Origin of the sequence: Gracilibacillus alcaliphilus (assembly GCF_016909015.1) — a bacterium.
Lineage (GTDB): Bacteria > Bacillota > Bacilli > Bacillales > Amphibacillaceae > Gracilibacillus > Gracilibacillus alcaliphilus.
Map to the genome: position 1 here is coordinate 1 of NZ_JAFBFA010000019.1, position 91,305 is coordinate 91,305.

Genomic DNA, 91,305 nt, shown 5'->3' on the forward strand with positions numbered 1-91,305 from the left:
TTGGTGGATGATTGATTAAACTTGGTTAAGTATTTCAATCGTAGCATAGTCAATGGGACTTTTTGTGTACGAATTAATTATTTCATACACCAGAAAGTATATCATTTTTCATGCGTTCATTCTTATTCAAGAATAGCCATGTCCAGTTCCAAGCGCCAAACTTTAGAGATGTCACGCCATCGACTCCTTTCGTCGCCGTGTTTCCTTTATCTCCGTTGTGAAGCTCCAATCTCTACGTTTTTAAAAGGGCGCTTTGCGTTTTCGTTCAACAGATGTTGCACTTGTACTCTTGAGTGAAAGCTGCTTCTCATTGCGGACATCCACCTTTGCTAAAAGGTATAGGAACAAATGCTTTGCTTGTTTTTTATGGGGCGTGAAATGTATATTGTAGGATTGAAGATAGAATAAAGGTGTGGATTCTGATAGGATATAAATACTAGCCAATCGATGTAGGAGCGATGGTTTGATGAACAAAAAGCAAAAGACAGCGCAATTATTAGCACGATATAAACAATTATTCTATTGTCCGATTTGTCAGGAGTCTGTTCATGTGATAGAGGCCACAGTGACTTGTGCGAATGGTCATCTATTTGATATTGCCAAAAAGGGCTATGTTAATTTCTATGGAAAACCTTCACCAGCAGATTATGATAAGCATTTGTTTGAGGCAAGGTATCAGGTGATTCAAAGTGGTATGTACGCTCCATTACATGATAAGCTGGGAAGTTTGCTGCAAGGTACACATTTATTAGATATTGGCTGTGGAGAAGGCTCGCACCTTGCGCAAATCACTGCACGGAGGCAGCAACAAACAATCGGGATTGGCTTTGATATTAGTAAAGCCGGTATTACTACCGCTGCCAAATATCATCCCGGACATATTTGGGCAGTGGCAGATCTCGCGGATAGTCCATTCCAAACCAAGAAATTCGATGTATTGCTCAATATCCTTTCACCAGCTAATTATCAAGAATTTGAACGTTTGCTTGCTCCGAATGGCCTCGTGTTAAAGGTCATTCCGCGTGCTAACTATTTACGAGAAATTCGTGAACAAGTGTTAACAATAGAGAAGGTCTCGTATGATAATACGGATACTATCGCTCATTTTAAGGAAAGGTTTCCCGAGACGGAATCTTACTCTATGCAATATCAATGGGAGATACCGGAGAAATTGGCAGATACCTTATGGCAGATGACACCACTGACATGGGGTAAGGAAAGGCATTGCAGACTTTCTTCAGTCACAGTCGATTTAGAGGTATTAATAGGAAAAAGCCGATAATTTGATCGGCTTTTCCGCTAATCATCAGAATAAGAATCATTTTTCTGCTACCAGTCTCGTTTTATTCTTGTAATTGTCTTTTTTTCTTGAGCAAGCGTTGAAATTCTTCCTCTAACTCTTTATTTGGTTCCAAACTTAATTTTCCTAACACTTCCGTAATTTTCGTTTCAATTAATAATAAGTCTTCTTGTTCTGCAGATGGCTCGCTTGGCTGTTGTTGATGTTCCAGATAGTTTTGGTAGCTTCCGGCAAAGAAATGAAGTTGGTTATCTTTAATCTCCAATGTAGCCGTGGCGATTTTCTCAACAAAACGGCGGTCGTGAGAAACGAAAATAAGAGTTCCTTCATATTCAATCAACAGCTTCTCCAACGCCTCCATTGCCTCGATGTCTAGGAAGTTAGTTGGCTCATCAAGGATTAGCGTATTGCTGTTACTGAGAAGGATTTTGGCTAAGCTGACTTTGACTCTTTCTCCCCCGCTGAGGACGGCTATTTTCTTATGGACTTGTTCCCCATAGAAGTGAAGACGTGCCAATACTGTGCGGACGAGTGTTTCATCTTGGAGAGTATCTTCTTGTACATTTTCTAAAATGGAACGCTTCGTATCCAGTAAAGCTAGGTTTTGTTGGAAATAACCAATTTGGCAGGCAGATGACACCGTTATTCCATCCTTACGATCTAATAGATAGTGAAGTAATGTCGTCTTGCCGCTGCCATTCTCTCCAATAATAGCTAACTTAGTGCCTGCTTTGACTTGGAAGGAGCTTGGCTTCCACAGCTGTTTATTGCCCGCATATCCTGATAAGTTCTCGACTTGGATAATGGTGCGCCCGGATAGTTTCTCCTGTTGCGGCAGTATCATTTTTAACGGTTTTTCTTCATATGGTTTCTCTACTTTTTCCAGCTTGTCTAATCTTGTTTCTAAGGCCTTCGCCGTTTTTTGCATCTTTTTCTGTTTTTTCGCAAAGTAAGGTTTGGCACCAATAATACTGGCTTCAGAGTTGCTGACCCTAGATGGTTTTTTGGTAGCGCGTTGGGCACGTTCTGTCTTTTGGATGATAGCTTGTTCTAACTGCTGTTTCTTCTCTTGATATTTTTCGTGCTCTGTCTGCTGTGCTTGGCGTTTCAGGTCTTTCTGTTCCTGATAGCTTTGATAGTTGCCGCTATATTCATGCAGTTCTCCTTGATCAATTTCCCATATCTTATTACAGACACGGTCGAGAAAGGCGCGATCATGCGATACCACAACAAAAGCACCTTGCCAGTGTAAAAATTTTTTCTCTACCCATTCAATATGCTCTTTATCCAAATGTGTGGTTGGCTCATCGGCAAATAACAGTTCTGCTCGAGTAGCAAATGCTTGCTGGATATGCTGCTGTGTGATTTCCCCTCCGCTCTTGGCAGCGATTTGTTCTTTTAATTGATGGATGAAATCGATCGATGTGTAGCTGATAATTTCTCCTTCTTCTGGTTTTTTTTCATTTGCTAACACATTCAACAAGGTGGTCTTCCCGGTTCCATTTTTGCCAATCAAACCAATGTGATCTCCTGCATGTATTTCTAATTGCTCTACTTCAACTAATGTTCGGTCTGCCACCGAAACGGTTAAGTCATGTGCGCTTAATAACATCGAATCCCTCCTATTAGTGCGTGTTCAAAAAGTTCGGTGAAAAGGACCGTCATCGGTTAATTTCGCAACATCGTGTTGCAACACCGATATTAGCGTCGTGTGCGTCGAAAGTTCAAGGCGTCGTCGGAGGGTATGCTTTTCATACGTGAGTAGCGGAAGTGCTGACTTCTGCGTAACCCACTCGGTGTGGGTGATCCTAGTAGAATCCCCCCTACCGCCAACTCCGACATTCACCGTGTCATTTTTATCGGACTTTTAGAACATCTTCTATTCATGGAGGAGGCATAGAAAAAAGCCTCCCATTCTATGCTGCAGAATAGGAGGCTGCTACCTTAACGAATAAAAGGGTAAGCAAGACAACCATCGCTGATTGTCCAGCGCTGCGCCGGTCATGAAGATCCAATCCTATTCTGCATATAGTCATAAAGACAGACTGCTCCCTTAGAGTATGTCAATTTGCTTTATGAACGTTATATGGCGAAAAAATAGGATTATAACTTCATTGCTCCAGCGTCACCCTTTCTCATGTATTATCTTTAGTTTAGCCAATATATAAGGTAAAAGTCAATCTTTTTTTAAACGAATTCCGAAAGAAGTCTCCCATCCTCAAGGAATGTAACGAGCGATAGTCCAATGAGTAGATGGGAGAGGAATGTCGGTTGACGGTAGCCAACATGCCTTGCATATGATATGCTAAGAACATACATTCGCTAAGGGGTGATAGGATGAAGCAATACAAAGCCTTTCAATTCCGGTTGCTGCCAACCAAAGAACAGACCGTATTATTAGCTAAAACATTTGGTAGTGTCCGATTCGTTTATAACAAAATGTTAGTAGAACGCAAGGAAACTTATGCGGAGTTCAAAGACGACAAAGCCACACTGAAAAAACAAAAATTTCCGACTCCAGCTACATATAAAGAGGCATTTCCCTTTCTGAAGGAAGTGGATGCCTTGGCTTTGGCAAACGCACAAAGGAACCTGCAGAAGGCTTATAAGAATTTCTATGAACATCGTGCGTCATTTCCGCGCTTCAAAAGCTGTAAACATAAACAGTCTTATACCACCAATCAAGTCAATGGAAACATTGCGTGTGTTGAAAGGCGGTCATATCCAATTCCCCAAACTAAAATTAGTAAAAATCACCCAGCATTGAGAAATCCCTGCGGATTATCGTTTGAAATCTTGTACCATTTCTAAAACAAAGTCAGGTAGATATTATATTTCCATTTTGACAGAATACGAGAAGGGAAATCAAAGCCGTACCTATAGAGAAAGTGGTGGGTCTGGATTTCGCTATGGATGGTCTATATGTGGAAAGTGAACAGGGTAAGAAAGCCAATTATCCACGTTTCTATCGACAAGCATTAGAGCAATTAGCGAAAGAGCAACGAATCCTGTCCCGCAAAAGGAAAGGTTCTGCCCGCCGGGAAAAACAACGGGTGAAAGTAGCCAAACTACAAGAAAAGACAGCAACCAGCGGAAGAACTTTCTTCACCACCAATCAAGAGAACTAGCTTCCACCTTTGATGCTGTCGTTATGGAAGATTTGCACATGAAAGGAATGTCTCAAGCCCTTCGCTTGGGCAAAAGCGTGCATGATAACGGATGGGGCATGTTCACTGCTTTCTTATCGTACAAGCTGAAAGAACAAGGGAAACAATTGGTGAAAATTGATAAATATGTTTCCTTCCACTAAAACATGGAGTAGTTCACCCTAGGGCAACATCTAAGATCATCATCACGGCAAAGCCAATCATCAAACTCATGGCAGCAAGGTCTTTGTTGCCTTTCTCTTGTGAACTTGGTATCACCTCTTCCGCTACGACGAAAATCATAGCTCCTGCAGCAAAACTTAGTGCATAAGGCAGTAATGGCTGAATATGTGCAACAGCCAAGGCGCCAATCACTGCGGCTATTGGTTCAACCATCCCGGAGAATTGTCCATAGAAGAAACTTCTTCTTCGTGACATTCCATCACCGCGAAGCGGCATTGCTACAGCTACCCCTTCAGGAAAATTCTGTATCCCGATTCCGATTGCAAGTGTGATAGCTCCAGCAAGGGCAGCTTCTGAACTGTGGGTTGCTAATGCACCAAACGCGATGCCGACGGCCATACCTTCAGGAATATTGTGGATGGTGATAGCCAGGACTAACAGGGTACTTCTTTTGCGTTTGCTGGCAGCCACTCCTTCAGCTTTAGAGACCTTGGTATTGGGATGTAAGTGCGGTAACAGTTTATCGATACCCCATAAAAAGATACCACCGAGCAGAAAACCAACAGTGGCTGGAAACCAATTTCCGATTGCATTATCTGCTGAAGCTTCAATAGCCGGACCTAATAATGACCAATAACTGGCGGCGATCATCACTCCACCGGCAAATCCTAACATACTGTCTAACAATTTCTGATTCATAGTTTTGGTAGCAAATACCAATGTAGCTCCTAAGGCAGTCATACCCCAAGTGAACAACGTTGCAACTAGTGCCTGCATAACAGGGGATAAGCCCTGAAAAAACTCAATCATGATTATTGACCCTTCTTTTCTACATATTCATTTTTTATTTAAGGTACCATGTTTCAAAACAGATGACAAATAGAAGAGCCATGGAACAGGCTTTGTTGCCTAATTTAAAACTGAACATGGAAACGGCAATGATTATTTCCCTCGGTTTTACATTGTACTCGTTCTACTTGCTGGGTATCAAGCACTTGTTTAAACATACTGGTTTCACATTGGCAGGCTGTATGATAGGTAGAAGCCACGGCAAAAATCGGGCAATTATACTCAATAATTTCAAAGTGATTATCTTCGTGTTCGACTAGTTCTGCCATATAGCCTTTGTTGTTTTGAATATCAACCATCTTGCGTATCTTTTCATTAGCAGAAGGGGAGGTGACCAGTTTTTTGTATGCATGAACTTGACGCTCTTCCCGCTTATGAAAAAGCTGCTTGATTGCCTCTTCTCCATGCAGGTCTTCGATATCTTTTAGAAATTCAACACTGATTGATTCATAATTATTAGGAAATAATCTATCCCCTTTAGCAGTCAGACGGTATTTTTGCCTTGGCCGACCGACACTAACCTTTTCAGCCTCACTGCGGATTAGTCCATCTTTTTCTAAGGTGGCAAGATGTTTTCTAATTGCCATATGGGTGATTTGCAGATGGTCTATTAACTCATTCACAGATAAGGTTACCTCTTTTTTTAAGAGTTCCAGAATCTTATCTTTGGTTGTTGGAAGGTGATGTTGCATAGCGAGTCCTCCTAAACAATTAATCAGAAAAAACATTTGAAATTTTCTTATTTTTAGTATACCATATAATTATACTTTTTATACTATAATATATAAAAATGGAGGAATTACAATGGCACACTTTACTTTACCAGCTTTACCTTATGCAACAAATGCATTGGAACCAAAGATTGACAAGCAAACAATGGAAATTCATCATGGCAAACACCACCAAACTTATGTGGATAAATTAAACGCTGCATTAGAAGGCCATGATGACATTGCCAGCAAAGGTTTAGAGGCTATTCTAAAAGATTTAAACAGTGTACCAGAAGATATCCGCACTGCTGTCAGAAATAATGGAGGTGGTCACTTTAACCACACGTTATTCTGGGAAGTGATTGCACCAGGTTCAGATGCAGATCAGCCAACAGGTGATTTAGCGAAGGCAATTGATGAGGCTTTTGGCAGTTTTGAACAGTTTAAAGAAGCATTTACAAATGCAGCAACCACAAGATTTGGTTCCGGATGGGCTTGGCTTGTAGTAAACGCGGCTGGTAAATTGGAAGTAACCAGTACACCTAACCAAGATAACCCGATTTCAGAAGGCAAGACCGCTATCCTTGGTATTGATGTATGGGAGCATGCCTATTACTTAAATTATCAAAACCGCCGTCCAGATTATATTGCTAGTTTTTATGATGTAATCAACTGGGAAGTAGTTGCAGAGAAATACCAAGCGGCTGTATAATAGGAGATATAGTAAGAGAGTGGGAGGATATCATGCTTCCCGCTTCTTTTTCTTGGATTAAATGGTTTGTTGGAAAACCATTGGAATAAAGAAAAGTCTTCGCCAAGTAGACTTGGCGATCTGTAAAATAGATGAATAAAAAAGGAGGTGGAGATGGTGGCGTTCGTAATTACCGCCCCTTGTGAGACAGAAAAGGCAGGGGAGTGTGCAACCGTCTGTCCGGTTGATTGTATTGAGGAAGGCAGTGATCACTTCTATATTGACCCTGATATTTGTATTGACTGCGGGGCGTGTGTAGCTGTTTGTCCGGTAGACGCAATTGTAGAAGAATATGAATTAACTCCAGAGCAAGAGCCTTATCTGGAAAAGGCCGAGGCTTATTTTAGCAAATAGATGTAAGGGGCTGTTGCAAAATGTACATGTTGCATTTTGTGGCAGTTTTTTTGTATGTTGGATGTTCCTTTTGATTATTGCTAGTGATGGAAAAGTGTCTTTACAGAAGACATTCTTTTTTCAATTTTCTAAGTCGGCTTCAACAGAGAGAATCATAGCATGAAAAGAATAGCCTTAGCATCTGGTTTAAAAGATTGCTCCTTGGGGCTTGAAAAGATAAGATACCCCGGCATCTTAGTAAAAGACAACTTCTTGGGGCTTAAACAGCTAAGTAGACCCCAACATCTTAGCAAAAGCCAGCTCCTTAAAGCTTAAACAGCTAAGATGATAATCTCAGCATTTGATCAAAGCCCACATCTTAGGGTTTGAAACGATCGAGTAGCTATAGGTGTCAACAGAAATAGATATCTTGACGGCACCCCTTTTCAACTATTTGAAAAGAATAAATCATGCACTTAAGAAGAGACTGTCGCACCATGTAGCTCCCATTGTGCAACAGTCTCTTTTTGTATAAATTATAGAAATTTTCTTATGATTGTACCCTTTCACTAAATGTTAAGGCAGACGAACGGGAAGTTTGATACAATAAAGAGGATAGTTTAGCAGAAAGGAAGTTTTTCTTATGGTATTGGCTCATCAAACGAAGCCATTGATCACACCGTCATTTGATCCATGGGAAGCCTATATGGATGTGGAGGAATATGGGGAAATGACGCTGACAAATATTGAGTTTACTACCACTCATTTGTGTAATATGCGCTGTGCCCATTGCGCTGTCGGCTATACACTTCGAGATAAAGATCCGGATGCTTTGCCATTTTCTTTACTGCAGCAGCGTTTGGACGAAATCCCTCACTTGCGTACATTGAGTATTACTGGCGGGGAACCGATGATGTCGAAGAAGTCGGTGCGTGAATATGTGGTGCCATTGCTGCGCTATGCTCATGAACGTGGGGTGCGCACGCAAATAAATTCCAATCTTACCTTGCCATACAGCCGTTATGAGGAAATTATTCCTTATTTAGATGTTCTGCATATTTCTCATAATTGGGGAACACCAGAAGAATTTGCTGAAACGGGATTTGCCAATATGGAACGCAAACCAACCGAGGAAAATCGCCAAAAGTACTTTGAGCGGATGATTGATAATTCGCAAAGGTTGTCTGCAGCTGGTGTGATGGTCGCTGCAGAGACGATGTTGAACAAACGAACCTTTCCATACTTAGAATCGATTCATGATCAGGTGATAGAAATGGGCTGTGCCCGTCACGAGATACATCCTATGTATCCAGTCGATTTTGCCAGTACGATGCAGACGCTGAGTTTAACGGAAATGCAAGTGGGGATTGAACGTTTGTTGAATCATCGTGATCCAACAGTGTGGATGCTATTTGGCACCTTGCCATTTTATCCATGTAGTCAAAATGAGCAAGAATTAGCCTTACAACAAAGGCTTTTTCAAGAAAGAAATGTTACCGTTCGAAATGATCCAGATGGACGCTCCCGTTTGAATGTGAATATTTTCTCTGGGGAAGTAATTGTGACAGATTTTGGTGATGACGAAGGACCAGCTTTAGGCAATATTCAGGATACACCACTAGAGGATTCCTACCGTCGCTGGATGGCATCAAAAACCGCTCAATCATTAAATTGCCATTGTCCAGCTGCTAAATGCCTTGGTCCAAATATTCTTGTGAAGAACACCTACTATCAAGGGGTAGACTTTACGAAGCGTTCCGCTAATATTTCGCGATAAATAAAGAGCTCAGCCTGTTTTTTTAGGGCTGAGCTTTCTATTTATAAGCATTTCTATTGACTGCTTGAAGTTGGTTCATTGTATAGGTTTTCATCGAGGCTATCGATTCTGATTGGAATTGCCGCATGGGTATGTTCCAGAATGCTCAAGAGAAAATAATGGAACAGGGGGCCTTCCATGTGAATCAAGACTGCTGATTAATGAAAGGTGTTCTTTATGATAGTAGGTTTGTGATGACCTCTTGTTGGTGAGTTTCTATTAATGATTGGGTCTCTTCCATCTTACGTAAGTCACCTAATTTTACATGATATAGCTTTTCTAAATCAGTTTTTGTTAAGGTATAGGATTGACCGCCAAAAGTAAAGGTGGCTGTCTCCGCGTTGTTTATTAAAGCAAATAGAAATGTAGCATGGTGGACTGCCATTTCTTGTTCTGCTGCAATGGACGCTAAAGGCTGATAATACAATGTAATACCATAAGGTTCTGCTTTTGTTTGCAGTTCCATCGAGTCAAAGTACTCTGCATTCGGCAGTTTGTTGATTATGCTGACGACCTCGCTATTATCGCCTAGATACATACCTTGCTGTTTAAAGATGTCCGCTTTCGATTCGGTAGCCTGACAGCTGCTAAGTAGTAGGATAGCTACTCCTATGATGAAGAGCAGTTTTTTCATAACATCCCTCCGTTGGTCATCAAATATTTTACCATCAGTTTAGCATAGGTGTTAATTTAAGATCAAACAGCTGGGGCATTTCAATTATTGCGGTGTTTGAGTATGACATAGAGGGAGCAGGACACCACTGATAGAAAAGTCTCCTCTAAAAAATATGACAAATGTCATATAAAATACCTGACAACTGTGTCTAAAAAAAGTGTATCTCTTTTTTTATAATAGAAGCTATAGCAAGCTTTTTTGAAAGTAGGGATACACATGAGTAAACAAAAGCAAGCACAACTTAGAAAAGACGTTATGCCTTATGCAAAATCTAAAACAAAGACAAGTATGATTCAATTATTCAATACGATCCCGCCATTTTTTCTCTTATGGTTTGTGGCTTATCAGAGTTTAGCTGTTTCCATTTGGTTAAGTCTATTATGCAGTATATTCGCAGCGGGCTTCTTGGTTCGGACATTTATTATCTTCCATGACTGTGCCCATCAATCCTTTTTTAAAAACACAAAATTAAATCGGATACTGGGGACTATTACAGGTATACTCACTCATTTCCCGTTTGAAAAGTGGAAAAGAGAACATGCTATTCATCATGCGACAAGTGGTAACCTTGATCATCGCGGTACGGGTGATATTTGGATTATGACAGTGGCTGAGTATGAGAAGGCAACCAAATGGGAAAGGTTGCAATATCGTTTATATCGCAATCCGTTTATTATGTTTGGTTTAGGGCCGTTCTCGCTATTGTTATACAGCAACCGTATTAATCGTAAAGATGCCCGGAAAAAGGAGCGCTGGAATACCTATATCATTAATCTCTCTTTAATAGCTATCTATAGCCTGATCGCCATTACATTAGGGTGGCAAGCCATTGTATTGGTGCAGCTGCCGATTGTTTATATAGCAGCAGCGCTTGGAATTTGGTTATTCTATGTACAACATCAATTTGAGGATTCTTATTTTGAAAATGAATCAGAATGGGATTATGTCAAGGCTGCGGTAGATGGCAGTTCCTATTATAAATTGCCCAAATGGTTAGAATGGATGACAGGAAGTATTGGCTATCACCATGTACACCACTTGGCACCGAAAGTTCCAAACTATCATCTGGAACAAGCACATAAGCAAACACCGCCATTACAAAAGGCGACAACGATTACCTTGAAGACTAGCTTGGAATCACTTAAGTTCCGCTTGTATGATGAAGAACGGAAAACATTTATTGGTTTTCGCGAAATGAAACAGCGTATCCAGAAGAAGCAAGATCGAAAGGTCACGCCAGTAAAGCGAACTTCGACGATTCGGTCATAAATGATGGAGCTAACCCCCTATTGTGAGATGCTATCTAACAATAGGGGGCACTTCATGTTCAGGACTTTTTTTCTGATGTAAGTGTTTAATCATGGACTCTGCCATTTCGATAAGCCTCAGCGGGCAGGAAGTGTTTTTCTTATCCAAGAAAAGTCATATTTGGTACAATAGCATCAAGCTGGAGAGAGGAGGATGTGCGGTGCGGCATTGGTATCATATTTTTCCTAAAAACACGGGGTTAAGTTTATATATTTGGATTATTTTTTGTGTGCTGCCATTTTATTTTATTTTTCGATCGACTTCTATTTGGGAAATTAGTGTCGGTGTGGCGATCACATTGCTTTTCTTCGCAATATATTGGTTTACCTTTAACTCTCACGGGCCGCTCGTCTACATAGGATTAAGCCTTGAATTTATCATTCATATTATCATGACCATGCTCTACGGCTATGTCTATTTTGCTTTATTCACTGCTTTCTTTATTGGGAATATTCGCAGCAAGGCAGGATTTATTACGATGTATGTTATTCATCTGGTGGTAATGGTAGGAGCCATTACGGCAGGGTTTTTCTTGAATTATACCATGTTCTTGAATCAGCTCCCTTTCTTGATTGTGATGGTGCTAGGGGTCATTTTAATACCTATTAATCGTTATAACCGTTTAAAGCAAGAAGAATTAGAAGAACAATTAGAAGATGCGAATCGAAAAATTGCCGAGCTGGCTATAATCGAAGAACGTCACCGGATTGCACGTGATTTGCATGATACATTAGGGCAGAAGCTATCGATGATCGGTTTAAAGAGTGAACTGGCTGCTAAATTAATTGAAAAAGATCATATATCAGCAAAAAAGGAACTGCAGGATGTACAGGGTGCAGCAAGGAACGCACTGAAAGAAGTACGGGAAATGGTATCCAATATGAAAAATATCCGCCTGACAGAAGAACTTGCCCATGTTGAACAGTTATTGGACGCAGCACAAATCAAACATAAGATCATAGCAAGGGTGGATTATCCATCTATACCGACATTAATTGAAAATGTCCTAAGCATGTGCTTGAAAGAAGCTGTAACAAACGTGGTTAAGCACAGCCAAGCGAAACACTGTACGATTAAGCTGGTTGAAACCAAAAAAGACATCAAGCTGCAAGTCGCAGACGATGGCATAGGAAACCTCAGTGAAAAGGAATTTGGTAATGGTCTGTATGGGATGAGAGAACGTCTGAGCTTTATAAATGGCGCATTGCTCATTGATAAGCAGTCTGGCGGATTTAAAGTAGATATCGCCGTACCAAAGGTGATCAGGCAAATGGAGGAGGTTTAATCTTGATTCGAATCGTGATAGCGGAAGATCAACAGTTATTGTTGGGAGCATTAGGAGCCCTCCTGGATTTAGAAGAGGACATGACAGTGGTGGGCAAGGCTGGTAATGGAGAAGAATTGTTAGCGTTAGTTAAACAAGAACAACCTGATATTTGTTTACTCGATATTGAAATGCCGGTAATGACCGGCTTAGAGGCAGCAGAACATTTGAAAGATAATTCTTGTAAAGTAATTATTTTAACGACTTTTGCAAGACCTGGTTACTTTGAACGAGCCAGAAAGGCAGAAGTGGGTGGTTACTTATTAAAAGACAGCCCAAGTGAAGACTTGGCTCAATCGATTCGGCAAATTATGAAAGGGAAGCGAATGTATTCTCCTGAATTAATTGACCTTGCCTTTGCAGAGGAAAATCCGTTAACAAAGCGGGAAAAAGAGGTATTGCAGCTGCTTATCGAGGGAAAGACCACTAAAGCGATTGCCAAGGAACTATTTTTATCAAATGGAACGGTGCGGAATTACATATCTGTCATACTAGACAAGTTAGAAGTAGATAATCGCTTGGAGGCTGTAGCAAAAGCTCAGGAGAAAGGCTGGTTAAAATAGTATCCGGTTTTCGGTTGCTATTTTTTGCTTTTTTATAGAAAAGGACATACAATATTCTTCGTGACTAGAAATAAATTGATGAGAATGGGAGTGAGTACATGTCTGTGTCTGTAGAAAAAAGAGGAACAATTGTGGCATTGTTATTAGCTGGTGCTTTTATTGCCATCCTTAATCAAACACTGATGATTACAGCTATTCCGCCTATAATGGACGAGATGGGAATTACTCCTAACTCTGCACAATGGCTGACTACTATCTTCATGATGGTAAATGGAATTATGATACCAATCAGTGCCTTTTTGATTGATCGTTTCACCACAAGACAATTATTTATTACGGCAATGAGTATCTTCGCTGTGGGGACTTTGGTTGCTGCTGTAGCGCCGAATTTTGGGTTTTTATTAGCTGGACGCGTGATTCAATCAGCAGGCGCAGGTGTGATGCTGCCGTTAATGCAAACTGTCTTTTTATTGATCTTTCCAGTGAACAAACGAGGAAGTGTAATGGGGCTTGTAGGGTTGGTTATCTCCTTTGCACCGGCAATTGGGCCTTCCTTATCCGGATGGGTAACAGAGCATTATTCATGGCGTGCTCTCTTCTACATTATCTTGCCAATTGCCATTATTGATATTATTATCGCTTATTTTGTGATGAAAAATGTAACAGAGGTTTCTAAGCCGAAATTAGACGTATTATCTATTATTCTATCTTCGTTTGGTTTTGGTGGTTTATTGTACGGTTTCTCCAGTGCTGGTAATTACGGCTGGACATCTCCGATTACGATTATTGTCTTGTTAGTTGGTTTTGTTTCACTAGCTTGGTTTATTTGGAGACAATTTAAGTTAAAGCATCCAATGTTGGAATTCCGTGTGTTTACTTATTCTATTTTTCCGTTTACCGTGATTCTTGGGATGATTTCATTTATGGGGTTGATTGCCGTAGAAACTATCATACCGTTATATATGCAGGATTCCAGAGAGTTTAGTGCCGTACAGTCTGGGCTGGTGATTTTGCCAGGTGCTTTGATTACGGGAATTATGTCTCCAATTACGGGGCGGATTTTTGATAAGATTGGAGCCAGATGGCTGGCAATTATCGGCTTCTCCATTATGACAATAGGTTCGTTCCTTTACACAGTTCTCGATGATACAACCTCAATGACCTATTTGACACTCGTGTTTGCCTTACGGATGCTAGGTGTTTCCATGGTAATGATGCCGGTCGCAACAGCTGGATTAAATCAGCTGCCGAAACGATTAATTGCCCATGGTGCAGCTATGGATAATACATTGCGTAATGTGGCAGCTTCGGTTGGAACAGCCATCTTAGTTACTGTGATGACACAAACAGAATCCATTGCAGAAAATGCAGGCAGGGATTTCCCAGGTATAGTTGGTGCTAATACAGCTTTCTTGGTTTTATCGATTATTACCTTAATCGGCTTAGTGCTGTCTTTCTTTGTGAAGAATAGCCGTCCATCTGAAATAGATAAAGAGATTGTTCATAAAGAAGAATATGATCGAAGTTAAAACTTGGTGGTGCGCCACCAAGTTTTTTAATGCCTTTTATGCTTTGGAATGGCCTGTTGATCAAAATTTTCAGCTAAGTGCTGAAGTTCTGCTTGCATGAATTCTCCTTCCATTGGCAGACCATGGCCAGCGATAATGGTTTCTGGCTGTAATTGAGCGAGGCGCTTCACAGATTCTCCGGCTTGATACCAATCCTCTGTGAAATAGGCAGGGGGTCCATAGACATGTTGAAAAGGAAAGAATATCGATAACGAAGATTCTGCTTTTTCGGTAGCCAGTGCATCACCGGCAATTAATAGTTTATCTTTTTCCCTATAAAGACTGATATGACCTTTTGTATGACCTGGTGTTTCAATATAGCGCCATTCTTTCAAAAAAGGGATGCTGCCGTCATCGGGTAAGGCGTGTACCAGTTTGTTTAAATGCTCTGGTTTGATCGGAAAAAAGATCGAGGCCATTGCCACACCGCCGCCTACTGTTGGGTCCCCAGGAGGATATGAAGCCTCGCCGGTAGCATAAGGAAGCTCATTCTGATGCATATAAACGGGTACATCCCAGTATTTAGCCAAGGCTTTAGCGGAGCCGATATGATCAAAATGCCCATGTGTCAGTACGATGGCCAGTGGAGGTTTGTTACCATACCGCTCTTCGCATGCATGCAGAATCCGATTTTTATATTTCTTTAGTCCGGTATCCACCAGTACCCAGTCTTTATCTGGGGATCCGATCATAATGACATTGGCAAAGAGTGTCCGATAATAGGCAACATCGGGACATATTTCTTCTGCCACCGCATGGTCAAAATCATAACCATTCTCCTCGATATCTTTTTGTATTGTTTCCTTGTCCATTTGAAATAACTCCTTCCATGTTATGCGGCTTCTATACAAACATACTGTTCCTTAGTGTGGCTTAGAAGTTGATTATCTATACTAATACTAGTAAAACTTTTCTAATCACTGTTCACGTATGAAGTCTTATACGCGTCCTTTTTATCGGACTTTTTGCATATCTCCTCTAGGTAAAATTAAGTAAATTTTGTGTAATGCGGGAATTGGTATAGACAATAGGCGGAAACATGATAAAATTTTATATAAGGACATAAAAAGGAGTACGGTCGGGATGAAGAAGTGGATGAAGAAATTTACCGTTGTATTGGTAACAATCTTGACATTAGGTTTATATGTTCCGCCGATTTATATTGACGCAGATGTCGATAAAGGAACGATGGAGCCTAATGAAGATCGGGCAAAACCGGTTGACAGCCAGACGAAAGAGGATTCGATTTCTCAGGAAGATCTGGTTTTGGAAGAAGATTCGAATCAGCTTTATTTGCAAGCGCTCACGCAATCTGCAAAAGAAAGAGTACAGCTGAAACTAGGTGATAAAATTGGTAATCAGGTAAAGGCAGAGGTAGAACAAATCATTTTACCGAACCTTGATCAAGTCTTAGATGCCATTTACGAAGAGCATGGGGAAGAGGCCAGCCAATACCTAATGATTGCTGAAGCTCCTGCAGGAGGATATGGAGAACGTATCTTCAATCTGTATAATGCCCAAGCAAAAGAGAATGTAGCGAAATTCCATGTGAATCGTTTGAAGAAACCACAAGACGGTCATTATTTTCAATTCCACTATCATCTGAAAGACGACCAGTTTGAAGAACATTTTCCGATCGGAGAAATTTACTGGGGCAAAGACACCCCGCCGAAATGGATGTCATAACCACAAAAGGCACCTTTTATGGTGCTTACCCCTATAAATTAAAGGTTTTATTATGCAGCTGATTGGCTGGATTGAGTTCGGTATTCGACTGGACTTAATCCAGCCAATTTTCCTTTTGATCGTTCATGGTTGTACCAGTAGATATATTCTTCAATCCTTATCTTTAATTCTTTATAGCTTACTAATTCTTCCCCATAATACATTTCTTGCTTTAAACACTTGGTAGCGGTATGTTGCTTCTGGAATACCAACGACTTGAAGAACATCTTTTAATCGAAATCCTTCTTCTTTGAGTTCGAATGCCACCTTTGCTTGTGCTTTTCGTGGAAGGCATTTGGATTCTCCCGAAAAGCTCTCAACTTTTTTAGGTACGCATTTTCTAGTCGCAATAATTCATTCTCGCGTTCTAATTCCTCTTCGCGTGTTAACTTCTTTTCTTCTTTTTTCGTTTGTTTACTGGTTTTTTTAGACATAGAAGGTCTCCCCTTTGATCTAGGTTTCAGGCCTTCTATCCCTTGTTCTTTAAATATTTTCATCCAGCCGTTAATTAATGCAGGATTGTTCAATTTAAATTGAACAGCAGTTTTCTGATAAGAAGCACCTGTCTCTGACATAAATTGTATCGTATCTAATTTAAATTGAACAGAGTATGCTTCCTTCCTTTTTCTTCGCTTTATTCCATTCATCCCTTGTGATTTATAGGCTCTTACCCAATCTTGTAATGGTGTTTTGGAGGGTATATTGTATTTTTTTGCCAATAATTTATATCCAAGATTTCCATACAAATACTCGGTAACAAGCTTTATTTTAAATTCCTCACTATATTTTGCCATAAAAACACCCCCAAAAGTTAGTTTTCTACTCTAACTTTTGGGGGTCGGTACCTATCGAGGTGTCTTTTTTAAAAGATCAGCAAGTATATTCAATGCCAGCTATTATTAGTTATTTCAGAAATATCCTCCGCAAAAGGTATGGAGAGCAAAGCAACCGCTACCGGCTGACCATTTCGCTTTTCGACGTACAGGACGTACTAGTGCAGACGAGGCGATTGTCGTCGCGATGTTAGTCTGCCGAGGGGCATGCTCTTCAGCTAACTTTTGGCAAGAAGAGCACTTCGCAAAAGTGTTCTTCTTTTTCAAGTTAGCTGAAGCCATGACAGGCGGCATAGAAAACATTGTGAAAGTGTCTTTTGCTTGAACAGATGTTGCGCTTGTACTCTTGAGTGAAAGCGACTTCTCGCAGCGGAGATCTATCTTCTAATTCTATGGAATAATAAACTTCAGACATTATTCTTTATTTTTAGTAGGGAAATCGTTATAATGATACTTACCTATATTTTTTCGCTAACGATTTTGATTGCGTTTTGAACCGTATTATCTGCCTGTCTCATAGTGTAAGTAAAGAAATGAGATGGGGGTATAGAAAGTTTAGATGAATGATGATGAAAAAAGGAGCTATTCAACATGCCTATTAAAGTGCCGGATTTACTACCAGCAAAGAGTAAACTACAAGAAGAGAATATATTTGTGATGGACGAGACCCGTGCATTCAATCAGGATATTCGGCCGCTGAAAATTTTGATCTTAAATTTGATGCCTTTGAAGCAGCAAACAGAGACACATTTGCTGCGGTTGCTAGGGAATAGCCCGTTACAACTGGAAGTAGGCTTATTACACACCAGTACACATCAATCGAAGAATACTTCTCCGGAACATTTAAAACAATTCTATAAATCCATCGATGATGTTAAAACCAACCGTTATGACGGTTTAATTATTACTGGTGCCCCGATTGAGCTGTTACCATATGAAGAAGTGAATTACTGGGAAGAGTTAACTGAAATTATGGAATGGAGTAAAAAGAACGTCACTTCCACCTTGCATATTTGTTGGGGGGCCATGGCAGGACTCTATTATCATTTTGGGATTGATAAATATATTATGCCGCATAAATTGTCAGGTGTTTTTACACACACGGTGAATGATTCGAAGGAAAAGTTGGTCAGTGGTTTTGATGACGAATTTTTGATACCACATTCAAGGAATGCGGACATCCGCAAAGAGGACGTTGAGAAAGAGCCAGAACTTAAGATACTAAGTGAATCCGAACGTGCGGGCGTTTATTTGATTGCTTCTAAAGATGGACGGCAAATATTTACGACAGGACATCCAGAATATGACGCCTTTACATTAAAGAGAGAGTATGATCGTGATCAGGCAGCAGGATTGGATCCGGAAGTACCAGAAAACTACTTTCCTCATGATGATCCAACACAAACACCTAAATTACGCTGGCGCACGAATTCCAATATGTTAATTTCGAATTGGTTAAACTATTATGTTTATCAAGAAACCCCGTACGAATTATAAAACCTCGCTTAAGCGAGGTTTTTTAGGTTAAGGCAGAAAGTATACCCAACACCAATCAGGATTAGCTATTCCAGAAATATCCTCCATAGCAGGGAAGAACAAGGCAATTGCAGCAGATACACTTCTTTGTTTAACTTATCAATAAAACGCATGATGCCAGGTTAGAAGACCCTGATTTCATGCGTTTTGTATGTTAGTGATCTAGCATTAATCGAAAGGTTACTTTAAAACTTCCAGACTAACAACTAAGATTTGGTGATTTTCCATTTCTTTTACAGTCCATTTGTGATTGGCGTCACTAAATATCTCGTCCCCTTCTTCAATTGCAGACTTTTGATATTGTAACCAGCCGCCAATTGTATCAATATCATCGTGATTTTCAAACGTCGTATTGAATAGATCTTCTAGGTCCGTTAATAGATATCGGCCATTAAAATCATATAGGAACTCGTTAATTTGCTCCATATCGGGACGTTCATTATCATCGAATTCGTCACGGATATCTCCAACAATCTCTTCCAGGATATCTTCTAATGTTAATAATCCAGCGGTTCCACCATATTCATCAATAACTAATGCAATATGAACATGATCCAGCTGCATTTGTACTAATGCCTCTTGAAGAGATGTCTGCTCATTGATCAGTACAATATCATGTAATATATCTTCTAATTGAAAAGGCTGTGCCTTAGCAATATGAGTAAGCATTTCTTTAACATTAATAAAGCCGATAATATGATCTTTATCATTATCTTTTGTTACTGGGAATCGAGTGAACTGGAAATTATCAGTAGTGGATAATAGATCTTCCGTTGTCATGGATACATCTAATGTTTCCATTTGGATTCGTGGAATCATGATATCCTTTGCGACCCTTTCGTCAAAGGTAAAGATATTCTCCATATAGGAAAGCTCAGTTTCATTAATCTCACCACTATGATAACTCTGTGTCATGATAATCTTTAATTCTTCTTCTGAATGCGCTTGTTCATGGCTGGCAGGTTGTACACCAAACATACGCAATAACACACGCGCAGAGCCGTTTAACGCCCAAATAGCAGGGAACATGATTTTTCCAAACCAAAAGAGCGGGCGAGCCAAAATAAGTGTCATTCGTTCAGCGTATTGGATCGCAAGAGTCTTTGGAGCTAACTCCCCAACAACTACGTGTAAGAATGTTACCAGCGCAAATGCTAGTACAAAGCTAATCACAGTGGAAAGGGAACTAGGTATGTTTAAACTGTCAAAAAGAGGATGTAAGATTCGCTCTACGGTTGGTTCCCCTAACCAACCGAGTCCTAATGCTGTAACCGTGATGCCGAGCTGACAGGCGGATAAATAATAATCCAGATCTGTTACCAGCTTCTTTACAATTTCTGCTGTTTTATTACCTTCTGCAATAAGCTGGTCTATCCTCGACATTCTGACTTTCACTACAGCAAACTCTGATCCTACGAAAATTGCTGTCAAACCAATTAACAACGCTACAAGAAAAAGATTAAGTATCAACAATATACTATCGTCCATTAATTTCCCTTTTTAAAGGGAATTCACCTCCATGAATAATGTAATAAAGTTAGTGGTATATCTTGCTTCAAATTTTGTTAAGAAATGCTCATCTTCACTCATCCTTTACGATATTATGTAAGAAAAACTATATAGCAAAATAAAAAGGTATGCAAATTAAATCTACCATAAAACTCATTTTTTTTCATCTTTCATTAAACGTTTACAATTTTTTTTATCAGGAGTGAGAAACAGCGAGTTTTTTTCTGCAAAAACGATTTAGGTACGTGTTCAAAAAATGGTGTGAGCCTCATGAGATGCTTACGAATGAATCCCATGAGGAGGGCGGCTAAGGATAGCAATGTCTTGTTGATTTTGAATATCTCCTTTAACCAAGGTGTCTGCTATACCGGCTGACAGTGGACACCTCAGGTTTTATCTGCTTCCTGGCATAAAAGTCTCTACTTATTTACCGCCTCGTGTCTGTTTTTTTCTAATTCTCCGTTTGTAAAAAAGATAAGCTAGGATAATGGCTCCGATGAGTAGTAAGAAATAGATAATATAAGAATAGGTATCTATCCAATCGACAATTTGTCTCCAATTTTCTCCTAACATCACCCCAGCTGTGATCAAAAGAATATTCCAAATCAAAGTACCAATGGTGGTAAAGAATACAAATAAGGTGAAATTCATTTTAGCCATTCCCGCCGGTATCGAAATTAGGCTTCGTATCAATGGAACCATTCGGCAAAATAGAATCGTCCAATACCCGTATTTGTTAAACCATTCATCTGCTTTATGAATATCGTGCTTAGAAATGCGCAGGATATGTCCCCATTTTTCGATAATCCTCTCCAACCTTGCTGTGTTAAGATATAAGCCGATACCATAAAGGACAACGGCACCTATCAATGATCCAGTGGTGGCAACCGTGACGACACCCAAGACAGTTAAACTGGAATAGGTGGTCATAAACCCACTAAACGGCAGTACAATTTCGGAAGGAATAGGTGGGAAAATATTCTCTACCGCCATCATCAGTAATATACCCCAATAGCCAAACTCTTCCATAATTCTGGTGATAAATGCTTGCATAAGTTCCTCCTGTATAATGAAATGTTCGTAGTTAGCTTAGTTATGATTGGTGATCCTTATTTCTTTTATATCGATAGGGAATTAGATAATATAAAACATGTATTTATAGAAAAGTTAATGAAATAATACCCGCAATAACCATTCGATACAAGGCAAAAGGTGTTAATTTTATTTTATCAATTAATACAAGAAAGAAACGGATCGATATTAAAGCAAAGACAAAGGCGCTAATGAAACCGCAAATAAAGAACGGCAGGGCGTTCCATTGAAAATAGGCCCAGTGGTCTTTTAATGAAATAAGGCTTGCCCCCAGCATTATTGGCACCGCCATAATAAACGTAAAATCTGCTGCGGTACGGTGACTGATTCCTAGGATTACACCACCTGAAATAGTCGATCCAGACCGGGAAAAGCCTGGCCAAAGTGATAGACACTGGAATAAACCGATCAAAAAGGCTTGTTTGATCGTCAATTGATCAATAGATTGAATAGCAGTTTGCCGCTTTGCTTTCCAATCGGCAAGCATCATCAGAATTGCCCCTGCAATTAATCCGATGACAACCGTTTTTACAGAGAAAAGGTGTGCATCGATCACATCTTCAAACAGTATCCCTAGCACTCCTGCAGGAATCAGTCCGATAATAATATGTGTGAATGACAACCGTTTCTGTCCTTTAGGTGCATCGGAAGGTAACAGCAATTGTTTAAAACGATTCTTAAAGACAATTACTACCGCTAGAATAGAACCTAATTGAATCACAATTTTAAAAGAATTCGCCACTTCAGACGAAAAGTAGTTTTTTGATTGCAGCAGCAGGTCATCCACTATTATCATGTGTCCTGTGGAGGAAATTGGCGCAAATTCCGTTAAGCCTTCTACTACCCCTAAAATAAAAGCAATCCATAATTCTCTCATGGCCTGTCTTCACCTCTGTTTATTATGCTGTTATCTTGTCCCATTTAGTTACAACAATTGATATGCCACAGTTTGTTCTTATGAACCACGAGGCAAATCGTTTATCTAAAAGAAAACAGTAAACTAATGGAAGTCTTATTTTATTTTTATTATGCCATGCTTAGAAATAGTCGCCTTTTGTATAAATAAAAAATGTGCAGAAGAAATAAGCTTGATAAGGAAGGCTTTTAAGGAAGAATTAGAGGTAATTAGCGGTATGGTGAATAACCGTGCAAGTTCGCTGGATGACATGATTTTCGTATACTATATTGATACCTGTCTGATCAAGCGGCTTGCTGATTTGATAGACGGAGGCAGTAATATCATTAAAACGAAGTAATAATTTAAGCTTTTGTACAGGGGGGTGTGGTTAGCCGTTACTGCCTCATCTGTAAGCACCATTTCTTGTACAGTAACGGCTGTCTGGTCATATATAGTCGTTTTTTTGATAGGGAAATATTCCATAAACGGCCAGGGTCAGTAAACAAAAGCACAATGGATAGCTGAGTAGTAAACGAGTTTGTAAGGATATTCCTCCTAATAGATGTAGTAATTATATAGCATTTTTAAATGATTATCCAATCGGAAAGAGGCAGGCAAGCATTGTGTTTTTGCCAGAGCCGCCTGATCTAGTTGCAAAATTAGCAGAAATCGATACAATAGGCTAGGGGGAGGGGATATAGATGGCAGAATCAACAAAGGTACAATTGAAAGTACGAGATAATGGATCAATTCTAGTTACTGGAGATGTCGAATTAGTGGATGCAGAAGGCAACTTATTTGAGACTAAACCTAAGTTCTCTTTGTGCAGATGCGGCGCTTCAAAGAATAAGCCATTTTGTGACGGATCACATAAGGAGATCGGTTTTGAAGATCAAATTAGAGCGAGATAAGGTAAAAAGAAGAGGCCGGTACAAAAAAGAGTTCACGCTTGAAGCGGATGAGCTTTCGGTAGGAATACTTTATCCCAGTGCAATTGTTCGTAAGACGCACACTTCAAAATTTTATGAAATGTTAAAGAGATTTAAGTAAGGGAATGACTGCTGGCACCTGAAAAGTTTCATTACACAGGGAGGCATTATGAGGATAGAGCGAGCTTCAGCTTAAAATTTTATCCGAAAAAAGGAGGGCGATCTCATTTATGGATCTGCCCTCTTTTGATTAACCAATCCTTTAATTTGGCTAATCAAAATCATTCTGCTATCTATTATAACAATCTTATTAAACGCTGTTATATAGAAAGTTTGAAAAACCTTGTCAGATTATCTTACACATCAATTGTGGAAAAGTGTTCCCATAATCTACAATATAAATAACTTAAGATGTTAAAAAAGTTGACAAGGGGAGAAAAGTAAATGGACATAGTACTTATGGATAATGTATGGGTTACAATTGGTACTTTTTTAGTTCTTTTTATGATTGGAGGATTTATTTTACTGGAAGCAGGTTCTACAAGAATGAAAAACGCTGGTCATATTGCTGGTAAAACCATTTTTACCATTGGCATTGGCTCATTAGTATTTTGGGCAATAGGGTGGGGCTTTATATATGGAGAGGGTAATTGGTTTATTGGTTGGTCAGATTTCTTCTACGGCAGTACTGCATTCAGTGAAGAAGGTTTATCACCAGCAGTTGATTTTATATTTCAAATGATGTTTTCGTTAATTGCACTTACTATTGCTTTTGGTGGATTTGCAGAGCGTGCCAAACTTTCGGCTTATGTTGTCTTCGCTGTATTATTTGCCGCTTTGGTCTATCCAGTTGTTGCTCACTGGATTTGGGGCGGCGGCTGGTTAGCAGATCACGGTAAGCAAGATTTTGCTGGATCAACAGTGGTACATTTAACAGGTGCGATGGCAGCTTTGGCAGCCACCATTATTTTGAAGCCTCGTTTAGGTAAGTATAACAAAGATGGTTCTTCTAATGATATTGCCGGACATAACCAAGTATATACAGCATTAGGTGTTTTGATATTATGGGTAGGTTGGTTTGGATTTAATGGTGCAAGTACATTTGGTGTATCAGAAGCATTTTTTGGTTACGTCATTCTCAATACACAATTGGCTGCTGCAGCTGGTGCCATTGCTGCCATGTTACTTGTTTGGGCAGTTACAGGTAAAGCAGATGTACCAACGACATTAAATGGTGCATTAGCAGGTTTAGTAGCAATTACAGCTTCTTGTGGTTTTGTTGAACCTTGGGCAGCGGTAGTGATTGGTGCAATTGGCGGTCTGCTGGTATATGGAAGTATGAAATTATTTGATAAAGCACGAATTGATGATCCGATCTTTGCCTTATCTGTTCATGGTACAGTAGGGGTATGGGGGACACTTTCGACAGGATTCTTTGCTACGGAACCATTATCTGTTGGAGCAGATTGGGGGCTGCCAGGTTTATTCTATGGCGGCGGACTTGAGCAGTTAGGCGTACAAACGCTAGGAGTTGTTGTAAGTGGTGTCTACGCATTTGTTGTATCATTTATTATATTGAAAGTAATGGATAAAGTTATGGGAGGCTTACGTGTTTCTGAAGAAGAAGAGATTATCGGCCTCGATCTGAGTGAGCATGGAAGTTATGGTTATCCAGAGAATGTTCCGCAACTAGCGGCAGAAACTAAGAAAATTGAAAAAGATTCCACTGGAGCTGAAATTGTGAATAACTAAGAAGAGAAGGTAAATATAAAGTAAAAAGTCGTGACTGTTCCGCTTTATCATGGTGCAAGTGTTCATAAATACACCGATTGAAGAAAGTAAAGAGGAGCAACGTTGGCGCTCAGCTTTATTGGCACAGATCTGGCTTTTTCAAAGGGAGGGGGGCACCATGAAGCAGTATACAGAGATCATGGAGTGGCGGAACCAGAACCTGCTACAAGCAAAAGATTATCAAACCTTAAATGACATCCATGATGAAGTGATGCTCTCGGTTGTTCAGAACGCTATGAAGATCATGCAAGAGAAGCAGGGACCGCCCCCTGCTTGCTTTGCTTTTTTTGTAATGGGCAGTGCCGGCAGAAGGGAACAGATGGTTTGGAGTGATCAAGATCATGGAATTGTTTATGATGGAGATAGCAGTGATCAAACCTATTTTCAAGATTTGGGCAAGGAAATTGTCGAAGGAATGGTTATAACAGGTTATGCTGTATGTGAAGGCAAGGTGATGGCTTCTGAGTCGATGTGGACCAAGTCGTTACCCGCATGGAAACGACAAGTGCAAGAGTGGCTGGAAGAAGAGAACTGGCAATCTTTAAGACATTTCTCCACCTTTTTTGATTCACGTATTTTATTAGGAGAAGAAAACTTGCTGCATCAAATAAAGCAAGTTATTTTTCGCTATATAGAAACATCCCCGCGTGTGATGCTCCGATTGATCGATAATGTTGACTTTATTCCGAAAGGGCTGGGAGTGTTTGGACAGTTATTAGTCGAGCGATCTGGGCCACGGACAGGACAAATGAATATAAAGACAACGACCATCTTCCCCTATATTAATGCCCTAAGGCTGCTGGCGATCTGGAATCACTGTTTAGCTGTGCCAACGATTGATCGAATGCTCGTATTGAAGGAAAGATACCCATTTATAGAAAAGTATCAGCAAGCGTTGGAAGGTGTGCTTGCCTTTAAATATCAGCGGACAATGACAGCAAAGACGTATGATGATGTTCATTATATTCATGTCGATTCATTAACCAAACAGGAGAAGCAGCAGTGGAAGGAATATGTGAAGCAAGGCATTGCTTTATTTGATGAAATGAAAAAACATATTGAAAATGAGTGTTCCTTATGATGAATCAGATGTTAGATTTTATTAAACAAATGTCTGGAAAGTTCACAGATATGAATCCTGTCTCCAGTCAAACCGACGCCCGAAAAATTGCTCTGATCCGTAATATGCAAAAGGAATTAAGGCAGAAAGACATCCTGTATATTCCACTTCGACAGCTGCCTGTTGCAGTATTTGATTTGGAAACGACAGGATTTTATCCTTATCAGGGTGACCGCATCTTATCTATTGGTGCAGTGAAAATGACGGGGGCGGAAATTCATTGGGAGCAGCTTTTTTATAAGACGGTATATAATGCTCTTCCTCCTTCTGAGGATATTACGGAGTTGACAGGACTGACGGCTTGGGAATTGACACAGGCATCGCCGCTGTTAGATGTGTTACGTGATTTTTACCGGTTTGTCCGTAATGATCCCTTAGTAGCGCACCATTCCAGTCATGAAAAACAGTTTATGCAGCATGCCAGCTGGCATGTCACCCGTAAGAATTTTCAACATCGGATTATGGATACGAATGTTTTGACTAAGGCAGTGACACCAAATCTTTCTCATATCAGCTTAGATGATTGGTGTCAACATTATCAAATCCCTGTTAAAAGACGTCACCATGCTCTTTATGACGCAGCAGCTACAGCATCCTTGTGGGCAAAAAATATCGAACAGGCAGAACAATTGGGCTTCGATCATCTCAAGGATGTATACAACTATTTAGCAAATCATTCGTAGTAAAACTGGACTTTCATGGAAGGCTAGCAATGCGATAATCCCTGTCCTCTGCAAAGTGAGACAGGGGTTTTTGTATGTTTTTTTGAATAAATATTCATGTGATGTATATTGATAGGAGGATTTATTTATTATAAAAATGCGAGTATTTGGTTTGAATAGAAAGAATTTAAAAGAATTCAAAAGAATTTGATTAATATCATTTACAAATAGATAAAATATGATAAGATATAAGTGAATTTATTAGTATTATAAGAATTTTTTTATGAAAGGGGCTTGTTTACTATGGTGACTTCTTTATACATGGTATTGTTAACAATCTTGCTTACCTTTCTCGTTTTATCTGCATTAGAGAAGATTTCTTCGCGCAGAAAGAAACAAAAGGAAGCGTGGAACGTAGAAACAGCCAATGCGCAGGTACAGCCAGTAATTGCTGGGAAAGAGATTAAATAATCGATAACACATATATTTATGTGATGAGATACCCCTTGTGAAAAACAAGGGGTTTTTGTTTTGGAAAAAGGAATAAGTGGAATAGGTTAAAAGACAATCGCAAGCTTTTGGTTTACCATGCTTTCATTTCGACGGAGCCTAAAGAGGAAGAGGGTGAAGAATTTTGTTTACAAGTTGACTAAGTAGAATCATCACAGCATTTGTCAGTAATAAAGGAATTTATGCAATTTTTTGAAAATTAGCACTTTTATGAAAGCCCTATCAAAATTCTGTTGAATTAGATATACTGTATATGCCATTTCAATGTATTGTTGGAATTTTTAGAAAATTATTAAATTAATTCAGTAGAGAGGGATCATAATATGGCAAAAAAGAAGCGAGTAGGTTTATTTCAAAAAAGTTTAAACCAGATCGAATATATTGGTAATAAACTGCCGCATCCAGTAACATTATTTATTATACTAGCATTCATTGTGTTAGTGGCTTCGGCAATAGTGGCCAATACTGGTGTATCGGTTGAACATCCTGGTGATCCAGAGCAGCAGATTACAGCAAAGAATTTGTTGAATGGAGAGGGCATTGTCTATATCTTTACAAGTATGGTGGACAACTTTATTCAGTTCGCTCCTCTAGGGATGGTATTGGTAACGATGCTCGGCATCGGTTTAGCTGAACGTACCGGCTTAATTAGTGCTGGTTTAAGAGCTTTTGTATTGTCCTTACCGAAATCATTGATTACTGCAGGATTAGTATTTGCAGGGATTATTTCCAGTGTGGCAACTGATGCTGGCTATGTTGTTCTGCCGCCTTTAGGGGCAGTATTATTCGCTGCGTTGGGACGTCACCCATTAGCTGGATTGGCAGCGGCCTTTGCTGGTGTATCAGGCGGTTTTAGTGCCAACTTAGTACCAACTGCTTTGGAACCGATGCTGGGAGAGATGACGATTGCAGCAGCGGCGATTAAAGATGGTGCATATGCAGAAAGTATGAATATTCTGATGAACTATTACTTTACCATTGTTTCTGTATTTATCCTTACATTGATTGGTACATGGGTGACTGAAAAAATTGTTGAACCTCGTTTAGGGGCATATACAGGAAGTTATAAAGAAGACGCAAACGGATTATCCGGTATAGAGAAGAAAGGATTACTTTATGCAGGTATTTCGGCAGTCCTCAGTGTCATTGCTTTTGCCTTCTTAATTGTTCCTGAAAATGCACCATTACGTGGGGAAGACGGCGGTATAATTACGTCACCGTTTATGAGCTCATTAGTGCCGGTTATCTTTATTCTGTTCTTTATACCAGGTGTCGTGTATGGTATCGTGACGAAGACAGTGAAGAGTGATAAAGATGTCGCCAACCATTTATCAGATACGATGAGTTCGATGGGGGTATTTATTATTTTATCATTTGCCGCCGGTCAATTTGTTGCCTATTTTAATGAATCTAATTTAGGAATGTTAATTGGTGTATACGGGGCTGAGTTCTTAGAAACAATCAAGTTGACAGGCATTCCATTAGTATTACTGTTTATCTTGATTGCTTGCTTTATTAATATTTTTATTGGAAGTGCAACTGCCAAATGGGCTTTAATGGCACCTATATTTGTACCAATTATGATGGAGCTGGGATACTCTCCAGAGTTAACGCAGATGGCATACCGTATTGCTGATTCATCGACAAATATTATTTCACCATTGATGACCTATTTTGCCTTAATCATTGCCTATGCACAAAAATATGACAAGAAGATGGGAATTGGCACCTTGATTGCAACGATGCTGCCATACTCTATTTTCTTCTTAATAGGATGGACTCTATTATTAATTATTTGGATGCTGTTAGGAATCGATCTCGGGCCAGCTTCACCTATTTATTATCAACCATAAAAACCAAACGGGAGCAGATCTGTACATAGATCTGCTCCCGATTTTAGCTGGTAAGGAAAGCTTAATATTCCCATTCTTCTTTTAAGTGAAGGTAGAGTAATAATAACCAAGTTTCATTGCTGCGTGCTTGAGTTAATTTCGATTCAATTCCTGGTAAGAGTACCTCACTGACTTGCTGGGTGAGTGCAGGCTTTTCTTGCGGTGGCAATGTTGTCAGTCGTTGAACATAGGCTTGCAGCAGCTGCCAATCTTGCTGATTGAATTGCTGCAGATCAAAAGCTTCCAGTGGTAAATCCTCTTTGTACAGGTTACGAGCTTCGATATATTTGGTTACCGGATCTTTTTTGCTTGATTTTTTCCCCCGCTCATGTACAACAATCGTACCTGCAGCCAAATCCCCTAGCCGCTTATGTTTGGGGTGGCTGAAAATCATAATAACTCCAACAGCATACATCGTTGGCAGCATATCAATTAGCCGTAAGAAATTGCGGATAAGACTAGATAAGAAGGTGATATTATGTCCGTTTTCTTGAATGACTCGAATACCGAGCAGTTTTTTTCCAATCGTTTTGCCTCCCCAAAAAAATTCAAGGAAAACAAAATATCCAAAATTTAATACAAACATGGCAATTAAAAAGAAAACAAGGATAAAATTCATTGTATCTATATCAAAGAAAAAGAATGAATCATTAGAAAATGATATAGAAAAGAAAACAATCATAATTAAGATCATTTGTACTACAAAGAGAATACAATAATCAACGAGATAAGCAGCTGATCTAGAACCTAATCCAGCCAATTTAAATTCTAAGGAAACATATTCCGGTGTTTTTACTTGCAATTGTTCTTGTTCCATAAAATCTCAACTCTTTCTATTATTTGTAAAAATACAGTGATTTGTCTTGTTAATCCTCCTTCTTAACCATTATAATGGAAGAAGGAAAATAGAAGTAGTTCAAAAAGGAGCAAAACATACATAATAGTGTGCTCCTCCAGCTTAACTACATTTGAACACAGATGAATAATTTTTACAAAGGTGATGATATGCGATTAAATCAATTTATTAAACAAAACCGAGGCGACTGGCAGTATTTAGAACAGCTTATCCTGCAATTGCCGAAGAAAAAGAAGGCCGACACGATCGATGAGTTCCAACAGGCTTATCAAAAGGTAGCGAGACAACTGTCTTATAGTCAAACCTACTTCCCTAATGAAGATATTACTAGATACTTGAATGAATTAGTTGGAAAGGCGCATAATACGCTCTATCAATCTCAACATTCATCTTGGAAACAGGCTTATCATTTCTTTTCTAGCAAATTTATTGGTTTATTACTTGAACAATGGAAGGCAGTCCTTATTGCGATGCTGCTCTTCTTATTTGGGGGATTGGCCAGTTTCTTTGCTGTGATTGAAAATCCATCCTATATCTATGGTATCCTGCCAGAAGAGATGGCACAATCGATTGACCCTGTTTCTCTTGGACAGGAACCTGCAGAGGTGAATGCCCCGCTGATGTCGGTTGAAATCCTGACTAATAATATCCAAGTGGCCATCCTTGCCTTTGCTGGCGGTATTACATTAGGCATCTTGACGGTCTATGTTCTAATCTATAATGGTGTGATTGTTGGTGCGATCGCCGGTTTGTTTTGGAATTATAGTAATTCCTATGTATTCTGGGCTTATATTGTGCCACACGGTGTGATTGAGCTTTTGGCTATCTTTATTGCCGGCGGTGCGGGCCTATTAATGGGCTATAAGATTTTTGTACCTGGTATTTATTCAAGAGGATACCAGCTGAAGAAACAAACGATTCGTTCGGTGAAATTATTGATTGGAACGATTCCTTTATTCATCATTGCTGGTATCATTGAAGGATATATTACCCCTTCTAATTTGTCCCTAGAGATGAAATATGCCGTAGCTGCAATAACTGCCATTGCTTTAGCTGCATATATGATCATTGGTCATTCCCTGATGAGGCACAGAGAATTAAAGCAGGCCTCTGTTTAGTGTCTCGACATACTTTGATACAGAGGTGACAGCCAGCTTGTCTGCAGGGGCTTCCAGCATGGGGAGCCCGAAACTGCCCCATTTATTAGCAATTTCTCGTTGAAACAGGGATTGTTTTTGTGCCATACTCTTTTCCATTGCTTGCAGGACATTGTCTGGCGAAGAGGCAATCTGCTGTTTTAACCATTCATCCTCTATCCCTAACATCACAAATAAATGTTTTTTGCGCAGTTTACCCATAGCGAATAATGGATAGTCTTCATTGGCAAATGATTGCATATCACTAAAGAGAATAATCATACTGCGTTTTCTTTGCAGGGTTTGCGCATGCTGTAATGCCAAGGTGTAGTTAGACTCTTGAGGGTCTACCTGCAAATCATAGATCGCATCTAAAATAGTGTGAATATGACCAAGCCCTCTGCCAGATGGTACGGCAGCCTTAATTTCTTTCGAAAAAGCAATCACTGACACATGATCTCCGTTGTCTAAGGCAGCAGTTGCTAAGGTGATTGCTGCTTCGATGGATTTCTCGAGCCGGTTACTCTCTTCTAACTCGACGCCCATCATTCGGCCGCAATCAATCAGAATCGTGACATACTTACCGTGTTCTGGTTCGTATTCATTAGTCATCAATTCTTGCAGTTTGGCAGATTGACGCCAATTAATATTACGTGGATCATCACCAACCACATAATTGCGCACTTTGGAAAATTCCCCTTCACCACTACGCATTTTGCGAACCTTTATTCCTTCATGTAATAAGTACTGCTGTGCATTTTCTAAATAACGCCTCGTCTCTGACAAGTTAGGAATGACCTTGACTTCCTGTGGCAAGCTGTAAGTGAGTTGTTTTTCCCACAGGCCCCATTTCGTACGTACACGTAAGTAAACCTTATTCAGCTGATAGTTTCCCCGAACATGAGGCTGGATGGTATAGTGCGCTTGAATAGCTTGATTGGCTCCTAACGTTTGTTTCAAGTAGCTTGCTTGAAACGATTGTGGCGAGTCATCTACGAAACGTAAATCATAGTGCGTATTGGTAAGGTTAGCCATGTGTAAGATCATCTCTTGTTTTTCAAAACGTTCCAATTCACCGTTTGGTTCGCGACTGACTTGGATATGTTTTTTACTTGGAAGCATAAAGGCATCAATGGATAGTAAGGCTAGCATAGCCAGTGTGGCAATACCTAGGAAGAACCAAGAGAATTGCCACAAGGAGAAGATCGTTAAGACAATAAGGAACACACTATAATATATAACAAGTCGATAGGTAGGGAGGATGCCTTTATCTCGGAACAGCAACCGATCCCACAAGTTCTTTAAGCGTGTCATCGATATCAGATCCTTCCAATTCAGCATATGGTGATAATTGTACGCGGTGACGAAGACTTGGAATAGCTACTATTTTGACATCATCTGGTGTAATGTAGTCACGTTCATCCAAGTATGCCCATGCTTGAGCAGTTTTGGCAATGGCAATGGCCGCTCGTGTACTTGCTCCATATTGAATCGTTTCTAATTCTCTCGTTTTGCGGACAATCTTCAGGATATAGTCCGCTATCTCCTTGCTGATGTTAACCGACTGTACTTCTTTTTGCAGTGCCTGCAGTCCCTCATTCGAGAAAACAGACGTCAATTCTGGTGTCTCTTGCTGCTGCCGAATCACCATCTGCAGGATAGACACTTCATCTTCCAGGGAAGGGAAGTCAATGCGTAATTTGAAGAAGAAACGATCTTGCTGTGCCTCTGGTAATGGATACGTCCCTTCGAATTCAATTGGGTTTTGTGTAGCAGCTACAAAAAAGAACTCTGGCAGTTGGAAGGTTTCTCCTTGGATGGTTACTTGCTTTTCTTCCATTGCTTCCAGCAAGGCTGCCTGTGTCTTAGCAGGGGTACGGTTAATCTCATCTGCTAACAGGACATTGGTAAAAAGTGGCCCTTTTAAGGTTTGGAAGTCTTGTTCCTTCATATTATAGATGGCACTCCCGGTAATATCGCTTGGAAGTAAATCGGGTGTAAATTGTACTCGTTTGAAGTCACTATCCAGTAATTTTGCCAGTGTTTTGACCATTTGGGTTTTACCTGTTCCTGGTACACCTTCAATAAGTACGTGTCCACCTGCTAATGCTGCGGTTAATAATAAACGTAAATTCTGTTCTTGTCCGATAATTTGCTGTTGATAGCTTGTTAGTAATGATGAAATAGTTGAATTCATGCTTCCTCCACCTCTTTCCGAATTGTCTCAATCATTTTCGTTAGTGTGACGAATTCTTGTTTATTGACGGATTGATTATTTTCTATAGCCTGCAGTTGTTCTGCTAAGCGGCTTACCTGTTCCTCCGTCAAGTTGGTTATTCGATCTTGGATGACGGTCAGTCGTTCGTTCCAGCTGTAGGAATAGGGCAGACCATAGCGGAGGCGGATGGCCTCTTTGATATATTGAATCTGTCCTTGTAATGCGTGTGTATAATTTTTCCCTTTTGTTTGCCAAATGGCGATTGCTTTGAGTCGTTCATCACTAAAACGAACGGTTTCTTCCCTTACCGGACGGACAGGTCCGAAACGTTTCCCTTGTTTCCAAAGGATAAAGATAGTCAAAATGATTCCTTGGACCAGTAAGACATAGGCCCAGCCAGGATAAAGAGCAAACGGTGATACATTCCCAGGAGTTGTCACCGTATATTCATCAAAGACAATCGGTTGATCTTTATCGAAAGGGATGGTCGCAAAGATGGCGGCAGTATGATCTGCCTCTGTAATTTGATCATTGACCAGCCAATTCGGTTCTGTTAATACAATTAAGGAGCCGTCCCCGACTTGCCGTTCTAGAGCAATGGCATTGTTCTGCTCTGTCGACAATATGATATGATCATCAGGTTCAGTGACAAGTGTCTGGGTGCTGTTCATATTTACCTCAAACTGTTCAGTCCCATGGTTGATCAACCCTGAAGAATCAGAGGATAGCTGCAGATTAGAGAATTCGGTAGAAATACCAAGCAATCCCTCTGGGTTCTCTTTGACAATCACGAGGGTATTGCCTTCTTCTATGTAAGATTGATAAGTGTTAACTACGGTTTGATCAGAGAAAATAGGGGGACTGACCAGTATCCTCATGGTGTTAGTTGAAGCAGGCGAAAGCCCATTTTCTTGACTGACCTGGTAGCCGTTATTTTCTAAATAGGTATAGAGTGCTTTTAGACCATTAGGAGAAGGAGATTCTACCAAATAAGGCGGATAATGCTTCGGGCTGTTGTTGGCCGTGAAGAAGCTCACTCCAATTAACATGAGAAAAAAGATTATCCCAATGATCCATATTTTTTTCCTAAACATCATCGTTCACCTGTCTCTTTCATTTGGGGCTGTGAAGATACCGACTCTATCAAGCTGTTAATTTCTTGTTTAAATGCTTGATAGTCTATTGGTGTAATCGCGTGTTCTCCATACATGACTTTCTCAAAGAAAACAGCAAATTGATGAAATTGCTTGGCGGTCTCTGGATCTCCTTTTTTTAGCTCCAAATAATATTCAAGATTGGTTTTCCATTGCTGGGCTTGTAACCACCCTTTCTGGTTCAGACATAACAGCAAGGCCAAGAAATGGTGTCTGGAAGCCTTCGTATATTCCCCTTCTAATTCATACTGCTGTGCAGCCTGCAGGTGTTCTGGATAACCCCAGTCTAATTCTGCTTCTTGGGAAAGCGGACGGTAATGTCTTAATTTGCGTTTTCGCACAAAGGTCATCACTAATGCAATAATTCCTAGTAAAATCAGTAAGGCGAGGATAAATAATATAATCGAAACAACTATATTGCCTGTATTGGAAGTTGAGTCAAATTGTGAAAGAATCTTCTCTAGAATATTTTCATTAATCCAATCTCTTATCCGATCCCAAGCTCTTTCCAAAAGGCTGCGATGATCCTCATAGTAGATTTGGTATTCCCGGCTGGATAGAATTTCTTCCAGCTGCTCTTGCTCATGTTGGGCATAAGTCATAGACATTCTCCTTTTATCCTGATGCAACAGTCTATAGGCTCCCCGCTTTCAAGGCTTGAGGAATTTCCAAGCAGACTGAGCAGGGACTGATAGACGCTGACACCCCGATAAGTCTTACTTTCTCAACGATATAAAGCCTCCGCAAGCATTCCCAGGATGTAGAGAATAACGGACGCTAAACAACCTGTTAAGCTTCACTAATCATTCGAGGGGAAGAAGGCCTCTTCCCCTGAGTGGACATCAAGCTAGGAAGGCTCCGTTGTCGGATATTGATCTAATATTGCTTGCACATCGGATCCATCTTGACGAAGTGAGGCATCAAAGTAGATAACAGCATAACCTACCATAAAGATAATTCCAGTGATAAAGGAACTGATATTGGTTAATATATGGTAAAGGATGCTGTCACCTAAAAAGGCAACCGGGATAGCAATAATAAAGGTAATTACCGAAGCGATAATTCCTAATACAATATAAATGCCGAAAAATTTCCAAGTTTGTTTTCTTGTTAACCGCCAACTTTTACCTAAGCCTGGTGCTACTTCGGCAAAGAGGACAGCCGGTAGATAAAGGCTGAATCTTGTTAGCAGCAGGCCAAGTCCAAGGAAGGCTGCCACAAACAAAAGGATGACTAACACAATACCGAAGAATAATTCCGAAAATATAACGATAGTAAGAAAAAAAATGAATGCCAACAGACAAATGAAATAAAGACCAAATGCGATGAGGGCGATAAGGACAGAACTCCCGAGCATTGGCCAATAGCGTGACAGTGTTCCTCTGATCATGTCATTTGCTAATGGTTTACCGCCTGCTCTGGCAGACTTAACAGTAAGTATAATGGCTCCCGATATTAAAGGAACAGCAAAAATGGTTAGTAAACCTACAATCCCATCTGTTATGTCCGTAACAACAGAAGTAGTGCCTAAGGAATCAATATTATTGATGATTTGATTGAATGCTCCAGTTCCAAGATCTCCGCCAAAGATAAAATCCCGACCGGATAATGCCAAGATAAGGGCTTGAATGACTAAAATGGGAGTCATGACGAAGAGAGAGATAAGAAAGAGTGTTTTAAAGTGTGATTTAATAATGCGAAAGGTTTGGTCCAAAATCTCACCAAAACCAAGTGGTCGCTGATCTGGTTGCTGCATAAGAATAATCCTCCTTTAAAATAAAAAACAATACATTGCCTATTTTAACATGATTTACGATATATGGAATAAGTTTTGTTTAATCTCTTAAGGAAGTTTTATTAGTTGATCATACCTCTGTTCCATATCTTTTCCCCGAAATTGCGGATCAGTAAACACTCCAATAAAGGCTGGGTACCATGATAATTATCTTCTTTACATATAACAACAGACCAACAAGAATACCTGCTGATCTGTTAATGGATGATCCTGAAATTAAGCTTGAGCTGACATCTGGTAGGAATAACAATCCCTTGTTGAAGGCAGTCTCGTGTTATTGTGGCGCTGTGTTCCCCTTTTCTTTCTTTTTTGTATCTAAGAAAAAGGTGAGGATAAACCCGAATACGGATAAGATCGTGGCGATCCAAAAGGCTGTGTTATAGCCGCTGATTGCTGCATTTGCAGCGATATGCTGTGTTGCCTCCGCTTCGCTTAATCCTTGTAGTGAAGCAGAATCAGGCTGATAATTGGCCGCCATGGTTGTCATTACAGTAATTAAAATCGCTGTACCAATAGAAGCTGATACCTGCTGCATAGTGTTGGCCATTGCGGTACCGTGGGGATGCCATTCCAATGGCAGCTGATTTAATCCGGCCGTCATTACAGGCATCATTACCAATGACAGGCCAAACATACGAATCGCATAGATCACCACGAGAAAGGTATAATCTGTATCAATTGTTAAACTTGTGAAAAGGAACGTGGTTATGGTCACTATACCCATACCTGTGGCTGCTAACCATTTCGCTCCTAGTCGGTCAAACAGCATACCAGTAATCGGTGACATGATCCCCATTACGATTGCACCAGGAAATAACATTAAGCCTGATTCCAATGCTGTAAAGCCTCGGGTATTCTGCATATACAGTGGCAGCATGGTTTCAGCTCCGATCAATGCCATTAAGACGATCATTGTGATAATTAATGCCAGAGAGAAAATCGGATAGGTGAAGACCCGAAATTCAAGCATCGGTTTCTTTAGTCGTAATTGGCGGATAATAAATATCGTCAGAATAACAGCACCGGCGATAACGATTCCTAGACCAAGCAGATCAATGGAGGCCCCAGATTCAGATTCGCCGCCATGCCCGCCTCCGATACTGCTGAAGCCATATAGCAGTCCGCCGAATCCAAAGGAAGACAACAGAATCGATACGATATCAATCTTCGGATTGGTTCTTTCGGTCACATTTTTCATATAAATGAAGGAAACGATAATGGCTATCACTACAATCGGAAAGACGACATAAAATAAGCCGCGCCATGAAAAGTGTTCCAATAACCAACCTGACAAGGTAGGTCCTATAGCTGGAGCAAAAGAGATAACAATACCAGCCATCCCCATAGCGGCACCTCTTCGTTCAACCGGGAAAACTCTTAGTAATACCGTCATCATTAATGGAAGCATGATACCTGAGCCAGCTGCCTGGATCACACGGGCAACTAATAACAGCGTAAAACTATGGGAAATAGCTGCTACTAATGTCCCCAGGCCAAAGATGCTTAGGGCTGTGATAAATAACTGACGTGTGGTGAATTTTTCGATTAAGAAAGCAGAAATAGGTATCATTACGCCATTTGTTAACAGGAAGGCGGTTGTCAGCCACTGTACTTGGGTTTCTACGATACCAAAATCCATCATAATACTAGGTAAAGCGGTGGCCAATAAGGTTTCATTGAGCAGACCGACAAAGGCGCCAATCAGCATGACACTTACCATGGTGTTACGTGTAACGCGGTCGAGTTGTATAACTTGATTCATTGGTTTATTTTCCTCCTGGTGTCCATTGCTAATGAATGGTGATCATCGTTTGTATGCTTCCGGCCTTACGGATGGAAACACTGGAATAGGTTCATGCTGTAAGGGAAGCGTCTTTCTCCACAGATGGCAGTTCAGTCATTCAGAAGAAGTGGAATTAATTTTGTTTTGTAAAATGTTCGGCGATTTTAACAATTGTAAGGACGGCTTTCTCCATATTTTCAATCGAGATAAATTCATGCTTGCCGTGGAAATTTTCCCCGCCGGTAAAGATATTAGGGGTTGGAAGACCCATAAAAGACAGCTGGGAACCATCTGTTCCGCCGCGAATAGGTTGAATTAAAGGCTGAATGTCCAGCTCTTTCATCGCCTTCGCTGCAATATCTACTATATATTTAACAGGTTCGATTTTTTCGGCCATATTATAATATTGATCCTTCATTTCTAATTGAACTTGTTCTTGTCCGTATTTTTCCTGCAAGTTGTTCACTATCTTGGTTAAGTTATCTTTCTTCTGTATGAATTTCTCTCGGCTATGATCACGAATAATATAATACAATTTGGCTCTTTCTACATCTCCTTCTAATGAAATAAGGTGATAGAAACCTTCGTAGCCTTCAGTATATTCAGGTGACTCCTCGCTTGGCAGCTGTTGATGAATATCCATGGCAAGCTTGGTGGCATGAATCATTTTATCTTTTGCTGTTCCAGGATGTACGTTGTTTCCCTTGACGGTAATCTTGGCAGCGGCAGCATTAAAACTCTCATATTGTAACTCACCCAAAGGCCCGCCATCTATCGTATAAGCATAGTCAGCATCAAAACGCTGGACATCAAATTTATGCGGTCCGCGGCCAATCTCCTCGTCGGGGGTAAATGCGACTCGGATAGTTCCATGAGGAATATCTGGATGTTGGACAAGATATTCCATTGCCGTCATAATTTCAGCAATCCCAGCTTTATTATCAGCTCCCAATAAGGTAGTTCCATCGGTAGTCATTAAGGTATGTCCGGTATAATTTAATAAAGCTGGGTATTCATTAGGGGAAAGCAGGATGTTGTTCACTTGATTTAAGACAATATCTGCACCATTATAATTTTTCACTAACTGTGGTTTTACTCCTTTGCCAGTGAAATCAGTAGCCGTATCCAAGTGGGCAAGAAAGCCAATGGTTGGCACCTCTTGATCAACATTGCTCGGCAAGGTGGCCATTACATAAGCATGCTCATCTACGGTTACATCTTGTAGCCCAATAGCTTGTAATTCCTCTATTAATAGATGAGCTAATTCCCATTGTCCTTTAGTAGAGGGACATTCTGGATTATCTTCATTTGATTGTGTGTCTATGGTGGCATAATGAGTTAAACGTTCAATTAATTTGTCTTTCATGTGTAACGGCATCCTTTCATTTGGTGGATTGTTTGTATCCGAGTACAAACGTCCATAAACGCCATTTCCAAATTAAGAAGGAAATAGAATGTTTTAGGTAGAAAATACCAGACGCTAACACCCCGATTGATTCAACTGATATTCAATGAGCGATGAGTAAAACCTCCGCTGATTGAAGTTCTTTTTTATCATATCATATAAATAGAAACTGACGACATTTCTATTTTACCTAACAATTTTTAAGGATTCAAAAACAAAGGATCACACCTTCTTTCTTAAAAAGAAAAATATCCAGAAACTCAAATTGATTCACCGTTTAGAAGCTGGATCATTACGATAATTTAAAATATATGTTACTATATCACTAATGAGAGGATAAGTGATAGTATTTTTCTTTAATCTGATTGGAAGGGTTTACATATATGAGGAATGATACTATAAAATCCTATTTTATGCCCAAGTTGCTAAGGTTATTTATAGTTTGGACTAGCCTCAGCAAGGGAAAACTATTGGTGGAAGTCTTGCTTTCTGATTCTATGGAGTTTTCTTATGTGCTTACATATCAATAGGCATATGTTCCACTGTTCGCAACTATTTGGGCAACTTTTTTGAACATGCACGCAAACGGACTTCTGAGAGATTACAAAAATAAAAATTAGGAGGTATATGAAATGGGGAAAGATCTGCGTATCAAGAGTAATGTATTTGACGATTCAAAGCGAGCACCAAACCGTGCGATGTTACGTGCTGTTGGAATAACCGATGAAGATTTCAAAAAGCCGATGATTGGTATCGCCAGTACATGGAGTGAAGTAACGCCATGTAACATACACTTAGGGGACTTAGCAGTACAGGCGAAGAAGGGTGCCAAAGAAGCCGGCGGTGTACCAATGATTTTTAATACGATAACGGTCTCTGATGGCATTTCGATGGGGACTTCTGGTATGCGTTTTTCTCTGCCAAGCCGTGATGTGATTGCAGATTCAGTTGAAACCGTTGTTGGTGCTGAGAACTTAGATGGTTATGTAGCCATTGGCGGTTGTGATAAGAATATCCCAGGCTGCTTAATGGCCATTGCTCGTTCTGATGTACCAGCTGTATTTGTGTATGGCGGAACCATTGCACCTGGATATCGAAATGGTGAGAAGTTAGATATCGTTTCTGTATTTGAGGGTGTGGGAAAACACAACAATGGCGATATTGATGACGAAGAATTAAGAGGAATTGAGTGCCATGCCTGCCCAGGTGCAGGATCTTGCGGCGGTATGTATACAGCTAACACGATGGCAACGGCTGCAGAAGCACTTGGGATGAGTCTGCCAGGCAGCTCTTCCAACCCGGCGGAATCTCCAGAGAAATGGGCTGATACAGAAGCAGCAGGTCGAGCAGTTTATCATCTTTTAGAAAAAGGAATTTATCCGAAAGATATCTTAACAAAAAAAGCTTTTGAAAATGCGATTACCGCTGTTATGGCATTGGGTGGATCAACAAACGCAATTCTTCACCTATTAGCGATCTCGAATGCGGCTCAAGTTGATCTAACGATAGATGACTTTAACCGTATTCAAGCAAAGGTGCCCCATCTAGCTGACCTAAAGCCAAGTGGTAAATATGTGATGGAAGATTTGCATAAAATCGGCGGTGTACCAGCCGTAATGCGGCTGCTATTAGATAACGGCTTTTTGCATGAAGATTGCCTAACCGTAACAGGCAAGACGATTGCGGAGAATTATGCTGATGCACCTGTATTAGGTGAGGAGCAGGAGGTTATTCATCCACTAAGTAATCCATATCGCGCCGATGGTCCATTAATTGTTTTGAAAGGAAATCTGTCACCAAGCGGTTCAGTTGCGAAGGTTTCTGGCGTGAAAGTAAAGCGTCACGTAGGACCGGCACGTGTCTACAATACAGAAGAAGAGGCAACCGAAGCGGTTATGAACAACGAGATCAAAGAAGGCGATGTACTAGTAATTCGTTATGTTGGACCTAAAGGCGGACCAGGCATGCCTGAGATGTTATCAATTTCCGCTATTTTGGTCGGAAAAGGTCTGGGACAATCTGTAGCACTATTGACAGATGGCCGCTTCTCTGGCGGTACACACGGTTTGGTAGTAGGCCATATTGCCCCAGAGGCTCAGATGGGCGGACCAATCGCCTTTTTACAAGAAGGAGATATGGTAACCATCGATTCAGAGAAGAAGGAACTTTCATTTGATGTATCAGAGGAAGAACTCAATAAACGCCGTAAAAACTGGCAAGCACCTGAACTTTACAAACGAGGAGTGCTTGGTAAATATGCACATAATGTATCCTGTTCCTCTCAAGGGGCTGTCACAGACTTTATTAATCGAAACGATCTAGCATAAGGTAAAAAAAGCTTGCAGGCGAATGAGCGCTTGCAAGCTTTTTTTCGAGAACAAGAAGAGGTTGTTTGGTGGCGTTTTGTGAACAGAGAAAAGGAGAAAGCCAATCCTCAGTCTATAAGATTGGATCTAGTGGACAGAAGGGAAGGAAATACAGTTTTTAGTCCAGAACACTGATCTATCATCCTTTTTCTAAAATCGTTGAAATGGGGTAATTTTCTACAGCTAGGTCTGTTTTCTCACCAAGTACTAATTGCGCTAATTGTTTGCCGATAAAAGGTCCTGTGGTTAAGCCCGACGAACCTAACCCATTGGCAGCATAAATACCAGGATGGTTAGGGAATTCTCCAAATACCGGGAGAAAATCAGGGGCAACAGGGCGGAACCCGACGTTGGTTTCTATAAGTTTACTCTGGGCCAAGCTTGGTGCAATCGTAAACGTATCGGAAAAAATTTGATAGAGACCTCCCGGTGTAATAGAAGTATCGAAGCCGACATCGTCTTCATGAGTGACTCCAGCAAACAGTCTTCCGTCGGCAAACGGTACCATATAATGAGCCCCAGGCGGCATAATAACAGGCCAGTCTTCTGTATCGGCCTCTATTTGCAACGTAGTAATCTGTGCCTTTTGCGGTTTGATTTTTCCGGTTATACCTAAGCCCTGAACCAAGGTATTAAACCATGCGCCCGCAGCAATAACTACTTTATCAGCTTCTATTTTACGTTGGCTTACCATGATCTCTCCATCGACAAAACTCGCTTCTCCCGTAATAAACGGTACATTATTTTTCTGACAAGCTAACAAAAGTGCTTGGCGAAGTTGTTCTCCATGGACACGAGCTCCGCCGCTGACATATAAAGAAAAATAGCCATCTGCTATTAAAGGAAAACGTTGTTTCGTTTCGGCAGTGTCTAACCAGTGAACTTCTCCAATTTCCGGTGTAGTTTCCCTTCTTTGCTCCACTAATTTTAAAATATTGGTGAGACGCTCTTCATCGTCTTTGACGACAAGTGTTCCAACCTGTTTATAGCCTGTCTTTGATATGCCTTGTTCTTTCAGTTCATTGATTAGCTTCGGATAATAGCAAGCACTTTCGGAGGCTAATCGATACCAAACCTTATTGCGGCGCTGGGATACCCAAGGGCAGATAATACCGGCGGCAGCACTGGTGGCCCTCCCTATAAAATCTGCATCTATTAAGGTAACGTGATGATTCGTTTTCGATAGTTGATAGGCAGTGGAAGCACCAACAATACCTGCACCGATCACAACAATGTTACTCATTGATTTCACTCTTTTCCGAATATAGTCTATAGGCTAGTGTGCAATAGCTACTGGAGAATAGCAAGCTATATGATTAATAGTACAATAAACTGTTAGAACCATATCTTACTAATTATAAATAAGCTGTACCTAACAGCATAGATTTGTGCTATAATGTATGCTAAAGTTTGAAAATTTTAAAAACTAGGAAGATGGGGGAACAGGCTGATTATGAAGAAGAAATTATTATTATTACTAGTGCTTTCCTTTTTCAGTGTTCTTGTTTTAGCTGCTTGTGGATCAAATGATGAAGAAGGTTCAAATGGCAGTGAAGCGGGTGAACAATCAGAAGAAGGAAATGAACAAGCAAGTTCAGATGGAGAAGTATATCAAATTGGGGCAACACAAATCGTGGAACATCCATCTTTAGATGCCGCTTATCAAGGGTTTCAGGATGCGCTTAGCGATGCAGGGTTAGAAGTAGAATATAATTTTCAATCAGCACAAAATGATCAAAATAATGCAACTACCATTGCCAATAACTTTGTGGCAGAAGGGGTGGACTTAATTTTCGCTAATTCGACACCAAGTGCCCAAAGTGCCTTGCAAGCAACAAGTGATATTCCAATCCTATTTACCTCTGTAACCGACGCAGTAGAGAGTGGATTGGTAGAATCAATGGATCAGCCAGGCGACAATATTACAGGGGTTTTGGATATGCACCCTGATTCGATTACACAAACCGTGGAATTTATTGATACGTATTTTGAAGGCTCAACGATCGGTTTAGTATATAGTGCTGGGGAAGCAAATTCGGTTGCACAAATTAATGCCGTCAATGAAGCAGTAGAAGGAACAAGTTTGTCAACAGCAGAAGCAACTGTTGGAAACTCTTCAGAAGTACAGCAAGCTACTAACTCTTTAGTAGGCGAGGCTGATGTGTTCTTTATCATTACGGATAATACCGTTGTTTCTGCATTAGAAGCTGTAATTGATGTGGCCGAAAGCCAGTCTATTCCTTTATTTGTTGGTGAACCAGACTCTGTAGCACGTGGCGGGTTTGCAAGTTATGGTATTGACTTCCATACAATTGGCTACCGTACCGGTGAAATGGCAGTTGAAATCTTGACTGGTGAGAAAACAACCGCCGATATCCCGGTAGAAGTTCCGCCGAGCATGCAGCTGTTTATTAACGAAGAAGCAGCAGAGGCGCAAGGGATAGAATGGAACGATGAGTGGGATGATCAAGCAGAAATTTTGGAAACAGAAGCAGCAGAATAAATAGGGAGAAAACCTCGACATTGAGAAAATGATAGGTGTCGAGGTTTTCTATCAAAATGAAGTGGTTTGACAGAGAGGAAGAGTGTGATGTTAATTTCCATGTTCAGTGCAGTGGAATCAGGTGTTATATATGCGCTGATGGCATTAGGTGTTTATCTTTCGTTTCGTATTTTAGATTTCCCTGATTTAACAGTAGATGGCAGCTTTGTCACAGGAGGAGCTGTAGCGGCAATTTCCATTGTCAATGGTGTGCCTCCGGTCTTAGCTACGATTTATGCTGTTTTTGCAGGCTTTATTGCAGGTATGATAACAGGAATTTTGAATACGAAAGGAAAGATCAATCCGCTGTTATCAGGTATTTTAATGATGATTGCCCTCTATTCCATCAATCTGAGGATAATGGACAAACCGAATGTGGCGTTATTAAATGAACCGACGATATTTAATCAAATCGAAGGTTTTTGGGCCTCTTTAGGTATTGATGATTTTTTGAATGGCATTTTAACATCATTAGGAGCTGACCGTCTGCCAGGAACGTGGGCTATTTTGATTCTAATGATTATCATTACTTTAGTAGTTAAATTTATTACGGATTACTTCTTAAAGACAGAAGTAGGGTTGGCTTTACGCGCTACAGGTGATAATGAGAAAATGATTCGAAGTTTTTCAGCAAATACCGACATTCTTACAATTGTGGGCTTAGGAATCTCAAATGCATTGGTTGCATTGTCAGGTGCATTAGTAGCGCAATATGGCGGTTTTACCGATGTGAATATGGGGATAGGTATGATTGTTATCGGTCTTGCTTCCGTTATTATTGGAGAAGCATTATTTGGAACTAAAACAATTGCCCGCACCACATTAGCTGTTATAGGTGGTGCGATCGTCTATCGAATTGTATTAACCCTTGCCTTAAAGATTAAATTCTTGGAGACAGGCGATGCTAAGTTAATTACGGCCATCATCGTTATCATAGCCCTTGTTGCTCCGAAAATTATTGCTACCGTCAAAGAGTCACGACGTAAGAGGCGGAAGCGAGCCATGCTGGGAGGTGGAACGAACAATGCTTAATATGAAAGACATAGCGATCACCTTTAATGAAGGAACATTAGATGAAAAGAAAGCACTCCAGCAGACAAACTTGCATTTAGAACAAGGAGATTTTGTCACGGTTATTGGGAGTAATGGTGCTGGTAAGTCTACGTTAATGAACCTGATCTCCGGTTCGTTAAAACCAGATGTAGGAACGATAGAGATTAACAGAAAAAATGTAACCATGATGCCTGAGTATAAACGTTCAAGGATGATAGGGCGTGTATTTCAAGATCCAATGGCAGGCACTGCTCCATCGATGACGATTCAAGAGAACTTAGCCATGGCTTATGCTCGTAATAAAACGAGAACTTTAAAGATAGGGGTTAACAAAAAACGTAAACAGCTGTTTAAAGAGCACTTGGAGACCTTACATCTTGGTTTAGAGAATCGTTTAACAGCCAAAGTTGGTCTGTTATCTGGAGGAGAGCGCCAAGCCCTGTCTTTATTAATGGCCACATTTACAGAGCCGAATATTCTACTGCTGGATGAACATACGGCAGCACTGGATCCATCAAGGGCAGAGCTTATTACTAAGCTGACTGGTAAAGTGGTGAAGCAATTTGGGTTAACAACTTTAATGGTTACACATAATATGCAACAAGCATTAGATCTTGGTAATCGTCTGATTATGATGGATAAAGGACAGATAATCCTAGAGGTATCTGGTGAAGAAAAGCAGGCATTGACCATTGAAAAGTTATTGCAAGAATTCCAGCGTATTCGCGGGAAACAAATGGAAAGCGATCGAGCAGTCTTGGGTTAAATGTATATAGATACAGTTACTTCCAAAAAAGAGGGAGTAGCTGTTTTTCTAGTAAGATAGGAAAGCATAAAACCAGGTGCTTTTCTGACTTAAAATTATCTGAAAATTCAAAATGATGAAAGAAGGTCCTAGAAAATGAAATATGGTTTTGCTGAACGTGTACGTTTTATGAAGTCTTCTGCGGTACGGGATATCTTGAAAGTCATCAATCAGGGAAATGTGATTTCTTTCGCCGGTGGCTTACCGGAGGAGAATTTATTCCCAGTAGAGGCTGTAGATCAGGCTTTTCATAAAGCCGTCACAACGAATAGAAAATCCTTGCAATACGGGGAAACAGAAGGTGTGGCAGCATTGCGTGATCTATTGGCAGAACGAATGGCTGCTAAGGGATTGGTACGCCCGCCAGAGGATATTTTGGTCACATCGGGAAGTCAGCAGGCAATTGATTTGTTCTCACGCGTTATGTTTAATAAAGGCGATATTATCTTGACAGAGAACCCAACTTATTTAGCGGCATTGCAAGTATTTGAATCCTATGAAACCAATGTGATTGCAGTTGATTCGGATGACGATGGGATGATACTAGCTGATTTAGAGGAAAAAATAATTAAATATAAACCGAAATGTATTTATGTTGTACCGACCTACTCTAATCCAACTGGAAAAGTGTGGTCATTGGAGCGTAGAGAAAAATTGTTAGAACTGGCTAATCAATATCATGTTGTTATTTTTGAGGATGATCCTTACGGAGAGCTGCAGTTTGTCGAAGAAGAGGCGCCGCCATCTATTGCTTCTTTAGATAAGAATGACTTGGTATTGTATACAAGTACGTTTTCGAAGACTGTTGTACCAGCTATGCGAATTGGCTGGATTGTCGGTCCGCATCAGATCATTAGAATTATGGCACAAGCTAAGCAGGCAACCGATTTGCATACCAATTCGATCAGTCAGCATGCCTTAGTACATTTATTACAAGATTTCGATATTGATAAACATATTCAAACAATCCGCCAAACCTACTATGAAAGAATGCTAGTAATGAAACGTTTATTAGATGAAGTAAGTATTGAAGGTTTAGAGTATATGGTGCCAAAGGGCGGGATGTTTTTCTGGGTTAAACTCCCAGAACAAGTCAATACAACTAAATTACTAAATAAAGCAGTCGAGCAAGGTGTGGCTTATGTGCCAGGTGATTCCTTCTACGTATCTAATCCGCCACAGAATACAATGCGGCTGAACTTCACCAATTCAGAACCGGCATTAATCGAAGAAGGCATGAAGCGATTGGTGAAGGTCATTGAAGAATTGAATATACATGCGTAATTAGAGAACAGGGTATTGTCTAGAGCAATATCCTGTATTTTTTACTATATTTAGGAACGTATGTTTGGTATAATGTATTTAGACTTACACCTCGTTATACACATCATTTCATTATATTAAAGGATGTGTTTTAATGCCCCAGTCTTGTGCTTACCATGTTACATCAGATTTATCCTTCTACATCTGTGAAGATACCCCAGCTAATAATAAATACCAGAAAAGAAAAAAGCAAACGAAGCAACTGTTAAGGCGAACTCCTGATCACCAACTTATGGACTTAAAAATTGACTATGCCTTTAAACAGCTTTTTGGCAATGAACAGAATGAAGCAATCACCCGTGTGTTTTTGAATGCTTTTTTGGCGGAGTCGGGGAGACCGCCGATCCAAACCCTGCTGTTTCAAAATATTGAAATTGGCGGAGAACATGAGAGAGATAAGCAAGCACGACGGGATGTATTAATTAGAACGATGATCAACAATGGATCAATATAAAAATCCAGTTTACAAACAAGTATAATATGGTTAAACGCTCACTGTATTACTGGTCTAAGCTTTATGCTAAGCAGATGAAAGTGGGAGACAGATAATTACAGGGCTGACGAATCAGGAGGTAGCAGAGATACAGCAAAAGATCAATGCTTAACTCGAAGAACGCCATGATTAATTGTGAATAATAGGCCACTTGGCTTTCGCGTGAAGCCAAGTTGGCTGAACATAAGTGAGGTTTGAATGTGAAGAGAGAGCAGTGTTATGCATAGATGTGTGAAGGATGATGTGCGCCGTTATACACCAAACAGTTTTTGCCACCAAGTTTTTGGCTCTTGCCCAGTCAGTTCTTCACTTGCGTCTTCTTTGGGCAGTTGGATTTCCTTTATATCCACAGCATGATCAGCTGCTAGTACTAAGCCATAGGTGCTGTCGCTTTCTTTGTTAGTAATATAGGTGTAAGAGATATTATACTTATCAGCTAATTCACGATAAGGCCTAATATAGTTAATATTCATCTGACCATTAATCAGCAGTTTTGCCTCCCGATACTGCTGTAATAATGGTTCTAAAGTTTCTAATCCTTTTTTTCCGCGCACCTCTTTTTTGGTTACTGCCAAAATAACCCGTTCACGATAGGTTCCTAAATACGTTCTTTTTTCATCGGGATTTAATTCTTTTGCACCATAGATACCCTCTTGTAAATAGTCATCGATTTCTTTTCTTGCCATTAAAATCCCTCCTTAGTTATATTATATCTAAAAATACAAAAAACTCCCCATTGAATTGGGAAGTTTTTTTGAAAGTTCTTAAGCCTATTCCATTATTTATATTAATCTTCATCTACGGCATATGCACCATCTTCGCCGTGGATTTCGTTACCAGTTAATGGTGGATTGAATACACACACGACACGCATATCAGTAATTCCGCGAAGAAGGTGCTCGTCATTTTGATCTAAGGCATAAAGTGTGTCTTTTTTAATAGGCCAAACTTTATTATCGCTTAGTGTAACGACTTCGCCTTCCCCTTCAATACAGTAAACTGCTTCTAAATGGTTTTTATACCAAATATGTGTTTCAGTTCCTGCTTTTATGATGGTATCATTGACAGAGTAGCCCATCCCGTCTTTTTTTGTAATTAAGCGACGGCTAACCCAGTTACCTCCGTCTACATCTTGCTCTGTACCTAAAATATCTTCTAGTTTTACTACTTTCATATTGACAATTGCCTCCTATGATTTCTGATTTATGATAAACCCGTTATTTATTAGTTAACAACAGGGTTTTTAACTAATGATTTTACACTTTCTTCAATAATTTCAAGCCCTTGTTGTAGCTCCTCTTTGGAAATGGTTAGAGCAGGGAATAATTTAAATACTTCATCATTTGGTCCAGCTGTTTCCATAATCAATCCTTGTTCAAAACATTGAGCAGCTACTTTACTAGCAAAGCCTTCTACTTCTGAAGCAATTCCAACCATAAATCCACGTCCACGGACTTCTCCTTGCATTTCCGGATATTTTTCGACTAGATCTTCTAGGAAACTGTAAATAAGCTCAGCTTTTTGGTGAATTTCTTTTTCAAATGAATCATCTTTCCAATAATCAAGTGCAGCAGCTGCAGTAATAAAGGCATGGTTGTTCCCGCGGAACGTTCCATTATGCTCACCTGGCTGCCAAATATCATATTCTGGTTTGATTAAGGTAACGGCAAGCGGTAAGCCATAACCACTTAAGGATTTTGACATACAAATGATATCTGGTTTGATGCCAGCTGCCTCAAAACTAAAGAATGTGCCTGTACGACCAACGCCTGCTTGTACATCATCAATGATTAACAGGATACCCCAGCGACGACAGATGTCCTCAATTTTTTTCAGCCATTCAAAGCGTGCAGCATTCACGCCGCCTTCTCCTTGAACTGTTTCTACGATCATAGCAGCTGGGATTGCCACCCCGCTTCCTTTATCTTCTAAGAACCGTTCTAAATAGACGAAGGTATCATGATCAACATAGTTATCATATGCCATTGTCACAGTGTTCTGCAGCGGTATACCTGCACCTTGTCGTTTCATCGAGTTACCTGTTACCGATAGGGCGCCAATCGTCATCCCGTGAAAACCACCTGTAAAACTAATGATATCGGTACGGCCAGTAACCTTACGTGCCAGCTTTAAGGCACTTTCTACGGTATTGGTTCCGGTTGGCCCAGGGAACATCACCTTATAATCTAAGTCTCGCGGTTTAAGAATAACATCATCGAATTTTTGTAAAAAATCCGCCTTGGCTGTAGAGGCCATATCTAAGGAATGGGTAATCCCATCGTCCGCAATATATGCTAATAATTTTTCTTTCATATGATCATCATTGTGTCCGTAATTCAATGCGCCCGCACCGGAGAAGAAATCTAAATATTCATTTCCTTGCTCATCCCACATTTTACTTTTCTTAGCCTTTGTAAATACAGTGGGAAAGTTACGTACATAACTGCGCACAACAGACTCATAATGGTTAATAATATCAATATTTTTGCTCATATTAATAAATTCCTCCTACAATTTTTGATAGCAAGATCATTCTGTCCAAATGCATGACATGTCATCATACATTTACCTATGGATCGGTCCAACTACATACTTACGTTCTTCTTCGTGTTCATCTCCAGGGAATACTGCCTTTGTAAACAACTCGCTAGAAGAAATATCTGTATGAAAATCACGAGCTAGCTTTTGGAATAATGATTGTGAGGCCTTATTGTCGGGTGTAATCGTTGATTCGACATACTTGGTGTTTTGGCAAGCTTCGCTGTCTAACAGATAATGCAGCATTTTCAAAGCAATGCCTTTACCTCTTTGGGAGGCATCCACACCAATTTGCCAAACGAATACAGTATCAGGCTTCTTAGGAGAGATAAATGCAGTAATAAAACCAACCACCTCTTCGTTTTGTTTTGCGACGACACATGTTTCATCGAAATACTCACTCATTAAAAGATATTTATATGGTGAGTTGGTGTCGAGTGTAGAACGAGTTACTAAATTCCACATTTCTGCTCCTTCCTCTGGAGTCGGATGGGAAAATAATACTTGATCAGATGTGGTTTGTTGATTATTAATTTGAGTCACTATTTTCTCCTTTCTAGATTTTCCTTACTGAATTTAAGCCAATACCCGCTTATAGGGCATTTAAACTGCTTTTTAGTTGTGAAAAAATCTACCTTTTTATGATAACGTTATTCAAATGATTACTCAAACTGGCTATAGAATGATTAAGCATGGTTAAATTCCATCTGTTTCTCTGAGGAACATGAGATTAGGATAACTTCATAAATCCTTCGATATTGTCTGTTTCTCTTACAAATAAACAAGATTTGCCGCAGAAGATTATTTTTGAGGAAAGTGCAGGCCTTTTACACAAAAAAATATGGTTCCATCAATTAAGATGGAACCATATGCTCAGGTTATTGTTTATTCTTTTGCGTGTTCTGGAACTTCTACGTTTAGAATCGCTGCTATACCTTCTGCTAACTCAGGATCAACTTTGTAGAATAAACCTAATTGACGTTCCACAATTCCTTCACGGGTTACACCGCTTAAGTGGTCAGCAAAATTCTGGATTAAGCGCTGGCGACCTTCATCATCCAATACATCACGGAAAAGAGAGCGCGGCTGGGAGTAGTGATCTTCACTATCATAATTCACACTATCCGCTAAACCGGAAACTTCAAATGGACTTATTTTGTTCTCAGGTGTCTCTTTTGGCGCATCACTATAACTATTTGGCTCATAGTTAGGTGCACTTCCGCTGTTACCGTCATGGCTCATATAACCATCACGCTGATAGTTATTGACAGGTGCTTTGGCACGATTAATTGGAAGTGATTCATGATTGGCACCTACACGATAACGGTGAGCATCGGAATAGGCAAATAAACGGCCTTGCAGCATTTTGTCCGGAGAAGCTTCAATACCAGGAACAAAATGTCCAGGAGAGAAAGCAGCTTGTTCTACTTCCGCGAAATAATTCTCTGGATTCCGATCAAGTACCATTTTACCCACTTCCATTAATGGATAATCGGCATGCGGCCAGACTTTTGTTACATCAAACGGATCATAGCGATACGTCTCGGCATCTTCAATTGGCATAATTTGTACCTTTAGAGTCCATGATGGAAAATCGCCTTTATCAATCGCATTAAATAAATCTTCTGTATGATAGTCAGGGTTTGTCCCAGCTAATTCATCGGCAACTTTTGGATCTAATCCTTTCACACCTTGATCACTAATGAAGTGATACTTCACAAATACTGCTTCACCGTCTTTATTAACCCACTTAAAGGTATGACTGCCATAGCCATTCATATGACGGAATGTTGCAGGGATACCACGGTCAGAATGAAGATACGTAATTTGGTGTAAAGACTCTGGAGATAAGGACCAAAAATCCCATACCATATTTGGATCTTTCAAGTGTGTTTGTGGATGTCGTTTTTGTGTGTGAATGAAGTCAGGGAATTTGATTGCATCTCTAATGAAGAAAATCGGTGTATTGTTACCTACTAAATCATAGTTTCCTTCTTCTGTATAAAATTTAACAGCAAAACCACGCGGGTCACGCACAGTATCAGCAGAACCTAATTCACCGGCTACTGTAGAAAAACGAATAAACATGGGTGTTTTTTTGCCAACCTCTGATAAGAAATCTGCTTTTGTATATTTAGAAAGATCATTTGTCACTTCAAAGTAACCATGGGCACCTGCACCTTTGGCATGCACAACACGTTCAGGTATTCTCTCGCGGTTGAAATGAGCAAGTTTCTCTAGTAGATGTACGTCTTGGATTAAAGTAGGACCCCTTTGTCCAGCTGTGATAGAATGCTGATTATCACCAACAGGAGCACCGGAAGCCGTTGTTAAGTATTTTTTTTCTTGACTCATAAAAAACACCTCTCCTTTGTTATTAGTATTACATATTTTATTATAATACAAATTTAATAAAAATCAATATTTATTTATAATTATTTTAAATAAAGGTTTTTGGAAATACCTTATCTCCAAGTTGATCTTTTAAAGGTCTCTATTTCGATAGCTTAAAAGGGGAGGTAAATACCGTTGTCTTTAGTAAATATACCCGTGATGATTAACAATAAAACTAAAATATCCCATTTATCAGAAATAATTGTTTGGTTTACTGCATTTCGATCAAAGAACAATATTTGCATACTTTTTCAACAATATTTATATATAGTGACAAAAATCACTATGTTATAATACATTTTGTAACCGTTTTCTTTATGTGAGGAAAGGAAGTGAGAAAAAATGAGCAGTCCCAAAGAAATTTCATCTTTTAAAATAGAAGATAAAACAACAAGAAAGACAGCTAAGGATTTTCACTCACATGCAGGCTATGAAATAGTTTGGGTCAAGTATGGAGAAGCTGTCTTTATTTTTGAAGAACAAATCTATCGGGTGAAAGGAGATCAAGTGCTTCTATTTAAAAGTACAGACTTCCATAAGGTAAGCTTTGCGCAAGATCAGATCTATAAGCGCGTTGTGCTGCTTTTTACGGAAGATTTCCTGCAATCTAATCAGATTATTTTGCAAAGATTTAAACATATGTTAGATGATTTACCGGTTCCGCGATGTGTGCTGCATTTGTTTATGTGGAGGAAAGATGGCTTTCAACAAATTATTGAGAAGCTGTTGCGGGAATATCAAGATATTCATGCATGGGAACAGCAGAGCGCTTTGGAACTATACTTGGCAGAACTGCTTCTCTACCTTACTAGAGAAATACATACCTCATTTTTACCCCAACATGCAGCAGATAAGCAGCCAACCTTTGAACAAACAACTCTGCAAGAGCGTATGTTAACAGAAATCGATGCAATCTGGCACACGAATTGGCAGCTAGAGGCATTAGCAGAAAAACTTCACTTTAATAAATATTATTTATGCCGTATTTTCAAGAAGGAATTCGGTATGACCATTCAGCAATATATTTTACACAGGCGAATAACCGAAGCAAAACAAGCCTTGAGAAAGACAACTATTTCGATCAATGCATTATCCGAACAAATTGGTTTTTCGACGGCATCGAACTTTATTCGTTGCTTTAAACAACATGTTGATATGACACCTAAACAGTATAGAGAACAATATGTGGCAGCACAACAAGAAGGGAGGGAAAAAACAGTCAAAAGCTCCAATCATTTTAAATAAGAAGGGAGAAAGACAATGAACCGATGGAAGCGCTCATGTAATATTTTTTTAATCCTTTTATTAATAAGTACGACTATTTGCTCTGTCTTACCTGTGCAGGCCATAAAAGCTGCGCCTGCATTTAACAACGTTGTTATTTTTCAAGATACATTTGAAGAGGAGACAGTGGGAGAGCCGCCTGCTAATTTAGACATCATGGCGAATGGTGGAACCGTTACGGTTGGAGAAGCAGAAGGTAATCAGTTTGTTATGTTAGAGGATACGAGTGAGGAAGAAGCCGTTCAAATTTCAAAGTCTTTTGAAGAGGTAACAGATCAAGTCACGATTGAATTGAGTGTTATGCAGCCAAATTATAAAAGTTCTGCCAAGATATTGCGTGTCAAAGGGAATGGAACAGCGGCCATTATCGAAACAAAAGATGGTTATATCAGTTATCGACACGGAGATGACACTTATCAGGAATTGGTCGAACTTGAAGAAGGCGTTTGGTATGCTGTTAAACTGGAAATCAATCTGACGGAACAAACAGTAAATACCTATATTAATGATCAATTAATACTAGAAGAGACAGCGCTTTATCAAGCTGTTTCCAGCATTGATTCGATTGAATCGATCACACCTGGAAATGGTGCCTATGGTCATTTGATAGATGATGTGGTCATTTCACATGTTCAGACCGTCGAAGAGGAAGAAGTAGACGTGGAGGAAAAGCCAGAAGGTGAAGTTATTTTTGAACATAACTTTAATGAAGATACCATCGGGGAGGCACCTAGTGATGTGACAGTTTCCAACAGTGGTGGAACGGTAACTGTGGCAGATGTGCCTTCAGAAGAAAATAAAAGTGTTTATTTAGATGATACAAGTGAAGAAACCAATGTAATCATGAGCAAAAATCTGCCGGATTTGGCGGGCAAGGTAACAATGGAATTAAAGTTTATGCAGCCAAGCTATACTAACTCCACCAAGGTAGTACGAATAAAAGGGGATGGCACACCAGTTATTATAGAGACAAAGGATGATCATATTACGTACAGAACTGGTGATCATTATGAACCTTTAATAGAAGTCATTGAAAATGAATGGTATGACATCAAGATCGAAATGAATCTAGATCATCAAATCGCAAATGTCTATATAAATGATGAACTTCAACTAGCACAAGCTGCATTTAATCAAGCGACAACTCACATTAACTTTTTTGAAACATTTACCCCTAATGGAGGTACAAAAGGTCATTATATGGACGATATTAGGGTAACAGAATTGAAGCCGGGAGAATCGGTTGAACCAGAACCGAATCCGGAAGAACCAACAGAACCCGAAGAGCCATCTAAACCGGAAGAACCTGCAGAGCACCAAAATAGTCAGATCTATGAAGCAGAAGAGGCTGAACTACATGCCGCGATTGTAGATAATAAACATACTGGGTATACAGGTTCTGGTTTTGTTGATTATAGTCCCAATGCCCCTGGAGGGTGGATTGAATGGACAATTGATGTACCTGTGGATGGAGAGTATTACTTAGATTTCCGTTATGCCCATGGCGGAACGGATCAACGTCCAACAGAGATAGCCGTTGATGGAGAAATAATAGCACCAGAATTAGCGTTTGATCCTACTGGTGGTTTTGCGGATTGGGAGTATACTTCTACAAAAGCAACATTGACTGCTGGTGAACACAAAGTTCGTGCCACTGGGATAGCCCCAAGCGGCGGTGCCAACATTGATCACCTCCGTGTCTGGATGGAGATAGATGATATTTATGAGGCAGAAGAGGCTGATTTTGATGAGCAGATGGTTATTATTGATAATCAGCATGCCGGCTATACAGGTTCCGGGTTTATTGATTTTGAACCGAATCAACCTGGTAGCTGGGTGGATTGGACGATAGATGTCCCTGTTGCTGGTGAATATACACTGGCTTTTCGTTATGCCCATGGTGGGACAGATCAGCGTCCGGCCGAAATCAAAATAGATGGTCAAGTGGCAGCAGCCAGTTTGGCTTTTGACCCAACAGGTGCTTGGACTAATTGGGAATATACCTCTATTACGGTTTCATTGGAAGCTGGGGAACATATTGTTAGGGCAACAGGTATCGGCGCAAGCGGCGGAGCTAATATAGATCATCTGCGTGTATATAATGGATCAGAAGCAGAGCGGGAAGATTCAGTTGAGGTCGAAGATTCCAGCTTAGAGGAGGTCGTTGGAGAACCTTTAGTGAAAAAAATGGAACAGCTTGGGCTGACAGTAACAGAACAGGCACCAGATGAGCAGGAAATAACAAGACTTGAATTCTTTGCCCTTGTAAATGATGCCTTTGGATTTCCAGCAGAAGAGAAATTTAAACAATTACACCATCAAGAATTTATTTGGGAAGTATCTGCAGAGAAGTGGTATGCGTATGTACTGGAGACTGCAAAAAGGGAAGGATATGCAGATGATTTGGTGACAAATGGTAATATACTGCCGCATCAAGTGATCACTAAACAAGAAGCTACCTATATTTTAGCCTCATTAATGGAGAAAGAAGTCTCCTCAGAACAGACTCCAGTCACATGGGGAGAAGCAAGAGAATGGCTGCCACCTCAAGTTGAGAGAGAAGTAGAAATTCTCGGTGTACATGCGCTTTCCAATCAAGTGATGGCAGTTACCTTAAATGGCTATTTTATAGACTTTGATTACAATGACTTGGAAGCGGTCGTGCCGACAAGGGCGTGGGAGTTATTAACACCAAATTTTCGCAGTCTGCAAGTGGATAAGGCGACACACAGCATCAATCAATTTGGTCAAACCGTTGTATTATTTCATAGTTTAGAAGCGTGGGATGAGTATGGCGAATACCCACAAGAGGTGGAGGAAAATAGATTTGCCGGTGATTTGGAGTATGCGATACAGGAAGCAGACAACTTGCTGACTTGGCAAATGGAGCATGGAGGCTGGACCAAAAATTGGTCACATATTTATACAAGGCCCTGGGATGGGGAAGAGTCTCGTTCAGAATGGGTGAATAACGGTGTTGAACTTGGTACGATTGATAACGATGCCACCATTTCCGAGATCTTGTATTTGGCGCAAGTGTATCAGGAAACAAAGGATGACAAGTATAAGGAAAGTATTGAAAAAGGGATGGAATTTCTCTTCCAGCTGCAATATGATACAGGCGGGTTTGCCCAAGTCTATCCAGCAAGAGGAAACTATTCCGATTATGTCACCTTTAATGATGAAGCAATGATTAATGTGTTAGAAACGTTGGATTTGGTTGCAGAACAACGTTATCCGTTTAATGGTGATTTAATCAGTGAGGAATATGTGACCAAAACGAAAGAATCAATTGAATTGGCGATTGATTATATTTTAAATGCCCAAATTGAAGTGGATGGAAAACTAACGGCATGGTGTGCCCAGCATGATCCAGTTACCTATGAGCCAAAAGAAGCCCGTGCATATGAACATCCTTCTATTTCAGGGCAAGAATCGATTGGGATTATCCGTTATCTAATGTCTCGACCGCAAACTGAGGAAATAAACCGCGCCGTTTTAGGTGCTTTAGAATGGCTTGATGATGTAAAATTGGAGAATACCCGTTATATCAGCGGTGATCCCAATAATCAATATTTTGTAGAAGATAACCATTCTACTGCCTGGTATCGTTTCTATCAAATAGGTAGCAACAAGCCGATTTTTTCAGGCCGTGACGGTGTGATTAAGCATAACATCATGGAGATTGAAGAAGAAAGAAGAAACGGTTATTCCTGGGGCGGTCATTGGGGAGTACAGCTTTTACAAATTGCTCAGGCGACTGGGAATTATACCGATAAAGTATATGTACAAGTAAAGAATACTGACTCTGCAGATTCATATGGCCGCCGTTTAAAGGCTGAGCACATTGGGATGTTAAAAGCCTTGGATATTCATGGAGAGACACCGATAGAAGAAAATCCGGATGATGACCAAGGTCCGAATAATGATAAAGAAGACGATCAAGGGCCAAATAATGAGGAGAAGGAAGATGACTCAGATTCTGGCGATGACAAAGATCAAGATGCAGATGATGATCGACAAGACGGTGATAAAGAAGGTGATCAGCATTCCGGTGATGACCAAAATGGCAGAGAAACAGAGGACGATCAAAATTCGGATGATGATCAAAGCAGAGAATACACAGAAGGTGATCGAGACTTAGATGACAGCATAGATGGAGGAAATAAGCAAGCTGATCAAGATACTGAGGCTGACAAGGATGCAGGTGACAGTAAAGGAAAACAAGAAAATGCAGGACATTCAATTGATCAGGAAGATAGGGCAGCCAAGGACAGCGAGTCAGGTCAGACAGCAACATTGCCTGATACGGCAACTGCCATATTTAATTATATTGCCATTAGTATTGTCTTGCTTTTGCTAGGCAGTATGATGATACTTATGGATCGGAGCAAGAAAAGAGAATAGAGAGAGATTGATAGTGGACTGGATTAAGTATCAGACTTGATCCAGTCGATTTCTCTATCAAGATTATACCTTTTGTTCTAAATGAACCGTTTCTAAATCCCCTTGTTCATCAACTATTAGGGAGAATCCTTGCTTTTCCCAGAAGGATAAGCCTCCGGGCAGAAAGCGATGGGTATGCAGATACATCATTGAGTAAGCAGCCTTTTTACAAAATGATCGAGCCTGTTGAAACAAACGACTGCCGATCCCTTGTTGGCGCAAATCTTGTTTTACATAGCATTTAATAATTTCACAAGTAGTTGCTAGATGATATCGCTTGTCGAGTAATGTAATTCGGCCATCGTAAGGTCTGACGGCAATGGTACCAACTACTTCCCCATCTAAGAAAGCAGCAATCATGGTGGTACGGGAAGGAATAAGAAATAAATTCTCCATTTCTGAAAGATCTCGTAAAGAGGCTAGGCTTAACGGAAAAGGATATACTTCGGTCATCGTCTTATGTAAAAAGGCAGATACCGCTTCGATTTCTTTCTGTCTTACTTCATGGATATCCATGATTTTTTCACACCTCCCAACTTCCTTGATTCTAACAAATTCGGCGTGAAAAAAATAGAATTAACCTCTTTCATCCAATCCAATCTTTAAAGAGCTAAATTAACCTTTCAACAGAGTCGAAAGGTGTGTGTAGTGTGCGCTTTTTTACATACACGAATGAACCAAATAAGAGTGTTGTTCTTTGCTATAGCGGTTAAGGGCATGAGGCACACTTTAAAGGAATTTTGATGAAATAGTTACGCAATTTGGTCTTATGCGAAGTTGTCTGAAAGTGTTAACCATCAGCATATATTTTTAATAAGATCAACCTGAAAAGTCCACCAACTGCTAACCCAATTGGTAACGATAAAATTGGCAGCCACATAGAACCAATTAAATAACCAAAAATGGTAAAATTAGGGAAAAAAATTAAGCCTACTGTAACAAAATAGGCTGAGAATGCAAGTGGCAGATAGGCAAATGGTTTTTCACCGCCACCTGCATTCTTATATGCATCCCAAATAGCATAAAAATATAAACAAGGGTAAAACATTAACCACAAATAGTTGGTTTGTGCTATAGCTTCTTCAATTTTAAAATGAAAACTCAATATAATTATGGTATTAAGATTTCCCATTACATTAATTAAGATTTCCAATCCAATAAACAGAATACCCTTTATATAATGATGGTTTAATAACTGAGCAAATCCGGGCAGAGCAATGCTCCAGAGTACCGCTTCGAGTTTTTTACTTTTTTTAGTTAGCTTTGTCTCCATTGACTTACCTACTTTGATAATTCTTTCTGGTTTACTGCTTCTGACGGTTGTTCCATCCAGTTGCTGTCTAGTATACTATTTATACCATTATCTGTAAAATTGATCGTTTCTGCTGATAAGCGAGTATAAGGAGCAGCTAAATCACGTTTTGGATTCGGTGGTAGAGAAAAAATGTATTCTTTTGAAGCGATTAAAACTGTAATTAAATCAATCATAAGCTTGTCCGAAAAAAAGGATTCCATTGAATCGATAACCTCTGAGGTCATTAGTAATGTACCATCCGATAAATAATTTCCAGCTGAACTAGCTGAGAATGTTTTCTCCATCTTTTTACCCCTTTCTCTTTTCCATCTTTGCTAATTCCTCTCTATCAGCCATTCGTGGTTCTTCCAGCCAGCATTATCATAATATTGGAGCCATCTTCTGAGTAAAGTAATATTTCACTTGTCAAACAGGTATCATTTGCAACGAGGTCGTATTGGTCGAGATACTGAAACCATAAACTCCGAACCTTGTGCAATCATGCCAGTCGAATGAAACATCATCAATTTATCGGAAAAGGGGAAATTCCAGCAGAATTTGTTACTAAGAAATCGGAGCCTGCAGGAACTGTAACATCACTTCGTGTAAAGTTTTGGTGTTTGTTTATTTACATCCCCATTTGCAAAACTTTGTGGTACAGGCTGATTTTCATTGATAAGAACAGTTTTAAGCTGCTTGAAGTGGTCTTGTGTCATATCAAATACATCTGCTGCCTTTTTCTTTAAAATAAGAAAAGACAGCTGTGTGGAGACTGGCATTTATATATGATCCCTATATTCAGGGGAGCTCCGAAGCTGTTAAATTTATCTGTTGACTTAAGTTTTATCCCCTAAAGATGTTGATTCAAAATTATTCAATTATTTTTAGAATTTATTAGCTTTTTCCTTTGTTTTTGGCTAACTTTTCCCGGTCCTTCGTTCCAGGCGGTTGTTCAAGCCAATTATTATCAATCATAATATCTGCACCACTTTTGGCAAGTCGAGCAACTTCTAATGCCAGTCGTTGATAATTAACTGCTAAATCAGTTCGCTGACTGGCCGCTCCGGCAGTGGCATAGTTTCCTACTCCTGCAGACATAATGAGTGACATATGGAACATCATTAATTTATCCGAAAAAGTTTGTGTGGTGGAGTCACTTACTGCGACATCAGGTACTTGCGGCGCTCCAATTTCATCTTTCATCAAGTTATCCACAAATATTTTTATATGTTTTTGTGAAATATTTTTCCCCCTAATCATAAAGTCCTGTACGACTTTGCTAGGAGACGTTTGGGCAAAGGCAAGACATAACTTTGTCCCCATTTCATTTGTTTGGATATTCATATATAAATGAGATATTTCCACAGCATTTAATGGCCGCTTCTCGCTAAACGGATTGAACCCGCTCAAATACTTTTTGCTGTTCACATAATCCGCTTCTTTAGGGGGCTCAATATAGGGGTGTCGCGAATTTATTCCTTTTTCAAGAGCAATCTTTATCGCATGATCATAAAGCATTGTCGTTTCCCTGAGTGCTTGTATCGAGTATTCGCGGATTTCCTTTTTTATACTCATCGAAATAAAGCCACTATAGGTTACCATGCCGATTCTTGCCATGTGAGTAACATAGGTTAAACAAAATACATCGGTAAAAAGCCAAGGAGCATTCATGTTGACATCTTGTTCAGTAAATCCATTGGGAATTGCGTAATTTTCTTCTTCAAAGATCTGGTGTAGTTGCTCTAGATGATTTGCAGAAATATCATAAGCACGTTGAATAACGGGCTTTATTTCAGGGTCATCAACATGCTTTAGCATAAAATTCAAGATGCATTTCGCCAACGTATCATTCATATATCCCGTCCAAATCGAAGCAATCTCTGCCGCTGTTAGATGTACATGTACACTTTTTTCTTCCATTTTCGTCTTACCCCCTTCTCAAGTGAAATATAAATTTAGATTTTACAACTTGATATATTTTATACATAAATTTAGAGCCTATTGGGAAAAAGAAACGGAGTAACTATTTTAGAAGCTGTTCAAAAAGTTTGATAAAATGACGCCTCGAAGTTCTTGATCCATTATTGCAGTACCTGATAGGGCTTGGTGCTTTGAACACACACTTTTAGATGACTTGAGGGGATAAAGTTGGCTCGATCTTTTTATCGAAAAAATAATAAACAGAAGAAAAGCGAAGAAGAAAATTTCTCACTTGAAATTGGAACAAATCTGGTTGAAAATCTAAATAAAATTAACAAGATGCTAGAAGAGCCAAATGATCTTGTTATACGTAAATTCACTATTGACAGCGCCAGCCATCGTACAGCAATTGTTTATATTGACGGCTTAGTTGACAGTAACTACATACATGATCATATTATGAAAAATTTAAAACAGGCTACAGAATTGCCCGATGATAAACATCAGCTTTTTGACGTTATTCACTGGGAAGTGATTACAGTAACAGACATCGAACTGGGACAATCATTAGAGGATGTCTGCAACGCCATTCTAAGCGGGAAAACGGTGTTCTATTTGGATGGAATGGATCAAGTGCTGATCATGGATACAAAAGGCGGAGAAAATCGATCCATTGAAGAACCAGCTTCAGAGTCGCTGATTCGTGGTCCAAGAGATGGGTTTATAGAAAATTTAAGGACAAATACAGTTCTGATTCGCCGCCATATTGCTGATCCTAATCTTCGTTTTAAAAACTATGAGGTTGGCAGACGTTCTAAAAAAGACCTTGTTGTCGCTTATGTAGCTGGTATTGCAAATCCTGATATGGTGGAAGAAGTAAAACGGAGACTGGAAACGATTGATATTGATGATGCACCGGAATCTGGCTATATTGAGCAATGGATTGAGGACAGTTTTTTGTCTCCTTTTCCACAGGTTTTAAATACAGAAAGGCCAGATAAGGCTGCAGAAGCAATGCTTCAAGGGAAAGTTGTCATTATGTTAGATCGTACCCCCTTTGTATTGATCGTACCAGCGACTTTTGGCAGTTCTCTGCATTCTCCTGAAGATTATTATTGGCGTTGGTCTCTGGCAACATTGATTAGAATATTGCGTTATCTGGCTGCATTTATCTCCGTATTTCTCCCAGCTCTATATATCGCATTGGTTTCCTATCATCAAGGACTGATTCCATCCGATTTGGCATTTTCTATTGCAGCAACAAGGGATGGTGTTCCATTTCCGCCATTTATAGAGGCATTGATCATGACGGCAACGATGGAGTTGTTAAGGGAGGCAGGATTAAGATTGCCAACTCCTATTGGACAAACAATAGGAATAGTAGGAGGTCTTGTTATTGGAGATGCCGCCGTTTCAGCTGGAATAGTTAGCCCTATTATGGTCATTGTCGTGGCCCTTAATGCGATTGCATCTTTTGCCCTGCCATCCTATGGTATTGCCATTTCATTTCGAATCTTACAATTTGGATTAATGTTTGCAGCAGCTGTATTCGGTCTTTACGGAATCATTCTCGGCTATATCATGATAAATATCCATATTGTTAATCTGACAAGCTTCGGTGTTCCGTATTCGTCGCCATTTGCACCGAACTTTCTAAATGATTGGAAGGATCTTGTGTTACGAGTACCGATTACCATGAAGAAAAAACGTCCAGACTATATGCAAACCAATGACCAGAAGCTCATGGACAAAGGAGATAGCAGCAGTGAAAAGGTTTAAATATGCAGATGAAAGAATTAGTGAAAAAGATATCTTGGTTGCTATCCCATCCAGCGTGATCGGGGTAGGAATTCTTTCATTGCCAAGAGAAGTGGCTTCCGTTACGAAATTTGCCGATGGTTGGGTTCCTTTGTTAATTGGAGGCTGCATTGTTATATTTATGACTTGGGCTATAGCCAAATTTGCCTCAGGCTTTCGACATCAAACATTCCTTACCTATGCTTCTAAGATTGTAACCAAACCTGTGGCGATTGTTTTGACCATTCTCTTTGCCGCTAGTTCCATCGTTATAACCGCCTATCAGGTTCGCAAAATTAGTAATATAGCTCAACAATATTTATTCGATCAGACACCGATCGAAATCGTTGCACTAACCTTTCTGTTGGTCGTAGTTTATGCTGTCTCAGGCTCGAGAGCAGGGTTGTTTCGAATCAACATCATGTTTTTGCCGATTATTCTTCTTATAGCGTTTTCTGTCATTATCTTTAATTTAGGCTGGTTTGAAATAAAAAAGTTAATGCCTGTATTTCAAACCCCTCCTACAGATTATGTGAAGGCACTTAATACAAGTACTATCTCGTATCTTGGTTTTAGTATTTTATGGTTCCACCTTGCATTGGTGGGTCAACCTAAAAAGGCACCGAAAATGGCTGCACTTGGAATGTGTATTCCTGTTGGATTATATATTATCATTTTCTTGGTGTGTATCGCGGTGTTTGGTAATGCTGTTACATCAAATTTACTATACCCAACTATCGAATTAGCAAAAGTAGTTGAAATACCTGGTGGATTTTTTGAACGATTTGAATCTATTTTCTTTGTTATATGGATTATGGCTATTTTTAATACGACAACGATGGCTATGGATATTAGTGTTATTGCATTAAATTCTATCTTTAAAAACACCATGAAGCTAAAGATTATTTTTATGCTTGCTCCTGTTGTCTATCTGATTGGTATGCTTCCTCAAGATATTGTGACAGTAGACTTACTAGGAGCGATAATGGGTAATACGATAGTTATTTTAAACATATTTGTTCTTCTACTATTGACTGTGATTGCTAAAATCAGAGGGGTGAAGCGAAATGAATAAAGTTTGCCTATTCTTATTATGTTGTATGAGTTTATTACTTACAGGATGCTGGGACGAAATTAATATTGAAGAACGAGGGTTTGTGGTCGGCATTTCGCTTGATTTAGCAGAAGAACATACAGAAGATAATCCAATGATAACCGTGACAAATCAGTTTGTTATACCCGGTGGACTAGGTGCTCCTAATGAGGATAGCAGTGGCGATCAAAAACCTTTCAACAATTTATCAATTGATGGTGAAAGTGTATTTGAAGCCATCCGAAAAATGTCAACCATGAAGGGGAATGCCCCTTTTTTTGAGCATTTACAATTAATCGTTGTTTCGGAAGAATTAGCACGCGAGCAAAAATTATTTGCACGTACCATGGATTTGTTTCTTCGAGATCAGGAAATGCGCAGATCGGTCAGGATTCTTATTTCCGAAAACAAAGCCATGGATATATTAGATATCGAACCCGACTCGGAACCTCTTCCAGTTATGTATATTAATAATGCCAGCGAAAACAACGATAAAGTAGCAGGCTTACTTGAACCTCTTAGAACAGGGGATTTGCATGAATACTTGCTAGAGAAAAATAATTATCTTATTCCAAGGATATTCGCATTAGATAATGAAATCCAGTTTAACGGTGCAGGAGTCTTTAATGGAAGGACTAATCATTTAGTTGGAGTAATAAATGATGAAGAAATTGTTGGTTTAAATCTAATCACAGGCGATTTGAAAGGCGGTTTTATTAAATTTGAAATTAATGATCAGTTGATGATTTATGAAATTAGAAAAGCAAAAAGTAATATAAAAATAAACGCAGATGATACAAATAATATTCACATTGATATAGTAATTTCTACGGAGGGGAATATCGGGGAGATGTATGGAGAAAGAACACTTTTAGAAAAAGACTACCTTGAGGAAATAGAGACGCAAATCAATGGAAAAATGGAATCTTTGGCATATGATGTTATTCAAAAAGGAAAAGAAGAACTGGAGATGGACTTTTTTGGATTCGGCGAAATGCTGCAACAAAGACATTATAAAAAATGGGAGAAAATAAAGGATAACTGGGACGAGGGAGAAAATATTTTCAAAAATACCACAGTAAAAGTAAAAGCAGATGCGATTGTTCGAACAACAGGTGCTACGGATAAGGTCAAAGATTGGGAAAGTGAGTGAACTTATTGATGTGGGAAAAACTAATGGGAGTATTACCTGAAAAATTAATTTTGTTATGTACCGTATTATCCTTTTTGATTCCATACGTTATTTATAAAGTAAATCAAAAACTGCATAAATATGGTGATCCACCATGGAAGCATAAAAGATATGAAGAGAACCAGAAGATGGGCGGGAAGGACAAGGGGGCGTAAGTAAGGCTTGACTATAAGGTCATTCATGTTTTAAAGGTGGAAGAAAAGCTAGATGAACTATTCTATACTAAAAGAAAAATAGCTACTGAAAACAGCAGCTATAAATCAGACACCGAAAGCATTACCTTAATGGTTGTACCTTTCCCTTTGACACTGGTAAGTTGGACCGTTCCACCATGGGCTTGAATAATATCACGTGAGATAGCCATACCAAGTCCGGTTCCGTGTATATTGGCAGTGTTGGTTCCACGATAATAGCGTTCAAAGATTTGCTCTTGTTCTTCTGCCGCAATACCTTTGCCATTATCTTTAATGATAATTCCCTCTTCTGTGACCTGAATGTCTATCTCTACATCCTCTTCATTATGGAGTAAGGCATTATAGATAAAATTCAGTAATGCCCGTTTCATAAGATGCTGATCAATTTCCCAATTCACGGCAGATTCTGTATTATCATATTGAATATGCTTGGAACTGAATTGTGGATCATTTAATAAATCAATCACCAATTCACGGACAAAGTGTTCCATATTGGTAGGCTGCAAGTTAAGCGGCAGCTCTTGATTACGCAAACGCATCGTTAAGTTAAAGTCATCAAGAAGTTCTCTCATATAAAGCGATTGACGTTCAATCACTTCTGCATACTCTAACCGTTCGGCCTCGGACAAATCGTCACTGCGTAATAGTTCCGCATATCCACGAATCGAGGACAATGGTGTCTTGATATCATGAGATACATTGCTAATCCATTCATTGCGCATTTTTTCCAGCTTTTGACGCTCTTGTTCATAAGCCTGCAACTTTTCTGCCACTTCATTTATATTATCAAAGACATGTTTGTAAATACCAGGACGTTTCGGTTTTTCTTTTTCAAAAATTCGCTCTTTTAAGGCATGAATCCGATTAATTAGCCGATTAATTGGTTTGGTTAAAATGGTACTGAATAGAAACCCGACTAGTGTTGCGATTAACAAATCGACAATAATAATAGTTCCTAAAAACTGCGTAATCGAGGTGAATATTTGTTCTCCATTTACCATAAAAACGGTCCGCTGTTCGGATGAATCAGGTACCACAATCAAATAGCTGTACTCCTCATATTCTCCAATAAAGTACGTATTTAAGTCATCATCCATATATTTATAGCGATGTACCAGTTCAATCGGGGTATAATGATTAGGCAAATCTTCCGGTGCCTGATATGACGCGACCACATCACCGTTTTGGTCGAGAATTTGTAACCAAGCACCAAACTGTGATAAGGCCTCTTCTCCATCTTTGGAGACAACAGGTTCCCCATCGTTCATGCCCAAATACTTTTGGAAAGCACGGGTGAAATCTTCTCCTGAATTACTGTCAAAGGCGGTAGCCCCCTGTAGACTTTGATGATAAAGAATACCAAATAAAATAATGGTATTCGCGATACAAACAATAAAGACAATGCTGAGTATAGATAATAAATACCGCAGCGTGATTTTCCACTTCATATCTAATCACCTAATTCTTCTATTCTAATGGTTCATAAGTGTCATTCGTTATGTAACGGCAACGCCAAGCATTACGAATGGGCAGCTTCCGAATAAAATCGATAACCCAGTCCTTTGACAGTGACAATATGCTGAGGTTTGGATGGATTCTCTTCGATTTTTTCACGAAGCCGGCGAATATGAACCATTAAGGTATTATCAGCACCATAGAAATCTTCGCCCCAAACGGTGCGGAAGAGACTTTCTTTACTAATAATTTGATTAGGATTGCGGAGAAAACATGCCATCAAGCCGACTTCTTTGGCTGTCAGGTCAAGTTGTTTCCCTTCTTTTGCTATTTCTGTTTCCTCTGCATTAATGGTAAACAAGCCAATTGTTTTTTCAGTTTTTTTCACGGTTTGACTATTGGCCTCGAGTGTATAGATACCGGCACGCCGCAACTGCGCCTTGACGCGGTAAGCCATTTCTTTTGGGCTAAAGGGTTTGGTGATATAATCATCTCCACCAATAGCCAGTCCAAGAATTTTATCGACTTCATCAGATTTTGCGGATAAGAACAGAATAGGAATACGGGAGGTTTCCCTTATCTTTCGGCACAGGTCATATCCTTCTCCATCAGGAAGCATAATATCTAAGATAGCCAGGCTGGGATGAAATTGTTCGAATTTCTCCCAACCTTGTTGAAGAGTACCGGCTGTTTCAATCTCAGAAAAGCCTTCTTTTTCTAGCGTTGTCTTCATCAGCTGACATAAATCCTTTTCATCATCAACAATTAAGATACGAGGTGTTTCCATCACTTTCATCCTTTCTTTATCAAGCACGTGTTCACCATTCACATATCCTTCCAGACACCACATTGCCAAGTCAGAAATGAGCGGTGTCCTTTTTATCGGGCTTTTTGAACATCCTCTTTAAGTACTAACCCTATCATAACAGGATTTTTGCAGGATAACAGGTATTTAAGGATTTTGTAAGGTACTCGTGAACATCATGTAAGGATAGCCCTTTATAGTATAAGTATACGAAAGAGGTGCATACGAATGGAACATGTATTAAAAGTAAGTCATGTTGAAAAAATTTATGGAAAAGGAGCCAATACTTATAAAGCACTGGAAGATATATCCTTTACGATTGAACCAGGCGAATTTGTAGGAGTAATGGGACCTTCAGGAGCCGGTAAATCTACTTTATTAAATGTATTGGCCACGATTGACTCCCCAACAAGCGGGGACATCTTGATTGAGGCAGATAATATCGCCAAAATGAAAGAAGAGAAATTAGCAGATTTTCGCCGTGATCATTTGGGCTTTATTTTTCAGGATTATAATTTATTAGATTCTTTAACGGTAAGAGAGAATATCCTATTGCCGCTTGCGATTGCTAAACGGCCGGCAAAAGAAATTCAGGAAAAAGTAATGACGATGGCTCAGACGTTTGGTATCGAAAATTTATTGGATAAATATCCATATCAAATTTCAGGCGGGCAGAAACAACGTACAGCTTCTTGCCGTGCACTTGTTTCCAATCCCAAGCTGATTTTTGCCGATGAGCCGACAGGAGCACTTGATTCCAAATCAGCAACTGATTTATTAGAGAGCCTAAGCTCGTTAAATCTAGAACAAGAAGCAACGATTATGATGGTGACACATGATGCCTATGCCGCAAGTTTTTGCCGCCGGATTCTATTTATCAAGGATGGCCGATTATCGAAAGAAATGATCCGAGGTAATCATACTCGTAAGGAGTTTTTCCAATTAATTTTAGATGAATTGGCATATATTGGCGGTGATGGACATGACCTTGTTTGATTTAGCTGTAAAGAATATTAGACGTAATATGAAGAATTATGGCCTTTATATAGGGGCAACGGTATTTTCTATCATTATCTACTTTACCTTTGCCACATTAAAGCATAGTGACGATATTAGTGTGCTGGCAGAAACCTCGAGACAAGTGAAGGGGATTATGAGTGGTTCTGCTTTTGTATTAGTCATATTTGTTGCGATTTTTATTCTGTATTCCAATACCTTTTTTATGAAAAAACGTAAGCAGGAAGTTGCTTTATATTCCTTATTAGGGGTCAGAAAGCGCACGATTGGCTTTTTACTTTTCTTTGAGAATATGATGATTGGCCTGACTTCCTTGTTGATTGGTATGGTATTAGGTTTCTTTCTATCCCAGTTATTTTTAGCTATCTTAATGAAGCTGATGGGGCTTGACATGGCATTTACCTTTGCATTCTCAGGAAGTGCCGTTATCGAAACTGTGATGGTATTCTTTCTCATCTTCTTGGTGACGTCCCTGCTTGGTTATCGTGTAATCTATCAATTTAAGTTAATTGATTTATTTCATGCAGCGAAAAAAGGAGAAGATCAGCCAAAGGCTCGTCTGATTGCTGCTTTAATTGGTGTACTGACATTAGTACTAGCTTATTGGCTAGCCTTGCAAGATTTAATGACATCTGCCGCATGGAGAATATTCGGTTTGGCTATGCCACTTATTATTATCGGGCTGACGATACTAGGTTCTTATTTGTTATTTAACAGTGTATTGGTTTATGTATTAAACACATTAAAGAAAAGGGCAGGCTGGGCGTGGAAAGGCCTTAACCTGATGACTGCTTCTCAATTGCTATATCGCATACGTGCCAATGCTAAGACGTTAACCATTATTGCTACTCTTAGTGCCACTACTATTACAGCGGGTGGAGCCGTCTTTGGCATGTATTATAACACCGACCAAAATGTCGAGGAATACATTCCATTTTCCTTTATGTGGAAAGGGCCGCAATATGAAATAGAAGCTGATGCTGTGGAAGCAACACTGGATTTTGAAGTGAAGGATATTCGAGTGTCTGACAATGACATGGACAGAGAATATTATGTGATTGACCAATCCACTTTTACAAAATTAGCCGAAACGCTCAATTGGAATGATATCGAAAGCCTATCAGATAAGGCTAACGAAGTACTATTGATTGATCCATTTTATGATGAGCGCTGGTCAGAACCGATCGATGAGATAGTGATAGAGGGTACGGCTTTTCCGATTAGCAAAACGTATGCCAAATCCATTTTTAATGCAGAAACCTTACCAGGTGCTGTGCTTGTGATAGAGGATGAGACGTACCAAGGATTGACTGGTGAGACAGCAAGTTATCATGCCGTTCAAATGGATGACTATAAAAAACATGCCGCTTTATCGGAACAACTGGCGAAAACAGACAGTCTGGAGAATTTTTCGAGTGCGGTAGCGAACTACCAAGATTTATTGAGGTCCTCTGGTGCACAATTGTTTGTGGGGAGTTTCTTAGGGCTGGTGTTCTTGTTAGCAACGGGAAGTATTATTTTCTTTAAGATGATGACAGAGGCAGAAGAAGACAAAGACAAGTATGGTATTCTGCGTAAAATTGGTGTATCGAAAAAAGAGATGAAGCGGACAGTCCGCTATCAAATGGGAATGATCTTTATGGCACCGTTATTGCTTGGTTTATTGCATGGAACAGTCGCCTTAATCGCCTTTTCTAATTTATTGCAAATGAATCTCTGGGTGCCTATCTTATGGTGGATGTTAGCCTATGCACTTGTTTATACTATTTATTATTTTATTACGGTAAGAGGATTTTATCGTACGATTAATCAGGAGGGAATATAGGATGAAAAAAATATTTGTGATTATCCTTGTATTAATAGTAGGGGCAGTGATTGTATTAATGACCGTCGATTTTAACCGCTTGGGCAAAGATAGTGTTTATATCGAGGTAATTGATCCGACAGACATAGAGGAAGAGAAGCTGGATAACGGTGAAATTATGACCAGATACTGGTATCAGCAAACCGCTTTTAATGAAGAAGGAGAGTCAGTAGAAATAGAATTCTCTGCACACAAGGAATTACGCCAAGGTGCTTATTTAATGCTGTATGTAAAGAATGATAGTGAGGTAACTTCCTATGATGAAGTGCAGTGGGACGAGATTCCAAGCACTGCTCAAGCTGCATTAGAATCTTAAGTGCCAAAACTGGAACCATACTTAACAGAAAGATAAATGTGGTTTATAAAATCATTGCTACTAAGGATAGATGTCAGCAGGTATAGTACCTGTTCATCTATCCTTATCTTTTTATCTAACTACGACAGAAGACTCCCACCTCAAAGAATGTGAAGGGCATAACCCGATGAGTAGGTGAGAGGCATGTCGGTAGGCGTCGCCTAAATGGTTGAATAGTACGAACGCTAGTTCTATAATATGCTTGTAAGTTGCTCTTTGAAAACTGAAGATATGGGGTTGTTGCAGGAAATTCGTCTGTAATGTAAAATCTTAAACGTTCATCGCCCCATACGAGCCGAAGTTGCGAAAATCAAGCTAAAGTAGGACGTGTGGCGAGTCCAACGTACAAAATATTAAGCACGAACCGTCGGAATGGCGGAGTTAGCCTGCTAAAAAACTGGTAGCTGCACCGGTGTTCGCAGGAATCTCCCATTTCAAATTTTCATTGGAAAAATAAGTGGGGTAGTTCAACAAGCTAATTAATCCCCTTTGTTTCTCCCCAATCGACCAGCAAACAGTCCTTTCCGCAGGGCTCCGAGCATGTTCAAAATATAATCATCGATATCAAAACTGCCTCTTCTGGTAACAATCTGAATTATTTCCACCAATAGCAGCAGTCCTGTTATAGAAATGAAAAAATGCGCTAATCGATTTAATTTTTTCACAAAAAAGGTTGCATACAACCCCATCGGCAAAAACAAGACAAGGTTTCCGAACAAGTTTTTCAGCGGAATATCAATATTCATGCTCCCAAAATGATATTTGTGTTGTGAATATATTTCTATGTTTATTTTACTGTTGCATAAATGAAAGGAAAGCATTCCTTACCATGTATCCCAATAAAAATCTCATTAAAAAGAGAAATTACTAAGCAATATGTGCTACAATTTTGGTTAGCACTGCTTATTAGCAGATGGAGCAGTAACACAGTGAGCCTTTGCAAGAAAAACATGATGTTGCTCTGTGTCTCGATTGGCTAGTATCGAGAAAGAAGATCTTATGATCGCAGGAGATTGATACCGTTCTATTGAAGGAGGTTTATGCCGATGAAACCAAAAATACAAGATGTAGCTAAGACAGCAGGTGTATCGCCTACTACTGTTTCCAGAGTACTAAATGACCGCGGTTACATCAGTAAAGAAACAAAAGAAAAAGTTTATCAAGCTATGAAAGAAATCAATTACATTCCCAATGATTTGGCACGCTCGCTTTATAACAAACGAACCCATTTAATTGGTGTAATTGTGCCTTCTGCCAGCAATCCATTCTATGGTGATTTGGTGACTCATATTGAACGTTGTTGTAATGACAAAGGCTATAAGGTGCTCTTATGTAATAGTGTGCATGAAGCCGAGAAGGAGAAGAAATACTGGGAAATGTTACTGCGCAACCAAGTAGATGGTGTGATTGTGGTTACCTATAACCGCGGACTGATTGATTTAAAGCAGCATCTGCCAGCGGTAGCTATTGATCATTATTTATCCAAGCAAATTCAAGTGGTTAGTTCTGATAATTTCCAAGGCGGTAAGCTGGCAACGGAAGAGCTGATTGCTCAAGGTTGTAAACACATTGCCCATATTAATGGTGCCGCTACAATTGAAACACCAGCCAATGACCGAAGATTTGCCTATCAACAAGTGATGATAAATAATGGACTGACGCCAATTATTTATGAAGTTCACGATAATCAGCTAGAAGTGATTCAGCAGTTATTTGCCGAACATCCAGAAGTGGATGGTATCTTTGCAAGTGATGATATATTAGCGATAAAAAGTTGGCAGTATGCGATAAAACAAGGATATCGTATCCCTGAGGACTTGAAAATTATCGGGTATGATGGAACTGAATTGATTCGGTCTATTTACCCGGAACTAGCAACTATTATACAGCCAATAGCACAAATTGCTGAAAAATCAGTAGAGTTGCTGGATCGTCAGATTAATGAGCAAGAATATGCTATCGCACCAGCAATCTTACCCGTATCGTTGTGTAAAGGTAGTGTACTTGACTAATAGAAGTTGTCCAAAAAGCCAAATAAAAATACGCATCGAATGTCGAAAGTGATGGCAGCAGAAGGTCAACCACATCGTGCGGGTAACACAGAAGTCAACACTTCCTCTGCAAGCCCGCTGTTAAAAGGTAGCGCCGCGTTAAACTTTCGACGTACAAGGTGTACAAATCCAGACGTGGTGATGTCGTCATGGTTTTAGATTGTGGACGTACAGGATGTACTAGTACCGATGCTGCAACACGGTGCTGCTAGCGTAGCCGAGATGGTGTTTTTTATCTAATTTTTTGAACACACATTAATATAGAGGTAGGTCTTTTCGCATAAAATCCAAGCTAGCACCAATAAATGCGTGGTGCTAGCTTGGATTTTATCAAAAAATACTGTCAACCGATTGACATATGATTGGAAATATAAGATGATAGATAGAGAGAAATAAAATCAAATGTTAGCATACAGAGCTAGTTTATATCTTTACTAAGTACAACTTGGAGAAATACGGGAATACCGATGGTGCTAGGTAAACATTTGTAATGGCTGAAGCTTTGTAAGTAAAAACTTAAAAACATATAATGGAAAGGAAGATAGAGATGTATTATCAAGAAACACTTCGTCCGCAGATTCATTTTACACCAAAAGAGAATTGGATTAATGATCCAAATGGATTAGTTTATTATGAGGGTGAATATCATTTATTTTATCAGCGTAACCCAAACGGTAATAAACATGCTGATATGCACTGGGGTCATGCTGTCAGTACAGACTTATACCATTGGAAAGAGCTGGGCACGGCCTTAGAACCGGATCAACTAGGTACGATTTTCTCCGGCTCAGCTGTAGTAGATAAACATAATACGAGTGGTTTGTTTAAAGAGGAAACTGGTGGATTAGTAGCCATTTTTACACATGATAACCATGGAGAACAGCAGCAAAGTATTGCCTATAGTGAAGATAAAGGCAGAACATGGGTAAAATATGAAGGAAATCCGGTCATTCCAAATACCACGATCAAAGATTTCCGTGATCCAAAAGTAGCTTGGCATGCTGACAGCAAACAATGGGTGATGGTATTAGCCTGTGGTGATCATATTCAATTCTTTGGTTCACCAAATTTAATTGATTGGACACACTTATCTTCATTTGGGAAAGAATATCCATCAGACGGTGGCGTTTGGGAATGCCCAGATTTAATTCATCTTCCTGTTGAAGGAACGGATCAAAAAGAATGGGTATTAATTGTCAGCATTAATCCAGGTGGCCCTAACGGTGGCTCGGCAGTCTACTATTTTACAGGTTCTTTTGATGGAAAAGAATTTCATCCGAATGAGGCAGCCACAGATCCGCTGAAGTGGGCAGATGAAGGCAGAGACTTCTATGCGGCGGTTACATGGGATAATACGGATGATACGTATTGGATCGGCTGGATGAACAATTGGGATTATGCCAATGACGTGCCTGTATCGCCATGGCGCAGTGCGATGAGCCTTGTCCGTAAGATCAGCTTACAGCCAGATGGCGGTAATTATTTATTAAAACAAGAGCCAGTCATCGTGTCGGAGCCTGTCCAAGTCAGATCAGAATCAAGTCTAACGATAAAACCAGGTGAGAAAGCAGCCTATGATGTGACACTGCCTGGGACTATCGATATTCAATTAAGTCAACCTGCAAAACAGTGGGGCTTCCAATTAGTAAGTGATCAAGGAGAAGTCTTTAAATTAGAAATTAACCAAACGAATAATAGCTATACTTTCTATCGCACTGAAGGACAGCAAGATTTCTCTGACAAATTTGCAAGTGAGATTACGGGAAGCTTGAATGGTTTAGATATTCAAAAAATTACAGCTATCTTTGATCATTGTTCATTTGAGTTATTTGCTAATGACGGTGTGGTTGTTTCTACTAATCTGATGTATCCAAGCGGGGCAATTACTGCTGTGGAATTATATACAGAAGAAGCGGAAGTAGAGGTAGAACAATTAAGTATGAACGAATTGCCGACAATTTGGAAGTAGTTGCTACGGGGAGAGAGCGCGTAATTTGTGCTCTCTCTTCCATTTTTGAGAGGAGTAAAAATTTATTACATTCTATGCCATCTGACTAAGAAATAGTTTGGAACTAACGGGTGCGCAAGTAGGATCCATTTATTCCTTAGTTCCTTTTTATCGTTAGCCTTTATGATTTTATACGGCTATTTACAAGATAAATTAGGCACGAAAAAGAATCTTGTATGGTTTCAAAGTATTGTCTTAGTCTTTATCGGTTCGTTTGTGATTTATGTTTATGAACCATTGTTATTGAGCCAATTCTATCTTGGTGCAACATTAGGGGCGATCTACCTAGGTGCTGGTTTCTTGGAATCATTCACAGAGAAAATAAGCCGTAAATACGACTTCGAATTTGGAAAGGCACGAATGTGGGGTTCTTTAGGCTATGCCGTTGCAGCAATTGGTGCAGGCTCTTTAATGAATATTAACCTGCATATTAACTTCTGGATTGCCTCAGGTACAGGGGGACTTTTCTTGCTTTTAAACATGTTGTTTAAAGTAGAAGTAACAAAAGAAAAGAAAAGAGTGTTTCTAATATTTCAATGAAGGATATTCGATTTCTCTTTTCCAATAGAGTATTTTGGTTTTTACTTATTTATTTATTTATTTATTCGGTACTGTTTGTATTTATACCGTCTATGATCAGCAGCTATTCCCGGTATACTTCGTGGAGTTATTTCCAACAGAGGAAGAGGGCAATAGAATTTATGGAATATTAAACTCTGCTCAGGTGTTTGTTGAGGCTTTATTCTTATTCCTGGCTCCGTTTATTGTTAATAAAGTCGATTTCGATGTAAGGCTGTCGGCTACTGTATATTTAATAGGGTTTAAAGTTTCTAGTGAAATCGGGGTTATCGTGTTTTCCAGTATAGTAGGCCGTCTCAATGATGTAACCAGCTATGAGGCAACATTCTATATTTTAGGGGCTATTGTGGTGATATTTGTTATTTTCTCCATCTTTACCTTGAAAAATAATGATAGGGAGCAGAAATTTAGACCCTGAATTGGAAATGACAAAAACTTAACAAGGAAGCAATCACAACGAATGTATTATAATTAAAGAGAAATCTGAACTAATTTCAATTCTCATGAAAGAATTTTTGATAATAGTTCAAATTTCTCTTTTTTGTGTTAAAAAAGATTAGGAGTTAAAAAAATAGAAATAACAGCTGGGCGGTGCTGGTTAATATCCCTTGTCATAATCAACCCTATTAAGATGTGGCACTTGATGAGTGAGATAATGCTTTAGATTTGGAATAAAGATATCCCGTACTACACGCTCCGTATAATGTTCTGTTGCACCTGCCGTATGCGGAGTGACGATAACATTATCCATTTCCCAGAGCGGACTGTCTTCCGGTAAAGGTTCTGTTTCAAATACATCAAGCCCTGCTCCTGCAATCTCTTTATTTTTCAATGCCTTAATAAATGCATCCTCATTTATAATTTGCCCCCTGCCAATATTGATTAGAAAGGCTGTATCTTTCATTTGGCGGAATTGTTCCGAGTCAAACATATGAGTCGTTTCCTCGGTTAGTGGCAGCGTAATAACAATATAATCAGATTGGCGGAGGACATTGTCCAATTGATTGGGTGTATACATCTCATCCACATATGTGTCAGGTTTTCCAGAATGTCTGACACCGAGAACCTTCATTCCAAATGCTTTGGCAATTTTAGCGGTTTCCTGCCCAATAGCACCAACTCCTAAGATCCCAATCGTTTTCCCGTGAATCTCCAATTCTAGTCCGCCATGATGCCATTTTTTCTCTTGCTGTTGACGGACATATGTATGGATTTTTCGTGTCAATCCCAGTAACAATGCAAAAATTGTCTCTGAGATAGGATAGGCATGGACACCATTGGCACTAGTCAGTATAATCCTCTTTTGCTGCAGTTCTTGAAGCGGTAAGCTGTTTACCCCTGCACTCCAAGTTTGTATCCATTTTAGCTGATCATTTTTTTCAAGCAAAGCTGAAGCTGCTGCACTTTTCCAATGCAGGACGACTTCTGCTTGTGTTAACTCATTCTCAATGCTTTCGCTGTCTTTACTTGCAACAACCTTCCAATTCGGAACAACGGCTTGGATGTCGTCTAACAAATATTGAGCTAAGTCTAAATTGATTACTAACGTTCTGCCAGTCATATCATCGCTCCTTAAATTTATACGTCTTATTAGTATTCTATCATTTTTATGAGAAATTCCATCTTGTTATGCTGTAAATTTTTTATAAAGGCAGCAGCTTGACTGATGTTAACCTCTTTTTGTTAATTGTAATCCATATTTGGCAATTTATTAAGTATACTAGTTTTGCTATTTGGAATTTTCGTATAAAAAGATTGTAAGTTGATATGATAAAATGAGAAACTAATATAGTTACATGAGAATGAAGTTAAAGAAATAATCAAGAACTATATAGAGGGAGGAACAATGGTTAATATAACAGAAATTGTCACTTCTAATCACCTGCCTGTAGTTACATATGAAGAACTAAAATCTGGTTATTCTGCTGCGAAGAAATACAAGCTTTATTCTGCTGAAGGAAAACCATTATATTTATTGAAAATGTATGATATTTTGAAAAAGGATAGAGTGAAACATGAATTTGAGTTGTTAAAAATACATGCTAAAAATGAAGTTTCGTGTCCCGAAGCAATCATATTTAATTATAAAGAAGAAGAGCAAATATGTTATTTAATTCTTTCTTATATAGATGGAGCAAGCGGTGATAGTACTTTGGCTGCACTAGAAGAAGAGTTGCAATATAAAATAGGATTACAAGCTGGGAAAGAATTACGAAAAATACATCTCATCACACCAAATCACTCATTTAACTGGTTTAAAAAACGATTAGATAAATACCAACATAAAATGGAGACTTGTAAAGAGCTTGGACTTACTTTCTATAAACAAACATATGTAGAAAGTTATATCAAAGAGAATATACATCTGTTAAAAAATAGTCCTGTCTGTTTTCAACATGATGATTTCCATCCTCAAAATATAATTATTAAGAACCAAAAATTAGCCGGTATTATTGATTTTGATTCGTTTGACTGGGGAGATCCATTTGAAGAATTTTTTAAAATACCTAAGTATACCGCGCAAGTAAGCAAGTATTTTGCTATAGGTCAGGTAATGGGATATTTTGATAACAGAATTCCTGAGATTTTCTGGAGAAAGTACAACTTGTTTGTAGCATTGAATCAACATGCAAGCCAAATTGGTGGTTACTTAATGGGGAATTTAACGTATGTACAAGAGAGAACGAGACATATTCTAGAGACCCATGATTTTACGCATAATCAACCACCTGAATGGTTTAAGGAGTATAACCTATAAAGTGGGACTTCGTTTAGTAGGGTTTCGACCCATAGGATGTGCTAGTGCAGACGTTGTCAACGCCTCTCTCCCTACTGAACGTTAGTTGACCCCATTGAGCCAGTTACATGTGGTAAATTCGAACGGCAGATATACATGTAAAGGAGAGGCTGCGGCCCACCTTTTTGTATAAGATCGAAACAAGTTCTCCGGGAAATAGCTTATGCGTTCCTAGTTTGAAATTGTGCCCAGCAGTATAGGGAATTGCTGTGGTATTTTTATTTCCTGAGTTAAAGCACCTTTGCAGCGGACATTTTACTCGATTGAAACTATTTTAAAATTGTAAAATAAGTACCAACAAAACACAAGCAATAGACAAATCACAGGAAATATTATAAGGAGAGGTGTATACTGAAGAAAGAGGGAGGTAATGACAGTGGTTTTACATTTAAAAGATGTCAGTTTAAAAAAAGATGGGAATTGGATACTAAAAAATATTAACTGGGATATAAATAAAGGAGAGAACTGGGCCTTATTAGGACTTAATGGAGCAGGGAAGACAGCTCTTTTACATATGCTTTGTTGTTATTATTTCCCGACAAAGGGTGAAGTAGAGGTTGTTGGCAGAAAATTTGGCCGTGATGTGTTGGGTGAGCAGTTAAGACAGCAAATTGGGATTGTCTCCTCTTCTTTAAAACAAAAGATGTATGGGACTGACAGTGCTTACCAAGTTGTGTTAAGCGGTGGATTTGCTTCGATTGGTCTTTATGAAACACCGACTGAAGCGATGCGGGAAAAGGCACAGCAAATCCTTAAGGATTTGGATTGCTTTTCTTATGCTAATCGTCCGTATCGAACCTTGTCACAAGGGGAACAACAACGAGTGCTGATTGGCCGGGCCTTAATGAATGATCCGAAATTATTGATTTTAGATGAACCAACCACTGGTTTAGATTTTATCGCTAGGGAGCAACTGCTAACATCTATCGAAAATATTAGTGCTGATGAAGATGCCCCATCAATAATTTATGTCACACACCATGTCGAAGAAATATTACCGACATTTACCAAAACATTCTTGTTAAAGAACGGAGAAGTCTACCAACAAGGCGATACGGCGGATATGATCAATTCGGAGATGTTAACTACATTCTTTGAGGTACCGGTAGAGGTGGATTGGTCAGAGGAAAGACCAAGATTAAAGAAGAGGTATTGACATAGGAGTAGAAGGATATGCTGAACAGCTTGAATCAGATATTACAGCGAATCATGCCTTTTATTGCACCGGCAAGTGTCATTATAGGTGTCTTATTTGCTGATTATTTAATGCCATTTCAAGGCTGGGTTACTTGGCTATTTGCTTTTATGACCTTTGCCGGTAGTCTTAGCTTGAATTTTGTTGCACTCTATCGTGTGATTAAACACCCTATGTCTGTTGTAATCGCATTGATCATATTGCATATCCTGATGCCGTTGTGGGCTTTTCTCATTGGAGTGATTACTTTCCCAGGGGATACGCTGACAATTATTGGGTTTGTATTAGCGATGATGATTCCAACGGGGATCACCAGTTTTATCTGGGTGTCGATGAATAAGGGAAATGTTGCCTTAACGCTAACGATTATTCTGATCGATACATTGATTGCCCCGTTTATTGTCCCATTCTTATTAACTATATTTGCTGGTGCAAGTGTGCAATTAGATGTTTGGGGAATGATGGTTGGACTAGTCTATATGATCGTGATTCCGTCTGTGTTAGGGATGTTGTTGCATGAACTATCTCATGGGATGATTCACGAAAAATGGAGTCCGCGGCTGGCCCCTTTTTCCAAAATAACCTTGGCGCTTGTGATTATGATTAATAGTTCGGCTGTAGCAGATTATTTGATGGATATTCAGTTTCATCTAATCAAAGTAGCGTTGCTGATGTTTTTCGTTGCTGCTAGCGGTTATTTTCTGGCCTGGCTAGTGGCAAAATGGCTGAAACGACCACAGAAAGATGTGATTGCACTAACGTTTAGCAGTGGTATGCGTAATATCAGTGCAGGGGCAGTTATTGCGGTACAATATTTTCCAGGAGCAGTAGCCGTTCCTGTTGTAATCGGGATGTTGTTTCAACAAGTGCTGGCTTCATTGTACAGTAAGTTTTTAAATAGGGAAAAGGGCTAGGAGAGTGCCTCTGTTTAAGGGTGTGGAAAGCATGTTACGACATAATGCGTATCAGTTTGTTATCTATCTTCGTCAAGAACAAGAGGTGCTCATGGCATCTTTATGCTGAAAAAGTGAATATGTAAAACATTATTCCAATAGTTTTGTTATTTTCTGGCGTATAAAAAAATAAAGACTTTATGTTGCTTAATGTCCATATATAATTTAATTAAAACTATTTTCTTTATCGGAATGAAAGAGAAGATGAAGTAAGGTATTCTTTATGTTTTTAACTTATTTGGAGGAATTTTTATGGCAGAAAGAGGTAGACCTAAAGGCGCAAGCGGGGAAGAAAGTCGGGCATTGCTTCTTGAAATAGCCGCAAAAGAATTTGCCCAGCACGGGTATCACAAGACAAAAGTGAGCTCGATTGTCAAAGGTGCATCATTAAGTCAACCTACTTTTTATCTATATTTCAAAAATAAGGAAGCGGTTTTTGAAGAACTAGAACATTTATTTCGCTTACAAATACTTGATTTTACGAAGAAAAGCCGCTTACAACCCCAATTGGAGTCAACGGCGATAAGAGCACGCATTGCATATAATTTAAAGGAATTATTAGCGTTTCTTGCCAAAAATCCGGATTTAACGCGAATTGGCTTTTACTTGTCAACAAAAGCCGATGAAGTAAAAGCACAAATTGTTGAACAAATTAAAGATAATCTTGATTTTGAAGTAAGTGCCGGCTATTTTCGTAAAGATTTAGATACACAAATGGTTGCAGAGAGTTTAATGGGTATCATTGAACGTTTAACATTTATTCAATTGCTGCCCCAGCAAAAAGAGCCTGAAGAAGTAGCCAACGATATTGTCGATTTATTAATAGCTGGCATGCTAAATAGGAAAAACGGTGATCAATAATTCATCACTTTATTATCTATAAAGAGGGCTTCTTTAGCTAAGGGGAAATATGGATGATAAGAAAAGAATGAAGACATAACTAAAAGATCAAGATGGTATAGCGATCCATCTTGATCTTTTTATTGTGCTTATATCGTTTTCTATAAAAAATAGGCTTATTACGCATGATTCCAACGTCTATCTCATACATTTAGTAAAGATTATATGGAAAGAAGGTGCTTTTGTTGACTTGGTTAACCTTTTTTTTATTGGCATTGGCTGCTTTTCGACTGACACGCTTAATTGTCTACGATAAGATTACGGGATTTATCCGAGCACCTTTTTTTGAGGTGGAAGAAAAATGGCTGACAGATGGGACTGTAGAAGAAACAGTAACCTTCAAAGGGAGCGGGCTGAAGCGATGGGTTGGTGAATTATTGCGTTGTCATTGGTGTACCGGGATTTGGACAAGTACACTATTATATCTTGGTTTTCAACTCGCTCCTTTTGTATTTACCCCAATTGTAATTATTTTGGCAATAGCAGGGGTTGCAGCTATTATCGAGGTGTTGATTTCTTATCTTGTTTAATAGTTGTCTGTTTTGCTTTGTTTATTCTTTTTTATCTTAGAACTGCCGCAACCACATGACTTCTTCGGCCGAGGCTTCTTTTTCTTACTGATAGATGTATAATTCATACTTTCAAACTCCTTTATATAATAATGAGAAGTCTTTACAGCATATAATATGAATAGTATGTGAAAGAAGTTCGGGCAAGTGGATAGTACCTTTGGTTCGTTTATATGCTATAATAGGGCAAAGTTACTTGATGTAAAGGAAGGTTTTTTATGTGGGTAGTTATTGCTGTATCAGCAGTTATTGTTGTGATGGTACTAGTCTTGTCGATCTTGACGTTGAATAAAGGCTACGGATATAACCATACCGTGGATCCTTTGCCAGAAGAAAAGGATCAGGAAAACAAGGAAGAAAGTGACCAAGGAAAATAATGGTCACTTTCTTTTTTATCGAATTTTTTGAACACGCACTACAAGGCAGCCTTATAAATAGCTACAGCGTCTTCTCGGGTTAATTGCTTGAATCGGCCGAATGCAAGACTTGCGGTTACGGTTTTGTCTGCCATTTCTTCAATACTATCTTCTCCAATGCCATAATCGGTTAATCTAGATGGCGCTCCGATTTGATTCCAGAAGCTGCGCAAGGCTTGTATGCCAGAAAGTCCGATTTCTTTATCAGTTTTATCTGCTGGATCAATGCCGAACACTCTCACAGCAAATTGTTTGGCACGTGCCGGATTTTCATCGATTACATATTCCATCCAATGCGGGAAAAGGATCGCCAATCCGCCTCCATGCGGGATATCATGGACGGCTGATACGGCATGCTCTAAGTTATGGGTGGCCCAATCTCCTTGATATCCCATATTCACCATCCCGTTTAAGGCCATTGTGCCATTATAAAGCACGGTTGCACGGTATTCCTCGTTCTTTAAGTCGGCGACCAGTTTTGGTGCTGTTTCCACCATAGTTTGCAGAATGCCTTCTACCATCCGGTCCTGCAGCAAGGTATTGGTTTCATGATGAAAGTAGTGTTCAAAGGCATGTGACATAATATCAACGATTCCATAGACCGTTTGATCGGCAGGTACTGTTTTCGTAAATTCAGGATCAAGTATGGAGAAGACAGGGTATGTATAAGGACTGCCCCAGCCATGTTTCTCCTTTGTTTCCCAATTGGTAATCACCGAGCCTGAATTCATTTCTGAACCAGTTGCGGCTAAGGTAAGGATTGTACCGAAGGGTAAGGCGTCAGTTGCCGCTGCTTTCTTGGTTACAATATCCCAGATATCATGTTCTGATTTAGCACCAGCGGCAATGGCCTTCACACAATCGATTGTGCTTCCGCCGCCTACTGCCAAAATAAAATCTATCTTTTCGGTTTTACAAATATCAATGCCTTTGCGAGCTGTTGTTACTCGCGGATTTGGTTCAACGCCGCTTAATTCCATCACTGTTTTCTGCTCTTGTTTCAGGATGGCGATGACTTGATCATATAAACCATTGCGTTTAATACTGCCTCCACCGTAAACGAGCAAGACTTTGTTCCCGTATTTTTCTAATTCTGAGCTTAATTGTTTAAGTTGACCTGTACCAAAATGTAGTCTAGTTGGGTTATGAAAAGTAAAATCCCGCATGCTGTTTCCTCCTTTTCTAAGTCCATATTACTTATACTATGTCATTGAGGAGTGGCCGTGTAAAGTGATTTGTTTTCTATTTGAATAACCCACAAATATTTACATTGATAAAATTACAGGTTTAATTTGATAGCAGAAAAGGAATAGTACTGGTAGAATAATATTATAGGACAAACTATATGTTCTAATTCATTTAAGGGAGTGGATAGAGTGAGTAATGTATTGTTTACTTCGAAAGCAACAGCAAAAGGCGGTCGTGATGGTTTTGCAAAATCAGACGATGGAATCATCGATGTAAATCTTGTCAATCCGGCTGGTAATAGCAAGGAGAAAGGTTCTAATCCAGAACAATTATTTGCAGCAGGATATTCGGCATGCTATGATGGGGCACTTAATCTAATGGCTTCCAATGCGAAGAAGGACATTGATTCTACGACAACGGCAGAGGTAAGTCTACTAAAAGATGAAGCAGATAATGGCTTCAAGATCGGTGTCGTATTAAATGTGGAAATAAAGGGTGTTTCTCAAGAAGAAGCAGAAGAATTGGCGAACAAGGCCCATAGCTTTTGTCCATACTCCAAAGCAACCAGAGGAAATATTGATGTAGAATTAAAAGTAACAGCCGTTTAAAAAAAGCACGAGGCCTAGGCCTCGTGCTTTTATATATTCCAGGAAATTATAAAATCCTTGCTTGAGGATACCTATTTGCAAACGAATAGCCACGTCTAGCTCCGAGCGCCCAGCAACTAGCGCAACTTCCCTCAGCTTCGTACGATAAAGAAGACTTGCCGATTGACAAAGTCAGAGGCGTAGTCGCCCTTTTATCGGCTAAAAGCAGTCACGTCCTGTGACCAACGCCGATACTAGAACATCTTGTTCGTCGTACCCTTGGGTGAAAGTTAACATCGGCTCCTTACGTCGCCGTGTTGCCTTTATTTCCTACGCTTCAGTCCAGTTCATACATTGCTGTGACGTACAGGATGTGCTAATGCAGGTGTTGCCACACGATGTCACGTTTTTAACCTGTAAGGGCGCTCTGTGCTTTTGTTCTGTTAACGATTTTTAAAATAATCAGAAAAGGCATGGAAAAATTCAATGCCTTGATACACCCATACACTTAATGCGGCAGTTGAAAATAATCCAATCACAAAGAAACGAAACCACATCACAATTCCTCCTTTTTATTAAAAAAGTAGTTATGAGGACTTGCGATAGGTAATGAGATAATTAGATTGATAAAAGACAGCGAATAAATGTCTGTTCCAATCCCAAACAGGTCTGTATGCGAAAAGGATCAGCATTAAACTTATTGCACTATACCATATCACCGGTTCCGCTGCCATACCGATATCAGAGGTTTTCTCGATATCATTTATCGTCTGGTAGTGGCTTGAGGAATTATCACTAAGTTCGGCATAGTACGGTAGTGTGTCTGCATGATGATAAACCGAAACATAGGGAGACAGCGTCAAGAGTATACTAATGGCAATGATCCATTTTTTCATGAACATGAACTCCCTTCTCCATTAGTGATGGTATAGTGTTATGATTATACGCCTTTTTTTGTGCAAAGGAAAGTCATTTGTTAAAAAAACTAATCTGATAATGCATTTTTATTTCGGCCAGCACCTAGTCCAAATACAGCTACAGCTAAAACAATGAAGACAATAGTTACAATTGGCGGGTGCCAAGAACTGGTAAGGTCAAAAATAAATCCTATTGAAATTGGTCCAAGAGCTGCAAGCAGATAACCGAAGGACTGTGCCATACCGGATAGTTCGGCGGCTTGTTTGGCTGTTGTTGTTCGCAAACTTAACAAGGTAAGGGACAAACTGATACAAGCACCTAACATGGTTCCAATGAAGGTGATCGCAATTGTTATAACGATTGTACCTGGTTCAAAATAGAGTAGCCCGTAACCAACCAGACCTAGGAAGGTCACACAGGCTACAATCGCCTGTTGATTTTGGAATTTTCCTGCCAATACTGGTGTAAAAAAGGTCGCAGGTAAGCCAATAAATTGCATATAGGCGACATACCAGCCGGCAGAAGAGGCTGTGTACCCTTGGGAGATGAGAATCTCTGCCAACCAAGAGATCGTTGCATAGAATAGAAATGATTGCAGCCCCATAAATAACGTTACCTGCCAGGCGATGCCAGAACGCATTAACCGGCCTCTGCTTGGCTCTACTAGTTGTTGTTCAGGTGAACGAGGGGTTGCCTTAATCGTTATACTCCAAACAATGATTCCTGCAACGGTTAGGATACTCCAGCTGGCTAAAGCCCATTTCCAGCCTAAACCAAGATTGGTTGTAAGTGGTACACTTAATCCGGAGGCTGTCGCTGCAAAGATAGACATCGCTGTAGTATAAATACCTGTCATGATGCCTATCTTGGTTGGGAAGTTACTCTTGATTAAGCTAGGCAGCAACACATTAATCACAGCGATCCCAACTCCGATCAAGGTAGTGCCGATGAATAAGAGAATAATCGACGGAGTAGAGCGAATCCAGATACCAATCAATAAGATGATTAAGCCGTACAGCAACGCTTTTTCGTTACTTGTTTTGTTTGCAAGTCTCGGTGCTAAAGGCGACATGAAGCCAAAAGCAAGGAGCGGTAGACTGGTTAGAAATCCAGCCGCTCCGTTTGTTATACCGAGATCTTCTCGAATAATGCCAATAATAGGTCCTACCCCAGTAATGGCGGGGCGGAGATTGAAAGCCAATAAAATAATTCCAATCACACTTAAAATAGTAAGATATCGTTTATTTACTTTATTGATAGTTTGCATGATTTTCACCTGATTTTTTCACCACTTCATTCACTATTAATATACAAAATATGTTAGACTGAAATGTGGTATTTATTTTTCATTTGCATTACAATAGAATAACATACATCCCGTATAAGAAAAAGCTTCTAAATGGTGAAAGAAGGTTAACTATGGATAATAAAATATTACAGGAAGTATTCTCGTGGCTGAGAGCTATCGTAATCGCCCTGTTAATTGTATTGGTTTGTCGCTATTTCCTGATTACTCCATCTGTTGTGAAGGGGGAATCAATGTTACCAAATCTGGAAGATGGCGATCGTATTATTTTAAGTAAAATCAGCCCGATTGACCGCTTTGATGAGATTGCATTCAAAGCACCAGATTCAGATGATAATTATGTGAAACGGGTCATCGGCTTGGAGGGTGATTCGATCATTATGGAAAATGATCAGTTATATATAAATGGGGAACCATACGACGAGCCTTATCTAGATGAAATAAAAGCAGAACTGCCAGAAGAAGTTCTTTTAACCGGAAATTTCACGTTAGAAGAATTAACTGGCAGAGGTACAGTTCCGGAAGGGAAGATCTTTGTTCTGGGAGATAACCGTCGTGTCAGCAAAGACAGTCGTGAATTTGGTTTTGTGGATGAAGACGCGATTATCGGTGATGTCAAGATGCGTATCTGGCCACTGCGATCGATCGGGATTATTCCATAATCAGGTAGAGATGATCCCACTTGACAAGCGATTTGTTTCATGATTAAGTGATAATAATGCGTGTTCAAAAAGTCCGGTAAAAAGGACCAAGAAGTTCAAGCCAACGCAGAAATTCGCCGTGTCATTTTTATTGGAATTTTTGATCAACCTTTAATAACTTCATATCTATATTCCGCTAGGGGTGCTGCAAAGGCAGCTGAGACAGGCACATATGTTTGATCCCTTTGAACCTGAACTGGTTAATACCAGCGTAGGAAAGTGGAGCTGGAAGGTATATGGGAGACGTATACCTAACATGTGATGCAAACTGCATGTCTAAGCCGCTCTACTTTAACTAGTAGGCGGCTTTTTTGCATGGATGTAACTGTTTTAATGGAGAAACTCATGTGATTTACATGTTTCATAGAGTAGCAGCTTTCTTTTTGCTGGTAATGTCGGAATAGGATGAAGAATAGGACATATTATATGAGGAGGAATAAGTATGACGTTTAGCAAGGAATTGAGAGAGGCAGCAGATGATATTTTTCAGGGGATTTTTCGACATCCATTTGTAGTAGGGCTTGGTGAAGGGGAGTTGCCAAAAGAGGCTCTTATTCACTATGTAAAGGCTGATTTTGAGTATCTGAATGCCTTTATTAATATTTATGGCATAGCCATTGCCAAAAGTAATACAAGAGAAGATATGGCCTACTTTCATGAGAAAATCAGTTTTATTTTAAATAGTGAGATTCATCCCCATCATAATCTTTGTCAGGCAGCTGGTGTAGATTACAATGATTTGCAAGGTTATCCATTGCCTCCTAGTGCCAATCATTACGTGGCACATATGAAGAGTGCAGCACAACAAGGGAATATGGGGGAATTATTGGCGGCTTTGCTTCCGTGTCCGTGGACTTACTTGGAAATTGGTCATTATTTAAAAAAGACATATCAGCCGACAGAAACGCATCCTTTCTATGAATGGATTAGTTTTTATTCAAGGGAAACGACGGATTCAACTACAGAAGAGCTTCGCCTGCGTTTAGATCAGTGGGCAGAAGGGGTAAATAATCAAGAGAGGGAAAAAGCAAAATTAGCATTTATCAAGAGCTGTCAATTAGAATATCTATTTTGGGACATGGCTTACCAGGTAGAGGAGTGGCCATTCTCATTAGAAGGGAGCAAGTGATCATGAGCAGTACAGTTTCGGCATTAACCATTGCAGGTACCGACCCTACCGGTGGTGCGGGTATCCAAGCGGATTTGAAGGCCTTTCAAGAACGGGAAGTATATGGAATGAGTGTGATTACGTCGGTTGTGGCGCAAAATACGCTGGGCGTACAAGATATCCAGCATTTGAGCTTAGATTTTATTGAAAAACAATTAGAAGTTGTCTTTGAGGATATCAGTCCGCAGGCAATCAAAACAGGGATGGTTGCCACGGTAGATATGATGGAATTGATTGCAGAGAAATTGAAACGAGAAAACAAGCCATATGTGATTGACCCTGTAATGGTGGCGACAAGCGGTGATTCTTTAATGGATGAGGCAACAAGACAAGTGATTCGAAACACCTTGCTTCCTTTGGCTACAGTAGTTACTCCTAATATACCGGAAGCAGAAATATTAGCAGGCTTTTCTATTGCTGATAATCAGGCGGCAGAGGAAGCTGCTAAGGTAATTGTAGACGAACTAGGTGCTCAGGCGGTAGTTATCAAGGGAGGCCATTTAAGTGGTGCACCAACAGATATTCTATATGATGGTATTTCCTATGAATACCTGACTGCCAAGCGTTTTAAAACAAAACATACCCATGGAACCGGCTGTACATTTTCTGCAGTAATTACGGCAGAACTGGCGAAAGGCAAGCAAGTGAAAGAAGCGGTTCAATTAGCAAAGGCGTTTATTACCGATGCGATCCAATATCCATTAGAGTTAGGAAAGGGTAATGGGCCGACTAATCATTGGGGCTATCGATTACAGGGATTGCCTTTCCAAAGGGAGGAATAAGCATGAATCATTTAATTGAACAGGTACGTCAACAGCAGCCGTTGATTCATAATATTACAAATCAAGTGGTAATGAATTTCACAGCCAATGGGTTATACGCCGTAGGGGCTGCACCAGTAATGGCCCACGCCAAAGAAGAAGTAGAAGAGATGGCCCGGCAGGCTGGCGCATTGGTCTTAAATATTGGAACTTTATCAAAGATACAGATAGAGGCGATGATACTAGCAGGTAAAGCCGCTAATCAGGCAGGCGTTCCGGTTGTATTAGACCCAGTTGGTGTCGGAGCTACCCCATTTCGTACTGCCTCTGCAAAACAGATTTTGCAAGAAGTAGAAATAGCCTGTATCAGAGGGAATGCAGGGGAAATAGCGAATTTGGCAGGAATAGAGGCCAAGGTAAAAGGAGTAGAAGGAGTCGCTAGTATAGAGGATGATGATTTTGCCCGGCAGGCTTTTGCCTCTCTGCAGGTTCCGTTAGTTATTACGGGAGCAGAAGATATATTAATTGATAACGAGCAAACCATTGTTATTACTAATGGTGATCCATTATTAACGAAGATAACGGGCACAGGTTGTCTGTTATCTGCCGTAGTGGCTGCCTTTATCGCTGTGCATGATCAGGTGCTGGAAGCAGCGGCAGCGGCAGTCAGTTATTATGGCGTGGCTGCTGAACAGGCAGCTGCTGGCAATAAATATCCGGGCAGTTTCCAAGTAGCTTTTCTTAATGAATTATATCGGCTGGAAGCGGAAGAAATTAGTTTACATCAACGAATGACAAGGAGTTCTAAATAATGGATCGTAACATATTGCAGGTATATTTTATCATGGGAAGCAACAATTGCGATGGCAATCCATTGACAGTATTGGAACAAGCACTAAAAGGCGGGGTGACACTGTTTCAATTTCGGGAAAAAGGTCAAGATGCCCTTACCGGAACAGCGAAAAAACAACTTGCTTTGCATATGAAAGAGTTATGTCAGCGATATCAAGTGCCGTTTATAGTAAATGATGATATAGAATTGGCGTTAGAGATTGGGGTAGATGGTGTCCATGTTGGTCAAGAAGATATGCCGATCCAACAGGTACGAAAACTTGTACCGGATCATTGGCTGATAGGAGTCTCAGCAACCAACCGTCAAGAAGCGGTACAGGCATTAAAAGATGGTGCAGATTATATAGGAGTCGGCCCGATTTATGCAACAGGAACAAAAGCAGACGCCAAACAGCCAATCGGTGTCGATGGTGTTCAGCAGATAAGACAACAAGTAGGTGATCTGCCCATCGTTGCGATCGGTGGCATTAAACAAGCACATGTATCAGCACTGATTGAAGCGGGTGCAGATGGTGTATCCATTATCTCAGCAATCAGCCAAGCATCCCACCCAGAGCAGGCCGCTAAGGAATTTTCGGCTCCTTTTTTGTGAAAAATCCGTCATAGCGAAAATGACGGACAAAGCCAGCAGAATAAAGTTTGAATTGTCCGTCATAGCAATGATATTGTATTAGTAAAGTAGACACTCCTCGAAACTGTCCGTTATAATAGAAAAATTAATCAACAGGAGGAGCATATGAAAACTTACAGTTATG

The 91,305-nt window shown here is 39.7% G+C and carries 84 protein-coding genes, 2 pseudogenes and 1 riboswitch; of the genes and pseudogenes, 50 read left to right on the forward strand and 36 right to left on the reverse strand.

Translation table 11 applies throughout. The features are described 5' to 3' along the window. Positions 1–466 precede the first annotated feature (466 nt). Complete coding sequence (locus tag JOD18_RS13720) at positions 467–1,282, forward strand: putative RNA methyltransferase (protein ID WP_204669617.1); 816 nt, start codon at positions 467–469, stop codon at positions 1,280–1,282. 61 nt (positions 1,283–1,343) lie between these two features. On the opposite strand, the gene JOD18_RS13725 is transcribed toward JOD18_RS13720, so the two are convergent. Then, positions 1,344–2,912: a Vga family ABC-F type ribosomal protection protein gene (locus JOD18_RS13725; protein WP_204669618.1), complete on the reverse strand. Its 1,569-nt coding sequence runs from the start codon at positions 2,910–2,912 to the stop codon at positions 1,344–1,346. 725 nt (positions 2,913–3,637) lie between these two features. Between JOD18_RS13725 and JOD18_RS13730 the strand changes: the two are divergent. Continuing rightward, positions 3,638–4,620, forward strand: a pseudogene (locus tag JOD18_RS13730) (RNA-guided endonuclease InsQ/TnpB family protein); the annotation flags it as partial. Between the two features lie 3 nt (positions 4,621–4,623). Here the strand turns inward: JOD18_RS13730 and JOD18_RS13735 are convergent. Continuing rightward, positions 4,624–5,439, reverse strand: a complete 816-nt coding sequence (locus JOD18_RS13735) for a ZIP family metal transporter (protein ID WP_204669619.1) — start codon at positions 5,437–5,439, stop codon at positions 4,624–4,626. Positions 5,440–5,543: 104 nt separating this feature from the next. Further along, the gene (locus JOD18_RS13740; RefSeq protein ID WP_204669620.1) at positions 5,544–6,170 is read right to left on the reverse strand and encodes a helix-turn-helix transcriptional regulator; all 627 of its coding nucleotides are present in this window, start codon (positions 6,168–6,170) and stop codon (positions 5,544–5,546) included. Positions 6,171–6,282: 112 nt separating this feature from the next. Here JOD18_RS13740 and JOD18_RS13745 point away from each other — a divergent pair, with 112 nt between their 5' ends. From JOD18_RS13745 to yfkAB, 3 genes are all read left to right on the forward strand, one after another. Next, positions 6,283–6,900: a superoxide dismutase gene (locus tag JOD18_RS13745; RefSeq protein ID WP_204669621.1), complete on the forward strand. Its 618-nt coding sequence runs from the start codon at positions 6,283–6,285 to the stop codon at positions 6,898–6,900. A gap of 156 nt (positions 6,901–7,056) precedes the next feature. Next, complete coding sequence (locus tag JOD18_RS13750; protein WP_204669740.1) at positions 7,057–7,293, forward strand: 4Fe-4S binding protein; 237 nt, start codon at positions 7,057–7,059, stop codon at positions 7,291–7,293. A gap of 622 nt (positions 7,294–7,915) precedes the next feature. Continuing rightward, positions 7,916–9,049 carry a radical SAM/CxCxxxxC motif protein YfkAB gene (yfkAB, locus tag JOD18_RS13755; RefSeq protein ID WP_204669622.1) on the forward strand — a complete coding sequence of 378 codons (1,134 nt, stop codon included), beginning with the start codon at positions 7,916–7,918 and terminating at the stop codon, positions 9,047–9,049. A gap of 214 nt (positions 9,050–9,263) precedes the next feature. Here the strand turns inward: yfkAB and JOD18_RS13760 are convergent, their stop codons facing one another. After that, entirely contained in the window at positions 9,264–9,722 is a 459-nt protein-coding gene (locus tag JOD18_RS13760) for a DUF4825 domain-containing protein (RefSeq protein WP_204669623.1), read from the reverse strand. 258 nt (positions 9,723–9,980) lie between these two features. Between JOD18_RS13760 and desA the strand changes: the two genes are divergently transcribed. The 4 genes from desA (at position 9,981) to JOD18_RS13780 (ending at position 14,488) form a co-directional block, all read left to right on the forward strand. Beyond that, positions 9,981–11,033, forward strand: coding sequence for a Delta(5) desaturase DesA (desA, locus tag JOD18_RS13765; RefSeq protein WP_204669624.1), 1,053 nt, complete (start codon positions 9,981–9,983; stop codon positions 11,031–11,033). A gap of 199 nt (positions 11,034–11,232) precedes the next feature. Further along, on the forward strand, positions 11,233–12,357 hold the full coding sequence (locus JOD18_RS13770; protein WP_204669625.1) for a histidine kinase: 1,125 nt from the start codon (positions 11,233–11,235) through the stop codon (positions 12,355–12,357). Between the two features lie 2 nt (positions 12,358–12,359). Next, on the forward strand, positions 12,360–12,959 hold the full coding sequence (locus JOD18_RS13775) for a response regulator transcription factor (protein ID WP_204669626.1): 600 nt from the start codon (positions 12,360–12,362) through the stop codon (positions 12,957–12,959). A gap of 98 nt (positions 12,960–13,057) precedes the next feature. Then, a complete protein-coding gene (locus JOD18_RS13780) occupies positions 13,058–14,488 on the forward strand; it encodes an MDR family MFS transporter (RefSeq protein ID WP_204669627.1) in 1,431 nt (476 codons plus the stop codon). A gap of 26 nt (positions 14,489–14,514) precedes the next feature. On the opposite strand, the gene JOD18_RS13785 is transcribed toward JOD18_RS13780, so the two are convergent. Further along, entirely contained in the window at positions 14,515–15,339 is an 825-nt protein-coding gene (locus JOD18_RS13785; RefSeq protein WP_204669628.1) for an MBL fold metallo-hydrolase, read from the reverse strand. Positions 15,340–15,610: 271 nt separating this feature from the next. On the opposite strand from JOD18_RS13785, the gene JOD18_RS13790 reads away from it, so the two are divergent. After that, positions 15,611–16,213: a YpjP family protein gene (locus JOD18_RS13790; protein ID WP_204669629.1), complete on the forward strand. Its 603-nt coding sequence runs from the start codon at positions 15,611–15,613 to the stop codon at positions 16,211–16,213. 50 nt (positions 16,214–16,263) lie between these two features. On the opposite strand, the gene JOD18_RS24295 is transcribed toward JOD18_RS13790, so the two are convergent. Both JOD18_RS24295 and JOD18_RS13800 read right to left on the reverse strand, forming a co-directional pair. Further along, the gene (locus tag JOD18_RS24295) at positions 16,264–16,479 is read right to left on the reverse strand and encodes an IS3 family transposase (protein ID WP_204669630.1); all 216 of its coding nucleotides are present in this window, start codon (positions 16,477–16,479) and stop codon (positions 16,264–16,266) included. A gap of 3 nt (positions 16,480–16,482) precedes the next feature. After that, positions 16,483–17,046, reverse strand: a complete 564-nt coding sequence (locus JOD18_RS13800; protein WP_204669631.1) for a helix-turn-helix domain-containing protein — start codon at positions 17,044–17,046, stop codon at positions 16,483–16,485. A 630-nt stretch (positions 17,047–17,676) separates the two neighbouring features. Here JOD18_RS13800 and metA point away from each other — a divergent pair. Continuing rightward, positions 17,677–18,582 carry a homoserine O-acetyltransferase MetA gene (gene metA, locus JOD18_RS13805; RefSeq protein WP_204669632.1) on the forward strand — a complete coding sequence of 302 codons (906 nt, stop codon included), beginning with the start codon at positions 17,677–17,679 and terminating at the stop codon, positions 18,580–18,582. 219 nt (positions 18,583–18,801) lie between these two features. Here metA and JOD18_RS13810 read toward each other — a convergent pair whose 3' ends face one another. The 3 genes from JOD18_RS13810 to JOD18_RS13820 all read right to left on the reverse strand — a co-directional run bounded on the left by JOD18_RS13810 (position 18,802) and on the right by JOD18_RS13820 (position 22,099). Further along, a complete protein-coding gene (locus tag JOD18_RS13810) occupies positions 18,802–20,109 on the reverse strand; it encodes a hemolysin family protein (protein WP_204669633.1) in 1,308 nt (435 codons plus the stop codon). A 444-nt stretch (positions 20,110–20,553) separates the two neighbouring features. Then, positions 20,554–21,183 (reverse strand): DedA family protein, encoded by a 630-nt coding sequence (locus JOD18_RS13815; protein ID WP_204669634.1) that lies wholly within the window; start codon positions 21,181–21,183, stop codon positions 20,554–20,556. A 103-nt stretch (positions 21,184–21,286) separates the two neighbouring features. Continuing rightward, complete coding sequence (locus JOD18_RS13820) at positions 21,287–22,099, reverse strand: undecaprenyl-diphosphate phosphatase (protein ID WP_204669635.1); 813 nt, start codon at positions 22,097–22,099, stop codon at positions 21,287–21,289. 211 nt (positions 22,100–22,310) lie between these two features. Here JOD18_RS13820 and JOD18_RS13825 point away from each other — a divergent pair, with 211 nt between their 5' ends. The 7 genes from JOD18_RS13825 (at position 22,311) to JOD18_RS13855 (ending at position 28,985) form a co-directional block, all read left to right on the forward strand. Beyond that, positions 22,311–22,478 carry a hypothetical protein gene (locus JOD18_RS13825; protein WP_204669636.1) on the forward strand — a complete coding sequence of 56 codons (168 nt, stop codon included), beginning with the start codon at positions 22,311–22,313 and terminating at the stop codon, positions 22,476–22,478. A 343-nt stretch (positions 22,479–22,821) separates the two neighbouring features. Next, positions 22,822–23,031, forward strand: a complete 210-nt coding sequence (locus tag JOD18_RS13830) for a CDGSH iron-sulfur domain-containing protein (protein ID WP_204669637.1) — start codon at positions 22,822–22,824, stop codon at positions 23,029–23,031. A gap of 462 nt (positions 23,032–23,493) precedes the next feature. Next, positions 23,494–24,801, forward strand: coding sequence for an ammonium transporter (locus JOD18_RS13835; protein WP_204669638.1), 1,308 nt, complete (start codon positions 23,494–23,496; stop codon positions 24,799–24,801). A 157-nt stretch (positions 24,802–24,958) separates the two neighbouring features. Beyond that, positions 24,959–25,921: a DUF294 nucleotidyltransferase-like domain-containing protein gene (locus tag JOD18_RS13840; protein ID WP_204669639.1), complete on the forward strand. Its 963-nt coding sequence runs from the start codon at positions 24,959–24,961 to the stop codon at positions 25,919–25,921. Continuing rightward, entirely contained in the window at positions 25,918–26,643 is a 726-nt protein-coding gene (locus JOD18_RS13845) for an exonuclease domain-containing protein (RefSeq protein ID WP_338029545.1), read from the forward strand. The genes JOD18_RS13840 and JOD18_RS13845 overlap by 4 nt, the downstream gene beginning before the upstream one ends. Before the next feature lie 282 nt (positions 26,644–26,925). Then, on the forward strand, positions 26,926–27,093 hold the full coding sequence (locus tag JOD18_RS13850) for a hypothetical protein (RefSeq protein WP_204669640.1): 168 nt from the start codon (positions 26,926–26,928) through the stop codon (positions 27,091–27,093). Between the two features lie 362 nt (positions 27,094–27,455). Beyond that, on the forward strand, positions 27,456–28,985 hold the full coding sequence (locus JOD18_RS13855) for an AbgT family transporter (RefSeq protein ID WP_204669641.1): 1,530 nt from the start codon (positions 27,456–27,458) through the stop codon (positions 28,983–28,985). 61 nt (positions 28,986–29,046) lie between these two features. Here JOD18_RS13855 and JOD18_RS13860 read toward each other — a convergent pair whose 3' ends face one another. Next, the gene (locus JOD18_RS13860) at positions 29,047–29,841 is read right to left on the reverse strand and encodes an RDD family protein (RefSeq protein WP_204669643.1); all 795 of its coding nucleotides are present in this window, start codon (positions 29,839–29,841) and stop codon (positions 29,047–29,049) included. Between the two features lie 188 nt (positions 29,842–30,029). On the opposite strand from JOD18_RS13860, the gene JOD18_RS13865 reads away from it, so the two are divergent. Next, entirely contained in the window at positions 30,030–30,998 is a 969-nt protein-coding gene (locus JOD18_RS13865; protein ID WP_204669645.1) for a stage II sporulation protein M, read from the forward strand. Here JOD18_RS13865 and JOD18_RS13870 read toward each other — a convergent pair. From JOD18_RS13870 to pepT, 7 genes are all read right to left on the reverse strand, one after another. Continuing rightward, the gene (locus JOD18_RS13870) at positions 30,978–32,330 is read right to left on the reverse strand and encodes a DUF58 domain-containing protein (protein WP_239588131.1); all 1,353 of its coding nucleotides are present in this window, start codon (positions 32,328–32,330) and stop codon (positions 30,978–30,980) included. The two genes, JOD18_RS13865 and JOD18_RS13870, sit on opposite strands and share 21 nt — an antisense overlap. Beyond that, positions 32,284–33,213, reverse strand: coding sequence for an AAA family ATPase (locus tag JOD18_RS13875; protein ID WP_204669647.1), 930 nt, complete (start codon positions 33,211–33,213; stop codon positions 32,284–32,286). The genes JOD18_RS13870 and JOD18_RS13875 overlap by 47 nt, the downstream gene beginning before the upstream one ends. Next, entirely contained in the window at positions 33,210–34,328 is a 1,119-nt protein-coding gene (locus JOD18_RS13880) for a DUF4350 domain-containing protein (RefSeq protein WP_204669649.1), read from the reverse strand. The genes JOD18_RS13875 and JOD18_RS13880 overlap by 4 nt, the downstream gene beginning before the upstream one ends. Beyond that, on the reverse strand, positions 34,328–34,990 hold the full coding sequence (locus JOD18_RS13885) for a DUF4129 domain-containing protein (RefSeq protein WP_204669651.1): 663 nt from the start codon (positions 34,988–34,990) through the stop codon (positions 34,328–34,330). The genes JOD18_RS13880 and JOD18_RS13885 overlap by 1 nt, the downstream gene beginning before the upstream one ends. 245 nt (positions 34,991–35,235) lie before the next feature. Beyond that, positions 35,236–36,144 (reverse strand): hypothetical protein, encoded by a 909-nt coding sequence (locus JOD18_RS13890; protein ID WP_204669652.1) that lies wholly within the window; start codon positions 36,142–36,144, stop codon positions 35,236–35,238. A 313-nt stretch (positions 36,145–36,457) separates the two neighbouring features. Beyond that, on the reverse strand, positions 36,458–37,945 hold the full coding sequence (locus JOD18_RS13895) for an MDR family MFS transporter (protein ID WP_204669653.1): 1,488 nt from the start codon (positions 37,943–37,945) through the stop codon (positions 36,458–36,460). A gap of 154 nt (positions 37,946–38,099) precedes the next feature. After that, positions 38,100–39,332 (reverse strand): peptidase T, encoded by a 1,233-nt coding sequence (pepT, locus tag JOD18_RS13900; RefSeq protein ID WP_204669654.1) that lies wholly within the window; start codon positions 39,330–39,332, stop codon positions 38,100–38,102. Positions 39,333–40,003: 671 nt separating this feature from the next. On the opposite strand from pepT, the gene ilvD reads away from it, so the two are divergent. After that, on the forward strand, positions 40,004–41,698 hold the full coding sequence (gene ilvD / locus JOD18_RS13905; protein WP_204669655.1) for a dihydroxy-acid dehydratase: 1,695 nt from the start codon (positions 40,004–40,006) through the stop codon (positions 41,696–41,698). A gap of 178 nt (positions 41,699–41,876) precedes the next feature. On the opposite strand, the gene JOD18_RS13910 is transcribed toward ilvD, so the two are convergent. After that, positions 41,877–42,980: an NAD(P)/FAD-dependent oxidoreductase gene (locus JOD18_RS13910; RefSeq protein ID WP_204669656.1), complete on the reverse strand. Its 1,104-nt coding sequence runs from the start codon at positions 42,978–42,980 to the stop codon at positions 41,877–41,879. Between the two features lie 210 nt (positions 42,981–43,190). On the opposite strand from JOD18_RS13910, the gene JOD18_RS13915 reads away from it, so the two are divergent. The 5 genes and pseudogenes from JOD18_RS13915 to JOD18_RS24300 all read left to right on the forward strand — a co-directional run bounded on the left by JOD18_RS13915 (position 43,191) and on the right by JOD18_RS24300 (position 48,009). Then, positions 43,191–44,240 (forward strand): ABC transporter substrate-binding protein, encoded by a 1,050-nt coding sequence (locus tag JOD18_RS13915; RefSeq protein WP_204669657.1) that lies wholly within the window; start codon positions 43,191–43,193, stop codon positions 44,238–44,240. A gap of 87 nt (positions 44,241–44,327) precedes the next feature. Further along, a complete protein-coding gene (locus JOD18_RS13920) occupies positions 44,328–45,311 on the forward strand; it encodes an ABC transporter permease (RefSeq protein WP_204669658.1) in 984 nt (327 codons plus the stop codon). Then, positions 45,304–46,098, forward strand: a complete 795-nt coding sequence (locus JOD18_RS13925; protein ID WP_204669659.1) for an ABC transporter ATP-binding protein — start codon at positions 45,304–45,306, stop codon at positions 46,096–46,098. Before JOD18_RS13920 ends, JOD18_RS13925 begins: the two co-directional genes overlap by 8 nt. A 135-nt stretch (positions 46,099–46,233) precedes the next feature. After that, positions 46,234–47,421 carry an aminotransferase-like domain-containing protein gene (locus JOD18_RS13930; protein ID WP_204669660.1) on the forward strand — a complete coding sequence of 396 codons (1,188 nt, stop codon included), beginning with the start codon at positions 46,234–46,236 and terminating at the stop codon, positions 47,419–47,421. 271 nt (positions 47,422–47,692) lie between these two features. Then, positions 47,693–48,009: pseudogene (locus JOD18_RS24300) on the forward strand (Rpn family recombination-promoting nuclease/putative transposase). 195 nt (positions 48,010–48,204) lie between these two features. On the opposite strand, the gene JOD18_RS13945 reads toward JOD18_RS24300, so the two are convergent. The 5 genes from JOD18_RS13945 to JOD18_RS13965 form a co-directional block, all read right to left on the reverse strand. After that, a complete protein-coding gene (locus tag JOD18_RS13945) occupies positions 48,205–48,639 on the reverse strand; it encodes a YueI family protein (protein WP_204669663.1) in 435 nt (144 codons plus the stop codon). Between the two features lie 101 nt (positions 48,640–48,740). Continuing rightward, a complete protein-coding gene (locus JOD18_RS13950; protein WP_204669665.1) occupies positions 48,741–49,127 on the reverse strand; it encodes an ectoine synthase in 387 nt (128 codons plus the stop codon). A gap of 50 nt (positions 49,128–49,177) precedes the next feature. Then, positions 49,178–50,446: a diaminobutyrate--2-oxoglutarate transaminase gene (ectB, locus tag JOD18_RS13955; protein ID WP_204669667.1), complete on the reverse strand. Its 1,269-nt coding sequence runs from the start codon at positions 50,444–50,446 to the stop codon at positions 49,178–49,180. A gap of 72 nt (positions 50,447–50,518) precedes the next feature. After that, a complete protein-coding gene (gene ectA / locus JOD18_RS13960; RefSeq protein ID WP_204669748.1) occupies positions 50,519–51,037 on the reverse strand; it encodes a diaminobutyrate acetyltransferase in 519 nt (172 codons plus the stop codon). A 339-nt stretch (positions 51,038–51,376) separates the two neighbouring features. Beyond that, the gene (locus JOD18_RS13965) at positions 51,377–52,846 is read right to left on the reverse strand and encodes a catalase (protein ID WP_204669669.1); all 1,470 of its coding nucleotides are present in this window, start codon (positions 52,844–52,846) and stop codon (positions 51,377–51,379) included. Positions 52,847–53,227: 381 nt separating this feature from the next. Between JOD18_RS13965 and JOD18_RS13970 the strand changes: the two genes are divergently transcribed. Both JOD18_RS13970 and pelA read left to right on the forward strand, forming a co-directional pair. Further along, complete coding sequence (locus JOD18_RS13970; protein ID WP_204669671.1) at positions 53,228–54,130, forward strand: AraC family transcriptional regulator; 903 nt, start codon at positions 53,228–53,230, stop codon at positions 54,128–54,130. 15 nt (positions 54,131–54,145) lie between these two features. Beyond that, on the forward strand, positions 54,146–58,576 hold the full coding sequence (pelA, locus tag JOD18_RS13975; RefSeq protein ID WP_204669673.1) for a pectate lyase: 4,431 nt from the start codon (positions 54,146–54,148) through the stop codon (positions 58,574–58,576). A 63-nt stretch (positions 58,577–58,639) separates the two neighbouring features. Here pelA and JOD18_RS13980 read toward each other — a convergent pair whose 3' ends face one another. The 5 genes from JOD18_RS13980 to JOD18_RS14000 form a co-directional block, all read right to left on the reverse strand. Next, a complete protein-coding gene (locus tag JOD18_RS13980; protein ID WP_204669675.1) occupies positions 58,640–59,131 on the reverse strand; it encodes a GNAT family N-acetyltransferase in 492 nt (163 codons plus the stop codon). 274 nt (positions 59,132–59,405) lie between these two features. Then, positions 59,406–59,888 (reverse strand): hypothetical protein, encoded by a 483-nt coding sequence (locus JOD18_RS13985; protein ID WP_204669677.1) that lies wholly within the window; start codon positions 59,886–59,888, stop codon positions 59,406–59,408. Between the two features lie 8 nt (positions 59,889–59,896). Then, the gene (locus JOD18_RS13990) at positions 59,897–60,214 is read right to left on the reverse strand and encodes a DUF3231 family protein (RefSeq protein WP_204669679.1); all 318 of its coding nucleotides are present in this window, start codon (positions 60,212–60,214) and stop codon (positions 59,897–59,899) included. A 291-nt stretch (positions 60,215–60,505) separates the two neighbouring features. Then, complete coding sequence (locus tag JOD18_RS13995; protein ID WP_204669681.1) at positions 60,506–60,688, reverse strand: DUF3231 family protein; 183 nt, start codon at positions 60,686–60,688, stop codon at positions 60,506–60,508. 115 nt (positions 60,689–60,803) lie between these two features. Next, entirely contained in the window at positions 60,804–61,829 is a 1,026-nt protein-coding gene (locus JOD18_RS14000; protein ID WP_204669682.1) for a DUF3231 family protein, read from the reverse strand. A gap of 228 nt (positions 61,830–62,057) precedes the next feature. Here JOD18_RS14000 and JOD18_RS14005 point away from each other — a divergent pair, with 228 nt between their 5' ends. From JOD18_RS14005 to JOD18_RS14020, 4 genes are read left to right on the forward strand one after another with little or no spacing between them, the layout of a single operon-like run. Beyond that, complete coding sequence (locus tag JOD18_RS14005; protein WP_204669684.1) at positions 62,058–63,608, forward strand: spore germination protein; 1,551 nt, start codon at positions 62,058–62,060, stop codon at positions 63,606–63,608. Then, positions 63,595–64,701: an endospore germination permease gene (locus JOD18_RS14010; RefSeq protein WP_204669685.1), complete on the forward strand. Its 1,107-nt coding sequence runs from the start codon at positions 63,595–63,597 to the stop codon at positions 64,699–64,701. The genes JOD18_RS14005 and JOD18_RS14010 overlap by 14 nt, the downstream gene beginning before the upstream one ends. Beyond that, positions 64,694–65,872 (forward strand): Ger(x)C family spore germination protein, encoded by a 1,179-nt coding sequence (locus JOD18_RS14015; RefSeq protein ID WP_204669687.1) that lies wholly within the window; start codon positions 64,694–64,696, stop codon positions 65,870–65,872. Before JOD18_RS14010 ends, JOD18_RS14015 begins: the two co-directional genes overlap by 8 nt. Positions 65,873–65,895: 23 nt before the next feature. Continuing rightward, entirely contained in the window at positions 65,896–66,066 is a 171-nt protein-coding gene (locus JOD18_RS14020) for a hypothetical protein (RefSeq protein ID WP_338029547.1), read from the forward strand. A gap of 98 nt (positions 66,067–66,164) precedes the next feature. On the opposite strand, the gene JOD18_RS14025 is transcribed toward JOD18_RS14020, so the two are convergent. Together JOD18_RS14025 and JOD18_RS14030 are read right to left on the reverse strand one after the other, a co-directional pair. Further along, positions 66,165–67,553 carry a sensor histidine kinase gene (locus JOD18_RS14025; RefSeq protein ID WP_204669691.1) on the reverse strand — a complete coding sequence of 463 codons (1,389 nt, stop codon included), beginning with the start codon at positions 67,551–67,553 and terminating at the stop codon, positions 66,165–66,167. Positions 67,554–67,624: 71 nt separating this feature from the next. Then, positions 67,625–68,347 (reverse strand): response regulator transcription factor, encoded by a 723-nt coding sequence (locus JOD18_RS14030; RefSeq protein ID WP_204669693.1) that lies wholly within the window; start codon positions 68,345–68,347, stop codon positions 67,625–67,627. Positions 68,348–68,593: 246 nt separating this feature from the next. On the opposite strand from JOD18_RS14030, the gene JOD18_RS14035 reads away from it, so the two are divergent. The 3 genes from JOD18_RS14035 to JOD18_RS14045 are packed head-to-tail and all read left to right on the forward strand — an operon-like array spanning position 68,594 to position 71,562. Further along, on the forward strand, positions 68,594–69,361 hold the full coding sequence (locus JOD18_RS14035; RefSeq protein WP_204669695.1) for an ABC transporter ATP-binding protein: 768 nt from the start codon (positions 68,594–68,596) through the stop codon (positions 69,359–69,361). Continuing rightward, positions 69,348–71,207, forward strand: a complete 1,860-nt coding sequence (locus JOD18_RS14040; protein ID WP_204669697.1) for an ABC transporter permease — start codon at positions 69,348–69,350, stop codon at positions 71,205–71,207. The genes JOD18_RS14035 and JOD18_RS14040 overlap by 14 nt, the downstream gene beginning before the upstream one ends. Position 71,208: 1 nt before the next feature. After that, the gene (locus tag JOD18_RS14045) at positions 71,209–71,562 is read left to right on the forward strand and encodes a YxeA family protein (RefSeq protein ID WP_204669699.1); all 354 of its coding nucleotides are present in this window, start codon (positions 71,209–71,211) and stop codon (positions 71,560–71,562) included. 518 nt (positions 71,563–72,080) lie between these two features. Here JOD18_RS14045 and JOD18_RS14050 read toward each other — a convergent pair. After that, positions 72,081–72,347 (reverse strand): VanZ family protein, encoded by a 267-nt coding sequence (locus tag JOD18_RS14050; RefSeq protein ID WP_239588133.1) that lies wholly within the window; start codon positions 72,345–72,347, stop codon positions 72,081–72,083. A 300-nt stretch (positions 72,348–72,647) separates the two neighbouring features. On the opposite strand from JOD18_RS14050, the gene JOD18_RS14055 reads away from it, so the two are divergent. The 4 genes from JOD18_RS14055 (at position 72,648) to JOD18_RS24625 (ending at position 76,657) form a co-directional block, all read left to right on the forward strand. Next, positions 72,648–73,613 carry a LacI family DNA-binding transcriptional regulator gene (locus JOD18_RS14055; RefSeq protein WP_204669703.1) on the forward strand — a complete coding sequence of 322 codons (966 nt, stop codon included), beginning with the start codon at positions 72,648–72,650 and terminating at the stop codon, positions 73,611–73,613. Positions 73,614–74,199: 586 nt separating this feature from the next. Next, positions 74,200–75,621: a glycoside hydrolase family 32 protein gene (locus JOD18_RS14060; RefSeq protein ID WP_204669705.1), complete on the forward strand. Its 1,422-nt coding sequence runs from the start codon at positions 74,200–74,202 to the stop codon at positions 75,619–75,621. Positions 75,622–75,744: 123 nt separating this feature from the next. Continuing rightward, a complete protein-coding gene (locus JOD18_RS14065) occupies positions 75,745–76,200 on the forward strand; it encodes an MFS transporter (RefSeq protein WP_338029548.1) in 456 nt (151 codons plus the stop codon). A gap of 34 nt (positions 76,201–76,234) precedes the next feature. Further along, on the forward strand, positions 76,235–76,657 hold the full coding sequence (locus JOD18_RS24625; protein ID WP_204669708.1) for an MFS transporter: 423 nt from the start codon (positions 76,235–76,237) through the stop codon (positions 76,655–76,657). Positions 76,658–76,837: 180 nt separating this feature from the next. On the opposite strand, the gene JOD18_RS14075 is transcribed toward JOD18_RS24625, so the two are convergent. After that, positions 76,838–77,800 carry a D-2-hydroxyacid dehydrogenase gene (locus tag JOD18_RS14075; RefSeq protein ID WP_204669710.1) on the reverse strand — a complete coding sequence of 321 codons (963 nt, stop codon included), beginning with the start codon at positions 77,798–77,800 and terminating at the stop codon, positions 76,838–76,840. Between the two features lie 285 nt (positions 77,801–78,085). Between JOD18_RS14075 and JOD18_RS14080 the strand changes: the two genes are divergently transcribed. The 6 genes from JOD18_RS14080 to ytzI all read left to right on the forward strand — a co-directional run bounded on the left by JOD18_RS14080 (position 78,086) and on the right by ytzI (position 83,030). Continuing rightward, the gene (locus JOD18_RS14080) at positions 78,086–78,997 is read left to right on the forward strand and encodes an aminoglycoside phosphotransferase family protein (protein WP_204669712.1); all 912 of its coding nucleotides are present in this window, start codon (positions 78,086–78,088) and stop codon (positions 78,995–78,997) included. Between the two features lie 415 nt (positions 78,998–79,412). Then, positions 79,413–80,192, forward strand: a complete 780-nt coding sequence (locus JOD18_RS14085; protein ID WP_204669750.1) for an ATP-binding cassette domain-containing protein — start codon at positions 79,413–79,415, stop codon at positions 80,190–80,192. A gap of 17 nt (positions 80,193–80,209) precedes the next feature. Next, positions 80,210–81,145, forward strand: a complete 936-nt coding sequence (locus tag JOD18_RS14090; RefSeq protein ID WP_204669714.1) for a bile acid:sodium symporter family protein — start codon at positions 80,210–80,212, stop codon at positions 81,143–81,145. A gap of 291 nt (positions 81,146–81,436) precedes the next feature. Continuing rightward, a complete protein-coding gene (locus JOD18_RS14095; RefSeq protein WP_204669716.1) occupies positions 81,437–82,045 on the forward strand; it encodes a TetR/AcrR family transcriptional regulator in 609 nt (202 codons plus the stop codon). Positions 82,046–82,260: 215 nt separating this feature from the next. Then, positions 82,261–82,614: a DUF1360 domain-containing protein gene (locus tag JOD18_RS14100; RefSeq protein ID WP_204669718.1), complete on the forward strand. Its 354-nt coding sequence runs from the start codon at positions 82,261–82,263 to the stop codon at positions 82,612–82,614. Positions 82,615–82,871: 257 nt separating this feature from the next. Then, entirely contained in the window at positions 82,872–83,030 is a 159-nt protein-coding gene (gene ytzI / locus JOD18_RS14105; protein ID WP_204669720.1) for a YtzI protein, read from the forward strand. A gap of 38 nt (positions 83,031–83,068) precedes the next feature. Here ytzI and JOD18_RS14110 read toward each other — a convergent pair whose 3' ends face one another. Continuing rightward, positions 83,069–84,235 (reverse strand): iron-containing alcohol dehydrogenase, encoded by a 1,167-nt coding sequence (locus JOD18_RS14110; RefSeq protein WP_204669722.1) that lies wholly within the window; start codon positions 84,233–84,235, stop codon positions 83,069–83,071. 210 nt (positions 84,236–84,445) lie between these two features. Between JOD18_RS14110 and JOD18_RS14115 the strand changes: the two genes are divergently transcribed. Continuing rightward, complete coding sequence (locus tag JOD18_RS14115; protein WP_204669724.1) at positions 84,446–84,865, forward strand: Ohr family peroxiredoxin; 420 nt, start codon at positions 84,446–84,448, stop codon at positions 84,863–84,865. 566 nt (positions 84,866–85,431) lie between these two features. Here the strand turns inward: JOD18_RS14115 and JOD18_RS14120 are convergent. Then, positions 85,432–85,740: a hypothetical protein gene (locus JOD18_RS14120; protein WP_204669726.1), complete on the reverse strand. Its 309-nt coding sequence runs from the start codon at positions 85,738–85,740 to the stop codon at positions 85,432–85,434. An 89-nt stretch (positions 85,741–85,829) separates the two neighbouring features. Then, complete coding sequence (locus tag JOD18_RS14125; protein ID WP_204669728.1) at positions 85,830–87,029, reverse strand: CynX/NimT family MFS transporter; 1,200 nt, start codon at positions 87,027–87,029, stop codon at positions 85,830–85,832. 152 nt (positions 87,030–87,181) lie between these two features. Between JOD18_RS14125 and lepB the strand changes: the two genes are divergently transcribed. The 5 genes from lepB to thiE all read left to right on the forward strand — a co-directional run bounded on the left by lepB (position 87,182) and on the right by thiE (position 91,142). Next, the gene (lepB, locus tag JOD18_RS14130; RefSeq protein ID WP_204669730.1) at positions 87,182–87,730 is read left to right on the forward strand and encodes a signal peptidase I; all 549 of its coding nucleotides are present in this window, start codon (positions 87,182–87,184) and stop codon (positions 87,728–87,730) included. Positions 87,731–87,897: 167 nt separating this feature from the next. Next, positions 87,898–88,004: riboswitch (TPP riboswitch) on the forward strand. Positions 88,005–88,211: 207 nt separating this feature from the next. After that, positions 88,212–88,898, forward strand: a complete 687-nt coding sequence (gene tenA / locus JOD18_RS14135; protein ID WP_204669732.1) for a thiaminase II — start codon at positions 88,212–88,214, stop codon at positions 88,896–88,898. A gap of 2 nt (positions 88,899–88,900) precedes the next feature. Beyond that, positions 88,901–89,719, forward strand: coding sequence for a bifunctional hydroxymethylpyrimidine kinase/phosphomethylpyrimidine kinase (thiD, locus tag JOD18_RS14140; protein ID WP_204669734.1), 819 nt, complete (start codon positions 88,901–88,903; stop codon positions 89,717–89,719). Positions 89,720–89,721: 2 nt separating this feature from the next. Then, entirely contained in the window at positions 89,722–90,510 is a 789-nt protein-coding gene (gene thiM, locus JOD18_RS14145; RefSeq protein ID WP_204669736.1) for a hydroxyethylthiazole kinase, read from the forward strand. After that, on the forward strand, positions 90,510–91,142 hold the full coding sequence (thiE, locus tag JOD18_RS14150; RefSeq protein ID WP_204669738.1) for a thiamine phosphate synthase: 633 nt from the start codon (positions 90,510–90,512) through the stop codon (positions 91,140–91,142). Before thiM ends, thiE begins: the two co-directional genes overlap by 1 nt. Positions 91,143–91,305: the final 163 nt, after the last annotated feature.

Excerpts from the sequence above, each read along its gene's own strand:
- JOD18_RS13720 (WP_204669617.1), top strand. The coding sequence starts at position 467 with ATGAACAAAAAGCAAAAGACAGCGCAATTATTAGCACGATATAAACAA.
- JOD18_RS13725 (WP_204669618.1), bottom strand. The coding sequence starts at position 2,912 with ATGTTATTAAGCGCACATGACTTAACCGTTTCGGTGGCAGACCGAACA.
- JOD18_RS13735 (WP_204669619.1), bottom strand. The coding sequence starts at position 5,439 with ATGATTGAGTTTTTTCAGGGCTTATCCCCTGTTATGCAGGCACTAGTT.
- JOD18_RS13740 (WP_204669620.1), bottom strand. The coding sequence starts at position 6,170 with ATGCAACATCACCTTCCAACAACCAAAGATAAGATTCTGGAACTCTTA.
- JOD18_RS13745 (WP_204669621.1), top strand. The coding sequence starts at position 6,283 with ATGGCACACTTTACTTTACCAGCTTTACCTTATGCAACAAATGCATTG.
- yfkAB (WP_204669622.1), top strand. The coding sequence starts at position 7,916 with ATGGTATTGGCTCATCAAACGAAGCCATTGATCACACCGTCATTTGAT.
- JOD18_RS13760 (WP_204669623.1), bottom strand. The coding sequence starts at position 9,722 with ATGAAAAAACTGCTCTTCATCATAGGAGTAGCTATCCTACTACTTAGC.
- desA (WP_204669624.1), top strand. The coding sequence starts at position 9,981 with ATGAGTAAACAAAAGCAAGCACAACTTAGAAAAGACGTTATGCCTTAT.
- JOD18_RS13780 (WP_204669627.1), top strand. The coding sequence starts at position 13,058 with ATGTCTGTGTCTGTAGAAAAAAGAGGAACAATTGTGGCATTGTTATTA.
- JOD18_RS13785 (WP_204669628.1), bottom strand. The coding sequence starts at position 15,339 with ATGGACAAGGAAACAATACAAAAAGATATCGAGGAGAATGGTTATGAT.
- JOD18_RS13790 (WP_204669629.1), top strand. The coding sequence starts at position 15,611 with ATGAAGAAGTGGATGAAGAAATTTACCGTTGTATTGGTAACAATCTTG.
- JOD18_RS24295 (WP_204669630.1), bottom strand. The coding sequence starts at position 16,479 with ATGTTCTTCAAGTCGTTGGTATTCCAGAAGCAACATACCGCTACCAAG.
- JOD18_RS13800 (WP_204669631.1), bottom strand. The coding sequence starts at position 17,046 with ATGGCAAAATATAGTGAGGAATTTAAAATAAAGCTTGTTACCGAGTAT.
- metA (WP_204669632.1), top strand. The coding sequence starts at position 17,677 with ATGCCTATTAAAGTGCCGGATTTACTACCAGCAAAGAGTAAACTACAA.
- JOD18_RS13810 (WP_204669633.1), bottom strand. The coding sequence starts at position 20,109 with ATGGACGATAGTATATTGTTGATACTTAATCTTTTTCTTGTAGCGTTG.
- JOD18_RS13815 (WP_204669634.1), bottom strand. The coding sequence starts at position 21,183 with ATGCAAGCATTTATCACCAGAATTATGGAAGAGTTTGGCTATTGGGGT.
- JOD18_RS13820 (WP_204669635.1), bottom strand. The coding sequence starts at position 22,099 with ATGAGAGAATTATGGATTGCTTTTATTTTAGGGGTAGTAGAAGGCTTA.
- JOD18_RS13830 (WP_204669637.1), top strand. The coding sequence starts at position 22,822 with ATGGCAGAATCAACAAAGGTACAATTGAAAGTACGAGATAATGGATCA.
- JOD18_RS13835 (WP_204669638.1), top strand. The coding sequence starts at position 23,494 with ATGGACATAGTACTTATGGATAATGTATGGGTTACAATTGGTACTTTT.
- JOD18_RS13840 (WP_204669639.1), top strand. The coding sequence starts at position 24,959 with ATGAAGCAGTATACAGAGATCATGGAGTGGCGGAACCAGAACCTGCTA.
- JOD18_RS13845 (WP_338029545.1), top strand. The coding sequence starts at position 25,918 with ATGATGAATCAGATGTTAGATTTTATTAAACAAATGTCTGGAAAGTTC.
- JOD18_RS13850 (WP_204669640.1), top strand. The coding sequence starts at position 26,926 with ATGGTGACTTCTTTATACATGGTATTGTTAACAATCTTGCTTACCTTT.
- JOD18_RS13855 (WP_204669641.1), top strand. The coding sequence starts at position 27,456 with ATGGCAAAAAAGAAGCGAGTAGGTTTATTTCAAAAAAGTTTAAACCAG.
- JOD18_RS13860 (WP_204669643.1), bottom strand. The coding sequence starts at position 29,841 with ATGGAACAAGAACAATTGCAAGTAAAAACACCGGAATATGTTTCCTTA.
- JOD18_RS13865 (WP_204669645.1), top strand. The coding sequence starts at position 30,030 with ATGCGATTAAATCAATTTATTAAACAAAACCGAGGCGACTGGCAGTAT.
- JOD18_RS13870 (WP_239588131.1), bottom strand. The coding sequence starts at position 32,330 with ATGACACGCTTAAAGAACTTGTGGGATCGGTTGCTGTTCCGAGATAAA.
- JOD18_RS13875 (WP_204669647.1), bottom strand. The coding sequence starts at position 33,213 with ATGAATTCAACTATTTCATCATTACTAACAAGCTATCAACAGCAAATT.
- JOD18_RS13880 (WP_204669649.1), bottom strand. The coding sequence starts at position 34,328 with ATGTTTAGGAAAAAAATATGGATCATTGGGATAATCTTTTTTCTCATG.
- JOD18_RS13885 (WP_204669651.1), bottom strand. The coding sequence starts at position 34,990 with ATGACTTATGCCCAACATGAGCAAGAGCAGCTGGAAGAAATTCTATCC.
- JOD18_RS13890 (WP_204669652.1), bottom strand. The coding sequence starts at position 36,144 with ATGCAGCAACCAGATCAGCGACCACTTGGTTTTGGTGAGATTTTGGAC.
- JOD18_RS13895 (WP_204669653.1), bottom strand. The coding sequence starts at position 37,945 with ATGAATCAAGTTATACAACTCGACCGCGTTACACGTAACACCATGGTA.
- pepT (WP_204669654.1), bottom strand. The coding sequence starts at position 39,332 with ATGAAAGACAAATTAATTGAACGTTTAACTCATTATGCCACCATAGAC.
- ilvD (WP_204669655.1), top strand. The coding sequence starts at position 40,004 with ATGGGGAAAGATCTGCGTATCAAGAGTAATGTATTTGACGATTCAAAG.
- JOD18_RS13910 (WP_204669656.1), bottom strand. The coding sequence starts at position 42,980 with ATGAGTAACATTGTTGTGATCGGTGCAGGTATTGTTGGTGCTTCCACT.
- JOD18_RS13915 (WP_204669657.1), top strand. The coding sequence starts at position 43,191 with ATGAAGAAGAAATTATTATTATTACTAGTGCTTTCCTTTTTCAGTGTT.
- JOD18_RS13920 (WP_204669658.1), top strand. The coding sequence starts at position 44,328 with ATGTTAATTTCCATGTTCAGTGCAGTGGAATCAGGTGTTATATATGCG.
- JOD18_RS13925 (WP_204669659.1), top strand. The coding sequence starts at position 45,304 with ATGCTTAATATGAAAGACATAGCGATCACCTTTAATGAAGGAACATTA.
- JOD18_RS13930 (WP_204669660.1), top strand. The coding sequence starts at position 46,234 with ATGAAATATGGTTTTGCTGAACGTGTACGTTTTATGAAGTCTTCTGCG.
- JOD18_RS13945 (WP_204669663.1), bottom strand. The coding sequence starts at position 48,639 with ATGGCAAGAAAAGAAATCGATGACTATTTACAAGAGGGTATCTATGGT.
- JOD18_RS13950 (WP_204669665.1), bottom strand. The coding sequence starts at position 49,127 with ATGAAAGTAGTAAAACTAGAAGATATTTTAGGTACAGAGCAAGATGTA.
- ectB (WP_204669667.1), bottom strand. The coding sequence starts at position 50,446 with ATGAGCAAAAATATTGATATTATTAACCATTATGAGTCTGTTGTGCGC.
- JOD18_RS13965 (WP_204669669.1), bottom strand. The coding sequence starts at position 52,846 with ATGAGTCAAGAAAAAAAATACTTAACAACGGCTTCCGGTGCTCCTGTT.
- JOD18_RS13970 (WP_204669671.1), top strand. The coding sequence starts at position 53,228 with ATGAGCAGTCCCAAAGAAATTTCATCTTTTAAAATAGAAGATAAAACA.
- pelA (WP_204669673.1), top strand. The coding sequence starts at position 54,146 with ATGAACCGATGGAAGCGCTCATGTAATATTTTTTTAATCCTTTTATTA.
- JOD18_RS13980 (WP_204669675.1), bottom strand. The coding sequence starts at position 59,131 with ATGGATATCCATGAAGTAAGACAGAAAGAAATCGAAGCGGTATCTGCC.
- JOD18_RS13985 (WP_204669677.1), bottom strand. The coding sequence starts at position 59,888 with ATGGAGACAAAGCTAACTAAAAAAAGTAAAAAACTCGAAGCGGTACTC.
- JOD18_RS13990 (WP_204669679.1), bottom strand. The coding sequence starts at position 60,214 with ATGGAGAAAACATTCTCAGCTAGTTCAGCTGGAAATTATTTATCGGAT.
- JOD18_RS13995 (WP_204669681.1), bottom strand. The coding sequence starts at position 60,688 with ATGCCAGTCTCCACACAGCTGTCTTTTCTTATTTTAAAGAAAAAGGCA.
- JOD18_RS14000 (WP_204669682.1), bottom strand. The coding sequence starts at position 61,829 with ATGGAAGAAAAAAGTGTACATGTACATCTAACAGCGGCAGAGATTGCT.
- JOD18_RS14015 (WP_204669687.1), top strand. The coding sequence starts at position 64,694 with ATGAATAAAGTTTGCCTATTCTTATTATGTTGTATGAGTTTATTACTT.
- JOD18_RS14020 (WP_338029547.1), top strand. The coding sequence starts at position 65,896 with ATGGGAGTATTACCTGAAAAATTAATTTTGTTATGTACCGTATTATCC.
- JOD18_RS14025 (WP_204669691.1), bottom strand. The coding sequence starts at position 67,553 with ATGAAGTGGAAAATCACGCTGCGGTATTTATTATCTATACTCAGCATT.
- JOD18_RS14030 (WP_204669693.1), bottom strand. The coding sequence starts at position 68,347 with ATGGAAACACCTCGTATCTTAATTGTTGATGATGAAAAGGATTTATGT.
- JOD18_RS14035 (WP_204669695.1), top strand. The coding sequence starts at position 68,594 with ATGGAACATGTATTAAAAGTAAGTCATGTTGAAAAAATTTATGGAAAA.
- JOD18_RS14040 (WP_204669697.1), top strand. The coding sequence starts at position 69,348 with ATGACCTTGTTTGATTTAGCTGTAAAGAATATTAGACGTAATATGAAG.
- JOD18_RS14045 (WP_204669699.1), top strand. The coding sequence starts at position 71,209 with ATGAAAAAAATATTTGTGATTATCCTTGTATTAATAGTAGGGGCAGTG.
- JOD18_RS14050 (WP_239588133.1), bottom strand. The coding sequence starts at position 72,347 with ATGAATATTGATATTCCGCTGAAAAACTTGTTCGGAAACCTTGTCTTG.
- JOD18_RS14055 (WP_204669703.1), top strand. The coding sequence starts at position 72,648 with ATGAAACCAAAAATACAAGATGTAGCTAAGACAGCAGGTGTATCGCCT.
- JOD18_RS14060 (WP_204669705.1), top strand. The coding sequence starts at position 74,200 with ATGTATTATCAAGAAACACTTCGTCCGCAGATTCATTTTACACCAAAA.
- JOD18_RS14075 (WP_204669710.1), bottom strand. The coding sequence starts at position 77,800 with ATGACTGGCAGAACGTTAGTAATCAATTTAGACTTAGCTCAATATTTG.
- JOD18_RS14080 (WP_204669712.1), top strand. The coding sequence starts at position 78,086 with ATGGTTAATATAACAGAAATTGTCACTTCTAATCACCTGCCTGTAGTT.
- JOD18_RS14090 (WP_204669714.1), top strand. The coding sequence starts at position 80,210 with ATGCTGAACAGCTTGAATCAGATATTACAGCGAATCATGCCTTTTATT.
- JOD18_RS14095 (WP_204669716.1), top strand. The coding sequence starts at position 81,437 with ATGGCAGAAAGAGGTAGACCTAAAGGCGCAAGCGGGGAAGAAAGTCGG.
- ytzI (WP_204669720.1), top strand. The coding sequence starts at position 82,872 with ATGTGGGTAGTTATTGCTGTATCAGCAGTTATTGTTGTGATGGTACTA.
- JOD18_RS14110 (WP_204669722.1), bottom strand. The coding sequence starts at position 84,235 with ATGCGGGATTTTACTTTTCATAACCCAACTAGACTACATTTTGGTACA.
- JOD18_RS14120 (WP_204669726.1), bottom strand. The coding sequence starts at position 85,740 with ATGAAAAAATGGATCATTGCCATTAGTATACTCTTGACGCTGTCTCCC.
- JOD18_RS14125 (WP_204669728.1), bottom strand. The coding sequence starts at position 87,029 with ATGCAAACTATCAATAAAGTAAATAAACGATATCTTACTATTTTAAGT.
- lepB (WP_204669730.1), top strand. The coding sequence starts at position 87,182 with ATGGATAATAAAATATTACAGGAAGTATTCTCGTGGCTGAGAGCTATC.
- tenA (WP_204669732.1), top strand. The coding sequence starts at position 88,212 with ATGACGTTTAGCAAGGAATTGAGAGAGGCAGCAGATGATATTTTTCAG.
- thiD (WP_204669734.1), top strand. The coding sequence starts at position 88,901 with ATGAGCAGTACAGTTTCGGCATTAACCATTGCAGGTACCGACCCTACC.
- thiM (WP_204669736.1), top strand. The coding sequence starts at position 89,722 with ATGAATCATTTAATTGAACAGGTACGTCAACAGCAGCCGTTGATTCAT.
- thiE (WP_204669738.1), top strand. The coding sequence starts at position 90,510 with ATGGATCGTAACATATTGCAGGTATATTTTATCATGGGAAGCAACAAT.